Source organism: Desulfobaculum bizertense DSM 18034, assembly GCF_900167065.1.
Classification (GTDB): Bacteria; Desulfobacterota; Desulfovibrionia; order Desulfovibrionales; family Desulfovibrionaceae; genus Desulfobaculum; species Desulfobaculum bizertense.
In genome coordinates this window covers 200701-315682 of record NZ_FUYA01000004.1, presented here as the reverse complement: position 1 = coordinate 315682, position 114982 = coordinate 200701, and the positions used below count along the sequence as shown (strand labels likewise).

The window sequence follows — 114982 nt, the reverse complement described above, 5'->3', positions numbered from 1 at the left end:
CCGACATCAAGTCTGCACCATACCCGGGTGCATCTGTTGTTCCTTCTGGCTGCCGCGTGACCTATGACCGCCGCCTCCTGGTGGGTGAGACCAAGGAAAGCATTCTTGCTCCCATTCAGAAGGTTATCGACGAGCTGAGCGCAGAGGATAGCGAGTTTAGCGCCAAGGTGAGCCTTGCTGTTGATTCCGCTCCTTGCCACACCGGAGAAACCATTAGCGCCGAGCGCTTCTTCCCTGCATGGCGTTATGACGAGTCCGAAGACTTTATTCAGAAGACTCTTGCAGGCCTGCACGAAATTGGACTGGCCCCGAAGATTGATCATTATGCTTTCTGCACCAACGGCAGCCACTACGCCGGTGAGGCAGGCATCAAAACATTTGGCTTTGGCCCATCCCTTGAGACGCTTGCCCACACGGATGACGAGTACATCGAACTGGACCAGCTCTACAAGGCCGTCGCGGGATACACTGCAATTAGCACTTCTTTGCTGAAATAGGGGAGGACCTGCCATGACAAGTACTTTTTACGTCATTATTGCCTACATGGCAGTCATGGTCGGAATTGGACTTTGGGTTGCCAAACGGAAGATTCGTGAGTCAGAGGACTTTTTGCTTGCGGGTCGTCAGCTCGGACCCTTCATGATGGCAGGGACTCTTGCCGCTGCCGAAATCGGTGGCGGCAGTACCCTCGGCGTCGCGTCCAAAGCCTATGGTGAGTGGGGATTCTCTGCTGGCTGGTATGTTGTAAGTGCCGGTATTGGTATCTTCCTTGTGTCTTTTGTTGCCCCGTACCTTCGTAAATCGATGGCGACCACCGTCCCGGAAATTCTGGCTCGACGCTATGGCCGCGCATCGCACATCATCACAACCTTTTTGTCCATCACAGCCCTGTTCTTTGCGACCGCTGCACAGGTCATTGCAACGTCTTCTATTATTCACGTTGTGACAGGCATGGATCTGACGATGGTTATCATCATCGCTGGCTGTGTGATTACGGCCTATACCCTCATGGGTGGCCTTGTTTCCGTTGCGTTCACCGATATTGTACACATTCTCGTCATTACCGTTGGTATGGCGATCGCCATGCCCATCATTCTGCACAATGCTGGGGGATGGAGTCATCTCGTCAACACCTTGCCTGCTCACCAGATGAGCCTGGACAATGTTGGCTGGAAAACCATCTTTGGCCTCATTCTCATGTACTTCATGACCTTCTCGACTGGTCAGGAAGCTGTCCAGCGCTACTTTGCAGCGCGTAACGCAAAAGTTGCCAAAACAGGATCCTTCATGTGCTCCTGCCTGATGGCTCTGTACGGTTTTATTCCCGCAGTCATTGGCCTGGTTGCTCTTGCTCATTTCCCGAATATTGACCCCAACAGCGCACTGCCAATGGCTGCACAGAACTTTGCTCCGACTCTGATCGCTGGTGTTGTTCTGGCCTCGGTTGTTGCTGCGACCATGTCCAGTGCCTCTGGTAACATGCTGGCCGTGTCGACCCTGTTCACAAAAGACGTGTTCCAGCGGTATATGCGCCCCAGCGCAACAGACAAAGACCTTATGGCGTGGAGTAAGGGAGCCATCCTGTTTGTCGGTGCATGTTCCATCGGCATCGCGCTTGGCAATTACTCAATCATTTCTCTGCTTATCCTCGCATTCACCATGCGCGCAGCAGGTCCCTTTGCCGCCTTTGTCTTTGGCCTGATCTACAAGCCTGCAACCGCTCACGCAGGATTGTTCTCCATCATCCTTGGCTCCATTGCTGCCGTTGCATGGCAGCAGGCTGGTGAGCCTTGGGGCATCATGGCAATCATCTTCGGTGCCGCAGTGAGTACGGTTTCCTTCTTTGTTATCTCCAAAATTGAAATCGCACTCGGCGTTGAACCTGCTCCTCTGGCTATTACGGAAGAGCACGAACGCGCTGCCGCCGCAGAAGAATAAAAAACACTCAGGAGGGGAGGCGTTCGCTTCCCTTCCATTCCCTGTCCCGGCTGTCGGGACATCAAATTTCCACGCTCTTGTCTGAGTCTGGGACTGCCCGAAAAAGCTGCAATCCCAAGGAGTAGTAAAAATGAAGACGCTTATCAAAAACGCACAGGTCATTGACGGAACTGGTGCTCCGGCATTTCAGGGTTGTGTGCTGACAGAAGGCGAACGCATTCTGGATGTGATTCACGGTGATACGGTTGAAGGGAATTTTGATTCTGTGATTGATGCCAAGGGGCAGGTTGTATGCCCCGGCTTTATTGACTCACACAGCCACTCAGATTTGCTTCTTTTCCGGGACAAAACAGTTCCGGCAAAGGTGCGGCAGGGCGTCACAACAGAACTTTTGGGGCAGGACGGCATTTCAGCTGCCCCCATGCCTCGTGAATACGAAAGCCCGTGGCGCAAGAATCTTGCTGGTCTGGACGGCGACGTTGAAGAGCTGGACTGGAGCTATGAGACCACTGACGGCTATCTGTCTTTGCTGGAGAAAAACGGCAGTACGCCAAACGAAGCGTACCTTGTCCCCCATGGAAACGTTCGTATGGAAGTTTTAGGCCTTGATAACGTCAAGGGAACTGACGACGACCTGAAACGCATGCAGGACGTTTTGCGCCGTGATCTCGAAGCTGGTGGTGCTGGCCTGTCTACAGGGCTGATTTACATGCCCTGCGCATACAGTGACACCCGCGAAATGATCGCACTGTGCAAAGCTGCTGCGGAGTTTGACCGCCCGCTGGTCATTCATCAGCGGAGTGAGGCTGATACCATTCTGGAGTCAATGGAAGAAGTTATTACGATGGGCCGCGAGTCCGGCGTAAAGGTTCATTTTTCCCACTTTAAGGTCTGCGGCAAAAACAACGCAGACAAGTATGAAAAAGTTTTGGCTCTGCTCGACAAGTGCAAGGAAGAGGGCATTCGGGTGTCCTTTGACCAGTATCCTTACGTTGCAGGCTCCACCATGCTTGGTGTTATCCTTCCTCCGTGGGCACATGATGGTGGTACTGACCGCCTGCTGGAACGCCTTGGTGACAGGGACGCACGCCGTCGCATGGTTCAGGACATCGAAAAGGGCATTCAGGGCTGGGACAACTTTGTTCAGTTTGCTGGCCTTGATGGCATTTTTGTGACTGACGTGAAGAGCGAACGTAATCAGGACTGCATCGGCAAGAACCTTGTTGAACTTGGTGAACTGCGAGGCAAGGACCCGTACGAAGCGACATTCGACCTGCTGCTTCAGGAAGACAACGCTGTTGGTATGGTTGATTTCTATGGTCTGGAAGAGCACGTGGAAGGGTTCATGCGTCGTCCTGAAATGAACGTCTGCACAGACGGTCTGCTTGGTGGCAAACCGCATCCTCGTGTCTTTGGCGCATTCCCCAGAGTCCTTGGCCGCTACGTTCGTGAGCGAAAGGCTCTTTCACTCGAAGATGCTGTCCACAAGATGACAGGTCGCACGGCTTCGGTCTTCTCTTTTGAAGGTCGCGGTGTGCTGGCACCTGGCAACTTTGCAGATATTGTTGTCTTTGATCCTGATACCATCGAAGACAAAGGAACATTTACTGACCCGTGCCAGTACCCTGTTGGCATTAGTCACGTGCTGATAAACGGAGAACATGTTGTCGAAAACGGCGAGCAGCGCGACACTGCTCCCGGTAAGGTGATTCGCCTGTAGACACGGATTTTCGAAAAAAAGCACACATCCCCTCAAGGAAGCCCTTCACCACGTGGTGAGGGGCTTTTTGTGTGGGGCAAGACAGGGCAGGAATTTTGGCGTATTGTATGAGATGCTTTGCGTCCCAAAATCAAACGAGAAGGCACTGATGTGATGAGTACTGAGACCTGGAGAAAAGCATGAGCACAAGAGCTGGCGCATCTCGTCGAATTGCCTACGTTGACTATGCCCGTGGGTTCTCCATGCTGGCAATTATTCTCTTCCATTATTTCATGATAATGAACCTGCCCGGTCCCCTGAATTCCCTGATTCAGTTTGGCGGTTCCGGTGTTCATCTCTTTTTTCTCTTGTCTGGCTTTGGGCTGACCCTGAGCCGCCGCAAGCTCGGTGTTTTGCAATTTTATGCCCGGCGACTGGCTCGGGTACTCCTGCCATATTATTTAGCCATCGCGGTGATTGCCTGTGCGAGCTTCCTTGTCTTTGCCGCGCCCTTTGACTGGTACGCCTTGTCCGGGCATTTTTTTCTGTTCAAGATGTTTGATAGCGAGATTATGAACAGCTACGGCGGGCAGATGTGGTTTATGTCTGCATTGATCCAGCTGTATCTGGTTTATCCGCTTCTAGCGAAGATTCAGGATATTTTGGACGATGATCTGGAATTTTTTGTGCTTGGGCTGTCTGCGTCGCTTTTTTGGAATGCTGTTCTGGTCGGAATGGACCTTATGGAGCAGCGGGCATGGAATTCGTTTTTCTTGCAGTTCATTTGGGAATTTATGCTGGGTATGATTTTGGCCCGCAGGCTTCGGCAGGAAAAGGCACCATACTGGGAAGGTCCACTGTGGCTTATTCTGTCGATTTGGCTGATAGGGACGGCAATCATGGCTGCGTTGGTTTTTGGTGTGCCATACGGCAAGGCTGTGAATGACTATTTTGCCTTACTTTCATTTGGTGGACTCTCTGTGTTGGCATTTCGGATGCACCTGTTCCGTGCGCTCCTCAGCTACACAGGGAAAATTTCGCTTGAGCTGTATCTTGTCCACCTCGCGATTTTGCATATCCTGCTGCATTATTTTGACGGGATGCTCAGCTTGCCAGTGATTGTGCTTTTTGCTCTGACGCTGAGCTATGCGGTGTCTATTCCGTTTGCAAAGTTTAATACACGTGTTTTTCAATGGATCGCACCGCTTTTGGAACGCTTTTTTGCGAAAAAGCCACAAGGTCCAGACGCCTCAGCTGCTGGATCTTCTCATGAACATTTGGAGGGAACATGAAAAAGTTTTATGTGTCTGTGCTTGGTGCATTTTTGCTTGCTGGAGCAATTGCCATAGCTGCTCCGCCTGTCAGTGGTCCAAGTGCAGAAAATTTGTGGGACAAGCTGGATGGCTATGCGGGGTGGCAGGGATGGCCGGGGCATACAGGAATGCATCCCGGCAAGTCTCCGCATGGGGCTTTTCACTCCATTCATGTGAATGCTCTGGGGCTGAATGCGAGAGAGCTTCCTCTGCCAGATGGCGCGATTGTGGTCAAAGCGAATTATAATGAGGAAAAGCGACTCACCGCCTTGACTGTTATGTATAAGGTTGACGGCTATGCGCCAGAAAATGGCGACTGGTTTTATGCTAAATATGCGCCAGACGGAACGGTACAGGCTGAGGGGCAACCCAGTGGATGTGTTGGCTGTCATCAGGCTGTCGCGGATTCAGATTATTTGTTTTTGCGAAAGGCACAGTAAAAAAAGCCCCCGGCAGGGGGCTTTATTGTTTGAGGCGCGAGGCGTGTCTGTACGGAGTTAAGGAAAGCGAGTATGCGTCTTTTGGAGTCTATGACTGGCGCGGGATACAGCAGTTTTTATGCTGCGGTCCTGTGCTGGCGGAGAGCATCTGAAAAAAAAGACAAGTTCCAGAGAAAATTTCGCAGTTTTTTTGGATCTGTGGCGTTCAAGCTCATACAAAGGGTTTTTCCCTTGTGGAGAAAAGATATGGATTGCAAAGAATTTCAGAAAAACATCCATCGCTATCTCGATGGCGAACTGGCCGACGTGGACGCAGAGCGTTTTGCGTCGCATGAACGTCACTGTGAGCTGTGTTCACATCAGGCTGAGGAGTTGAGGGCCGTGTCGAAGATGTTTGAAGAAGATGGGCTTGCGGCAGAGTTTGCTGTGCCTGAGGTACTTCGGGCAAAAACACTTCGGGCCTTTCAGGAAGAAGTGCAGGAGAATTCCGTCCCGTCGTGGTGGAGTTCACTGTCCACAGGCTTACGCAGTGGCGTCATGGCGACTGCTGTTGTGGGTTTGCTCCTTGGGGTTGCCCTTGGCTCAACGCTGAGTGCAACACTGACACCTACCTCAGACCGTTCTCTTCTCTATGTTGCGCTTTTGGATGAAAACGTTGGAGAGTTACCATGACGTTTTCAAGCAAACGCATTTTGATTATTTTTTCCGTCTGCCTCAACATTGGTTTTATCCTTGTTGCGGTGACTCTTTTTGTGAAGCATCCTCCTCGTGATTTTTTGAGGCATGCTCCTGACAGACAGATTCTTTCGGAAATGAATTTGCCAGAGGATGTGCGGCAGGCTGCTCGGAATGACTGGGAAATGTTTGAGAAAGAGCGGCATAGCATGCGGGAAGAGCGCCGTGCTGCGTGGAGGCGTGTTTTCCGGCTTTATGCAGCAGAGAAGACAGACGGGCCAGAGTTTCGAGAGCTTGAGGACGAACTGATTGATTTGGCAAGAAAGCGTAATGATGCGCTTTTTCTGCATTTCGACCGCATTCAGGACATCCTGGGGCCAGAACAGAGCGCAGTCTTGTTTAAGAGACTGGAGTCACGGGTCAGGCACCACAGAAGGGATAAATAAGAGTCGCCAGCATGCTGGGATTTTTGAAACGGTTTTCCCGGATGGGAGACAGCGAGCTTGTAGAGCGCATAGCAAAGGGGGACTCCGCTGCATTTGATGAAGTGCTGCGGCGTTATCAGCCCCGGGTCTATTCGTTTGCCTGTCGCTATGTGAAAGACAGGGACGAGGCCGCAGACATTGCGCAGGAAACATTTTTGCGCCTCTACCGTATGGCCTCGCAGTACAGACCAGAGGCCAAGCTTTCAACGTTTCTCATGCAAATTGCCAAAAACCTGTGCATTGATTTTTTGCGTAAGAAAAAACCAGTGCTTTTGCCTGAATTGCCCGAGTCACCAGCAGGTGATGATACCGCCGTGCAGGCGGGGCACCGTCAGCAGCTGGAGCAGGTTCGGGAGCTGGTGCAACGACTTCCGGCCAAGCAACGCAAGGCGCTTGTTTTGCGACACGATCAGGGACTGAGTTATGCGGAAATTGCCGAAGCTTTGGAAACAACGGTTTCCGCAGTGGAGGCCCTGCTGGTCCGTTCCCGCAGAACCCTGCGGGAGAGAATGGATTTTTGAGGAGAAGAGCAGGGCGGCTTCGGAATTTATCGTTTTGTACCAATAAAATTTTTACGTGTATCACGAGCAGATGAAGAAAACATTATTCATGCTTTTTGCCACAGTTGTGCTTTCTGGCTGCGCGATATTTAGCCCGGCAGATCGAACACAGTCCCCTGTGCCTCTGCCTGAGGAATATTCGCTGTATGAGCCAAGCAGGGGCGCACCAGAAGAGTGGTGGCAGACTTTTCAGAACGAAGAGCTGAACAGTCTTGTTGCAACGGCTCTCTCTGGAAACTTTGATGTTCAGGTGGCGTGGGCCAGATTGAAACAGGCACGTGCCCTTGCCATAAAGAGTGGGGCAACACGCCTTCCGTCTCTTGATCTGGATGGAGGGTACACGGGACAGCGGAGTTATCAGCAGTCGTCCCGGGATGCAGATCATGTCCTTTCTGAAACAGAAAAGTATTCGCTTGGGCTGGCAGCCCAGTATGAGCTGGACCTCTGGGGAAGGATTGCGTCCTCTGAGAAGGCCGCAGAGCTGACCGCACAGGCAAGCCGGGAAGACCTTGAAGCTGCGGGGATTACCGTTGCTGCTAGTGTTGTGGAAACATGGACGGACCTGATGGCTGTTCGGGCAGAGATTTCTATCCTTGCTGAGCAGATCAAGGTGAATGAGATGCTGTCGTCTTTGCAGGAGCTGCGTTTTGCCAAATCTATGGCTAGCGCTCTTGATGTGACGCAGCAGCGAGGCATTCTTGCAGGCAGTCAGGCAGAATTGCCTCTTTTGCAGGCTCAGGAGCGCGTGTTGCTGAACAAGCTTGCAGTGCTTGTGGGGAAGGCGCCAGGGACGCTGAGGGTGCGTGGTGGAGAAATTCCAGAGCTTCCGGGTTTGCCAGAGGCAGGACTTCCGGCTGATTTGCTTGCGTCCCGTCCTGATGTGCGAGCCGCAGGACTTCGGCTTCATGCTGCGGACTGGGAGGTCTCTGTGGCCCGTGCAGATCGTTTGCCTGCGCTTCGTCTGACGGGGCGGGCAGCATATGAAAGTGGACGTTTTGATCTTTTGTTTAACAACTGGGTAGCCAGCCTGACCGCAGGGTTAACCGGGCCAATATTTGATGCTGGTCTGCGCCGGGCAGAGGTCGACCGAACCCGTGCCGTCGCAGAGGAGAACCTTGCGAACTACAGCAAGACGGTTTTGTCTGCTGTGCAGGAAGTTGAAGACAGCATGGCCAATGAGCACCACCAGCGCGAATATATTTACCGGTTGCAGCAGCGCCTGACTCTTTCAAAGGAAGCGCTCTCAGAAGCTCGCTTGCGGTATTTGATGGGGCAGAGCGATTACCTGCGATTTTTGACAGAGTTGCTTAATGAGCAGTCTCTGGAAAGAAATTTGAGTCAGGAAAGAGCAAAGCTCGTGAAATACCGGGTGAATTTGTATCGTGCTCTTGGCGGGGACTGGACACGTCGCATGACTCCTGAGGGGCTTGCTCCTCAAACACACGTTTCAGCGTCTTAACTCTACAGGGAAAACAGGGCCGCACAGGATGCTGCCCCGTGTTTAAAAAGGATTGAGGGATAATGCAGAGTCAGAATGAGATGCCACATAAATCTCGATTTGCCCGGATCATCGTGCCGCTTCTTATTATTTTGGTCGGTGTTGCTGTAGCCGCAGTCTTTAAGCTGACAAAGCCGACGGCCAAAAAAGCCGAGATCAAGGCGCATCGCCCGGTTGTAACGGTCCAGCGTGTCGAGCATGAGGATGCTCATACGCGAATTGATGCTATGGGTACTGTTGCGCCGTCTCGCGAAATATCTTTGCAGGCACAGGTGGGCGGAAAGATTGTTGCGCTTTCTCCTGAGTTTGAACCCGGCGGTATTTTGAAAAAGAATGATGTCGTCTTGCGTATTGATCCGCGGGACTATTCGTTGACGCTCAAGAAAACCAAAGGGGCCTATGCAGAAGCTCAGGCGGACTATCGTCTTGAGATGGGCAGTCAGGAAGTCGCGCGCAAGGAACTTGAATATATGCAGCTCACTGCTCCAGACGTGGTGAAAGATTCTTCTCTGGCACTGAGAGAGCCTCAGCTGGCACAGGCTCAGGCCAAAATTGATCAGGCCCGCGCAAGCTATGAGCAGGCCCGTCTTGATTTGGCTCGGTGTTCAGTGCGCGCGCCATTTAATGCGCTGGTGAGTTCCCGTGCGGTGAACCTTGGTTCCACCCCCAGCACGCAGACTGAGCTTGGCCGTCTTGTCGGGACGGATGAATATTATATTGAACTCGCGGTGCCGCTTGATCGCATTCAGTATCTGGATTTTTCGCATCCAGAGCTGAACAGGGTCGAGGTCCGTTCTGCCGCGAGTGCTGCCATGTGGCAGGGGCGTCTGGTCCGCATGACCGGAACCCTGACTCAGAATACCCGAATGGCCAAAGTGCTGGTTGCTGTTGATGATCCTCTGAATCTGAAACAGACCGCAGGAAAGCTTCCTCTGGTGCTTGGTGATTATGTGTCTGTGTCCATCACAGGAAAGCCTATTGAGAATGTTGTGGTCCTGCCCCGGACTGCGTTGCGTGATGGCAATGTGGTGTGGCTTGCTGAAAAAGGTCGCCTGAAATTCCAGAAGGTCACTCCTGTCTGGAAGGAAACGGAAAAGGTCTTTGTTTCCCATGGGCTGAAAGCTGGGCAGACGGTTGTTTTGTCTGATCTTGCTGCTCCGGTAGAAGGCATGATGCTGACGCTTGAGAGTGAGGCCAGGTAATGAGCAGTCAGCCAAAGGAAATAAAAAAAGGACCCATTGCATGGATGGCTGGCAACTCTGTTGCCGCGAACCTGCTTATGATTATTTGTCTTGTTGGTGGCATTGTCGCCGGAACCCAGATCAAGCAGGAGGTTTTCCCTGAATTTACTCTGGATATGGTTTCGGTAACGATTGCGTATCCTGGAGCAAGTCCCGAAGAAGTGGAAGACGGTATTATTCTCGCCGTTGAAGAAGCTGTACAGGGACTGGAAGGCATCAAAAAGGTCGAGTCTACTGCAAACGAAGGCAGTGCTTCGGTGATGATTGAAGCTCTGGACGGCGCGGACATTACGCGTTTGTGGCAGGACGTGAAGAGCGAGGTTGATAGAATTACGACCTTGCCCGATGAAGCCGAAGATCCACAGATTGTGATTATTGACTCCAAGCGGCAGGTTATGACTCTGGCTCTGCATGGCGCTGTGAGTGAACTCACGCTGCGCGAATCTGCCGAGCAGGTTCGGGATGAGCTTTTGCAGCAGAGTGCCATTACGCAGGTCGAGCTTGAGGGTGTTCGGGACTACGAAATTACTGCTGAGATTCCGCAGAGAATTTTGCGCCGTTATGGGCTGACACTTGGTGATGTGGCGCAGATTATCCAGACAGCTTCTGTTGAACTCGGTGGCGGTAGCCTGAAAACATCCAGCGGAGAAATTCTTGTCCGCATGAAGGATCGCCGAAACTATGCGCGTGAATATGCCCAGATTCCTATCCTGACAGAAGCTGATGGAAGTGTCGTTACCCTCGGCGACTTGGCTGTTGTTCGTGATTCATTCGAGGAGTCTGACACGTGGGCTGAGTTTGACGGTGAACCTGCGGTGCTCATTAATGTTTTCCGTGTTGGTGACCAGACCCCAATGGAAGTGGCAGACGCAAGCTATGGCGTTGTCGAGCGACTGAATCAGACTTTCCCTGAGGGGGTGAAGCTTTCTGTTCGCCGTGATATGTCCAAAATTTTTGGACAGCGTGCCGATCTGCTAGTGCGGAACGCCTACATGGGCCTGATTATTGTGTTTGTCTTTTTGGCCCTGTTTCTCGAAATCCGGCTGGCATTCTGGATTAGCCTTGGTATCCCCATTTCCTTCCTTGGCTCTTTCCTGCTTTTGCCTGCCACGGATTTCAGTATCAACATGATTAGTATGTTCGCCTTCATTATTACGCTTGGTATCGTTGTCGACGATGCCATCGTTGTTGGCGAAAACATTTTCCACAAACGGCAGCAGGGGATACCTCCGCTTCAGGCCGCAATTGAGGGTGCGCGCGAAATCGCTATGCCCGTGACCTTTAGTGTGCTGACGAACGTCGTTGCCTTTTTGCCGATGTATTATGTCCCCGGCATTATGGGGAAAGTCTTTGGTATTATCCCTATCGTTGTCCTGAGTGTCTTTGCGGTGTCTTTGGTTGAGAGCCTGTATGTTTTGCCGTCGCACCTTGGCCACAGTGGGAATGGTCGCCTGTGGGGACCAATTGAACGCTTTGAGCGCTGGCAGCGGAAGTTTAGCAAAGGCTTTGAAAACCTTGTGGCACACCGTTACGGCGCATTCTTGGACTGGACCCTGCGTTACCGCTACGGGGTTGTTGCTGTTGGGCTGGCGCTGCTTATTGCCACGACAGGCTATATTTCCTCTGGACGGATGGGCTTGGTGCTTTTCCCAAAGGTCGAGTCTGATTTTTCCTTTGTTGAGGTGACGTTGCCGTATGGCTCTCCCATGAGTCGGGTGGAGAAGGTCAAAGACAAGCTTGTTCAGGCCGCAAAAGAAGTTGTTGCAGAAAATGGCGGTGAGAGGCTGTCCACAGGCATTTATTCAAAGGTTGAGAAGAACGTCCTGCAGGCCCGTATTTTTTTGACGGACCCGGAAGTTCGGCCCTTGAGCACGTTTGCCGTCACGGATTTGTGGCGAGAGAAAGCTGGGAATATTCCCGGTCTGGAAAGCATTAGCTTTCTTGCAGACAAGGGGGGACCGGGTTCTGGCAAGGGCCTGACCATTCAGCTTTCACATCGAAACAAGGAGTTGCTGGACGCTGCGGGCCGTGATCTTGCCAAGGCCTTGGAAAACTATCCCAATGTTTCGGATCTTGACGATGGTTCGGCTGTTGGCAAGCGGCAGTTTGACTTCCGCCTGCTTCCGGCTGGAGAGCGGCTTGGGCTGACTTCCCGTTCTGTTGCGAATCAGGTGCGCTTTGCCTTTCAGGGGGCAGAGGCTCTGTCACAGCAGCGGGGCAGGAATGAAGTGACAGTCCGTGTTCGTTTGCCCAGAGAAGAGCGGGAACTGGAATCCAGTCTGGAGAACTTTGTGCTTCGGGCACCCAATGGTGAAGAGATCCTGCTGCGCGATGCGGCGACAATGATACCGGGACGTGCTTATACCAGCATTAACCGTCGGGACGGTCGGAGAGTGATTTCGGTGACGGCAGAAGTGACGCCAGCCTCACAGGCAATGCAGATTGTTGAAGAGGTGAAAAAGAACATTATGCCGGACCTTGTTGCTCAGTACCCGGGCTTGACCTTTAGCTTTGAAGGAAAGCAGGCAGACATCAAGGACAGCGTTGAAAGTCTTGTCATTGGTCTGCTGCTCGCTCTGCTTGCTGTGTATGCTTTGCTGGCTATTCCGTTCAAAAGCTATACGCAGCCCTTTATCATTATGGTGAGTATTCCGTTTGGTATTGTCGGCGCGGTGGGTGGTCACATCTTAATGGGGTATACGTTGAGTCTGATGAGTCTCTTCGGTGTGGTTGCCCTGTCTGGTGTCGTTGTGAACGACTCGCTTGTGTTGATTGATTTCGCCAACCGAAAGCACCGGGGGGGAATGACGGCCTTTGACTCTATCCATGCGTCGGGCATCTATCGTTTTCGTCCTATTCTTTTGACGACCCTGACCACCTTTGGCGGCTTGGCTCCGATGATTTTTGAGACGTCCCGACAGGCCCGGTTTATGATTCCAATGGCGATTTCCCTTGGCTTTGGTATTCTCTTTGCCACGACAGTGACCCTGATTCTTGTGCCATCGCTGTATATGATCCTTGAGGATATTCATAACTGGTTCCGGCATCCGGATGAAAGAGTTGTCCATAAATAGGCTTTGTATAAAACAAAACATTGGCCCAGCTTCGTTTTTTGGAGCTGGGCTTTTTTATGCGCAGTGCTCTGGCTATAGCCAAAGTCAATACGAGACGGGCAGGGCTTTCATGTTTTCCTATTGTACACGGCGGAGAGTCTTCACTATACAAATTCTTTGAATTTCTATGAATATCAACTCAATTTGGACTTTGGAAAACCATGAAGAGAAGCCGATCAATTCTTGTTGTGTGTCATTGCCTGCTGAACAGTAATGCCAAGATTTACCCGCTTGCCGCGACCGGGGGCGTCTATACTGATTCTATTCAGGGCTACGTGGACAAGGGAGCCGGTCTTGTCCAGCTTCCGTGTCCAGAAACCTGTGCGCTTGGAATGAAGCGATGGGGAATGACATATGAACAGTATGATACTCCGGCATTTCGGGATTTTTGCAAGGAGCTGCTGAAACCTAGCCTCCTGCAAATCCGGGCATTTCACGCAGAGGGCTACAAAATTCTGGGTGTTGCTGGCACAGATGGAAGCCCTAACTGTGGCATTGCCCAGACCTGCTCTGGCTATGTTGGGGGAAACGTGACGCCTGAGCGCGTTGCGGCCCAGTGTTCGGGTGCTGGTCCTGTTGCAGGAAAAGGTGTCTTTATGGAGCTTTTGCAAGAGGAACTCCAAAGCGTGGGAATTGATGTCCCGTTCTTCTCCCTGGTGGCGGAGGACGATGCAACTGACAAGGTGGGGTAAAATGAAGAAAGGATTGTTTGGGAGCTGTTTGCTGGCTGTTTTTTGTGCCTGTACGATGCTGATGAGTGTGGCACATGCTGATGAGTCTCTGCGTCGCGTAGAAAAGAGCAAGACACTTCGCATTGGATTTTGCGCTCAGTATCCGCCGTTTGAGTCGCGTAATGACGCCGGAGAACTGGAAGGTTTTGACGTTGCCCTTGGGCAGGCCTTGGCTCAGGAGATGGGCGTTAAGGCAGAATTTTTTGATGCAGAATGGCAGGGCCTTTTGGCCGGGCTGAACAAGGGCGATTACGACGTGCTGATGTCCTGTATGTCTCGCTCTGAGACTCGTGGTCAGGCTGTGAACATGAGCGCAACCTATTACCGTCTGCCTGATGTCATCGTGGTTCGAAAGGGTGAGAAGAAGATTACAGGACTGGAATCTCTTAAGGGTCGTACTGTTGGCGTGCAGCTCGGTTCCGGAACTGAAATTTTTGCAGACAAGCACCCTGAGAGCTTTGGGGACGTCAAAAAATATAACTACAATCCCGAAGCATTTAACGATCTGAAATTTGGCCGTATTGATGCTGTGCTGGTGGGCTACGCCTTTGCTGTGCTTCAGATCAAGGCTGATTCGTCGTATGAAATTGCTGGCGAGCCTCTGACCGAGGCTGAGATTGTTGCTGTGATGCCTAAAGGGGCAGATGCCCTTACTGTTCGGATGAATGATGCGCTGAAAGCCCTTCAGGCGAACGGCACATACGATCGCATCATTGACCAGTGGCTGAGCACTCACGCTGCAAAATAGTGACGCGTTATGAGCTTTCAGCTTGATATTGTTGTCAAAGCGCTGCCTGCCCTTGGGGAGGCGGCGCTTATTACTGCGCAAATTGCCGTTTTGTCGTTTGCACTTGCTCTGTGCCTTGGCATTGGGATTGGCGTCCTGCGTTCCCGTTCCCGACGACTCTCGCTTCTGTTTTTCCCGTATGTTGAGATATTTCGGGGCACACCGCTTTTGATTCAGCTGTTCTTTCTCTACTACGGTTTGCCCACGGTAGGAATTACCATGAGCAGTTTTCAGGCAGCGATTGTGGGGCTAACGCTGAACGGAGGCGCGTATGTTTCCGAAGCGATCCGGGGCGGGCTTATGTCAGTTAAGGAAGGGCAGCGGGATGCGTCCTATGCATTGGGCATGAACTGGGCGCAGACCATGCGGCATGTCATTTTGCCTCAGGCTATGACCGTTGCTGTGCCGCCTCTGATGAATATTTTTTCGAGTATGCTCAAGGAAACCTCGCTGGTTTCCGTCCTTGCGATTACAGAGCTGACGCGTGTTGGACAGCTTGTCTACACCCGGACCTTTCGGGCGTTTGAAATTTATCTCGCTATTGGGCTGGTCTATCTGCTCATGACTGTGAGTATTACACTCCTTTCCAAGCTTGTTGAGCGCCGACTTTGTGTGCGCTGAGCTGAGAGTCTTCTTTTCTTTTTTACGCCAAGGAATTTGATTCCTTGGCTTTTTTTATTTCCCCTTTCCCTCGCCTCCTTGACCTCGCATAAAATGACGGTATCCTTGCAAAAGGATAGAAAACAGACGTTGTAATCAGAATGTGTACTTGGAGAAAGAATGGGTATTGCTGCTGACCTTATTATTATCGTCGTCACTGCGCTTGGATGCGCATTCATTGCGCGCCGTATCGGGTTGCCTCTCATATTAGGATACATTGCCGCTGGTATTATCCTTGGTCCGTTTACAGGCGGACTCACCGTAACCAAAGTTCATGACATTGAGCTTCTGGCTGAGATTGGCGTTGCCTTGCTGCTGTTTGTGCTGGGTATCGAGTTCTCATTCAAAGAACTTCGCCCTGTGCGCTGGGTTGCGCTCATTGGGACGCCACTCCAGATTGTGATCTGTATTGTTCTTGGGCTTGGTGTCGGGCAGATGCTGGGCTGGGAACAAGTCCCTTCGCTCTGGCTTGGCGCAATTATTTCTCTTTCCAGTACAATGGTCGTGCTCAAGACTCTTGAGAGTCAGGACTTGATGGGAACACTATCGAGTCGTGTCATGATTGGTATGCTCATTGTTCAGGATCTTGCCCTTGTGCCGATGCTCATTATTTTGCCCAAGATTGGGAATCTTGGCGGAGAGCTTGGCGTGCTGGGGCTGGCCGCGGTCAAGGCAGTGGTTTTCCTTGTCGGCATGGTCTTGGCGGGGCGCTATGTGATTCCGCCGCTGATGAGCCGGATTGCCCGCTGTGGATCTCGTGAACTCTTTTTGCTTACAGTCTGTGCTCTTGGGCTTGGTATTGGCTACCTGACCTATCTTGTGGGGCTGTCTTTTGCCTTTGGTGCTTTTGTCGCAGGTATGGTGCTGAGCGAGTCGGAATATGCGCATCAGGCGCTGAACAATATTTTGCCGCTTCGTGATATTTTTGGGCTGCTCTTTTTTGCCTCAGTTGGCATGCTTCTCAATCCGCAGGTGCTTATTGAGGACTATGCAACCGTTTTGACCCTGCTTGCCTGTGTCGTTGTGGGGAAGGGCGTTATCTTTGGCGTCTTGGCGCGTGTTTTCCGGTATCGGAATGTTATCCCGCTTGCGACAGCTCTTGGAATGTCTCAGATCGGTGAGTTGTCATTTTTGATTGCCAACGCAGGGACGGAGGCGGGTGCCCTGACTCCGCATCAGTATTCACTTGTTCTTGCTACAGCAGTTTTGAGCATGATTTTGACGCCTGTTCTCGCGAAATCGACCGCCCCCTTGTATCGCCTGAAACAACGCTTTTTTGCGATGCCGACGCTCCAGACGGTTAATCTCCGTGATGAAAGGCTCAAGAATCATGTTGTGCTTGTTGGTGGTGATAACATCGGGCGCTTTATTGCGGCGACGCTTGCGCGCTACGGGCACAAATATGTGGTGATTGAAGCTGATTACAATAATATGAAAGCCCTGAGTGAAGACGGGCATCCTGTGATCTATGGCGATGCGGAGAATTCCATTGTGCTTGATGCCGCGCATATTGCCACAGCGCAGATTGTGCTTGTCACAACGCCTGCTCCTTCTGTCGCCCGTGAAGTCGTCCGGCTGGTTCGGGAAAGGCGAGAGGACATGACGATCATTGGTCGCGCTGAGGGGCAGGAGCAGATGGAGGAGTTTTCCCGATGCTGTGTGGATATGGTCGTTGAACCCAGTCTGGAGGCGAGTCTTGAGTTTATCCGTCAGGCATTTCTTAAGCTCAACGTCTCCGCCGAAGAGATTATTCGGGTGACGGATTCCATTCATGATGAAGTTTACGCACCATTCCGCAACAAAGATGCGGAAGACAACTCTGTCCCCCGAAGTTTACGCCTTTCGAACAGGCTGTTTGATTTATGCTGGATGGAGCTTGGTGAGGATTCCACGCTTGTTGGAAAGTCGCTGGGAGAGGCAGAGGTGCGGCGTGAAACAGGTGCCTCTGTGTTGGCATATATTCGGGAAGGGCAGCTGATGGTAAATCCTGACATTGGGGAGCGTTTTGCTCCGGGAGATCAAATTGCGGTTGTTGGCGATGGCGAGCAGCTGACCGTCTTTCGAGAAACATTCATGCCTGCGAGCGTGACGGAATAAGAAAAGGCCCCGGAAGGGGCCTTTTTTGTGTGCTATGCGTGTGCCTGACCGGCGTGGTGGGCGTTTTTCTCAAAGCGCCGTCGTTGCCGCAGGTTTTCGAGTGTATAGATGACAATGCCGGTCCAGATGAGGGCAAATGTACATGCCGACTCCGTGGAAAGAGGCTCGCTGTAGAGGACGACACCAAAAAGGAGCGTGAGGGTTGGTGTCAGATACTGCATGATGCCGACGGAGGTCATTTTGACGCGTGGAGCGCCGTAGGCAAAGAACAGAACCGGCAGGCCTGTTGCTATGCCAGAACCCAGCAGAAAGAGCAGGGTGCTTCCCTCTGCGCCATCAAAAAGCATATGCCCGGTGCCCTTGCGGTACATGAGGTAGCCTATGGCGAGAGGTAAAATTGTTGCAGTCTCAATAAAGAGGCTCGGCAATGGCTTGGCTTTGACTCCTCGGCGAAACAGTCCGTACAGGGCAAACGGTGCGCCAATGGCAAGAGGAAGCCACGGGACTTCTCCCAGTGTCACAATGCTGTTGCTGATGGCAACGCAAAGAAGCATGACGGCAATGCACTGCGGCCATGAGAGCTTTTCTCGGAGAACAACCCGGCCCAAAAGAATCGTCATAAGCGGCGACATGTATTCGCCAAGACTTCCTTCCAGAACTCGTCCGGATTCTACAGAGTAATAAAAGAAGAGCCAGTTCAGGGCAATCATGATGCCAGAAATGGCGATGCGGGCAGTGGTGCGCCTGTCTTCAAGAATTTCTGAAATTTCATGCAGGCGGCCCTGAATCGCTAACGTCACAAAAACAAAAACTTCTAGCCAGATCGCGCGATGGGAAAGAACTGTAAACATATCAAGGTCTTTCAACCAGTTCCAGTACGCGGTCAAACAGCCCCAAAGGGTGAAGGCCATAAGCGTTGCAAGAAAGCCAAGGGAGGATGGCTGTGCATTGGTGTTTTTCATGTCGCAGGTCTCCTGAATTACAGGATAAAACTCCTAGGATATTTCTCGGTGTACGCTCTACCCGAGAGGCCTGCGAAACTATGCCTTTTTTTTTGAAAGTAAAGTGGTTTTTTGATGTGAATATTTATACATGAGAAATTCTGTAGTCTTTTCCTTTTATAATACAAAAAAATACTGTTTTTGAATTTACGATATTGAAAAAATAAGCAGGGGAATCAAATAATAGTTAATGAATTGAAATGGTTACGGTATGATTTTGTTGGTTGCTTTAGTGCTTGTGAAATTGTGAAGAAAACGTTTTTACTCTTCCTTGATCAACTCAAAAAATGCTGCTACTGTGCCAAACTTTGAAATTTTAACGTGCCGACTGTGGCCATTGCAGGCAGCAATGACCCACCATTGTAAAGACGTCGGCAGAACACTGGAGGCGTTTTGTTTGAGAAGGAAGCTTCACCATCAGTCAATAAAGATAGCTGGAAGGCTTTTACAGTAAACCCCGTAGTATTTTTCACATCTGCTACAATAATTATCCTCTTTGTTACATTCAGCATCAGTTTTCATAAATCTCTTGGAGACTGGTTCGGAACTCTTCAATCAAACATCGCCAATTATGGTGGCTGGTTCTTCATCTGGACCATGAACATTGCCCTGATTTTTTCCCTGGTCATGCTCTTTGGTCGTTTTGGTGACGTTCGTCTTGGTGGAGACGACGCAGAACCGGAGTTTTCCACCCCCGCGTGGTTTGCCATGCTGTTTAGTGCTGGCATGGGTATTGGTCTGCTTTTTTACGGTGTGGCAGAACCAATGTTCCACTACATGGCATCGCCATTTGCAAAGCCTGAAACTCCAGAGGCTGCGCGGCTTGCTATGGACCTGACTTTTTTGCACTGGGGTTTTCACCCGTGGGCGCTGTATACGGTCGTTGGACTGTGTCTGGCCTTCTTTTCTTTTAACAAGGGCTACCCGCTGACCATTCGTACCGTCCTGGTGCCGCTGATTGGTGACCGCGTGAATGGGCCTTTGGGCTATGCCGTCGACATTATGGCGACCGTCGCAACGCTTTTTGGTGTCGCTACGTCTTTGGGACTTGGTGTCCAGCAGGTGAACGCAGGGCTGCATCACGTGTTTGGCGTCCCACAGACCAACCTTGTTCAGCTTTTGCTGATTGTTGTCATTACCGGAATAGCCACAACCTCGGTCATGAAAGGGCTTGATGCCGGAATTCGTCGGCTTTCAGAGATCAATATGATTATTGCTCTCCTGCTGATGTTTTTTGTGCTCGCCGTTGGACCGACGCTGTTCATCCTGAATGGACTTATCGAAAATGTGGGCTTTTACATTCAGAAGCTTCCGCAGCTTTCCACCTGGGCTGAAACCTATGAAAATACGTCATGGCAGAATGGCTGGACTGTGTTTTACTGGGGCTGGTGGATTGCATGGTCGCCATTTGTGGGCATGTTCATTGCCCGGGTTTCAAAAGGGCGAACCATTCGCCAGTTCGTACTCGGCGTTATGCTGATTCCGTCTTTTGTGACTTTTGTCTGGATTACGGTTTTTGGAAACAGTGCGCTGTATATTGATATGTTTGGAAGCGGAGGCATTGGGCAGGCTGTGCAGGACAACATCCCTGTGTCGCTGTTCGTGCTGCTGGAAAAGTTCCCCCTTTCGGACATCACGTGTGTTCTTGGTATTTGTGTTGTTGTCACCTTTTTTGTGACGTCTTCTGATTCAGGGTCTATGGTCATTGATATTATCACTGCCGATGGCAATCCTGACCCGCCGCCGCTCCAGAGACTGTTCTGGGCTGTGTCCGAAGGTGTTGTTGCTGCTGCGCTGCTTATGGGCGGTGGACTGGTGGCTTTGCAGACTGCGGCGATTACCACTGGTTTGCCGTTCGCGATTGTCATTTTGCTCATGTGCGTGAGCCTGTACAAAGGCCTGTCAGAGTATGTTGGCCCCCAGCGTTTTCGGATTGAACAGCGTTCGCGTAAGCGGGTTCTGCTGAAAACAAAGGCCAGCCCCAAGACAATTGCCCGTTTGACCAAAAGTAAAATGGGCTAGCAGTCCTGCGCAGGAAAGACGGGCTGAAATGTTTTTCCTGTGACAAACAGAAAGGAGTGTGCATGTATACACACGCAACACATAAATATCAGCATGCCTGCATGATGCTCATGCGTCGGCATGGGGGCGAGGGTGCAATTTTTTTGGGCACGGCATTTGTGTGCCACAGCAAGGGCTACCTGCTGACCGTCAGGCACCTGTATGGTGAGAATCCAGAAGATTTGTTTGTGGTCTCTTCACGGTCCACAGATGATTTTCAGCCCATTGTTCGGGATCAGGTCACGTCCTGCCCCGTGCGGGTTGTTGCCGAGGACGCAGGAAGTGACCTGGCGCTTTTGCAGTTTGACCCTGCCGCCCATTTTGATACTCCAGATCATTTGCTTGGAAACAGTGAGCAGCTTCCGCTTGGCGCAAGTGTGCTGGGACTTGGTTTTCCTTTTGGAAACCAGCAGCTGCACAACCTTGCGACGGTTTCGTCGATTGTTGCTTCAAAAGTGACAATGCCCGGTGGCTACAATGAGATTCTCATTGATTCACGAGTTCACATGGGAGATCGGGGAGGACCGCTGGTCTCTGTTGACGATGCCCGCATCGTGGGAATCATCTGGGGGCGTTTTTGCCCCATGAGAGACGGGTCTGGAATCCGTGCCGCGTACTGCGAAGGCGCAATGGATACCAATATTTCTGCGGTTGTTCCTATTGAGTATGGTATCTCACTTATGGAGCAGTGCGGACTCGAAGTCTCATAAGACGTCTATGATTCGCCATTTGGCCCCTGCGGGATATCCTGCGGGGGCTTTTTTTTGTCGAGGAATATGGCAATGGCAAAGCTGACGCATGCGGTCAAAGCCTGAAGGGCAAAGGAATGGAACTGTTCCATTTCTGCAAAGTCCATTGGCCGTGGCGGGTAGGGATGGATAAAGCTGTGTGCGGCGTTGGCGAGAAGAATCAGGGCAAAGGCTCCAAGCACGAGACGGCGGTTGCGTGGGGCGAGTTCATGGAGGAGACAGCAGGTCCCTAGGGCGTGGAGTATGGCAGAAAGCAGGCGCCAGAGTGGGAGATGCGAAAAGACGAGCCAGATGGGGAGAGAGAGAATAAGTCCGAGGACAAGGGCGAGAGGAACAAAGAAGACCCAGCGAAGCCAATCCCGTACACAGCCGAAGCGCAGGGTGGTGCGGTTAAAGGAGTGGGCATAGAGCGAGGCAATGGGGATGCCCGCGAAGAGCAAAACAAATGCGGAGATAATGCGAATCCAGACCGCATAGTCTTTGAGGAAATAGAACCAGATGTCTGCGAGAACACAAACTGCGGAAATGGATGCCAGAAGAAGGAGTGTGTTCCTAAAAAATCCATTGCCGCGGGCAAGAGGACATTGTGGAAGGTGGCGAAGCATAGTGTCTCCTTCGCAAAGCTCAAGAGGTTTTGACGCATTTCTTCCTGAAAATATCACATGCTGCAGCTTTTTCCATAGTGCTTTTTCTGGGTGCTGGGATATTTTTGTTCGTTTTGACCGGACATTTTGTTATATTTTACTGTACGATTTTTTGAAAAAAGGAATAGCATTTTTTCCAAGAACTTAAAGGAAAAGCTCCTTCTTTTGCGTAATGCTCTGTGACGAAAAGGGACAGTGTTCACAGTGAGATGGAGATGAAGCCCGTAGCTTAGGGATGTGTGTTGTTCCACTGGACGGCTTGTGGTAGCTTGTGCCGGACTTTTGGTCGGCCGGGGAGGTGCCAGACAATGAGAAACAGAAAATTTTCAGATGCGCCAGTTGTTCTGGGGCCGTGTGCAGTTCCGAATGAATCCGTGGGGGCGCAGATTCCCCTGTATCTGTCGCGCATCTCAGCTGGTTTTCCTTCACCAGCAGACGATTATATTGAAACGGCGCTTGACCTGAACGAGTATCTGGTCGCAAATCCTGCCGCAACCTTTATGGTGCGGGTGAGTGGGGATTCTATGCTTGGCGCTGGCATTTGTGACGGTGACGTGCTGATCGTGGACCGTTCCTGTGAGGCCGTGCATGGTCGCATTGTGGTTGCTGTGCTTGATGGGGAGCTGACGGTAAAGCGTTTGCTGCACAAGGACGGAGCCTTTGTGCTCCAGCCAGAGAATTCTGCGTATTCGGAAATACGGGTGGCAGAGGAACAGGAGTTTTGTGTTTGGGGCGTGGTGCGCGGTGTTGTTCGGAGAATGCTGTGAGTGCAGATCGGTTGCCATATATCGCAATGGTCGACTGCAATAATTTTTATGTCTCGTGCGAACGGGTTTTCCAGCCTGTGCTCGAAGGGCTACCCGTTGTGGTGCTCTCCAATAACGACGGCTGTATTATTTCGCGTTCCAATGAGGCCAAGGCTCTTGGGATTCCCATGGGTGCCCCTGCCCATAAGCTCCAGCATTTTTTTGCGGCGCATGGCGTACGGGTTTTTTCGTCGAATTATGCGCTGTATGGCGATATGTCGGCACGGGTTCAGGACATTCTGTCTCGTTTTTCTCCCCGTCTGGAAGCGTACTCTATTGATGAGTGCTTTTTGGATATTGGCGAGCTGAGCCTCGAGCGGGCACATGCCCTTGCGCAGGAGATGCGAAAAACCGTGGGGCAGTGGACTGGAATCCCCGTCTGCGTCGGCATTGCCAGAACCAAAACTCTGGCCAAGATTGCCAACCGGGTTGCCAAAAAGACACCAGAGAAAAACGGCGTATGTGTTTTGGAGAGTCCGGCAGAAATAACGACGACGCTCCAGAGTATCGATATTGGCGATGTCTGGGGCATTGGGCGGCGCAGTGCGGATAAGTTGCGGGCGCGTTCGGTTCGGACGGCGTATGACCTCACCCGTCGTACACAGGACTGGGTCAGAGACATGCTGACCGTCTGTGGACTGCGGACTATGCTGGAACTTCGGGGGATTCCGTGTATTGAGCTGGAGCAGGTGGCTCCGCCTGCACAAAGTGTGAGCTGTTCCCGGTCGTTTGGGCAGCGGGTTACATCCCTGGAGGCACTGGAAGAAGCGATAACAAGCTATGTGCAGCGGGCAGGGGAGAAGCTGCGGCGAAAGGGGCTGGTCGCCCAAGTGGTTCAGCTTGTTATTCAGACAAACCGTTTTGCAGACGACCCTCAGTATTTTGGAAAAGGGCAGGCTGCGCTTCCCACGCCAAGCGCGTTTACCCCCGATATTTTGACTGCGGCCTTGCAGATCTTGCGCAAAATCTATCGCCCCGGATTTCTGTATCAAAAAGCCGGAGTTGTTCTTTTGGAACTCTGTCCCGAAAATCAGCGACAATGCACGTTTTCAGATTTTTTGCATAACGATGAGCGCAAAGAACAAAAACGGCTTATGCAGGCTATGGATGCGGCTAATCAGCGCTTTGGACGTGGAAGCCTTCAGTTCGCCAGCGCAGGGCTTGGCGCCAAGGACTGGCATATGCGCCAGCAGCAGCTTTCAAAGAAGTTTACGACATCATGGGCAGAGCTGCCCACGGCTAAATGATTTTTTTGGTGAAGAGGCGACGCAGGGCCGCTCCGGTAAGCGAGACAAGACTGAGCAGAAAAAAGAGCCAGCCAAGCGGAATGAATCCAAATGATTCGTGAAGTATTCCATTGTCATCTATGTACGATCCAGACAGTCTGTAGCTAAAAAGACAGACACACGCAGCAAGCAGTAAAAGTACTGATGCCCGTTTCGAAAAGAGTTTCTTAAGCACATGTCCTCCCACGACAGTGTTTCCGGTTCCTCCTCTACAAAAAGTCAGTGAGTTCGACAAGCCCTTGCAGCAAGGGAAAAAAATCGCCAAATTGTCACTTGACAGATCGCGCTTCTTGGTTATTTTGCCAAATACGCAAGGAGCACATATGACTCATACACAGAAAAATATCGAAGACCGCGCAAAAATATTTAAAGCTCTCGGGCATCCTACCCGTTTGCGTTTTGTGGATGCACTGAGCGAAGGCGAATTGTGCGTGTGCGAGCTACAGCCGCTTGTTGGCTCAGATATGTCAACGGTTTCCAAGCATCTTTCCGTACTCAAGGAAGCCGGAATTGTCGCTGATGAAAAACGTGGTAATTGCGTGTATTACTCGCTGCGCATTTCATGTCTGACTGATTTTATGGAATGCCTGAATGCAACGGTTTTGAATTCCCCGGCAGTGGCGTGTACACTGTCCAGTGGGGAATGCGCACGGTAAAAGTCAGGAGTGATGCTTTGCTCACTCCTTTTTATAGATATTCTATTTGGCGGTTTTGCCAAATAGCCAAACTTTGAAGGTGCAGAGCTTCTGCTGAACTGCACTGGAATGGATACATGGAGGAAACATGGCAACGCAAACACGGCGACTGTCGTTTTTGGATAGATATCTCACTCTGTGGATATTTCTGGCAATGCTGGTGGGCGTACTTACGGGGTATACATGGCCGCAGGTACAGGACCTGATACATGCCTCACAGGTTGGGGCCACGAATATTCCCATTGCCGTCGGGCTGATCCTGATGATGTATCCACCGCTTGCCAAGGTAAAGTATGAGCGGCTTGGACAGGTCTTCCGCAATGGGCGTATTCTTGCTCTGTCACTTGTGCAGAACTGGGTGATTGGCCCTGTGTTTATGTTTGTCCTCGCGGTGACCTTTCTGTCTGGATACCATGAGTACATGATTGGTCTCATCTTGATTGGGCTGGCTCGCTGTATTGCGATGGTCATTGTATGGAATGATCTTGCAGACGGTGACCGGGAATACTGCGCAGGGCTGGTGGCGTTTAACTCGATTTTTCAGGTCCTCTTTTTCTCTCTGTTTGCCTGGATATTTATCACCAAGCTTCCGGCGATGCTCGGTCTCTCTGGCGCCGTTGTAGACATTTCAATGGGGCAGATCGCAGAAAGCGTTTTTATTTACCTTGGGATTCCTTTTCTTGCGGGCTTCCTGTCTCGAGTCATTGGCCTTCGGCTCAAAGGGGAAGCATGGTACGAGAATGTCTTTTTGCCAAAGATTGCCCCTCTGACGCTGGTGTTCCTGCTGTTTACGATTCTCGTCATGTTTTCGCTCAAGGGCGAGTATATTGTACAGCTTCCGTTTGACGTCCTGCGCATTGCTGTGCCCCTGTGCATCTATTTTGTTGTGATGTTTTTGGTGTCGTTCTTCTTGTCCAAGAAGGCTGGGGCGGGGTACTCCAAGTCCGCAACCCTGAGTTTTACTGCGGCATCAAATAATTTTGAACTGGCGATTGCGGTCGCGATTGCCGTGTTTGGCATCAACTCTGGTGTAGCTTTTGCCGCGGTGATTGGGCCGCTGGTTGAGGTGCCAGTTTTGATTGGTTTGGTTAATGTGGCCCTGTGGTTGCGCAGACGATACTTTCATGACTCTGACGCCGAGGGAACCCGTTCTGTGAGCTGCTGCGAAAAAGGATAACGCTGGCTATGTCGAATGAAAAACTGAAAGTTCTGTTTTTGTGTACGGGGAATTCATGCCGAAGCCAGATGGCAGAAGGGTGGACCCGTGCCTTGAAAGGCAATGAGATTGACGTGTGGTCAGCAGGTATTGAAAAGCATGGACTTAACGGCACGGCTGTTCAGGTTATGGCTGAGTCCGGGGTTGATATCTCTGGGCATGAGTCAAAGCTTGTGAGTGAGCTGCCAAAGGTGCTGTTTGATGTCGTTGTGACGGTGTGCGGACATGCAAATGAAAATTGTCCATATTTCCCTGGTGCAGTGAAGCGGATACACGCTGGTTTTGATGACCCGCCCAGGCTGGCACAGGATGCTAAAACAGAAGAAGAGGCATTAGAGGCATACCGAAGAGTGCGTGATGAAATTCGCGCGTTCGTCGAAAAGATGCCAAAGAATTTGTAGCCACGGTGACGCGAAAAGATAAAGCGCAAGTTTCCTTTTGGAACCTTGCGCTTTTTTTGTGCACAAAAAAGGGCTACGCGCAGTGCGTAGCCCATGTCAGCGGCTCATGTTTTTGACGACGTGTTGTTTTAGAGAAAAGCTAGTTTCGAGCGGAAGCTTTTTCTCTGGAGACGCGCATCATGACTTCTGTAACAAACTGAGAGGTGTTTCGGGTTGTCCAGTAGTCTGTCACGTAGCGTTCATAAGAACTGTCGTGGAGAATGTAGTTGTTCTCCTGTGCCCAGTGCATGATTTTTTTGTACGTCTTCTCAATGTCGTCATGCGAACCAATATGATAGCAGGTTGCCATCATATGCCCTCCAAAGCTGGCCTGATTATCCAGAGCCAAGGGCTTGAGGGTCTTTTGCAGAATTCGTATCGGCTGTTCGGATTTCTCCAGACGTTTTTTGTATGAGGAGAAATTCAGAATGACCGGCCCTGTGATTTCGTTGTCCAGATCTTCAACATGCTTGGTAAAGTCAATGTTGATGATCGCAGCCATCAAGTCGCTTTCAAAGGTCTGGTTCTGGAAAAGATATTTACTCGGCTGCACGTATTTGATGGAAACTTCCTGAATGTTGTTTTCCATAACCATCTCAGCCTCAACGACCAGTTCATACCAGTCTTTGACGGAGTGGTGCTTGCGCCGAATCTTTTCCTGTTCCTGCTCCAGCTCTTCAATTTTTTTGAGGAATGAGTGCTGGATTGTCTTGTAGATGTTCGCGGTGTTGCCTTCGATGAACTTACGCATTTCATCGAGGGTAAAGCCCATCTGCTTGTAATACTTGATGACAGGTACAGCTAACAGGGACTCGTATGTGTAGTACCGGTACTGATTGTAGTCGTGCCGGTGAGAAGGAATAAGGTTTATTTCGTCGTAATAACGAAGCGCCTTTTTTGAAATGTTACAGATTTTACTCATGTCACCTATGAAATACCGTCCCTTATACTTCATAGAACGTCTCTCCTTCGTTGCTCCTTGGGGTATCCTACTCCCAAAGAAGTTTTTCTAAAAAGCTTTGTCGTTCCCCGTTTTTCTGTGCACCTCAGTAAGTTTCAGGCTGTAGCAGCTTGTACAATTTTTGTCTTGTAAAAAAGGCATCAAAAAATGAGCCATTATCCAGACACAGAACACCAGGAACAACGTCCTGTATAAAAAAGGGTGGAACCTTTCCGTGTTGGAAGGCTCCACCCAAAAAAGCGCTAGTCGGCGATGTATGTATTGATCGTGGCGGCGCCTTCTTCGTGTGCATGGAAGTACACGCGAAGTTCGTTGTTTTCATCGAGGTCGAAGCGGGATTCTTCGAGCAGGCCGTTTGCTTCTGCGGTCATCAGGGCATTCAGGATAGAATCCTTTTTGAAAGCTCTAAAGCTGCCGTACTCGGCGCGAAGAACTTCCATGATGTCCTGTACACAAGCTTCTTCAACTTTAGTGAAATGCTTCAGAATGGCGTAGTTCAGCGGTTTCATGCTAGGCATCCTTCTTTTTAAAGAGGTCAAGGGGATTCATAGCGATGGTGAAGATACCAACGACCATGACGAGTGCCGCAGCCCATGCGATGGGAGGCATGTTCCAGCCTTCCTGACCAAAGATCACACCAATGATGATCCAGCAGCAGAAGGGACCCCAGAAAGAGAAGGTGCCGTTGCAGGACATACCCAGTGCAGCACCGCACATGCCGTTACCCTTGTACCAGAACATAAAGGTAAGGTATGCGCTGAGGCCAGCCAGAACGAACCAGATCATGGCGTCGCCGTCACCAAAGGCTGTGCCGACCATTTCGACCGGGCTGAGGCCAGAGATGAGAGCAAAGACAGGCACCAGAATGAGCAGGTTGGAGAAACCTGCGGTGACCTGACGGATTGTGATGCCAATCTCGGGATCGATCATGGAAGTACCGTAACCACAAATGCAGCCTTCGATACCCCAGCAAAGAGCAGCAATGAAGCCGAAGAACAGACCAACCATGAGGTTAGCCGGTACGTCGTCGCCAAGACCGGTGCTGCCGATCATGAAGCTGGCGAGGAAGCAGATGCCAATACCGAGCATCATGCGAGCGTTCAGGTGCTGCTTGAAAAGGAAGTGGCCGATGATAGCGCCGATAGCAGGGCAAAGAGCTGCGATCGGAACAACCAGGGAGCCTGCCATCTGGAGGCCAACAACGTAAGCGGTACTAGCCAGAGGACCGCCGATAATTGCTGCAACAACCATCACGATACCGGGCTTGGTCTTGATGGTACGAATAAAGTCAGAAAAGCGACCACGAATGGTTGCAAAGCTTGTAGCCCACAGAGCACTACAAGTATCGGTGCATGCTGCACCAAGAGCACCGAGCAGGTACATAACAGCGAAAGCAGACAGCCCAGAGTTTTCGCCGTACCAGTTAGCCCATACACCCTTGGACATGCCAAGAGTCATGAATGCGGTGTAAAAGCCATACAGCAGACCAGACAGGAGTGCTGTAAGAATGCCCTTCGTTTTAAAGTCAGCGGCCAGTTTTTTCTTCGCGGCAATTGCTGCCGGATTAAGAGCGCCTACTGCTTGCCCCATGTTTATCTCCTTTTGAATGTCGTTTCCTCAGAGTCCATCCTCTCTAAACACAAGCTCACGCTCCATCAGCGTGGGCGGAGTACTCCTATGATTGTGCTAATGCTTCCCGTAGGGGGAAGGTCAACAGAATATTGTGTATTCGGTAAAAAGAATGGCTTTTGGATGTCGGCATCATTGGAAATCTGGGTCTTTTTGACCCGTTTCATAACCTGAACCCTGTGGGAAGGCTGTGAAAAAAGTACAATAATTTAAGGGAACTATGAAGCTTGTGAATCAAAATCGTAAAGGTTCCACTCGAGGGTATTCCTTAACTCGGATATTTTTTCTTGGCTAGTAAAAAGGTATGAGTATATACGGCTGTATTTGTTTACGAAAATAAAATCAAAGGGTTACATAATTTGATTGATTAAACAGTCAAATAACTCGATAGGCGAACCGAATCTTTGCCAGAGCATCCCTCCGGAAGTGGAAGGGTAGGGTTTTGTGATTATTTACGCGAGTTCAAAAAAGCTTGCGTGCCATTTCCCTGTAAGCTTCCCCCTAGCGTGTATTTTCTCCTGCCCCTGTAAAAGGATCAAACCGTAGTTCTTAGAAGGACAACTATGGGGTAAACGTAGACCTTTTTTATCATAACTATCTGAAAATTAAGATTATATTGGATAAATTGTGGAGAAATCCAGAAACTGCATTGACTTTCCCCTAAGGGGGAAGGGGTAGAGTAAATTTCGGTGCAGGCAGGTCTTCCTTATAAGGTCCGTTCTGCACCAGGAGGCGATGCTTTTTTTAGTAATCTATTGAGGACTGATTGAACCGCGTAGTTGAGGAGACTGCATGAGGTATTACGGCGAAGAGGCCCTCGGCCTTATCGAAACTCTTGGAATGGTTCCGGCTATTGGTGGCACGGATAGCATGCTCAAAGCTGCAAACGTGCAACTGACATCGTACGAAAACATCGGCTCAACCCTGGTTGCCGTCATGGTGAAAGGTGATGTGGCCGCTGTGAAGGCTGCGGTGGAAGCTGGTGCTGCTGCCGCTTCCGAACTTGGCAAGCTGACAGCCCAAAACGTTATGCCCCGGCCCATTCGCGGCGTTGGAGACATTGTCTCAGTTCACGCAGTGGACGACGAAGCTGGCAAGGCACAGGCTGCACCTGACCGCCGAGCTATCGGCCTTATTGAAACCTTTGGCATTGTATTTGTTCTGGAAGCTGCGGACGCCATGATGAAAGCTGCTGATGTTGAACTCATCGGCTATGAAAACGTCGCCTCGGGATACATTTCCGTACTGGTACAGGGTGATGTTTCGGCTTGTCAGTCCGCAGTAGAAGCTGGCGTCAGGGCCGTAGAGAATATGGACGCTGAAGTTTACAGCTCCTTGGTTATTCCTACTCCCCACCCAGACCTGGCCAAGATCACAGAGCGGTACGCCCTGGAAAATCTGCTCCCATAGCCGCGCCTTGTGTGCACTTGGGACATTAAGGAGAGGGAAAAAGGGTAAATGATGATAGTTGATAACGATTTACTCTCCATTCAGCAGGCACGAATCCTGGCGGAGAACGCATTTCAGGCCCAGAAAAAGCTGGCGACATTTCCTCAGGAGAAGCTGGACGAGATCGTCAAAGGCGTAGCCGAGGCAGTTGCTGAGCATCTGCAGGGACTTGCCGTCCTTTCTCATGATGAAACTGATTATGGGAGATGGGAAGACAAGTACGTCAAGAATCAGTTTGTGTGCTCCAATACCCGCAGACACCTCTGGGGTATGCGCTGTGTCGGCGTCATTGCCGAAGACAGCAAGAAGCAGATCACGGACATTGGTGTGCCTATGGGTGTCATTGCTGCGCTTTGCCCAGTGACCAGCCCTGTGTCCACCACGATTCACAATACGCTGATTGCGATTAAATCTGGCAACGCCATCATCTTTTCTCCCCATCCGCGCGCAGAAAAAAGTATGAGCAAGGTCCTCGACATTATGATCGAGGCCGCAACCGAAAAAGGTCTGCCAGAAGGCTGTCTGGCATATCTGAAGCCCATTTCCAAAAGTGGTGCCCGCGAGCTTATGAACCACCAGAATACATCGCTCATTTTGATGTCTGGTGTTCCCGGCATGCTGCCAGAAGCCAAGGCTTCCGGAAAGCCTGTCATCTATGGCGGCACAGGAAATGGTCCTGCGTTCATCGAACGTACGGCAGACATTGATCAGGCTGTAAAGGATATTATAGCGAGCAAGACCTTTGATTATGGTGTTGCACCCTCCGCAGAGCAGTCTGTGGTGGTAGATGCATGCATTTCGCCAGAAGTGAAGCGGGCCTTCCAGAAGCATGGAGCATACTTCATGTCCGAAGAAGACTCCCTGCGTTTGGCAGAGATGTTCTTTACTCCCGACGGTCGCCGTCGTGCCGGAATGGTTGGTGTGAGCGCAGAGCGCCTTGCACGCCGTGCCGGTATTCGCGTTCCCGTAGGCGTAAAGCTTTTGGTTGCAGATCGCAGATATGTTTCTGAGTCTGATCCGTATTCTCGCGAACTTCTTGCACCTGTCCTTGCTTATTACGAAGAGGATGACTGGATGCACGCCTGTGAAAAGTGCATCGAGCTTCTCCTGCATGAGAGAAATGCACATACTCTGGTGATCCACTCCAGAGATGAAGACGTAATCCGCCAGTTTGCCCTCAAGAAACCTGTGGGCAGGCTGCTGGTCAATACCCCGGCCACCTTTGGCGGCATGGGGGCCACCACGAATCTTTTCCCATCCATGACGCTTGGAAGTGGTTCTGCCGGTAGCGGCATTACCGCAGACAACGTTTCTCCAATGAACCTTATCTACACCAGAAAGGTTGGCTACGGAGTCCGGACAATGGAGACTCTTGGTGGTGCAAATACGATTGAAAAACCCTGCCCCGAAAGCTGTTTTGGTGCGGAAAGCAGTCACCCCCTTAGCGCAGAAACATTGCAGCAGATTTTGACAGAGGCGATCGAAGTCATCAACGCCGCATCTGCCAAGAAGTAGTGATTGCCATTACTTGTTACATGGAGGAAGCAGAATGGATCTGAACGTTTTTTCCGAAAAGCTCGCTGAAGCGACCAAGAATCTGACCGCTTCGGAAAGAGATTCCCTGAAGAAAATTTTTGAGGGTGTCTCTGCCGAGATTCTCAAAGATAACCCGATTAGCAACCTTGGCGCACCTGCACCGCTGGGAACCACCATTCCTGATGGTCCGACAGAGAGACACGTCAAGCTGAAAGCAAACTTCCTGAAGCATGTGCCGAGCATCACTACTCACCGTGCACGCGCTATCACCAAGATCGCTAAGGAAAATCCTGGCATGCCCAAGATTCTCCTGCGCGCAAAGAGCTTCCGCTACTGCTGCGAGACCGCTCCCTTGGTCATTCAGGACAACGAACTGATCGTTGGTGCTCCTAACGGCGCTCCGCGTGCTGGTGCATTCTCTCCGGATATTGCATGGCGTTGGATGGAAGACGAGATTGACACCATCTCCACCCGTGCTCAGGACCCATTCTACATTTCTGACGAAGACAAGCGCGTCATGCGCGAAGAGCTGTTCCCTTACTGGAAGGACAAGTCTGTCGATGAGTACTGCGAAAGCCAGTACCGCGAAGCAGGCCTGTGGGAACTGTCTGGCGAATCATTCGTTTCTGACTGCTCTTACCACGCTGTAAACGGTGGTGGTGACTCCAACCCCGGTTACGACGTCATCCTGATGAAGAAGGGCATGATCGACATCCAGAACGAAGCCAAGGCTCACCTTGACGATCTGGACTACGGCAACCCTGAAGATCTGGACAAGATTTACTTCTACGAGTCCATCATCGACACCACCGAAGGTGTGATGATCTACGCAAAGCGCATTTCCCAGTACGCAGCAGACCTCGCTGCCAAGGAAAGCGATCCTCGCCGCAAGGCTGAGCTGCTGAAAATCTCCGAAGTGAACGCACGCGTGCCTGCTCACCGTCCGAGCACTTTCTGGGAAGCAATTCAGGCTGTGTGGACCATCGAGTCTCTCCTCGTTGTCGAAGAGAACCAGACTGGTATGTCCATCGGTCGAGTTGACCAGTACATGTACGAGTTCTTCAAGGCTGACCTCGAAGCTGGCCGCATGAACGAGTACGAGGCATTTGACCTCGCTGGTTGTATGCTCATCAAGATGTCTGAAATGATGTGGATCACCAGCGAAGGCGGCTCCAAGTTCTTTGCTGGCTACCAGCCTTTCGTCAACATGTGCGTTGGTGGTGTGACCCGTGACGGTCGCGACGCAACCAACGACCTGACGTACCTGCTGATGGACGCTGTCCGTCACGTCCGCATCTACCAGCCTTCTCTGGCTACCCGTGTGCACAACAAGTCTCCTCTGAAGTACCTGAAGAAGATTGTTGACGTCATCCGTTCTGGCATGGGCTTCCCGGCCATTCACTTTGACGACACACACATCAAGATGATGCTCGCCAAGGGTGTCAGCATGGAAGACGCTCGCGACTACTGCCTGATGGGTTGCGTTGAGCCTCAGAAAGCTGGCCGTCTGTATCAGTGGACCTCCACTGCATACACCCAGTGGCCTATCTGCATCGAACTGGCCATGAACCACGGTGTACCGCTGTGGTACGGCAAGAAAGTTTGCCCGGATTCCGGCGAACTGTCTTCCTTCGATACCTACGAGAAGTTCGAAGCAGCCGTTAAGGACCAGATCAAATACATCACCAAGTGGACTGCTGTTGCTACGGTTATCTCCCAGCGCGTACACCGCGACCTGGCACCGAAGCCGCTCATGTCCCTCATGTACGAAGGTTGCATGGAGTCCGGTAAGGACGTTGCCGCTGGCGGCGCCATGTACAACTTCGGTCCCGGTGCAATCTGGAGTGGCCTGGCAACGTACGTTGACTCCATGGCTTCCATCAAGCGCCTCGTTTTTGACGAGAAGAAGTACACCCTGGAAGAGCTGAACACTGCTCTGAAGGCAAACTTCGAGGGATACCCGCAGGTGAAGGCTGATTGTCTCGCAGCACCGAAGTTCGGTAACGACGACGATTACGCTGACCTTATTGCTTCCGATCTCGTTCAGTTCACTGAAGACGAGCACCGCAAGTACAAGACCCTGTACTCCGTCCTGAGCCATGGCACTCTGTCCATCTCCAACAACACTCCGTTCGGTCAGCTCCTCGGTGCTTCCGCTAACGGTCGTGATGCATGGATGCCTCTCTCCGACGGTATCAGCCCCACTCAGGGCGCTGACTTCAAGGGCCCCACTGCGATCATCAAGTCTGTGTCCAAGATGTCTAACGACAACATGAACATCGGCATGGTGCACAACTTCAAAATCATGGCTGGTCTTCTGGATACTCCGGAAGGTGAAAACGGCATCATCACCCTTATCCGTACTGCGTGCATGCTCGGTAACGGTGAAATGCAGTTCAACTACCTTGATGACAAGACTCTGCTGGACGCTCAGGTCAATCCTGAGAAGTACCGCGACCTCGTTGTCCGCGTAGCTGGCTACAGTGCGTTCTTCGTAGAACTCTGCAAGGACGTACAGGACGAGATCATCAGCAGAACCATGCTGCATGAATTCTAATTGATTTGAAATGAAAGCCCTTCGGGATTTGAACCTCTAACGCAGCTGAGAATGATAATGATTGAGAGAAAAGCACGGATTTTCAACATACAAAAGTACAACATGTATGATGGACCTGGTGTACGGACTCTGGTGTTCTTTAAAGGATGCCCTCTTCGCTGCCAGTGGTGTTCGAATCCCGAAGGGCAATTGCGGACTCCGCAGCTGCTCTTCAAGAAAGACAGTTGTGTGAACTGCGGTGCATGCGTTGAAGTATGCCCGCAGGGCATCCACACCTTGGATGCAGCCGGTAAGCACCAGATCAACCGCAAGCTGGAATGCATTGGCTGCCGCAAGTGTGAAGACGCCTGTAATCAGGATGCAATCGCGATTATGGGTGAAGAAAAACCTATTTCCGAGCTGATTGAAGTCATCGAAGAAGATCGTCCGTTCTACGACGTCTCTGGTGGTGGCATCACACTCGGTGGCGGTGAGGTGCTCATGCAGCCCGAGGCTGCCTGCTGTGTGCTTCAGGCCTGCAAGCAGCGTGGCATCAATACCGCAATTGAAACCTGTGGTTATGCACGCCCCGAAGCCGTGGCAAAGGTTGCCGATTTCGTTGACCTTTTCCTCTATGACGTCAAGACCATGAATTCTGATCGTCATTACGAGCTGACCGGCGTTCGCAATGAAACCATTTTGCAGAATCTCAAATGGCTGCTGGAAAATCGCTACAACGTGAAGATCCGCATGCCTCTCCTCAAGAAAGTCAATGACAGTGAGGCTGAGATTGACGCGCTTATTCAGTTCCTGATGCCTTATCAGGACATGAAGAATTTCAAAGGCATCGATTTGCTGCCGTACCACAAGATGGGCGTCAACAAATACAACCAGCTTGACTGGGAGTACCCGGTCGAGGGTGATCCGGCCCTGACAGATGAAGACTTGGGTCGCATTGAGAATTGTATCAAGCGATACGATTTCCCCGTGAGCGTGGTTCGCCACTAACACAGGCTTTGGCACCTGTCTTCTGCAACCAAGGAGAAGCACACCATGTCTGCGCTTGGACTTATTGAAACGAAGGGTCTGATTGGAGCCATTGAGGGCGCTGATGCGATGCTCAAGGCTGCCGACGTGCACCTTTTGGAAAAACATTTTGTTGGTGGTGGCCTTGTGACCATCACCATCGCGGGCGAGGTTTCTGCTGTTCGTGCATCTATTGATGCCGCAGTTGCAACCATCGGCCGTCTTCCGGGAGCACTGCTGCGCTCACAGCATGTGATTGCCCGGCCGGATGTTGAGCTTGCGAACATGCTGAGTTTTGAAACTGCTCAAGAGAGAGCTGAGCAGGCCAAAAAACAGGCCGCAGAAGCTGCTGTAGCAGCATGCGCCGAGCCTGTTCTGGCTCCGGAAGAACCAAAAGCTGAGGAAGTTGCAGAATCTGCACCTGCCAAGGAAGAGGTTCTTGAGGAAAAGCCGGAACAGGAATCCGTTACGGATGAGGCAGAAAAAACTCAGGATGTGGTCGAAGAGGTTCAGACAAAGCCCGCTGCAAAGGCTCCTAAAGCTGAGATCGTCAAAAAAGACGTGAAGGCTGAAGAAGTGCAGCGTCCGAATATTTCTGAATTGAGAAAAATGAAAGTGAGCAAGGTGAGACAGATTGCTCGTGGTCTGGCAGGTCTTTCCCTGACCCGAGAAGAGATTAAGTCCACCAACAAGAAAGATCTGATTGAAGCTATTACTAAATTCTATAGGAATATAGAGGAGTAGTCCTATGGTAGACAAGGATTTATTGTCCATTCAGGAAGCCCGCACACTGGTTCGTGCAGCTCGTGTGGCTCAGGAAAAGTTTGCAGAGCTGGATCAGGCTCGCGTTGACGCTGTTGTCGAAGCTGTTGCAAAGGCAACCGCAGCACACGCTGAAGAGCTGGGTCAGCTTGCACATGAGGAAACCGGTTACGGTAAGACTCAGGACAAGAAGGTCAAAAACCTTCTCGCCAGTGAGCGTGTCGCAGAAGTTATCCGCGACATGAAGACCATCGGCATCCTGAACGACGACAAAGAACAGAAGATCGTTGAAGTTGCTGTTCCCGTTGGTGTTATCGCCGGTATCGTGCCTTCCACCAACCCGACTTCCACGACTATCTATAAGACTTTGATTTCTCTGAAGTCCGGTAATGCTGTTGTTTTCACTCCTCATCCGAGCGCAAAGAAATGCATTGGCCGCACCGTTGAAATCATCCGCGGCGCTCTGAAGTCCTGCGGCGTGTGCGAAGACCTCATCAGCGTTATGAGCGTTCCCACCATCGGTGGTAGCGGCGAGCTGATGAAGATTGCTGACCTTATCCTTGCTACCGGTGGCCCGGGCATGGTTAAGGCTGCTTACAGCTCCGGTACACCTGCTCTGGGTGTTGGTGCTGGTAACGTCCCCGCTTTTGTTGAAAGAAGCGCAGACGTGAAAGAAGCAGTTGCACGCATCTTCGAAAGTAAGACCTTTGACAACGGCACCATCTGCGCATCCGAGCAGTCCATCGTGACTGAGACCGTGATCGAAGCTCAGGTGAGAGCAGAAGTTGTTGCACAGGGCGGTTACTTCCTCGAGGGCGACGACCTTGCAAAGGTCAAAGCTATCATGGAGCGCGCTAACGGTTCTATGAACCCCGCAATTGTTGGCCGTGATGCAAAATACATCGCAAGCCTGGCTGGTATTTCTGTTCCTGCTAACACCCGTCTTCTCGTTTCCGACGAAAAGGGTGTAGGTAAGAAATTCCCCTTCTCCAAAGAGAAGCTCACCGGCCTGCTCGGTTTCTACGTTGTTGAAGACTGGAAAGAAGCTTGCGAGCTTTGCCACGCTCTTCTCAAGAACTGCGGCATCGGTCACTCCCTGGCAATTCACTCCAAGAACGAAGACGTTATCCGTCAGTTCGGCCTGAAGAAGCCTGTTTCTCGTATTCTCGTCAACACTCCGTCCACTCAGGGCGCTGTTGGCATCACCACCTCCCTGTTCCCGTCCTTCACTCTGGGCTGTGGCACTGTGGGTGGTAGCGCTACTTCCGACAACGTTACTCCGCTGAACCTGATGAACGTTCGCCGTGTTGCCTATGATCTGGGTAACACTCCTGTTGCCTCTGCACCCAGCTCCTGCGCTTCCAGCGCTTCCGAGTCCTGCGGTCAGGGCGCAAACCTCGATGTCAATGCAATCACTGCAATGATCCTCGAGCAGCTGAAAAAAATGGCCTAATCTCGCTGAGAGATTTTTTAAACTCTGCACTTTAGAAACAAATTTAATCAGATAAGGAGAACACACCATGTTGAGCTCTAACGCACTCGGAATGATCGAAACCAAGGGACTCGTAGGCGCTGTCGAAGCAGCTGACGCAATGGTCAAAGCTGCTAACGTCACCCTGATCGGCAAGACCAAAGTTGGCGGCGGCCTCGTGACCGTTATGGTTCGTGGCGACGTGGGTGCTGTCAAGGCAGCTACCGACGCAGGCGCAGCAGCAGCTCAGACTGTTGGCGAGCTCGTTTCCGTTCACGTTATCCCCCGTCCTCACGGCGAAGTTGAGACCATCCTTCCCAAGGCCGGTGAATAATATTCCTGCACCAGGTGAGCACACTACAGTTATGTAGTGCTTTTTACCCGGTTACGGTGGAGGAGGGCAGATGTCCTTCTCCACCACCTTTCAAAAAAAGCTGCCAGAGTTTCTGGCAGAAAGAGCAGGGCCTCACTGTTTTGCACCTGTGAAGCAAGCAACAAACGTGAGACCCGAATTAACACGACAGCACCGTGTTCATCAGCATGATGCTCAAAATGTCGGTACATCTCTGTGAGCGGAGCGAGCATGAACGAGAACGCAATTAGAGAAATCCTGAACGGGGTTATTAAGAATGTCATGGGAGAAATGCACTGCGATACCGCAGCTCCCGCATCCCCGTCCTGCGCTACGGAGACTGGACCTATTCCAGTCGAAATTTCTGCACGTCACGTGCACCTGAGTGAAGCTGATGCCATTGAGCTTTTTGGTCATCCCCTGACCGCTGTTCGTGAACTTTCCCAGCCCGGACAGTTCCTTGCAGAAGAGCGTGTCAGACTCATCGGTCCCAAGGGCGTCATGAACAACGTTGCTGTTCTTGGCCCCTCTCGCAGCACCTCCCAGGTTGAGGTGTCCAAGACTGATGCCCGTTCTCTCGGCATCAAAGACGCTCCCGTGCGCCAGTCCGGCGACCTCAAGGGTTCCGCTGGTGTCATCCTGGCTTCCCAGAATGGCATCATTGGTCTCGAAGAGGGCCTGATTGTGGCTTCCCGTCACATTCACATGGGTCCTGCAGACGCTGCACGCCTTGGTCTGCACGACAAAGACGTTGTGTGTGTCAAAATTAATGGCGACCGTCCGGTCATCCTCGAAGATGTCCTGGTTCGCGTTGGCGACAATTTCAAACTGGCTATGCACATTGATGCTGACGAAGGCAACAGCTGTGGCTGGAGCCCGAAAGTCACTGGCACAATTGTGAGAAAGTAGGGTGCCGCATATGGATTTCACTGCCATAGATCAGCAGATAACCGCTTTGGAGCAGTGTTTGGAAACCACCGTTGAGGTGGACCCAAACGAAGAGCTTCTTGTTGGTGTGGACCTTGGTACCGCCTACATTGTAGTCGTGGTGCTGAATGGGAAGAAAGAGCCCGTGGCCTGCGCAATGGAGTTTGCTCAGGTGGTTAAAGACGGTCTGGTGGTGGATTACATTGGCGCCACCAGAATTGTTCGCAAACTGGTTCAGGAGTTGGAGGAGCGTCTCGGACGTCCTCTGACTCATGCTGCCATTGCGGTTCCTCCCGGAACCTCTGAGAACGACTGTAAGACCCATCGGTATGTGGTTGAAGCCGCAGAATTGGAAGTCACCAATATTCTGGATGAACCGACTGCCGCAAATGCTGTTCTGGGGCTTCAGAATGGTGTCATCGTCGACATCGGCGGTGGCACTACGGGTCTTTCTGTTCTCGAAGATGGAAAGGTCACGTATGTGGCTGACGAAGCAACTGGTGGCACGCATCTGACTCTGGTTATTTCTGGCAATTATCGGGTGAGCTTTGAAGAGGCCGAAGACCTCAAAAAAGCCAAGGACCGTCAGAAGGAAATTCTGCCTGTTGTCCGCCCGGTTGTTCAGAAGATGGGCACGATTGTCAAAGATCACATTGAAGGCCGTGACGTTTCCGCCGTCTATCTCGTCGGTGGTACCTGCTGCCTCAAGGATATTGAGAAAGTAATGGAAAAAGAGATTGGCGTGCCTGTCTACAAGCCCGCAAATCCTTTCCTCGTTACGCCTCTTGGCATTGCCCTTAACTGCAGCGCGTAGGAGAGAATTCATGGACGTGGATGCACTTATTCGCTCCATTGCCGAAGAGGTGATGAAGCAGCTTCAGCAACAGCAGGTACAGAAGCCATGTGTCATGGTCCTCGCCAATCGCGAGCTGTCCCTGGTGAGCAAGGTGGAATCCTGCCTTGAAGAAGCTGCTGATTTGTACTTCCTCGGTGAGGACATGGGAGATCGGACTCCCTGTCGGTATATTCTTCCTTCCCTGTGCCCTGGCGGTATGGCCGACCTCGCTCGCGGAAGCGCTTCTACCAAGACTCTTGCTGAAGTGCTGCGTGTTCTCCTTCTGGGGAAAGAGGTTGAGGTGCTCGAATTTGAGTACCGCAAGTATGGCGAAACCGCTCCGGGACCGCTCCTGAGCATGTATGAGTCCTATGAGAAAACACTCGCAGGCTTTGGGCTGAAAGAATTCAGCTTCAAGCGTCCAGACACCACGCGTGTCCGCGAGTCTCTGGTGACTGAAAAAATCGTGGAACAGGCTGCAGACTCTGGAGCATCCACGTTGGCCGTACCCACTGATGCTCTCATTACACCTCTTGCAGCAGAAGCTGCAAAGAATCTGAGTGTGAACATCCTGAAACAGCTGTAGGTGTGCATATGATTATCGCCAAGGTTATCGGCAACGTTTGGGCCACGCGCAAGGAAGACACCCTCAACGGGTTGAAGTTGATGGTTGTTCAGCGTGTGGACCTTGCAGATAAGGCCGCTCATGAAAGCTTTATCGCAGTGGATTGTGTAGGTGCTGGCATTGGCGAGCAGGTTCTGGTGACAACCGGAAGCTCTGCCAGACAGGCCCTGCGCAACGAACAGAGTCCTGTTGATGCTGCCATCGTCGGTATTATCGACGAGCTGACGGCGTCTTAAGGAGTAAGACGTGGATACCCTTGGTGTTGTGGAGAGTAGAGGCATAGCTGCTGGTGCCGAGCTGGCAGATATGATGGTCAAAGTTGCCGACGTTGAGCTTGTACGGGCAGGAACAATTTGTTCCGGCCGCTACCTGATCTACGTGAGTGGTGACCGAGAGGCTGTGGAGGCCTCGGTTACAGCAGCTCGCGAGTCAGGACGTCCGCTCAAGGACAGCTTTGTTATCTCCAATATTTCACCTCAGGTGACGGCTGTGCTCAAGAAGAGCCAAAGAGCCAGACTCGGTGATGCTTTGGGAGTTATTGAGTGCCGCTCAGTTTCTTCTGGAGTCAATGCCGCTGACTGTGCCGTGAAGCAGGCCAGTATTGAACTGCTTCGGCTGGTGACAGGACAGGGTATTAATGGAAAATCGTATTTCGTGATCGGTGGGGATGTTGCTGCTGTTCGAGAGGCCGCTGAGTCCGCAAAAACTGCGCTTGGCAAGAACCTTTTGGACGCGGTGGTTATCCCCCGGCCCGACATCTCGGTTGTTCGGGCCCTAACAAGCGGTGTGAGGTAAGTGATGAAAAAGAAACTTGTAGGGGTAGAAAATCTTGACCAGTACATCTGCCAGGACACAAACACCCTCTACGCTGATGGCTCTATCATCCTGACCGCCGGAGCAAAAGATGCTCTCAGCAAGCGGGGCATTACCGTTGTTTATGGCCCGAAGCCTGAAGGTGTTGCATGCGGCCAGCCGGCACATGCAGCTGCTCATGCAGCTAATGCTCCCGTGCAGGACGGAGGCGAGGCAAGCGACGCAAGCGAAGAAGACGAACGTCTGATCCTTGCAGTGGCTTCAGTCCTCAAAGAAAAGTATGGCATTAACGATCTGAACACCTTGTACACATTGAGTACAAAAGTGGTCATGACCGTTAAAGTGAATCTCTAAGTAACCGGTTAAAAGGAGACGAGTATGATGAATGCTCTGGGTATGATCGAGACGAAAGGTCTCGTTGGCGCTGTTGAAGCTGCTGACGCAATGGTGAAGGCTGCTAACGTTGAACTCATCGGCCGCGAGCAGGTCGGTGGCGGTCTGGTGACCGTTCTGGTTCGTGGTGATGTGGGTGCAGTCAAGGCTGCTACTGACGCTGGTGCAGCTGCTGCTGACCGTGTTGGTGAACTCATCAGCATCCACGTTATCCCCCGTCCCCACAGCGAAGTGGAGACCATCCTTCCCCAGCGCGCAGGTAAATAATGCCGCTTTCGGACTAGGCCGGATGCTCCCTTTCGGCCTTTTCCGTAAAAAAACGCTGTTCCGGTTCCCTCAATTTTCCGGATGCAGCACTTAGGGAGCAGATTTTTAGCAAGGCTGGCAGTTTTTCCAGAGGAGGGAAAACTGCCAGTTTTTGCTCAAAGCCTTTTCGGCAAGGCGTGGTGCCCTTTCATCACAAAGAGCCGAGTCGCCGGGGATCTTTTCAGGAAGAATTACTGCGCATTATCTCTTCCTGATGTTTCCCTGACGTCTGACGTATTAACTTCTTGTTTCAGCAGAGTGGAGGATCCGAGGGTGACACAATTCTACGGAAAAACCAAAATATGCTACGGCGAAGATGCCCTGGAGACCCTCGAGCAGGTAGCTGCAAAGCAGGCCTTCATCGTGACCGATCCCTTTATGGTCAAAAACGGGTTCGCCGATCGTATTAAGAGCCATCTGGATCGCGCTGGCATTGGCCATCGTGTTTTTGATGGGGTTGAGCCAGATCCGTCTTTGGAGACAGTAACCAGAGGCGTGTCGCTGTTCATGAAGGACAACGCTGATTTGCTTATTGCATTCGGCGGTGGTTCTTCTATTGACGCAGCAAAAGCAATCGCATTTTTTGCCCATAAGGTGAGCCCGGAAAAGGCCAAGCCCATGCTGGTGGCTATTCCCACCACAAGTGGCACCGGTTCCGAAGTGACTGCCATCTCCGTTATCACTGACAAAGTGAACAACGTGAAGATTCCTCTTAATGACGAGGAACTCATTCCTGACATGGCAATCCTGGACGCCCGCTTTACCCGTACACTTCCGGCCAAAATGACCGCTGCAACGGGTATGGACGTTCTGACTCACGCTATTGAGGCATACGTTTCTTTGGATGCCAATGCTTTCACCAGCATTTATGCCAAGTACGCCATGCGCTACGTGTTTAAGTATCTGTTCCGCGCTTATGTGTGTGGCGACGATATGGAAGCACGCGAGCACATGCTGCTCGGTTCCTGCATGGCAGGCATGGCATTCAATAACAGCGGACTTGGAATCACCCACGGCGTTGCTCATAGCCTTGGCGGATTGTTCCATATTCCTCACGGCCTTGCCAACGCAGTGATTCTGCCTCACGCCATCCGCTTCAACGCGTTTGACGCAGGCGTCAAGTACCGCGAAATCGCTGAGCTTCTTTCTTTGCCTGCTTCCACGGTGGAAGAGGGCGTGGCTAGCCTGATTAAGGCAGTCAAAGATCTCAACGAGTCCATGGGAATCCCGAACCGTATCAGCGGTCTTCAGATCGCCGAAAAGGTGTACCGGGACAGCATGGACACAATCGCCAAGAATGTCCTGGATGACATTTGTACGGCTGGTAACCCCAGACGTCCTTTCCTTGGCGACGTCAAGACGCTTTTGGAGCATGCCTGGTAGTTAGGCTGCTCCCATTCGTGCCCTTTGGAGCCATAGCTACTGCGGCTTCGGAGGGCACGTGCGCAATGTGGACCTGAGTAGCATACTGGCCGATTATACTGTCGGCAGGGGGGTGCAATGAAAGAGCAGATTGTGACACGGATTAAAGAAGCTGGTGTGGTAGGAGCCGGTGGTGCCGGACTTCCGACCCACGTCAAGGCTGACGCCAGTGTTGATACCGTTTTGGTAAACGGTGCTTCCTGCGAGCCGCTTCTGATGAGCGATCCGTATCTCTTGGAATCTGAATGCCAGACGGTGATTCGTGGATTACAGACCATGATGGACTGTGTTGGTGCCAAACGCGGCATCATTTGCCTGAAAGGCAAGCACGAACACGCAATGGCAGTGGTAAAAGACGCCGTGGCCAAAGTACCCGGTGGTCAGATTGAAGTCTTTGAACTCAAGGATTTTTATCCGGCTGGTGACGAGCATGTGCTCGTTCACGAAGTGCTTGGCAAGACGGTCCCAGAACGAGGCATTCCTCTCCAGGTGGGAGCTGTGGTCAGTAATGTTGAAACCCTTTTAAACGTCGCTCATGCCATGGATGGAACGCCGGTCACGCACCGGTACGTGACGGTCACTGGCGAGGTGAAAACCCCGATGGTGGTCAAAGTTCCAGTTGGCACCGCTATTTCTGACATGCTCGCCTATGCAGGCGGGCCGACAATTCAGGATTATAAAGTGGTCGACGGTGGTCCTATGATGGGCCGGGTAAAGGCATCCATTGAGGAGCCAGTTACCAAGACGACCAGTGGCCTGATTGTTCTGCCGCCAGAGCACAACGTTGTTGCTGGCAAAATTAAAGATCCCGAGCGCATCCGGAAGATAACAAATTCTATTTGTTGCCAGTGTACCCGGTGTACGGATCTGTGTCCCAGAAACCTTCTGGGTCACTCCCTGCATCCGCATAAGCTGATGCGGGTTTTCGCGTCTCATGAACTTGATTCTGAGGTCGCAAAAGAAGCACTTTTGTGCTCCGAGTGTGGCGTGTGCGAAAAGTTCGCATGCCCCATGATGATTTCCCCTCGTGAAGTCAACGCCCAGATCAAGCGTGTCTTGATGCAGGGCAAGGTCCGCTGGGAGTCCTCCAAAGAGGAACTGGTCAGCAGCCCGTTTAGAGAAAGCCGTTTTGTTCCGACCTCGCGCCTTATTCAGCGCCTTGGTCTGACCCAGTACATGGATCATCCCAAGACTGGTGAAAGCTTTACTCCGTCTTCCGTTACTCTGCTCCTCGGACAGCACATTGGCGCTCCGGCCCAGTGTGTGGTTGCTGTTGGCGACCGGGTAAAGGTTGGCGACCTGTTGGGTGAAATTCCTGAAGGTGCAATGGGTGCACGAGTTCACGCCAGCATTGATGGCGTAGTTGAATCTATCTCTGACGGCAAAGTGACCATCAGAGCTGATCGATAGGGGGAAGAAATGAGATTGAGCACAATTGGCTGCATTGAACTGAACAGCATTGCGGTTGGCATCCATGCCGCCGACGAAATGATCAAGGCTGCAGAAGTTCAGCTTGTTATGGCCCGTCCCACCTGTCCCGGCCGCTATATTGCGATTGTTACCGGTGACACTTCTGCCGTAACCAGTTCTGTTGAAGTTGGTCGAGCCATTGGCGGCGACATGGTCGTTGACTGGTTCACCATTCCCAGCGTTCATTATCAGGTCATTCCTGCTCTGAGCGGAACCTCCATCGTGACGCCTGTTGATTCTCTTGGCGTTATCGAAACCTGTACGACTGCCTCCTGCATTCTGGCTGCTGATGCCGCTGCAAAGGCTGGTCTGGTTGACCTTCTCGAGATCCGTATGGCTGCCGGTCTTGGTGGCAAGGCCTTCGTTCTCATGACTGGTGATGTGAGTTCTGTTCAGGCATCCGTCGACGCTGGCGTTGCTGGCGTTGGTGACGGTGGACCTGTTCTGAGTCATGTTGTGATCCCGTCCCCGAGCAAGGGACTTATTGAGCAGATCGTTTAGAGCCCTTCTGCTCGCTAGTGAATGCTCCCGTTCCGGTTGGCTCTCGGCCGGAACGGGCTGAGTATTTTTGGAGGTCGAGATGTCAAAGATGATGAATGAGCCAACGCAGCGTGTCATTCAGGAATACGTTCCCGGCAAGCAGGTGACTCTTGCCCATGTTGTGGCCAGCCCACACCCAAGCATCTTTTTGAAGCTGGGTATGGAAGAGGGGAATGACGCCATTGGAATTTTGACCATTACTCCAAGCGAAGGTGTCATCATCGCGGCGGACGTAGCGACCAAGGCTGCGAATGTTGAGATTGGTTTTCTTGACCGCTTCGGAGGATCACTCCTTTTGACTGGTGATGTTTCGAGTGTTGAGTCCTCTTTGCGGGCTGTGCTCGAATACTGTGATGAGCAGCTGCACTATGCCTGCGTGGACATGACCCGTTCATAAGCAGGGTTGATTCATGGAAAAGATGCTGCTGGCAGGTGAGACTGGAGTCGGAAAAAGCGATTTGATTCGTACTCTCTCTGGTCTGGATTTTCGTTCACGCCGGGCTATGGCTGTTGAGTTTTGTGGTCAGTTTATCAATACCCCCGGTGAGTTTTTGGAAAATCCAAGATTTTACCCGGCACTCATTACTTCGGCTGCAGATTGCACCATCCTTGCCCTTGTGCAGGATGCCACCAGAAAAACCAGCCAGTTTCCGCCAATGTTTGTCCCAATGTTTAACCGAAAGGTTATCGGGATTGTGACCCGCATTGAAAGAGAAGGGGCGAACCGCAAACTTGCGGAGCGTTTTCTTCGGAACGCTGGGGTAAAAGACATATATTTTGTGAGCTGCGAAACTGGCGTGGGGCTTGATGCTCTTCGAGAGCTGTTGCATGAGCCTCAGGATTAAGAAAAATTTTTGCATGAAATGAGTCCCCGAAAGCCGAAGTGCTTCGGGGCTTTTTTTATGCTGTGCCAAGGCTGGACTTGCACCCTTGAGCCGCACGGCGTAAGACACGCAAATAATCGTGATTATTTTATGACCTTGTTTAATGGAGTGAAGAATGGTGAAGCGACTTGTGGCCTTTGGCGACAGCTTTTCAGATAACGGCCTGAGCTTTGGTTGTGGATATAATCGTTTAAGTAATGGTCTGGTCTGGGTCGAGTATCTGGCAAAAAAGCTCGAACTCCCCTTGGAAGACCGGGCCTGGTGTGGTGCGCAGAGCGGATTGGGAAATGTTTCTGGTTCAAAGGACTGGTCTGGGTTGAAATGGCAGGTCGAGAACTATGCACCAGAGTCCGAGATTGAGTCGACACTCCATACTGTGCTGATTGGTATCAATGATGTGTGCTATGGTGATGTCTCTCCTGAGTCTGTGGTGGAAAATATTTTGAATGCCTTGCAGGAACTGGAAGAGAAGGGTGCCCGTTATGTGATGCTCGCTACAGTCCCAGACATTACGCACGCCCCGGCATACAGAACAGATTATGCGAATATTGCAGAATCCGTTCGTGAACTGACGTACGCCGTCAATACAAAGATTCGTGCCCTGGCGCAGGATGCAACCGCATTTGAAAAACTGACTCTGTATCTTTTTGATGCTCAGCGTGTGTTTGATGAGATGATTGCAACTCAGGCTTTCCGGGTCATGGACAGACAGTGGAGTGGAACATACAGCTATCCCGATCCTGATGGGTACATGTGGTGGGATAGATGGCACCCCATGACTGCAACGCATAAGATGGTTGCAGAGGCGGCATACACAGCTCTCCCTCAGTGGATAAAAAAGAATGAGTGCTAATTGAAAGATAACAAAAAAAGGCCCCGGCAAATGCTGGGGCCTTTGTGTTTGTAGTGAAACGCTATGCGTTACGAAGTTGCTGAATAATAGACGTGAGCTGCTCGGTCAGGTTTGCAAGCTCTGTCACTGCGCGGGAAGATTCTTCCATTGCCTGTGCATTGTCACCTGCAATAAGGTTGACTTCCTCTGTGCTCTTGTTGATTTGTTCGCTTGCGGCGGACTGCTCTTCCGAGGCCGTGGCAATAGCCATAACCTGATCTGCTGTGGAATCCACAATGGTTACGATTTTTTCAAGAGCCTCACCCGCTTCTTTTGCAAGTCCTGTACTCTTGGAAACTTCGTTTGCCGTCTGACCCATGTTGTCGATATTTTTCTGAGCGCCGTTCTGAATTGCGCTGACAGACTGGGCGACTTCCTTGGTTGCCGTCATTGTTTTTTCGGCAAGCTTTCGGACTTCATCTGCAACAACAGCAAATCCGCGTCCCGCTTCACCAGCGCGGGCAGCTTCAATTGCAGCGTTGAGTGCAAGAAGGTTGGTCTGGTCTGCAATGTCGGTAATGACATTCATGACCTGACCAATGTCCTGAGCCTGAGTACCAAGTTCGTTGAGGCCTGTTTCCATTTTGCCTGCCATCGCGTGAATTTCTGAAATGTTGGAAACGACATTTCGCACGATGCTTCCGCCATCTTTGGCCTGCGACTTGGCCTGCTCTGCGGAGTTTGCGGCGTGGCTTGCGCTTCGGGCGATTTCCAAGACACTGGCATTCATTTGTTCAACAGCTGTTGCAGCTTCTGCTGTGCGGTCCTTTTGAACCTCGGAACCCTTGTTGGACTCATGAATCTGTGCTTCAAGCTCTTCTGTTGCACTTGAAATCTGAGTGACAATGCCTGTCAGGTCCTCTGCCGCCTGCAACATGCCTTCACGTTTGGCATTTTCTGCCAGCTTTTTGGCTTCTTCTGCGTCCTTGAGCGCAATCTGTGCCTTGTCTGTCTGCTCCTCAGCCTGCTTTGTCATTTCTTTTGCTTTGGAGATGTTATCCACAAGACCTGCAACCATGAGCTGGAAGGCGTTATTCAGGTCGCGAATTTCACCACCAAACTTTGAGTCGTCAACATGGACATCATAGTTTCCGTCTGCGACTTCTTTTGCCGCATCGGCCATGACACCCATTGGTTTGGAAATGCTTCGGGCGATGAAGAAGATAACAATCAGAACGGCAAGAATAGTCAGGCCGCCTGCGAGCATGATGAAGTTTGTTAACTCGGTGGCATCCGCAAGAATTTTGTCCAGCGGAGCGTTGATTCCGATATACCAGTGCTCGCCGGATTGCCCAAGACTAATGGGAATATAGCGGACAAGAGTTTTTTCTCCAGTGAATGGAGAAGTGTGGATTTCTGAGAGAGGCTGGGTGTTAGCCATTGCCTGCCGCAGTGTCTCATAATGGTCAGAGCTTCTGACCTGGAAAAGATTTTTGCAAATTAGACTTTCGTCTGGGTGTGCTACGATGACGCCCTTATTCGTCATCAGGAAAGCATAGCCTGTGCCGTAGGGCTTAATGCTTTTGATAAGGTCGTTGAGTTTCTGGATGTTCAGGTCAAGGGTGACCGCGCCAAGGGCTTTTCCGTTGACAAGGATTGGAGTTGCTGTCGTTGCAAGAAGGTACTGCTGTCCATCAACCTTGTAGTGGTAGGGCGGTGTAACGTGTTGTCGACGTGTATCCCTGGGAACAAGATAATAATCTCCTGCACCGGGTACGTCGTATTCAGGAAGAGCTATAACTCGTGTTGTGTTCCCTACAGGATAAATATATGGAACAAAACGTCCTGTTTCATCATGATACGGCGCATTGACGAATTCACTATCACGTCCATCAAACGTGTTAGGTTCCCAGCATGTGCTACCACCCTGATAGTTTTTATTGCTTTCAATAACAGTGCGTACAAGGGTCATTGCAAGGTCTCTGTCCATTGTTTTTCCTTGCGCACGCATACCTGCAAACGCAGAAGCCAATGCTGCCGACTGGTTCAGCCCGAGTTCTATGTGAGCTTGAATTTTGCTCGCATATTTGTCGACGAGCGCTGACATCTCACGCTCTGCAACGCCGCGAATTGCACGAGAACTTTTGTGCATAGTTGTATAGCCGATCCCAATGAATGCGATGACTATGAGTGCGGCGGTAGGCAACATGATCTTGTACATTGTTTTCAAATTGCGAAAGATCCCCACAATTCCCTCCGTTCAAAATGAATCCTTAAGTATAACAGGTCAATATCTGGAAAAGACAAGATACTTGAACACCGAAGTGTTTACAACATTCATATCGGCGAAAAGGCCTTTTATTATAGGGAAAAAACGTGAAAATGCAGAAAATGTGACAATAAAATAAAAAAAGTCACAGAAAGGGCTTTTCCGCAAAGAAAGGGAGTTGTGATGGAAGGAATTTTGACGTGCCTGAGGTAAAAATAGTTGAAGAAGACACTGTTTTACAGTGCAACAAAGTGAGCGAATGCTCACAAAACAGAGGCTGCTCAGTGTGGTGTTTTGTGGAGGGGGACGTGCTTTTATGAGGGCGGGGTGTGAGGAAAGGCGATTTTTGCCATGTGCATATCCAGTGTGAAACGCTGTGGAAAAATGCTGCCTTACGGGAGGAAAAAGGGGAGGGCATGAGCCTCTCCCCTCGGTGTGTGGATTACAGGCTGTCTTCGAGAATGGCGCGGGAAACATCAAGGCTGATGTCTCCACGCTCTGACAGGGCTGTCATGTTGTGCTTTTCGAGATTCTCCAGAACTGCAGGGATGTCGCTTTTGCTGACGCCATAATCTGAAAGGCGTGTTGTGAAGCCAACTTCGTGGAAGAATTCTTCGGTTTTTTGGATGGCGAGTTCGATGCGCTCGTCTTCGGTTCCTGTACAGATTTTCCAGACCCGTTCTCCATACTGGAGAAGCTTTTCGCGTTTTTGGTCTTTGCGCTGACGCATGACAGCAGGGAGCAGAACCGCGAGAGAGCGGGCGTGGGCAATGTGGTGAAGAGCTGTGAGTTCGTGACCGATCATGTGGCTTGTCCAGTCTGGGACGACACCAGCGGAGAGCAGTCCGTTTAGGGCGAGGGTGGCGCTCCAGACAAGAGATTCGCGAGAATCGTAGTCTGTGGGGTTGGCCAGTGTTGTTGGCCCAACTTCAATGATGGTCTGCAAAAGTCCTTCAGCAATGCGGTCCTGAACTGGCGCGTTTTGCGGATAGGTCAGGTACTGCTCTATGACATGCACAAAGGAATCGACAATACCATTTCCTACCTGCTCTTTGGGCAGAGTGTAGGTCAGCTCGGGGTCGAGGATGGAGAAAACAGGGAATGCGTCCCGGTGGAAGATCGTGAGCTTGTCTGTTCCGTTGCTGATGACGCCGCCATTGTTCATCTCTGAGCCTGTGGCTGGCAGGGTGACAACTGTTCCAAGTGGGACGACGTTTTCCACGGGAACTGTAGAGAAACCAAAGTGCAGAAGTTCTTCTTCTTTGCCCATAAACTGCTCTGCATGGATGGCGATGGCAATGAATTTGGTTCCATCCATAACTGAGCCGCCGCCGACAGCAAGCAGGAAGTCAACGTCTTCCATTCGTGCCAGCTCAACGGCCTTCATTAAGGTTGGGAACTTGGGATTTGCCTCAATGCCGCCGAATTCAAAGACAGTGCGGTTAGACTGCATGAGTTCTTTTTTGACAGCGTCAAGGACTCCGCTCCGCTTGGCACTCCCGCCCCCGTATGTGATGAGCACACGGGCGTTTTTGGGGACAAGCGCATCAAGTTCCTGCATTTGTCCTTTGCCAAAGACAATCTGGGTTGGGTTAAAAAACGTAAATTTTTGCATGAGTTCTCCGCTCAGGTTAAAGACTGTTTTCACACTTTATGACGTCTTTTGTCCTGTGGTGATAGAGCCATTCTCGCAAAAGATTTGCCTAATTGTGCAGGCGTGTCACTGCGCTTGCGCTTTTCTTGGGACTTGGTAGCGTGCTGAAAAAAGAGTGTGAGAGGAAAACATGCGAAAACGGCTTGTCGCAGCTTTGGCGGAAATGACGCCACATGAAGGTCCAAATACGACGTTTCTCAAAAACGTCACGCTGGTGCGGATTTCCGAGCACCGCGCTCGCGTACCACTTTTGTATGACCAGAGTATGTGCCTTGCCGCACAGGGACATAAGGTCTGCCATTTGCCGCATGCAGAGCTGACGTATGGTGAGAAAGATCTGTTGGTTATTCCTACGGTCGTGCCCGTTGAAATAGACCTGTGCCCAGAGGACGGCGTGCCTCTTTTGAGTCTGACGCTTTCGATAGACCTGACGACTATACAGGAACTCTTGACGCAGATGAAGGGTGTCGCAGGATTTGACGAACAGCAGCTTTCGCCTCCCGGGCTGTATCTTGAGCCTCTGACGGAAGAGATTGTCGATGCGACCGCAAGGCTTTTGGATGTGTTGCGGACACAGGAGCAGGCAGAAGTGCTGGGGCCTGGAATTATCCGGGAGCTTCATTATTATTTATTGAGAGGTGCACAGGGGCATCAGCTTGCGGCTGCGGCGTGTGGAGACACGAGTTATGCTCGTATTTCACGGGTGTTGCGGCGTATTCATGATGATTACGCGAAGCCTCTTGATGTTGCGGAGCTTGCAGGGCTTGCCAACATGTCTCAGCGCGCATTTTATTCGCACTTTAAGGCAGTCACCTCATTGGCTCCTGTGCAATATGTCAAAAAAATTCGTTTGGAAAAGGCACGGAAAAGTATTGCTGTGCTGGGTGCTGGAGTAGGGGCTGCAGCCCGAAGTGTTGGGTACGAAAGCCCTTCGCAGTTTAGCCGGGAGTTTAAACGGCATTTTGGATATGCCCCGCGAGATGCCGTGCTCTACAGCGCTGTTCTGGATGGTGCAAAGCCCTGAGGAATAATTGTGAATAAAGCTGTTGAAAAAGAGAAAAACCCCAGCGGGATACGCTGGGGGTTTTTTGTTTCTTTTAGAGTTTCGCGCTGAATCCCTGAATCCAGGAAAGAACATCATCATCTTCTGGATCGCCATCAATTTTGAGAGAGGCGGCGACCATGTCTGCCCCAAGGCTCTCGGCCTTTTCTTCGATGACATCGACGGCTCCGCAAAAATGCTCGTAAGAGCTGTCTCCGCATCCGTATACGGCAACGCGTTTTCCGGAGAGGCCAGCTTTGTCCAGATCGTCAAGCAGTGGGACAAAGTCGTCCTGAAGCTCAATGTCAGAGTCGCCCCAGGTGGAGCAACCAAGCAGGACTGAGTCATATCCATTTGCCATGCCGTCGGCCTCAACAGAGGCCGCGTTTTTGACGTCTACCTCGTGACCTGCCTGTTTCAGTTCTTTTTCAATGACATCACTGACGCTTTCGGTGTTGCCAGTTGTGGAACCGTAAACAATCAAGACTTTGCTCATAATGACCTCGTTTCTTCAATTTAGCTGTTCGATGTGTGCAGGTGAGGCGCTTGGCCTTATCTACAGTGAGGAATGAGCAAACGGTGTGCAAAAATATTCATAGCTACCAGTGGGTTAGGTGTGATGCTGCGCAATATGAGATATGAGCATATTGCGCAGCATGACGAGGTGTACTCTTGAGCCTGAATTAGAGTACCTTCACATGGACAATCCTGTTGGACAACTGCGCTTTCCAGAGCGGGAAGCGAGCTAATATCCCCCACCATTTCCAGCGGGCCTTGTAATAGTCGTAATAGTTCCACTCCTCGACGTACTGAAGTTTTTTGCTCCATTTTTCGATGTCTTTGGAATGAGCCATTCCCCACGTAAACTCACTTTGTGTGCTGAGTTTATTGACGGAGTCATGGTGCTTTGCGCGTCCCACCATGAAAGGGGCCAGCATTTCAAAAAGAATATCGCTGTGTGGAAATTTTTCTGTGAGCTGCATAAACAGGCTTCGGACCTCATGCTCAGAAAAATACATAAGCAGGCCTTCGGCGATAAAGAGCAGGGGAGCATCTTTGTGCTGGACCTGTTCTTCCCATGCAGGGTCAAAAACAGAGCAGGTGATGTATGTGTTTCGCTCTGTTTCTGGAATCAGCTGGCGCCGCAAATCAATGGATGACTGCACATCAAGATCATACCAGTGGCGAATCGCTTCATTACCTATTCTGTGAAAACGAGTATCAAGCCCGGCTCCAAAATTGACGACGACGCAGTCGGGGTTGTCCCGAACAAAGCTTCTCACTGCATTGTCCAAAAGCATGGTTCTAACGGCGACTCCAAGCTGCGAGAGCCACACCTTTTCGAACACAGAGAAATCAAAATTAATGTGCGTCAGCATGTCTGCTGCTGTTGAGTCAACAACGATTGGCTGTGCCTTTTTAGACTCTACTGCGCGTGCCCACAAAGGAATGAGCAGTGTTTCAGGTATGCCCTGAAGAGAACTCGACATAAAAGCGACCCCTTTTGTCCAGTATCGTCGAGTGAGGCGGGTGTCTCACCCTGTGAAGAGATGTGTAGCTGGTGTGAAATTGAAAGTCAATATCATGTATGAAGAAAAAAGAAATCTCGAAGAAGAACGGGGAGAGGCCAGCATGTACTGACCTCTAAATATGATGAGGGGTTAGGGCAGGGCGTCTATGACGGGGCGGAGGTTTAGGATGGTGCCGCAGGTGCGTTCGTATGCGGCGCGCAGGTCAGCGGCATTGGGGCGACCTTCGACGTTCCCCATGCGGCCTGCTGTGTTCATTGCGCTAAAGTTTTCCGGAATGAAGGAGCCTTGCACGTACCACTCGTCAGTAATGCTGATTCCGAGGTGGTCAAAGAGCTGTCCCATGTATTTGACTGCGGGGACGGCTTCGGCAACGCCTGTGTGAGGACCGCCAAAGGTGGTGTATACGCTGACGAATTTGCCAGGAATGCGGGGCGAGCAAGGCTTAATAAGTCCTGCAGTTTTGGCGGCGTCCATCTGCTTGTCAATCCACTTCAGAGCGGGCTTGGGCGGAAGCCAGCTGTAAACGCCAGAGCCAAAGAAGCTCAGATCAAAGTCCAGCAGGTCAAGAGCTTCAGTTTCTTTTGTAATCTGGACTTCTGTCAGCTCGCATCCCATGTCTTTTGCGGCCTTACTAATTTCGGCGGCAACACGTGCTGTCGGGCCATTCAGTGAGCTATAAATATTCAGTATTTTCATAAAAACCTCATAAGTTAATGCCCACTGCTCTAGCTGTTTTGCCGTAAGGAATCAATGAGCAGATGAGTTTGCTAGGAAAAGAAGGAAAGACACTGCTGGGGGGATGGGAAAAGCCCCTTTGCAAGAGGCTGTCTCACAAAGGGGCTTTTGTTTATTGCTTCATGCTATGATTCGTAGAACCAGATGAATAAGAAGAAGAGCGCTGCGCCAGCAGCAATTTTTGCTCCAAACACAAGCTGCTCCCTGAACGTGTATTCTTTTGGAGTGTAATCGCTTGTGACTGTGTTTGCTGTGTCTTTTTCTTCCCTAGGGGATGTGGAATTTTGCATAGGATAAGACCCTCTGTTTTTACAACGAGTAAGCAAATATCAGAGGCAAAGGATGCCTCGACAGGTATCTGTTTCTTTTAGGAATGCTCAGTTGTGGAAAACGGAGGGGCGCGGATTGAGAGTGTTTCTGGGATGCAGGAGAGGATAACGCTGTCAGGAAGGCCCAGAAGCCGGGACTGCGCGATCCAAAAGCAGTTTAGAGAAACTGTCCGCTGTGGGAGGATGAAAGAGTCTTCGGGGTCAGGGCGTGTAACTTTAGCGCTCTGATGTCCTTCCGCAATGCATGCGGTAGCACAGATATACTCAGGCGAAGAGTAGAGAAGTTGGGAGCTGCCACCAAATGTTTTGCTGTTGGCTGCAAGATATCCATTTCCTGCTGACAAGAAGCTCAATGCCAGAAGGAGAAGAATAAGTTTTTTGGATATGATGAAGCTGTTTTTCATGGTGGAGATTGTCTCGGTTCTCGTCTGTTCCGAATGAGTCGAAACTCTTTTCTGTGAATGCTTTTAGCAATTTGGAATCAGGCTGTCATCCTGAAAAGTGAAGAGCAAACAGAGAGTGAAAACGGGCGTTTGCAGGATGCTCGTGCTGTGCCTGTTTGCAGGGAGGCTTTGAGTCTTTGGGGAAATTGAAACGATGCTTGCCTGTTTTTGTCAGTGAATCTTGAGCGGGCATGAATGGGATGGTAGTATTCTGGATATTTAACAGGAGCGCAAAATATGATTTGTATAGAAGAAAGGGTGCGTTGTCTTCGGAGTGTACTGATTGCTCTGAGCGTGGTTGTCTTCTTTTGCCAGCATGTTTATGCGGAATCTCAGGGTGATGTGGCTGCTGCGGAGAATTCCACTTCAGAAAATTCAGCCGCGCAGGCGAATAATCCTTTAGCAAATATGACGGCGCTAAATATTCAAAATTATTTTATTGGAGATATTTCAGATTCAGATGAACAAGGGAATCAGGCTTGGCTGAGGTATGCAAAACCATTCTCTGTTGCGGATACCAAATGGATACTGAGAGCGTCGTTGCCATTTAATACATACCCTGTGGGGAATGATGGGACCGTGAAGAGTGGTCTTGGTGACGTAAATGTCTTTGCCTCATACCTCATTGATACGGGGAATCCCGCAGTAAGTTTTGGTTTTGGTCCTCAAGTAACTTTGCCCACAGCAACGGAAAGTAAACTGGGAAGCGAAAAGTGGTCTGCAGGACTTGTTAACGTACTGTTTAATGCTGATTCGCCAAAATTTCAGTATGGCTATCTTTTGACGTGGCAACATAGTTTTGCAGGAGAGGATGACCGCTCGGACGTAAATATCGGAGCATTACAGCCGTTCGCATTTTATCAGCTCGGAGGGGGGACATATCTGCGTGCAGCTCCGATTTGGAGCTATAATATCGAAAATGATAACTACAATGTGCCCTTGGGCGTTGGCATCGGGCAAGTTATCAAGCGAGGGAAGACTGTTTTTAATTTCTTTATTGAGCCACAGTTTTCCGCAATACACCACGGCGAGCTTCAACCGCAATGGCAACTGTATTTTGGGTTGAATATGCAGTTTCTTGACTGATGGTTAAGCCAGATCTTGGTACACAAACAGCCCGACCTCATGTGAGGCCGGGCTGTTTGTGTTTGAGGCAGGCCTTACCATTTGAAAGGTTTGGCAGGTTTGAACAGGGCAGAGACTTCTCCTGAGATATCTGTGTCTGTTGAAATGGCAATTTTTTTGACTTTTTGATCTTTGGCGAAATCGACCTTGTTGAGGTCAATCCAGCACATGGCAGGCATGGTTGCCGTCTCAAAATAGAAAATGTTTTTTTCGTGATCCGCCACAGTTCGCCAAAGAGTCATGGAAAGGTTTGGGCGGCTCTCGTCCGTCATTCCCAGAGGAACACTGATCGCGCGTATTTGAGAGAAGACAGAAGCAAGAGCAAGTTTGGAATCTTTGTATTTGGGTGATGCTTTCAGGTTATAACTCAGCCGAACAAAGCGGTCTGCGGCCATGATGGTCCCAGGCAGGAAGCGGGTGCCTCCAATTTGTTCCCAGTAGTGATTGATCGCCAGTTGTTGGTCGTAGGGTGGGGAGTTTGTCATGACGTTAAATTCTGGCCCATGGTGAATGACCAGTTTGCCTTCCAGAAATTCAAAAATGGCAGAGTCGCCAGTGGGGTCTGAAAGAGAGATGTGGACGGCCGCTTCCATCCCATTCGGCAGTGCTGGAGCGATAACTGCAAAATTGGGGTCGACCATTGCTTTGGTGGCTTCTTTTACGCTGGCGAAGTTGTCGAGATAGTACTGGAGCCATGCACCAACTTTAATTGTGGGTTTCCCTGCTGGATCGCCATAGTCTGTTTCAATGAGATACAGGACGTTTCCGACAAGGCCTTTCTCGTTCATTCCATCGGCACTGGCTATGTCATAGAATGAGGCAACAATGGAGCCGTATTTTGAGGTCCATTTGAATGCATTCTTCTGATCCCCGCCGGTTCGATTCATGCCGCGAGGGAAAATCCAAAGGGAAGTTTGGGCCTTAGGGTCGATCCAGTCCATAGTTCTGCCTGTGATGTATGTTCCATTTCCTGTTTCGCAAACAATGCGAGAGCAGGAAAAGACAGGTTGCACAGGAAGCAGGGCGAGCGTCGTAAGGATAAAGAAAAAACCTAAGATGCAATGCGCACTGCTTTTGTAGAGCTTAAATCGCTTCATGATCTCTCCTTTGTGTGGAGGCCTGTTAAATAATAACCTGTGCAGAATAGTTTATTTTTGGCCTTTTTTATATACCTGTTTGGTTTCATTCTGTCGGAAAAAGAGAAGCTCCTCGGTGAGGCGTCACCAAGGGGCTTGTTGTCGTTTAGGTATTGAGAAAGGTTGCTTTGGGAGGCAGGGAGAGAAGAACGGAGCAGTTCTCAGGGGAAAGTTGATTTGGAAAAGGTTAAAGGGGGGAGAGGATATTTAGTTTTGATGTGTTGAATAATGAGTTTAAGATTCTTAAGGTTTATCCAAAAAAACCTCTTTGTAAGCTCTTTTCGATGATTCTGCGGCGCAAGGGTTCCATATCCGCCTGATCGTAAAGCATGCGTTTGATTATAGCGACATACTCCTGCTGGGAACGGTTTAGAATGAGAGTCCCCTTAGTGAGAGTCTGTTTCAAAATTGTTCCGTAAGCCGTAAAAAGGTCAACGATGTCAACTTCCCGGCGAAGTGCAAGGCTGAGTTCTTCGCGAAGTGTGAGCCGCATGTTGATTGTCAGCTTTGATTTGGTAAGCACAGCTATATCCACATCGCTATCTTGTCTCATTTTCCCAGAGTTTGCGGAGCCAAAAACAAAGGCTAATTGAATTTCTGGATGAGGAGTCAATGTGGTTATGATTGTTTCATTGATATCGTTTAGCATCGTGAGAAAGATGATAGCAGGGGAGGAAAAGGACGGCTAGAAACAAGGGGGTGGACTTTTTCTAAAGAAGATACGTCTTGTCTGAAAAAGTTGGAGGAAGTGGAGCTTTATACTCAAGTGATGGGTTTTTATCGAGTCACAAATCGAGTCACAAAGATTGATTCACGCCACAAATCACGCCACACGCCATTTTTTAGGGGGTATCACACCAAAAAACGGGCCTTAAGAAATTCTTCTTAAGGCCCGTTTTAATTGGCAAAATGGCGGAGAGGGTGGGATTCGAACCCACGTACGGGCTATTAACCCGTAACTCGATTTCGAGTCGAGCGCGTTACGGCCGGACTTCGCTACCTCTCCGCGTGTGTGCGTGGAGTCTTTTAGGGTAAATATCACAGGGTTGCAAGCAAAAAAACACAAAAGGATTCGTTTTTAGTTCTTAATCGATCTAGGCAGTGGGATGGAGATTTAGCTCTTGTGGATGACGGTAAGCAGTTCGCCGATTTTTATCCCAAATTTGTACATGGTGCTTTTGTTCATGACGTAGCCGTCTGGTGTGAGCCAGAGAACGTCCTTGACCGAGAGCGGAAGTGTGCGTTGACCGACCTGCACAACCAGTGTGTAGCGCATGGACAGCTCCGGCCCAGAGGTATGGAGCCTGGCCACTCCTTTGATGTCTGCTGCTGCCCCTTCGTATGCGTGTGGCCCTGTTTTGGTGAATTGCCACAGGCGCTCCAGAACCTCGCCATTATCAAACGTAAAAGTCTCGGAAAGGCTACCGGCAATGGGAGCTGTACCCGTGTTCCAGATTCCGTGCATTGTTGCCCGAAAGCTTCGGCGAAGTTTTCCCGAACGCGTCAGGACGACCCCATGACAGCTCAGGGGACCATCAAAATAATTTTCAAGGATAAAGTCCATAATTACTCCCGCCGGGATGCACTCCCCGTTATTTTGCGAATAAGCGCGTGGTACATGGGATATGGCAGTATTCGCAGCAGTTTAAAGCTCCAGGAAAACGCTGGGGGAAAATGTATTTCTTTTTTCTTTTTGAGAAGCCCTGTCCAAATATATTCAGCGGCCTTTTCTGCACTGATTTTCATAGGCATCGGGAAAGGGTTTCGGTCTGTGAGTGGCGTTTGGACAAATCCGGGATTGATGGCACTTACCGTTATCCCATGCGTCTCAACATCAAAGCGCAGGCTTTGTAAAAAATTGTTGAGTCCTGCCTTGCTTGCACCATACGCCGCTGCCCAGGGAAGCCCCCGGTAGGCTGAAAGGGAACCAACTCCTGCGATGTATCCGCTCTTGCGTGCGAGCATGTCCGGAAGAACGAAGGTGATGCAGTCAACGGCCCCCAGAAGATTGATCGAAAGGAGATCCCGACATGGAACCCAGTCTATTTGTGACGCCTGCATGTTGATGTGCGTCCCGGCATTAGCCACTAAAAGATCAGGTGCCCCCCAGAAGTCTTTGAGCTTGGCATACGCTCGCGACAGGGCATCATGATTGGCGACATCTGCCGGAAGAGGCAACACGAGCGTCTGTTGCGATGCGGGCAGGCTGTCGCGAAATGCGTGTATTTTATCAGCATGCCGCGCTGTCATTGCAACACGTGTCCCCTGAGACAAAAGCTTTTTGCTCAACTCCTGTCCTATCCCTGTTGACGCCCCTGTAATCCACGCTGTTCCAAACTGCGGCATTGCCTCCTCCCGTCATGAGTACTTTGCTCTTTCTTTATACATGATTTGAGACGGTATTTATAGTATTGAAAAGAGATGATGCCCCAAAACTGGTGGAGCTTTTTTCGGAAACGGGTTGTTTTGATCTGGGAAGTTAAAGTTGCTCGCCCCGTGCGACAACAACTGCAAGAAGGCATCCCTGTCTCAAGAGTTTCCCGTGCCTTGAGTCTTGGAATTATTGCTGCAGCATGGCCTCAGATTGCAACAAATGTCTTTATGGCATGGCTCCTGGCAAAGCTCTTTCGGTGCAGTTCCATCGTTGCAGGAGGCATCAGCTTTGTGGCCTCTCCCCTCCAGTACCTGCTTATGATTCCTTTCCTGCGCCTTGGAGAAACTCTCCTTGGTCTTCCGCATTTTGAAACCTCGGTTCCAGAAATAGTGAAAATAGTTTTTACAGACCCGATAGGATCCTTTGAGGTCTTGGGTTGGCCGCTTGTGCATGCTATACTGGGTTGGATTTGTGGAAGTCTTCTCGTGTATTTCCCCTTGTTTTGGAGCGTTCGCCGTAGCGTGAGCAAACTCGCACAGGCTCTCCAGAACCAAACTGTTCAGGTGGGAGAAGAATGACAGAGCGCATGAAAAAAATTGCTGTTATTGGTGGTGGTATTTCTGGCCTTGTTGCGGCGTATTATCTGTCTCGACATAGAGATGTCGTACTTTTTGAGCAGGGCGGCGCGCTTGGTGGGCACACCAAGACCTGTCAGGTACTTGATGGACCTGACGCCCCGGTCCCTGTCGATATGGGCTTTATTGTGTTTAACGACAGAACGTACCCGCATTTTTGTGCTTTTTTGCAGGAGCTGGGAGTGTCGTCTGCCTCTACAGATATGACCTTTGCCTATTACAACCTGACAAAAAAAACGGGGTATGCGGGAACAGGACTAAATGGCCTTTTTGCCAATAGAAAAAATATACTCAATATTCAGTACTGGCTTTTCCTTTTTGGCGTGTGGCGCTTTGGTTATGCCGTGGACTTTGCCTATCGGAATGGTCGACTTAAGGATCTTACTCTTGGGGAGTTTTGGGACGGAACGAATTTTTCTCCCCGTGTGCTGGATGAATTCGTCTTGCCTATGGTCGGAGCCATTTGGTCCGCACCTGATGATTCCGTCATGAATTTCCCAATGGAAAGTTTTGCCCGCTTTTTTGCCAATCATGGCCTTCTCCGCTGGTTCAACAGACCCAACTGGCTGTATATCCCCGGAGGAAGTTCGCGCTATGTGCAGGCATTTACCGAGCGCTTTCCCGGTGCCATTCGACTCAAGGCAAATGTTCAGGCTGTTCGGCGTTTGGATTCAGCGATTGAAGTGTGCTGGAATGGAGAGACAGAAGTCTTTGATGCTGTGGTGTTGGCAACGCATGCGGACCAGAGTCTGCGCCTTCTGGAGCAGCCGAGCGTTTTGGAAGAGCAGCTTCTTGGGCCGTGGAAGTATTCAAAAAACAGGACCATCCTGCATTCTGATGCGTCTGTTTTGCCACCTCGGGAACGAAACTGGGCTTCATGGATTTCAACAATGAAGGATTCCCGTCAAGAGGATGCGCCTGTCTCTGTGCACTATTATATGAATAGGTTGCAGCATCTTCAGGCCGATAACAGCTATGTCGTTTCGCTGAATCCAGACAAGGCCATTGCGCAGCATAAAGTTCACCATGAGGAACTGTTTGAGCATCCTCAGTATAGTATGGAGGCCATGCACACGCAGGAATATTTGTGTTCGCTTAATGGAAAGGACCGGGTTTGGTTCTGTGGCGCGTATCAGTTTAATGGATTTCATGAAGATGGGGTCCGGTCTGCTCTCCGTGTCGTTCGTGACTTTGGAGAAGAGCAGTGAGAACGTGCATAATACCTGCCCGTGTGGAGCATCAGCGCCTGTATCCCAAGGCACATTCTTTTGAGTACAGGCTCCCTGTGTATCGGATTGCGCTTGATGAACTGGAGGAGCTAGAGAAGCATGTTTTGGCCTTTAGTCGCAATCGCGTGAATGTCTTGTCGTTTTATGATCGCGACTATTTTGATGAAAACGACACTCCAGTGAAGGAAAAGCTCTTTGCTTTTCTCAGGAAAAAAGGAGTTTCCACAGATGCTGTGGAACGTGTTGAGCTGGTTACTGGACTGCGTTTTTTGAGTTATGTGTTTAACCCGGTATCTTTTTATTATGTATATGATAGCGTTGGGCTGTTATGCGGCGTTGCAGAGGTGAACAATACCTTTGGGGAAAAGCATGTGTATTTGCTGAAACCAGAGGATGGAGGCGAGCTGCCCGCGCAGTTTATGGAGCAGAAGACATTTCATGTGTCGCCTTTTTTTGAACGGAGAGGGCAGTATGAATTTTTTTTTGGGGCACTAGAAGACAGTCTCGATATTCGTATTCACCTGACGCAGGACAAAGAGGAAGTTTTTCAGGCTTCGCTCAGCTCCAGAGATGCGTTTGTTCCCTTTACAACACGAAATATCCTTGTGGAAAATTTTCGGGTTCCTGCTGCGGCCCATCTGACGTGGCCAAGAATTGTGTGGGAGGCAATGAAATTGCGTGGTGTGCATTCTCTTCCGTTTCACAAAAAACCTCAGCCTATGAGTGAAAATACTGTACGAACTCAGCAGAGGCGCTGGGAAAAAGGCGCAAACCGTGTTTCCCGTGCTCTTGTTTTTTGGCGGTTCAAAAAAATTGAGCATGGGGCACTGACCTGTGTTTTGCCTGGTGGAAAAACATGGCGTTTTGGAAGTGAAGATGGTCCTCAGGCACGGATAGATGTCAAGAATATGCGCTTTTTCCGGCGGCTTTTGGCGTATGGCAATATTGGGCTTGGCGAGAGTTATGTTCAGAAGGACTGGAGCAGTCCAGATCTCAATATGGTTTTTCGGGTGCTTCTGGCGAATAGGCGAGTACTGACCCTGAATGCGGACAATGGCGCAATGAGCCAGTTGAATCGGCGTATGTATTCAATGTGGCGGCGTGTTCTGGGACCATTTAAGCCAAATACCAAGACGGGCAGTAAAGATAACATTCAGGCTCATTACGACCTTTCGAACGATCTGTTCTCGCGATTTTTGGACCCCGGCATGGTATACTCGTGCGCTGTATTTAAAGAAATCAATACGGCAGAATCTTTGGAAGCTGCCCAGCTCCGGAAGATTCGGATGATTGCCGATAAAGCTCAGATTCGGAAAGGGGATCGTGTGCTTGAGATTGGCTGTGGCTGGGGAAGCTTTGCTCTTGATACGGCCAGGCGTCTTGGCTGTCATGTCTTGGGAGTGACCCTTTCGCAGGAGCAGTATGACTATGCGCAGGCCAGAGTTGCCGAAGAAGGACTTGAGGAACAGGTTGAAATACGGCTTCAGGATTACCGGGATGTGGAAGGACGTTTTGATGCCATTGTTTCCATCGAAATGATTGAAGCCGTTGGCTATGAGTTCCATCCAACATTTTTTAGGACCATAGACGAGCGCCTTGCTCCCGGCGGTCGGGCAGTGATTCAGGCCATTACTATTCAGGACTGGCATTATGAGGCGTATCGCCGGAGTCTCTGCTGGGTGCGAAAGCATATCTTCCCCGGTGGGATGCTGATGTCGTTAACCCGGACGGCAGATGTGCTTGCCCGTTCAACGGAACTCGTGATTGTTCATGCTGAGCAGATCGGCCAGCACTACGCCCGGACTTTGCATGAATGGCGGGAGCGCTTTGACGCGAACTGGCCGGATATTCGGGCCTATGGTTTTGATGAGCGGTTCTATCGGTCATGGATTTATTACCTTGTGAGCTGCGAAGAAGGTTTCCGGCGTGGGCACATTGATGATTACCAAATCGTGATGACTCGGCCAGAGGAAGTAGCCCTTCGAGGAACTGCGCTGTATCGGTAGAGAATCAAATTGAGACAAAAAGCCCCTGAGCGACAAGGTTCAGGGGCTTTTTGTCTGGATTATTCAAGAGGCGTATCAAGTGCGTGGGCTGTCAGGTCTGAAAGTGAAACGATACTGAGCGCTGACTGCTCGCATGCCGCCAGCAGGACTGGCGGGGCAACTCCTGCTTCAAGAGCTTCTTTCCAGCGTCCAGCACACAGGCACCAAAAATCACCGGGCTGGAGTCCGGGGAAAGCGTGCTCTGGTGCTGGTGTAGTCAGATCATTCCCCTGTTCCCGGGTGAAGGCGAGGAATGCGTTTGTCATTCTTGCACAGATTACATGGGTGCCACGGTCCGCCTCACTGGTGGCACAGAATCCTGTGCGCATAAATCCTGTGGCAGGGCGCGCGCTGCACAGAAGAAGCTTTCCTCCAAGAACGTTGGTGCCGGGGGCGGGTGTTGAGCTGTCGTGTCGCAAGACTGCGCCCCGGTAACCATCCACAAGAAGCTCTTCGCCTGTCCTGAACTGCTTTGTGGCATCGTGAACTCCTGTCACGCAGGGGATACCGTATTCACGGGCAATGATTGCTCCATGTACAAGCATTCCACCGCGACGTTCAACAATACCTTTTGCCAGTGGCACAACAAAGGTCATGTTGGGGTCAAGGGCATCGCAGACAAGGATTTCTCCTTCCTGAAAATCAAAAAGTTCCTGGGGCGAATGAATGACTCGGGCTTTTCCGTGGGCAAGCCCCGGTGCTGCGGCCCATCCCGCAGCCTGCGGTTCGGTAGAGTCTCCGCCTTCGGAACTCCACGGCATTCCTTCTGGAGTGCTTTTGCGTGTTGGACGGATTTTTTCGGGCAGGTCAAAGGAACAGCGGCCATCTGCAAGACGCATCTCTGCCTCGGCAACTGCCGCGTCGTAGCGAGACTGAATTTTGCCAAGATAGACATTGTCATCATCCCGGAGCTGGTAACTTTTTCGGGCGAGAGCAAGAATTTCTTGTGCCGTTTCTCTTTTGTTTTCAGGAAATGCCGCGAAGAACGCATCTTCAAGTTCATGGTGTGGGGTATGCTTTTGTGAAAGGATGTGCTCAGCATGTGTGCCTTGCAGAAGTTTAAGGATGCCCCACGGACCTTCTTCGCACCAGCCAGAATTACAGGCGAGGTCTCCAAAGTCCTGCATGAATGTGTGCAGTGCCTCGGCAAATGGGCCGGATTCTGGGAGCTGGCGATGGGTGAGTGCTTCCTGAAGCGTCGGGTCTGCTTCGATCATCGCCGCGAGTTCCCGAAGTGCGGTGTTGCGCTTGATGGCGAGCATTCCAGAACCTGACAGGAGAGAGGTAAAGGCAAAGGGATCATCCGGGGCGAGAGCGTCGTTGTAGAGCATGCCAAAAAGCCGGATGGCATGCGCAAAGGGAATAAGCTCTTTCCAGTACTGGGTGCGCCAGTGTTCAAAAAGAGATCTTCGCCGCATCAGTTCTTTTTCCAGTTCCTCACAACTGAGGGCGCTCAGCGAAATTGTATCCATGTCGCGTTTGGCTGCGTCCATGCCGGGAAGGATCTCGGTATCAATCTTGTGCTCAAGGGCTTTCAGATTGTCATAGCTTCGGGTCAGGCTCATATACCACGGGCGTTTGTCTTCATCGCGCCAGCCTGTAGCGTTTGGGGAGGCCTGGAGTGTCGTAATGGGGCGAGACTGGAGAAGAACGGGAATGCCATCCAGAACGGTCCATTCAATATCCTGTGGAGACGTAAAGAGCTGTTCTGCCTTTTCGCCAAGCCGGAAGAGACGCAGGGGCAGTTCTTCCGGCAGGGTGGAGGCGTTGCTGTGTTGCGGGAGGCGGTGGACAAGAAGTTTTCCTGTACCCCGCTCAAAGAGCAGGCGTTCTGTTTCTGCGGCGTCAGAGACCGCATCCTCGGCGCTACCCCTATGTGCTTCAATGACACTCTGGTCCCCATTGGTTGGGTCAACGGTAAACATGATGCCGGAGTACTGGCCCGGCTGCATCTCCTGAACGAGGACGCCCATGCTGCTGGATTCTGGCTGGAGCTGCATTTCCCGGCGATAGAGCAGAGAACGGTCAGACCATAATGATGCCCAGACAAGCCGAATATGCTGGATGTGTTCGGCGGGGCTTTGGCTATGTAAAAATGAATCATGGAGTCCCGCATGGGAGTATACGGAATCTTCCATTGAAGAGCAGGAACGGATCGCAAGCTCGCCTGTTCCGAACTGGTGTTCTATTTCTCCGAGCAGGGTGCTCTCGAGCCAGTCTGGAAGAGGGGTACTGGAAAAGAGATGACGCACGCGCAGGGCAATGTCCCAGATTTCTTCCCAGCGCAAGGCAGAAAGGTCTGCGGAGAGGAATTCTTTAAGCCGTGGTAGAATGTGGGTTTCGGACACAAAGGCGGCATAGGCGCTTTCGTGGATGTAGAGCGTTTTGGGGATGGCGATGCCATGTTGGAGCAGGGCAAGAAGGTTCTGGGCCTTGCTGCCAGCGGAGAGAAGGGATGCTTTTGGGGTGCTTGCGGAAAAGGGACTAAAAAGCTGCATGGCAGGCCTCCTGCGGTGTGCATGTGGTCCGGAACCCGTGTGGCTGCGGACCGCATATCATACCTCAGGAAAGACTATTCTGCCAGCGGGGAAGGGTTTTGTTCGGCCTTCTTCTTTTTGCGGCGAGCCTTAAAAAATGCTCGAAGCTGTTCGCTGCATTCCTCGGCCATAACGCCACGCATGACCGGGAAGTGATGGTTGACAAAGTCAAGGTTGGCACCGTCCAGACAGGAGACAACAGCTCCAGACTTGGGGTCATCAGCGCCAAACACAAGGCCGCCAATCCGGGCGTGAATAAAGGCTCCGAGGCACATGATGCACGGCTCAAGTGTGACGGCGGCAATGCAGTCTGTGAGCCTGTAATTCTGTATTTTTTCTGCGGCAAGGCGCAGAGCCAGAATTTCAGCATGAGCTGTGGGGTCATTCGTAGAGATAGGGGCGTTGGCTGCTTCGGCAAGTATTTCTCCATCAGGAGAAATAATGACAGCGCCAACGGGAACTTCGCCATTTTCTGCTGCAAGCGCTGCCTGCACATAGGCGCGTTCCATGATCTTGTCCCAGCTGGTCCAACCAGCCGGAAGAGAAGGGAAAGGTTTGGGAGCTTTCATGTCTCTCGTTGTGCTAAAAAGAAAAAAATGTGCCGCGAGCAACAAACCCGCGGCACTGAATTTCAAGTATGTCGCCTAACGGCTCTTGATATACTTGACCGCGTTTTCAACCAGAATGGTGCCTAGGGTCGGGCGCTCACCACGAGTCCATCCGGGATGGTTCGTGGGGTGGTTGAAGGCCTCGGGGTGCGGCATAAGGCCAAGGATACGACCTGTGGGGTCGGTCAGGCCAGCAATGCCGTACGGCGAGCCATTTGGGTTGAAGGGGTATTCCTGCGTCACATCCCCGCTCTCAGGATGCGCATATTGCAGAGCGACAAGATCATTCTCGACAAGGCCCTGAAGCGTCGCTTCGTCGCGGGCAACAAGTTTGCCTTCGCCGTGGCGAACAGGCATTTCGAGGATGTCCAGTCCCTTGGTAAAGACGCATGGGCTTTTGGGGTTGGCCTTCAGATGGACCCAGCGGTCCTCGAATTTGGCGGAATCATTGTGCGAAAGAGTGACCTGACGCTCAAAGTATTTTCCACCAACTGCCGGAAGCAGACCCAGCTTCACGAGAAGCTGGAAGCCATTACAAATGCCCAAAATCAGCCCGCCAGCATTGAAAAATGCGTTGAGCTGATCGATGAGGGGAGTCCCGTCACCTGTGGTGGCAAACTGCCACCGAAGCGCTGCAGCCTGTGCTGCTCCTAAATCGTCACCGTCCAAAAAACCTCCTGGGAAAATCAGGAAGTTGTAGTCCTCCAGCCTGCATCGACCAGCGATGAGGTCAGAGAAATACACGACAGTAGCGCTGTCTGCACCTGCTAATTCCGCCGCAAATGCTGACTCTTTTTCACAGTTCGTCCCGTTACCGGTGATGACGAGAGTCCGAACCTCCGCCATAAAATCCTCCCATTGTCTTGACACCTACAGTGGTGTCGACTAGCTTGTCCAAGGTCTGTGGGACCATAATGATACGAGGACCTGTCGTCAACAGGGCAAAGTTCTGTTATGGTGACTCATGACCTATAAAAAGTATGCAATTTGCATCCTACGAGGATGAAGAATCATCTACTGGCCCGCCGGGACACCCACCTGTTCCGGCGGGTTGGTATTTGCTGCGTTCTTTTGAGGGGAACGCGAACGATTCCTCTCTCCTCAATGGCGTGATTTCTTTATTGCCTATTCGATTCACAAGACCAAAAAAGAGGACAGGTCCGGCGAATGAAAACCAAGTTCATCTTTGTCACAGGTGGCGTTTTGTCTTCCCTCGGGAAAGGACTTTCTGCTGCATCCATTGGCGCATTGCTGAAGGCCAGAGGGCTTACCTGCACGATCCAGAAACTCGACCCCTACATCAATGTTGACCCGGGAACCATGAATCCTTTCCAGCATGGTGAAGTTTACGTGACCAACGATGGTGCCGAGACAGATCTGGACATGGGCCACTACGAGCGTTTCATCGACGTTCCCATGAGCCAGCGGAACAACTACACCTCCGGCAGCATCTACCACAAGGTTATCACCAAAGAGCGTCGTGGCGACTACCTTGGTGGCACTGTTCAGGTTATCCCCCACATCACGGACGAAATCAAGAATGCTGTTCTGAGCCTTGCCAGCGACGACCTTGATGTTGCCCTGATCGAAATTGGTGGTACCGTTGGCGATATTGAAGGTCTTCCTTTCCTGGAAGCTATCCGTCAGCTTCGCCTTGATCTGGGCAAGGAAAACTGCCTGTACATTCATTTGACTCTGGTTCCGTACCTGCGTGCTGCTGGCGAAGTGAAAACCAAGCCTACCCAGCATTCTGTTAAGGAACTTCGCTCCATCGGCATTCAGCCCGACATGATCATCTGCCGAAGCGAAATGCCCCTTGATGAGCACATCCGCAACAAGATTGCCCTGTTCTGCAATGTTGATCCTGATGCTGTGTTCTGTGCAAAGGACATCGACAATATTTACAAGCTTCCTCTTGGTTTCTACGAGGAAGGCATTGACCAGAAGCTCGCCATCATGCTGCGACTTCCAGCCAAAAATCCTGATCTTTCTGCATGGTACGACCTCGCTCACACCATCGATAACCCCAAGGGTGAAGTTACCATTGGTATCGTTGGCAAGTACGTTGACCTCAAGGAAGCCTACAAGAGCTTGCACGAAGCTCTGGTCCACGGTGGCTTTGCCAACCGTGTGAAGGTGAACCTTGAGTACATCAACTCTGAAGAGCTGACCGACAAGAACGTCGCAGAAAAGCTGACTGGTCTTGATGGTATCCTTGTTCCCGGTGGCTTTGGCTCCCGTGGCGTGGAAGGCAAAATCAAGGCTATTCACTTTGCCCGTACCAAGAAAATTCCGTTCTTCGGTATCTGCCTTGGTATGCAGTGCGCTGTTATCGAGTACGCTCGTAACGCCGCTGGCATCAAGGACGCAAACTCCGAAGAGTTCGACCAGAACACCCCAGATCCGGTTATCTACCTCATGAAAGAGTGGTATGATTTCCAGAAGGGTCGTGTGGAACGCCGCGACGAAAGCAGCAACAAGGGCGGCACCATGCGCCTTGGCGCTTACCCCTGCAAGCTCATCGAAGGCACACATGCTGCCACGGCTTACGCAGAGGAAAACATTGACGAACGTCACCGCCACCGTTACGAATTCAATAATGCCTACATTGAGAAGCTTGAGGCAAAAGGCCTTGTCTTCTCAGGCACTTCCCCTGACGGTGAGCTGATGGAAATCGTTGAAGTCAAAGACCATCCGTGGTTCCTTGGCTGTCAGTTCCATCCTGAATTCCAGTCTAATCCTATGCGGCCGCACCCGCTGTTCAGGGACTTTATCAAGGCCGCTAAGGAGAACAAAAAGGGTAAATAGGCAATGAACGCCGCCGAACTCTTTGAACTTTCCAGCACGGGTCCGTTTGTTTTAGCGGGCCCGTGCGCCCTTGAATCGTTTGATATCGCTTTGGAAGCTGGCAAAAAGGTCGCGGAAGTCACCCGCGAGCTTGGGCTTCCTGCTGTTTTTAAAAGCTCCTTTGACAAGGCAAACCGCACTTCCGTTACCAGTTTCCGCGGCCCCGGCATGACGCAGGGACTCGAAATGCTCCAGCGCATTAAGGATGAAACTGGCCTTCCTGTCGTTACTGACATCCATTCTCCAGAACAGGCTGGCCCCGTGGCCGAAGTCGCTGACGTGCTCCAGATCCCGGCATTTTTGTGCAGGCAGACAGATTTGCTTGTTGCTGCCGGTGAGACGGGAAAAATCGTCAACGTCAAAAAAGGTCAGTTCCTCGCTCCGTGGGATATGCAGCATGTTGTGAGCAAACTGCGTAGCACCGGAAACGAAAAAATCTGGCTGACTGAACGTGGTGCCTCTTTTGGCTACAACAATCTTGTTGTGGACTTCCGTTCTCTGTCGATTATGTCCAGCTTTGGGTGCCCGGTCATTTTTGATGCGACCCATTCTGTTCAGCTTCCTGGCGGGCAGGGCGGATGCTCTGGCGGACAGCGTGAATTTGTGCCAACTTTGGCGCGAGCTGCGGTTGCTGCTGGTGCAAATGGTGTGTTTGTTGAAACACATCCCAATCCAGATACAGCCTTGTGTGATGGCCCGAATTCGTGGCCGCTTGAAAAGCTTGGAGCATTGCTCCGTGACCTTAAGGCTCTCTGGAATTTGCCGCATGAATGTTAGTATGACGGAAGCCCGCGAGCGGGCGAAGAAGATACGGCTCGTTGTTCTTGATGTTGATGGATGTCTAACTGACTGCGGGTTGTATTTTGATGCAGATGGCCGAGTTATCAAGCGCTTTAATGCGCAGGATGGTTTGGGTATCAAGTTGGCCCAGAGTGTAGGAATTCGTATTGCCGTGATTACCGGGCTGAAATCAGGCGCGGTAGATGCTCGCATGAAGCAGCTCGGCATTGAGGATTACCACTCTGGACATGTGCAGAAAATTCCGCTGCTCAAAAGCATCTGCGAAAAGCATGGGCTGGATATGTCCGAAGTCGCTTATGTGGGCGATGACTGGATTGATGCCGGACCAATGCGGCAGGTCGGTCTGCCCATTGCCGTCAACAATGCCCAGCCGGAAATCTGTGAGCTGGCCTCACTTGTGCTGTCTCGGCCCGGAGGGCAGGGGGCAGTCCGCGAGGCATTGAGATTTATTCTTGATGCGCAGGGGCGGCTCGAAGAGCTGTGGGATACGTGGAGTACAAAATGAACCAGAAGCGTCTTTTCCTTGCAGTCGTTTTTGTCGTCTGCCTTGCAGCCATAGGCTACGGTCTTTACTGGGTGGCGAGCCATTCTGTTGAAGAGGTTGTGGAGCCTGTGGCTCCCTCTGTGGATATGTCCATGCAGGGGGTGGAACTGACGCGCTCTGCCAGTGATGGTTCTCGCTGGACGCTTGTCGCCAAAAGTGCTGATTATCATCAGGATGAGGCTCTGGTCGATGTACATGCTCCAACCCTGACCTGGGAACGTCAGAATGAGGAACCGATAACGGTGACTGCTGACGAGGGGCGTGTGAATCAGGAGAGTGGAGAAGCAGAAATGTGGCCTAATGTGGTTATCGTTTCTGGTGAAAATACGGTGTATGCCAAGCAGCTCAACTACAGCGACGCCAAGCGTGAGCTGGTGCTGACCAAAGATGTCCGCATTGAGCGCGAAGGTATGGACCTCGAAGCTCCCCGGGTTCGGCTGGATCTGACAACGAATGAAATTACGGCAACTGGCGGTGTGACAGCCGTGCTGATTGATTCCAAGAAATCCACCGCGGAGGAATAGCCTTGAAAATTCTACATCGCATTCTGTGTGCCTGTTTCTGTGTGTGTCTTTTCTCCGCTCCGGCTTTTGCCGCAGAGCAGGGCGTCAAGACGACGATTACGTCTCAGAAGACAGTATATGACCAGAGCGGCAGCAAAGTTGTTTTTTCTGGTTCTGTAAAAGTTGTTCGGCCGGATATGACAATCTGGTCGGATGAAATGACGGTGTTTTTGAAGCCAACTGACAAAAAGGCCGTGGCAACTCCTGGTCCTCAGGCAGGTGCTGTGTCCAAGATCGTTGCCGTCGGGAATGTTCGACTGGTGCGTGAGGGCAAGAAAGGTTTTTGTGGCAAGGCTGTCTACAATGCCGACGAAAGCCTGGTGACGATGACCGTGAAGCCCCGTCTCGAAGATGGTGATAACAGCATCGCGGGCAAAATCATCAAGCTGTGGCTTACGGACAACCGAAGCGAGGTTGTGGGCGGAAACGAGCCGGTCGAAGCCATTTTCTTTACTCCCAAGGAAGGAAAAAAATAGCATGTCGGTTCTTTCTGCAACAGACCTGTGCAAAATTTATGGCAAGCGCCGGGTGGTGCAGGATATTGCCGTCAGTGTTTCACAGGGCGAAGTCGTTGGTCTGCTCGGCCCGAATGGTGCGGGCAAAACCACAACCTTTTATATGCTTGCGGGTATTATCAAGCCGAATGAGGGGATTGTGCGGTTGGATGATGAGGAAATTACCTCGCTTCCACTGCATGAGCGCGCCCGCATGGGCATGAGCTATTTGCCGCAGGAAAGCTCTGTGTTTAAGAAATTGAGCGTGCGCCAGAATTTGGAAATCATTTTGGAGCAGAGCGGGCTTTCGCGCAGCGAACAGAAGAAGCGGGCAGATTCTTTGCTCGATGAACTCGGCATTACCCGTTTGAGTCCTCAGAAGGCAATGCACCTGTCTGGTGGCGAGCGCCGCAGACTTGAAATTGCCCGAGCCTTGATTCTGAACCCCAAGTTCATGCTGCTTGACGAACCTTTTGCAGGTATTGACCCCATTGCAGTCGATGATATTCAGGGAATTGTTCGTTCTCTGAAAGAACGAGGCATTGGTGTTCTGATCTCTGACCATAACGTTCGGGAAACCCTCAGAATATGCGACAGGGCTTATCTTGTCTATGAAGGTTCGATAATTTTAAGTGGTACTCCCGAAGAAATTTGTGCCAATCCCCGCGCCCGGCGGGTCTACCTTGGCGAAGGCTTTTCTCTTTAATGCCTTGCATACGTTGATTTTTACCTTCCATACAAAATCCTTGCCATCCTGAGTTGCAAGCTTGTTCTGGATGTGGCATGGTTTAGGTGCGGCTGGGGAATTCCCTTGCCGCACCAAGTTCTTGAGCTTTGTTCAATAACTTTTCTTTTCTTCAGGAGAAGGTTCCTGGAGGAAAGGTACCTGTCACCTCCTCAGCAAAGATGTAGTAGCGATGGCATTGGAACTCAGACAACAACTCAAGCTCTCCCAGCAGCTGGTGATGACACCTCAGCTTCAGCAGGCAATCAAACTGCTGCAGCTCTCTCGTTTTGAGCTTGTCGATATGGTTCAAAAAGAGCTTTTGGAAAATCCACTTCTTGATGAAGCTCAACCCGAACCCAGTCAGGAAAAAGCAGAGGAAGCTCAGGACGCAACAACGGCTGAGCATACCGAAAACAGTGAAGCAATGGCAGACTCGGTTACAGACCAGGCCGCCATGCAAAACGCCGACTGGGAAAATTACCTTGGTGAATTTTCCAGCACTGCCCGGCAGTCTGCTGGGCGGGATAGCGAAATCCCTGAAGAGGGGATGTCTTTTGAGAACAGACTGTCTGTTTCTCCCTCCCTCGCGAGCCACCTTGAGTGGCAGCTCCATCTCTCCAGCCTGAGCAAGGCAGAAATTCAGATTGGCGAAGCAATTATTGGGAATCTTGATTCTCAGGGCTATTTTAAGGCCGATCTGGAAGACGTTGCTCAGGAAGCAGACTGTGCGTTTGAGGACGTGGAACCCGTCCTCAAACTTATGCAGCAGTTTGACCCCGTTGGGGTTGCTGCGCGTGACCCGCGCGAGTGTCTGCTCGTCCAGCTGGAATTCTATGAGTATGATGACCCAATCTTATTGGGCATTGTTCAGGATCACCTCGAAGATATCGAGAAGCGCCGCTTTAAGCCGCTTGCCAGAAAGTTTCGGATTAGCCTTGAAGAACTCAAGGAATATTTGGACATTCTCAAGACTCTGGACCCTATGCCGGGTGCTGCCTACGGAAGTGGGGACACGCAGTATATTAGCCCTGATGTTTACGTCTATGAATATGAGGATGATTTTATTATTGTCCTGAATGAGGATGGATTGCCTCAGCTCACGGTAAATGAATTTTACCTTGATACAATTCATAGTGATCGCAATGCCTGCAACAAAGAATACGTTCAGGAGCGTTTCCGCTCTGCGCAGTGGCTGATGAAAAGCCTGTATCAGCGTCAGCGAACCTTGTATAAGGTTATGGAAAGTATTCTGCGTTTCCAGCATGAATTCTTTGAGAAGGGCGTGACGCATCTGAAGCCGCTTATTCTGAAAGATGTTGCTGATGACATTGGCATGCACGAATCGACGATTAGCCGCATTACGACCAGTAAATATGTTTCAACGCCGCATGGCCTGTTTGAGCTGAAGTTCTTCTTTAACAGTGCCCTGGGGCTTGATGATGGAAGTCAGGTTGGCTCTGAGAGTGTAAAAGCACAGATCAAGAGCCTCATTGGCGACGAAAATCCCAAGAAACCTCTGTCTGATGAAAAAATCGCAGAGATTCTTAAAGAGCGTCTGGAGATTAATATTGCCCGGAGAACTGTAGCAAAATACCGCAGCTCTCTTGGGATCGCCTCTTCTTCAAAACGGAAACAGATTTTCTAGGAGTTTGAGGCGAGGTCTTTCTTTTCTGTAGGAATATTCGTACACTGTTTTTAACGCTGTAATCTTCATAGCTCTTCAAGGAGTTTAGTATGAACATTAGCCTCACGTTTAAGAACTTCGAACCTTCCCCTCATCTGAGAAAGTATGCAAACAAGCGTTTTGGAAAGCTCTTGAAGTTTGACAAGACCGCTAACGCCGAACTGAACATAACTCTTGAAGTCGAAAAATTTCGCCATATCGTCGATGCAACGCTGACTGGCGACAACATGAATATCAGCGCCACGGAGAAGTCCGAGGACATGTATCAGAGCATTGATCTGGCCGTAGACAAGATGAACGCTCAGGTCCGGAAGCTGCGCGAAAAGAGCAAAGATCGCTACCGTCGAGGCGAAGGCCTCGTCCGTATGGATGTGGTGAGTTTTGCCGATGCGGCTCACAGCGAACCGCCAACTATTGTGGAAACGGACTCCTATCCTCCAAAGCCAATGGCTGTGGAGGAGGCTGCAATGCAGCTGGATTCCCTTCAGTTTGAATTTCTTGTCTTCCTGAATGCCGAGACCGAGCGCCCGAATGTGATTTATCGGCGCAAGGACGGCAATTACGGTTTGATTGATCCTGGGACGGACTAATGAAGCTTGGTGACTTTCTTTCGAAAGAACTGATTATACCTGAACTTTCGGCCAGAACCAAAAAGGCGGTTCTGGCCGAACTTGTGGCTGCGGTACATTCCGTACAGCCTGAACTTGATGAAACCCATGTGCTGGATGTGCTTCTCGAACGGGAAGCGCTGGGTACAACTGGTATTGGCGACGGTATCGCCATTCCGCATGGGAAAATTGCCGAGCTTGAAAGTGTTCTTGTTGTGGTCGGCCGCTCCGCAGAAGGAGTTGAGTTTGATGCGCTGGACTTTGAGCCGTGTAAAATTTTCTTCCTTGTATTGGCGCCAGAAAAAGTTGCAGGAGTTCATTTGCGAGTTCTTGCCCACATTTCCCGAATGCTTAAAGAAGAAGACTTTCGTCAGCAGTTCCTCAGTGCTTCTGAGGATGAGCTGAAAGCCTTGCTTTTCGAGGCGTAATTATGACGCAGGTTTTGGAAGACAACAGCTTTCCAGTGATTATCCTGACGGGGCTTTCTGGAGCAGGAAAATCAACAGCACTCAAGGTCTTTGAAGATCTTGGTTTTGTGACTGTTGACGGTCTGCCCCCGAACCTTGTTCCACAGCTTGTGGCTCTCTTTCGTAGCCAGAAAGAGGTGTTTCACCGAGGTTTGACCTTGGGTCTTGATGTTCGCCACTCTCAGTTTCAGGAGCAGTGGGACGATGCTGTTCAGCAGCTTGCAGAGCAGGGCGTTTCTCCAAAAGTTGTCTTTATTGAGGCCGCCCCAGAGGTCTTGCGCCGTCGCTATGCTGCGACGCGCCGTCCTCATCCCCTGGAGCAGGGGCTGAGCCTTGATGCCGCTCTTGAGAAAGAGCACGAACTTTTGGTTCCTCTGCGAGAGCAGGCTGAAATTACCGTGGACACCTCGGATTATTCCATCCATGACCTTCGGCGCACGCTTCAGGACAAATGGAATTTTTTGCAGGACAAGCAGTATGGTTTGCGCATTTTCCTTGTGACCTTCGGGTTTAAGCATGGTGTGCCAACGGACGCTGACCTTGTTTTTGACCTCCGCTTTTTGCCTAACCCGTACTTTGTTGAGGCGCTTCGCCCCTACACCGGCCGGGACAAGGCCGTTGCCGACTATGTGTTGAAATCACAGGTTGGTAAGGAATACCTTGAGAAGCAGCTTGAGTTTTTGCATTACGTGCTTCCCCGCTATGCAGAAGAGGGGAGATATCGGTTGACTATCGCGATTGGCTGCACTGGTGGACGACATCGGTCCGTTGCCATTGCCGAGGCGATTTTTGACTCTTTGCGAGACTCGGATTATGCAGTATTCCTAGAACATAGACATTTGGACCTTGAATAAAGCACCTTTACTGAGCCGGACGTGTTCCGGCACAATGCCTGGCAGGACGCGTGAGCATGGAAAATAGCAGGAACGTCGGCGTACTTATTGTAACGCACACGGATTATGGCGAATATTTGTTAAAGGCCGCTGAAGTTATTCTCGGACCTCAGGAGTACTGTAAGACTGTCGGTGTTGACGTCTCTCAGGACATGGATGAAATTTTGGAGAATCTCCACAAGGCCGTGGACCGCTTGGACACAGGCTCTGGAGTTGTTATTCTGACAGACATGTTCGGCGGAACTCCGACAAATCTGAGCCTCTCACTGCTTGGCTCCCGTCCTCTCGAGGTCATTACTGGCGTGAATCTCCCCATGCTGCTCAAGGTCCTTGGTTCCCGATCCATGAAACTGAAAGAGCTTGCTGCGGATGCCTCCGCGGCGGGCTGTCAGGGCATTGTCGTTGCGGGTGAGATCCTGCGGCGCAAAGTTTCCAAAAGGTAGATATATGTTTTGGGTGCGCGTAGATAACAGGCTTGTTCATGGGCAGATTATTGAGACTTGGCTCCCTTTCACCAAGAGTCGCTGGCTCCTTGTGGCGAATGATGCGCTTGCGTCTGACGATCTACGTCAGGAAATTATGGGACTTGCCATCCCTCATGGTATCGAAACTCGATTCGTGGCCGTGGAAGGCTTGCCGAACCTTGTTCGGGAGCTTTTTGGAACAGAAGCTGAGCCTGATGCGCTTATTCTTTTCGCGAACTGTGAAGATGCCCGCCGTGCGCATGAGCATGGGTTAGGCATGGCAACGCTTAATTTAGGGAATCTTCACTATGGGCCGGGAAAAGAGCAGCTCTGCGCACATGTCGCTCTTTCCGATGAAGACTGTCAGTGTCTTGGATATTTTGCGTCTTCTGGTGTTGAACTGGATTTTCGGTGTATTCCAAGTGAACCCGTTCAAGTGAGGCGAACATGGTAGCTTTCCCTCTTGTCGAAGTCGGGAGGTTCGCGGCCATAGGTTTTTTTTTGTACTCTTTTCCCTGAGTCGCTTTGCCTTTAACATCGGGCTGCTTGAGCGTCCGATGGTACAGGGGCTTGTGTGGGGGCTTATTTTTGGAGACCTCCATCTCGCGCTCTCTGTTTCTGCGGTCTTTGAGCTGTTCTGGCTTGACCTTATCCCCGCAGGAACCTTTATTCCCCCCAATACCGCTATTTCAAATCTGGCGGCATTATCGACAATTTATTTTTTAGGACTCACAAGCCCTGATCAGGCTGTGGTTCCTATTATTTTGGCAATGCCCCTGAGTTGGGTGGTTGCCCGGCTTGAGCATGTGCAGCGCTATTGGCAGAATTCTTCCTACAATGCTTTGCTGCGTGACGTAAAAAGTGCGTCGAAGAAGTATTCTCCAGCTCGTTTTGTCAGGAAATCAATTATTCAGTCTGTCGCGCTATACTTTGTGATTTTTGAAGCTTGTGCCATCGGCCTTATCGTCATTATGAGCCTGTTGCGTCTTCATGGTTTTCATGTTTTGCCGCAGCATCAGCTTGGGTGGGGGCATCTTTGGATGGCTGCGAGCTTCGGCCCGCTTCTCTCCCTGCGGCTCACAAAAGCCTATACTTTTTTGATTATTGCCGTGTGCGGCATCGCTGCGGCTGGCTTTTTTGAGCTGTGGAACCCGCTTGAAATCACCATTCCATAAAAAAAATTTCAAAAAATGCATTTTGTGCTTTTTTTATCAAGAAAAAAGTCTATGATTGCGCCTGTGCCTGTCAGGGAGAGGCTATAGTTACTGTGTATACTGGACAATTCATTTATTGAATCAATCGCTTGGCAGAATATGCGCTTTGTGCTATTTGGCACAAACCCGAAGCGTAAAAATACATGCGCCATTGTGCTTAATCCCATCTGAGGAGGATATGAGAATGTTAGTTTTTGGTCATATGAATCCCGATACTGATACGATCGTTTCCGCTATCGCTTACGCCGACCTGGCAAGCAAGCGCGGCTTTGAAGCTAAAGCAGTTGCTCAGGGTGAAGTGAACCCCGAAAGCGCTTTTGTTCTCGACAAATTTGGTCTGACAGCTCCCGAAGTTGTGACTTCCGTTGCTGGCCAGAAAGTCGCTATCGTCGACACCACCGAGCTGACTCAGCTTCCTGCTGACATCGCAGAAGCAGAAGTCCTCGCCGTGACCGACCATCACAAACTCGGCGATCTCAGCACCGCTAACCCGCTTGAGATGTGGGTCTGGCCCGCAGGCTGTACCTGCACCGTGCTGAAAAATATGTATGATTTTTACGGTGTGGAAGTGCCTAAGGGCATCGCAGGTGCTATGCTCTGTGCTATCCTTTCCGATACCGTTATGTTCAAATCCGTGACCTGCACACCTGCTGACAAGAAGGCTGTTGAAGAACTCGCCAAGATCGCTGGTGTCTCCGAGCCTATGGACCTCGGCATGGAAATGTTCAAAGTGAAGAGCGCTGTCGACGGCACCCCCATGCGCGACCTCGTCTTCCGTGACTACAAAGATTTCGACATGGGCGGACACGGCGTTGGTATCGGTCAGCTCGAAGTTGTTGACCTCGACATCCTTAAGCCTTACGTGGACGGCCTCTACGAGGAAATCCAGAAAGTTAAGGAAGAAAAAGGCCATCACACCATCATGCTGATGCTTACCGACATCATGAAAGAAGGCACTGAGATGCTTTACGTCTCCGACGACAAAGACGTCTTCAAGAAATCTTTCGGCATCGAAGCTGGCGATCGCTCCTTCTGGCTGCAGGGCTGCATGTCCCGCAAAAAGCAGGTCGTGCCGGACTTCCAGAGCAAGGCTTTCGCATAAGCTGCGCCTTCGCTCCCAAAACGAGCGTACCCGTTTGCACACACAAGCCCCCGAAAGGGGGCTTTTTTTGTGGGTAGAAGAAAATGGGCGAGGGAGGAGCGAGCAAGAAGAAGAGAATGGGGGCCAGCCCCCAGACCCCCGCGTAAGGGAATGATTCCCTTACGTATCCTCAGCGAGTTTGAATTCCATTCACGCTTCGCGTGTATGGAATTCAAACTTGGGTGAGAATGCGATAAGAAAGTCTTTCTCTTCTGCGAGTTGCTCCATTTTTTTTCTGAACGCTCGCGTTCAGAAAAAAAATAAGTGCGGTCTGAAAAAGGCAGAAGAACACGCAATCGGGGAACGCCCACTAGCTCAAAAAAGAAGGCTGATGGAGAGGAAAGCAAAGCTTTCATCCCATTCAGCCTTCTTTTTTGAGCGAAAGCGGGATTCCCAAGGGCCTCGTCCTTGGGCGGGGTCAAGGGGCAGCGCCCCTTGCAGGGTTTGGGACAGCGTCCCAATAAAATAACACCCGCTCGCTCAGCGCCCCTTGGAGAGCACGAGACGGAGTCTCGTGTCAAAAAAAAAGCCCCCTTTCGGGGGCTTAAGAGAGCGGTGAGATTAAAGGAGGTTATTTTTTTCGAGGAGGACACGTAGCTCGGCTTTGTGCTCAGGGAGCATGGGGACGAGTGGGAGTCTGAATTCCTCGGGCATGCGTTTCATCATGGAGAGGGCAGTCTTGACGGGGATGGGGTTGCTTTCGCAGAACATAGCGCGGGAGAGGGGAGCCATCTGATAATGAAGCTCCTGAGCTTTGCGCATGTCGCCATCCTCGAATGCTTTACACATTGCGGACATTTCGCCGGGCATGATGTTGGAGACGACGGAGATAACGCCACAGCCGCCAACGGCGAGGAGTGGCAAGACGGTGAAGTCGTCGCCGGAGAGCATGCAGAAGCAGTCACCATCGGCGCAGAGTTCGAGCATTTCGGAGACCTGGCGAATATTGCCAGTTGCTTCTTTGATGCCGATGACGTCGGGGACGGCTTTTTTGATATCGAGCAGGGTCTGAGGCTGAACATTCAGACCAGTACGACCGGGGACGTTGTAGATCACGAAGGGCATGGAGACTTCGTCAGCGATGGCCTGAAAGTGAGCGACAAGTCCGGAAGGGGTCGGTTTATTGTAATAGGGAGTAATGAGCAGCGCGCCGTCGGCTCCAGCGTCTTTCGCAAATTTGGTAAGCTGGATGGCCTCACGGGTATTGTTAGATCCGGCACCCGCAAGAACGGGGACGCGACCTTTAACCTGATCGACACAGATGGAAATAACGCGGCCATGCTCTTCATGAGACATAGTCGCAGACTCGCCGGTGGTTCCACAGGGGACGACACCGTCGATACCTTCCTCAATTTGCCATTCGATAAATTCTCGGTAGGCTTCCTCGTCGACTTCGCCGTTCTTGAACGGCGTGACCAGAGCACTAAGAGCTCCCTGGAATTGCATGCTGCTCTTCCTCCTTACAGCTCGTGCGCGCATTGACGCATTTCTTCTCCGGGAGTGATTCCCAGAGCTTCAAGATACATTTCACCCTTATAAGTCTTTATAGCCTTACCTTGGAGGAAAACTGTATCTTTTTCAATAGAGATATTCAAAATTTCATTACCGGAGGTGGTGAGTTCGACTTCTGCGTCGACCAGTCCCAACTCGTGAGCGATGAGGGCGGAGGCGGCGTTACCTGTTCCGCAGGCGTAAGTTTCGCCTTCAACACCTCGTTCGTATGTCCGAATCAGGATATGGTTTTTATCTTTAATTTCAATAAAGTTCACATTTGTACCAGCAGGTGCAAAATGTGGGTGATTTCGAAGAGCGCGTCCCAGCTTAACGACGTCGAGAGATGCGACATCGTCCCAGATAGTAACGGCATGAGGGACGCCGGTGTTCACAAAGTGAACGGAAATTTTTTGTCCGTCGACGTCGAGTTCTGCATTGAGCGCGAGGTCGAGAGGCGGAGTCAGTTCGACTTTAACGATGTCGAGGCTTTCGCTGACTTCGGCGTGAATGGGACCGGCGTCAGTACCGAAAACGAGGGTACGGGAGCCGAAACCAAGTTCGTGACCAAGGCGGGCGGCACAACGAGAGCCGTTTCCGCACATTTCTGCGCGAGAGCCATCGGCGTTGTAGAAATGCCAGACAAAGTCGAGTTCGCTGCCTTCTGGGGCGTTTTCGAGAAAGATCAAGCCATCGGCACCGACGCCAAAGGCGCGGGGGCAGATTTTTGATGCCCACTCAGACATTGCTTCGCGGGGGAGCTTGAGGGTGCGGTTGTCGATAACAACGAAATCGTTTCCACTGCCCTGCATTTTATAAAATGGGACAGTTGCACTAGGGCAATAAGTCATTTAACAATCCGAAATTGTTGGAAGTGTCAGAAGCGCGCAGTGTGTCGCGTTTCCGGAATAAGTGCAAGCTTCTGCTCTAGCGGGCATTGGGGAAATGCTGCTGCAGGAGCTTCACCATCTGAGGCTCATGAGGAATGTCATCACGCAGGGGGCGGTAATCGGGGATGATGTTGTGCCCGGGCTGCCATTCCCAGTGAGGGTCTTTGCGGTCAGGAAAAGAAATGACATGGAGAATGCTCACGGCACGGCCTTGGGAGTATGCACGAAGCCAGAGCGTTTTTTTCTCGTTTGTCAGCCGGCCTCCGAGGCCGGGGCCTTTTCCGCCACCAAGAAGAATGTCAAAGAGAGGGGGGTGAGAGTCAAGGAATTTTTTTTCTGCCAAGTAACCCCAAGGGCTTATCCCTACGACGAGAGAGACTTTTTGCCTAAGTTTGAGGGCAGTTTCCTGAATCTTTGTGTATTGATCTTCGGAGACGAGTTTTTGAGAGTCAGGAAGAGTGGGGAGCAGAATAAAGCCGACGCGTCCAGCTTTGACTTTTTTGATGGCGGTGCGAAGCCGCGATCCGCCGACCATCCAGTTTGATGGAAGTCGGGCGTCATTCATCTGGAGCCACTGAGCGTCAGCAGGGGCGAGGTATCCGAGGGAATAGTTAAGCCACGAGTACGCAGCGGTCAGGTACTTCGCAAGATGAGCGGGACCGTTTGAATGAGCATCCTCGGGGAGAAGAGAGCTAAATTCAAACGGCCCTGCAATGAAAAGTGTCTTATTGCCCTGTGGGTCCATTCGCTGAAGGCTTGCAAAAAGAGTGGCGCGTCGGTCCAGACCGCCTAGAGTTTTTTTGCTTCATGAAGGACAGGGTTTGTATTTCCCAAAACTGTTTGACGTGAAGACGAGTTTGAGATCATCGCCAGCATACGCGTTTGAGGAACAGGGACCCAGACACAGAGCAGCAAGCAGGAGGAGGAAGAGGGCAAGTCGAGACAAAATATACCCGCTTTAGTCGTTGACGTATTCTTTCAGTTCCTTACCGGGGCGGAAGAATGGGAGCTTTTTGGGGTTGACGTCAACGATGTCGCCAGTCTTGGGGTTGCGGCCTGTGTACCCACCGTAGTCTTTCAGCTTGAAGCTGCCAAAGCCGCGAATTTCGACGCGCTCTTCGTGCTTCAGGGAATCTTTGATGGAGTCAAAGAATGTATTGACGACGACGGCTGCATCATCAATATGCATGTCTTTTTGTTCTGCCAAAGTCTTAATCAGTTCACTTTTGTTCATGTTTCCTCCCGTTTGCTAATGTATTCCAGTCGCTAATGGCAAAAGCACAAATATCTGCTTATGCAACTATGCCGAATGCCATGCTTTTACGTCAAGCATCTTAACATGGTTTTCGGGAAAAAGTTAAGAATTCTCTTGTGAAAAGTGCTCTTCGAGCTGTTTTTCCCGAATACGTTTGAGCTTGACGGCCAAGGCCAGAATGTCTTTGCCTGCTTTTGAGCTTGGCGCATATTTCAAAAGCGGTACCTGCCGGATGACAGCAGTAGGCACAGCAGGGTCTGTGCGAACGGCACCGAGGTAACTGAGTTCGAGGTTGAGGAATCTTTTGCAGGCGCTATTGAGTCGTGCGAAACTCATTTTACCATCCTCAAGAGATTCTACCTGATTTACAACGATTCGGAAACTGCGAATATTGTATTCTGTAGAAAGAACCTTGATGAGGGCGTAACTGTCGGTAAGAGAGGTTGGCTCTGGGGAGATGACGACAATGCGTTCTTTTGAGAGGGAAGCAAAACGCAAAACTGTTTTGCTGATGCCTGCTCCAATGTCCATCAAAAGAAAGTCGTACTGGTCCATAACAGATTTGAGCTTGTCAAAGATGCTGTTCTGGAGGTCTTCGTCAAGGTCTATGAGTTCTGGGACGCCAGAGGCAGAGGGGAGAAAGTCAAAATTTGGGGATTCGATGGGGACAACAATCTCTTCGACGGATGCGTTTCCCATGAGCAGGTCTTGCAGGTTTTTGTCTGGAGCAAGTCCGAGGAGGACGTCCAGATTGGCAAGGCCGAGATCGCAATCCATAAGAATAACTTGGTGGCTCGCCTTGTGTAGCGCATAACCAAGGTTGAGCGCCAGATTCGTTTTTCCAACGCCGCCTTTTCCGCTTACGATGGAAAAACTCGAAACCTCTTGTCCGCTATTGTCCATGTCCATTTCCCGTGGGTTAATTTCCCGTAAAGAGGAATTTCTTTTCATTCGAATCTACGAGTGTTGCCTGCATTGTCGAAACGGCATCCTGTAGTGGGGCACAAGCAACACCATTCTTCCCATCTGCTTTTGCCTGATAAAGGGCTTTGTCAGCTAATAATAACAGATCGGGCGGGTTGCTGTCGACCATGCCTTTGTACGTTACGATACCGGCAGAGCAGGTAAAACGTATTTTTTGTTGGGTGCTGGAGTCGAAAAGTCTACAATTCCTGATGGATGTGAGCAGTCTGTCGACCATTGTGCGCGCGCGCAAAAGTCCGGCACCGGGCAAGATAATTGAAAATTCATCACCGCCAACACGTGCGGAGATGTCATAATGTCGAGTTTCGGTGAGCAGTATGCGGGCCAGTTCAAGCAAAACATTGTCTCCTGCGGCATGACCATACTTGTCATTGATGTCTTTGAAATCATCAATGTCGAGCATGATAAGGGAAAGAGATGTGCTTGAACGGCGTGCGCGCTCTACCTCATTTCGAAAGCTTCGTTCAAAGGCCCGTTTGTTGAACAGATTCGTGAGTGGATCGTGCTCTGTCTTGTAGGCAAGGTCCACGAGCGTGTCTTGCAAAAGGCCCAAAAACGGCTGCTTGGACTGGGAAAACGGAAACGCTATCCAGTCTTCAAGCCCGTTGTCTTTCGCCAATTGCCCCCATTGCGTCAAGGAAATTCCTTGATAAACATGCAGGAGGCAAAGCGTTTTGGAACTCACTTCGCGAGAAATTGGGATTTTTTGCGAGTTGAGCACAAGCTGCCGCACGCCCTCCAGCTCATGGAGGAGGGCGGCATTGGCAACGTGATATTTCGTGGGATTAAGCTTGTTTTTTGGCATGGATGTATAACAGATAATTTCGGATGAGGGTGTCAAGATCGCCATCCAGTACGTCATCAACCTGAGTGATATCTGTGCTGGTGCGGTGGTCTTTTACCATGCGATAGGGCTGGAGAATGTAAGAGCGAATCTGGCTCCCCCAGGCAATGGCATCCTTATCAGCATATTGAGCCTGCTTTTCCTGGGCTATTTTATCCTGTTCCCGCTCGTACAGGCGTGCTTTCAGAATTTTGAAAGCAATTTCCTTGTTTCGGTGCTGAGATTTTTCATTCTGACACGATACCACAATTCCCGTCGGTGCGTGAGTCAGGCGAACAGCGGAGCTTGTCTTGTTGACGTGCTGGCCGCCGGCTCCGCTTGCGCGAAAGACATCAATACGAACATCCTCGTCACGGATTTCAATTTCAATGTCGCGTGTGACGTCTGGGTAGACATCCACCGAAGCAAATGAGGTATGGCGTCGACCGGAAGAGTCGAATGGAGAAATGCGGACCAGCCTGTGAATGCCGCGTTCTGACTTGAGCAGACCAAACGCATTGACTCCGTCAATGAGCAGGGTCACAGACTTGATGCCTGCTTCATCACCGGGAAGCTGGTCAAGAATTTTGACTTTGAAGTCATGGCGTTCAGCCCAGCGGACAAACATGCGGAGCAGCATTTCTGCCCAGTCCTGAGCTTCCGTGCCTCCTGCGCCGGGATGAATCTCCAGAAGTGCAGGCGCTGAGTCATTTGCTCCTGCAAGCAGAGTATTCAGCTCTGCTTCTTCAAGCTTTTTTTGAAAAAGCTGAATCTGGTCGTCGAGCGCCTCAAGAATATCCTGAGTCTGCTCATCCTTGGCCATTTCCAGCCATTCTTCAAGCTCTTCCTTGGCTGCGAGCAGCGTGTCCCACTGGTCAACAAGGTCAGTCAGATGGCTTTTTTCCTGAAGGAGTGGAGTGAGCAGCTCTGGCTTGTCCCATGCTCCAGGCTGGGACAGGTCCATTTCTATATCTGCGAGACGGTCTTTACTCTGTTCCCGGTCAAAGACGCCCCCAAAGGCTGGAGAAGTCTTTGAGGAGTGAGGAACCCTGAGTTTTGAGATCGTGATACTGCAACATTGTTTTTAGCGCCTATCCTTTCGTCACTAACAAATCGTAAAAAAAGAAAAATATAGGTGATTGTTTGTGCTTAATCAAGCACATGAGTGCTCTGCTTTTTTCGTGGCCCGGCGAGCCATCCGCCGAGGAGCATAAAGAGCAGGGCAACCGCACAGGCGATTTGAAGCGTTGTGCGCACCTGATGGTATGGAGTAAGCTCGGAAATGAGCTGAACGTCTGAGAAATTTACTGTTTCAGCCCGGAACAGGGAACCCTGCTTCTGGATTCTGCCGTGTGCATCAATGATGGCTGAAATGCCAGTGTTCGTTCCGCGCAAAATCCATCGGCCCTGTTCAACCGCTCGCAGGATCGAAATATCCAGATGCTGATACGGTGCCGAGGAGTTCCCAAACCATGCGTCGTTGGAAATGTTTACCAGAACGTTGGCTCCTGCAGAAACTCGTGCCTGTGCCAGCTCTGGGAAGATGGTTTCGTAGCAGATCAGAACACCGAGCTTCATTGGGCCTGCATTGAGCGGGGCATTTTTGCTGCCGGGAGTAAAATCCCCAGCTCCCTGTACAAGCTTGTCAAGGAATGGAAGGTAGCGTCCAAACGGAACATATTCCCCGAATGGAACGAGGTGCTGCTTGTCATAAATGCCTGCACTGCCACCATCCTTGCCAACCAGAAACGCCCGGTTGTGAATATCGTAGCCCTGTGCATTGGGACGCGGCGTGTAGCCGGGGGCACCAGACAGGATGTACATGTGGTTGTTTCGAGCCAGCGTGCGCACTCTGCTGCTCAGGAGACTTGTTTCTTGAAAGTAGAATGGCATGGCTGTTTCGGGCCAGATGGCAAGTTCTGGGGACATGGCTTTGATCGCACTGAGCGTCAGCTCGCGGTATCGGTCGACGGTTCCTTCCTGATATTCAGAGTCCCACTTGTGAGCCTGATTGATGTTGCCCTGTACGAGTGCAACTCGCGCAGTCCCGGTTGTTTTGGGGTTAAGGCTGAGTGCATAGGTGCCAAAGCCTGCAAGCAGGGCTACAAGGCTGAGGGCGACAGCAGAAGGAACGAGTTTTCCGCGCCCAAGAATGAGCAGGGAAGCGGCTCCTGCCAAAAGTCCAGAAAGCCCGTAAGCCCCAAAAAGAACAGCGCCCTGTATCATAAAAGGATATGGGGCAAATGCTGAGGCCAGTGGAATCCAGGGGAAACCTGTAAAGAGCCAGCCGCGCACAGCTTCCAGTCCAGACCAGAGGCATATGGCGAAAAGTCCGGCGATCAGTGCAGGAAGTCGCTTTTCTCCCCAGTGAAGACACGCGGAAAAAAAGCCAGCATAGAGTCCACAGTAGAGACCGAGCAAAATGGGGCAGGGAACGGCAAGAACCCACGGAAGATTTCCATAGTCATGGATTGGAAAAGCAACCCAGTACATTGCTCCTGCGTAGGCTAGCGCTCCTGCTATCAGTCCATGCCGAAATGCTTTACCAATACTTTTGGCCCCCATTCCAAGGAGGGCTAGCCCCGCAGGAAGAAAGAGAACAAGAAAAGGCTGGTGCTGGATCTGGTTTGCAAAACCAAACCACGCACCAATGCAGCACATGGCGAAAGCAAGAGCGATGTGTATCATTCGTCGTCCGTATTTTCTGAAGGTTCCGGCTGGGCGGGTTTAATGAGCACCCAGTGGATCTGTTTTGGATCTGCGTCCTTGACCTCGAAGCTGTGTCCATCGATGCGGAAGACTTCGCCCTGTTCTGGAACTCGTCCTGCAAGTTCGCAGATGTATCCACTCAGGGTTTCGACCTGATCAGAGTTGAGGTCAAGGTTCAGGCGTTCGCCAATTTCATCAAGTGTCGTGCGACCATTCGCAAGTACGGTGCTGTCGCTCAATATCTGAATTTCTTCTGGCCGCGGTTTGTCATACTCGTCTTCGATTTCTCCGACGATTTCCTCCATGACGTCCTCAAAGGTCACCAGACCAGAGGTGCCACCGTATTCATCCAGAGCAATTGCCAGGTGCATTTTGGTGGAGCGGAAAACCTGAAGCATGTCAGTGACAGGCTTGGTATCGGGAATGAAGAGAGGTTTGCGCATGATTTCTGCGCAGTGAGGCTGCTCTTTTTGGTGCTTGTTGCAGACCTGGAGCAGATCTTTGGCGTGAATTATTCCAACAATATTGTCCCGGTTTTCCTTATAGATCGGAATTCGGGAATGACCGCAGGAAAGAATAAGCTCGGAGATTTCCTCCAAAGGTGCTTCGATGTCAGCACACTGAATATCTGTGCGCGGGACCATGATTTCGCGAACCTGCTTGGGCCGAAGGCGTAGCACATTCATAAGGATCGTGACTTCCAGTGGCGAAAGATCACCGTCCTGTCGGGCATCAAGAATGCTTTTTTGAACTTGGTCACTTCGGTGACCAAACATTTTTCCAAAAAGGGAACTAAACAATCCTTCCGAGTCGTCTTCCAAAATTTTCCTCCTGCGGCGAGTGTGCCGTATTTACTAGAAGATGTAAGAGGTTCTCTGTCTACGTCAAGCCCTTTTCCCGATAGAGTTCAAGATGTCTTTGGGCGACCCAGTTTCCTAAGCTTACAATACCATCCTCTGGCACGGCTTTCCAATCAATATCTTTCCCATTTTTATTGATTTTTCCCACTTTTTTGAACTGCATTCCCAGCTCTGTGCTGCGGGTTTCGTAATCCTTGAAAACATTGCGAATTTCGCAAATTGTCCAGATGTTCAGCTTTTTCTTGTGGTCAGGGTCCTTGAGCTGGAACAGCACGACAAATCGTTTATCACGCGAGAGAACAAGTCCCATCTCATGGGCAAGACCGGAGTGCATGCTTATGCGAACGCCACCGGCTGAAATATTAATGAGCGTGAGTAGTGGCTCTTCCTGCTGGGGGCTATAAACCAGAGCAGGGCGTCCAAGTTGAACGATGGACCGTTCTGGGTTTTGTCTATCGCTTTTGTCTGGCCAAAGCGCAATTCCAGAGACAAGCTGGAGTGGTGGCGCAATGCGCAGAGCAAGGCGTTTTTGTCCCATTTCGATGTGGTCGGGCGGCTGAATGGAAAAAAGGCCCATGCCATTATCGATTGGCGTCACCTGTTTGCTTGTGGTGACAAAATAGAAAAAGTCCACGTGTCCTGGGCGGCTTTGACGTGGAAGCTGGAATGCGCATCTGATTTTGCGGTTTGCCCATTTTTTTGGATTTTCAGGAAAATGCGAAAGTTCGAGGTCGAGGCTTTCTTTTGAAATTTCTGAAAATGACGCAACAAAGCCTTGTCGCGCAGCCTCTGAGTGGAGACCCTGAAAATGCAGTGTAATTTTCTGGCGCTGGCTGACTGCGAGTTCCAAAAGATGCACAAGCGCCGCTGTGTTGGATATCCACGACGCAGGGAAATGAGGTTCTTTATGCGAAAAGTGCCCTGCAATTTTGGAAATTCCAAGGATGACACCTACGCCTGCAAGCGTGCAAAGAACAGCGAGAATCGTATTGAGTGAGAGACCAGTAGAAAAGAAATGGGCCTGAATTTCGCCCATGAAAGACTTGTCAAAAGACGTGCTGACCGCGTTAGCGGCAGGGATGAATAAGGTTCGAGAGGTGTTCAATTCGAGCATGGATTTTCGCTTTTTCGCCTTCTGAATTCGCGAGCTGGTGCTTTATCTTCCAGTCTTCGCGTAAAAAAATGATCCAGCCCTGCCGGGCGTCCGTTTTCCGCGCAAGCTCAACAAAGCGTTCCGCTTCTTTCCGGGCACCAGATGCAAGCGCTGTCTGTGAAGCTTTGCGAGCATACACAGAAACATAAAGCGAGTCATCTTCGGCAGTTAGCGTTTTTTCGAGACGTTTCCATTTCTTATCGGTTAAAGCCTTCTTGAACTGTATATCTCGTGGCGAAAGTTTTGTATTTTCGCTCGTGAAGGTCTTTTCTGGTGTTTCTTCCCCTGCAAGTGCCAGCATATACTCTGCGCGTCCGCGCAGGGCTGGTGCCCCCATGCCTGCGTACTGGTGAAGCTTCCAGCCGAGTCCATAGGCATTGCCTGCTGCGCGAAAGTCATCACGGCGCACCGCCTGTTCCACGAGTTGTTCTAGCAGTCCCTCTGCTTCGCATCCTCGCCCCTCCAGAAAACTTTGGACGTATGCCTCCTGAAGCGCATCATGTGTTTGCAAAGAGTCTGGGACTGGGTACGGACCTGTGTTTTTGCCGCAACCAGAAAGGAGTGCAATCAGAACGAAGAGGCAGCTTAGGATAGACGTATGGGGTATGCGTTTCATGGCTTTTCTCGTTTATGGCGTCGGGAAATCTTGGGGATATGTCCGGGTACCGGAGGACAGGGGCCATGTATGGTTAAATTTTTTGAGAACCTGGTTGCCCTGTTTGAGTGTTTCCTCGGCCTGATGTCGGAGGCGGACGAGATTTGAGCTGGCTTTGCGTATTTCTTCTGCTGTTTCTGCTACGTCTGTGACAGAAGGCTTGAGTGTCTCCTGCATGACGCGAAGCTCTTCCATAAACAGTCGTGTTTCTTTTATCAGACCATTCAGGTCTGCCTGTAGCGGACGCAGATCAGAAACGCGGGCGTTTGTGTTACTCAGCAGTGCGTCCATTTTGGCAAGTATGGAGTCCATTCGTTCGGCGGGTCGTCTGGACGCGGTGAGGTATCCTGCAAGGCTGTCTGTGCTTCGCATGTCGTCGGACATGGCAGAGATATTGTGCAGAATATTTTGATACGGGCCATCGTCTGCCGCGACCTGTGCGGTAATGGTTTTTATGTCTGCCACGATGCCCTTAAGATTTTCCAGAACAGGTCGAGCTTCCTGGAGTATTTCATCAAAACCGCCAACTTTATGAAGTTGAATTTCTGAGCCTTCAGGCAGTATTTGTGCGGCCTTCGAACCCGGCACGAGCTGGAGAAAGGTTTTCCCAATAAATGCTCCCTGCACCAGAATGATTTGTGCGTCCTTTTTCATCCACTCCTGGTGTTCTTCCAGAATTTTAATTTCAAATTCTACAGTGCTGGAGCGTTCAAGGCTCACCCGCGAAACCTGCCCAATAGGAAATCCAGACAGGCGAACAGGGGTTCCGCGTTCCACGTTTTCACCTGTGGAGCTGAGGACGTAGTATGTGACGGTTTCTGCGAAGAGTCCGCGTTTTTCTGCTACCCAAAGTAATGTGGAAAGAAGCAGGCCAAAGGTAATGAGGACGAAGAGTCCGACCTTAAATTCTTTTTGTGTCTGCTTTTGGATACGGTTCATTTTTCCCCCTCAAAGCCAGGGGAAAGCAGCTCTTCGTGGAGTGGAAAAGTTGTGTAGTTCTCACGGGTTTTTTTATTGCACAGGACCCAGAAGAGAATGGGACTTTCTATCTTTTCCAAAAGGCGCAAACTTTCGGAAACATCGCGTTTTTTGGGGCTAATCACCGCAATGGCTTTATTGCCACCAGAGATGGCTCGCAGGAGGTACAGGGCATAGATGTCTTTGGTCGAGAGATTATCGGGGCGGCGATTCAGGACTGTGTCGACCCCAAGCTCCTGGGCGAGAGGCATAAGCCATTCCAGAGCTTTTCCAAGGCTGAGACCTTTGTGGTACATGGCTGGCAAGGCCACATTCTCTGCTGCTGTAAGTCCTGAGAGCAAAGGGTAGTGGCGGCTCAATACACCTATTTTAGAACCGGGCTGGTGAGCCATGTCCACAAATTGGTGGATGCTCCGTTTATCCTGTGCAGTCAGCAGCAGGTTTTGTTTTTGTGCAAAAAATTTTTGAAGGTCCATCTATGCTCCCAACCTTTGGAGAAAGAAATGTCCATTGTGAGATATTACCAGCTTGTAAAGATGAAAACAATCTCCAGAATGACAATGAAGCTTATAAGTTCAATGATGCACTGCGTGAGGCGGTACGAGAGGTCTGTCGCGAGTGTGTTGATCATGCGCCCGCGCTGGAGTGAAATGACTCCAAGGGCCAGTGAGAAGAAGAAGGATTTGAGGAACATGATGCCAAGGTCTGAAAGTGAGAGTGCGTAGGCAATGCTATCGACGTATGAGCCAAACGTAATCGGTTCCGAGAATCCCATGATGAAGAATCCGCCCACCAGACCAACAATACAGAACGCAAAGGTGAGGCTTGGCCCCGCAATGAGCAGCGCTAGCAGGCGCGGCATGGCAACGTAATCAGCAAGGTTGATATTCAGCGAATGCAGAGTGTCTATTTCTCCATGCAGGTGCATGGCCGCTATCTCAATGATGATACTCGCACCAGAACGAAAGCCGAGGTAAACGATAACTGTGATTGGCGCTATCTCGTGGAGCATGCTGCGGACCAGCCAGCCACCAATAAGGTCATAGGCTCCAAGGCTTGTCAGGATTGAAAGGATATAGTGGACGGCAATAACACCCGCGATGGTGGCTAAAAATGCAATTCCCGGCAAAGAGCGAATGCCGTGGAAGTGGATTTGGTCAACCAGCACCCGCAAAACAGCCGGATTGAGGAAGCGCAGGCGCAAAGCACTTTTGGCGCTCTCGTAGCAGATGACGAACATCTGGAAAAGCGGCCCGGTCTCGCGCAGTGTCTTTTGACCTGTGCGTATGACAAACGCCTTGAGTCGATTCAGCAAAACCCCTCCTCAGTACATGACTCCTTTGACAAGCATATCTGCTTTTTGTGGCAAATGGTAGAGGAGGCGGTTGCATGGGCGCTGTGGGTGGTGTGTTTTATTGGGACGCTGTCCCAAGCCCTGCAAGGGGTGCCGGGTGGGTGGGGGTACGAGACTCTGTCTCGTGCTCTGCAAGGGGCGCTGCCCCTTGACCCCGCCCAAGGACGAGGCCCTTGGGAATCCCGCTATCGCTCAAAAAAATAGGCTGAATGGGATGAAAGCTTCGCTTTCCTCTCCATCAGCCTATTTTTTTGAGCTAGGGGAATTTCCCGAACGCGTGTTCTTTTGCCTTTTCTGCTGCACGTATGTTCTTTCTGAACGCAAGCGTTCAGAAAGAGCATGGTGGCAACTCGCAAAAGAGAAAGTGGCTCTCGACGCTAGCCCCATTAAGTTTAAAAGCCGTGCAAGCGAAGCTTGCACGGCTTTTAAACTCGATGAGGATACGTAAGGGAATCATTCCCTTACGCGGGGTCCGGGGCTGGCCCCGGTTTTCTCCCCTCTCAAAAATGAAATTCGCTACGCAATTTTGGCAGCGAGTTTCTTGAGGTGAACCTCGAGACAGGCAATAGCGGCGGGGGTGATGCCGGAGATGCGGTTTGCCTGACCAAGGGTAAGGGGCCGAATATTGGTCAACTTCTCGACGACCTCATGGGTCAGGCCGGAGACAGTTGTGTAATCGAGATCAGCGGGCAGCTCGACATCTTCGAGATAGCGGAACCGGGTGACGAGTTCTTCCTGCCGCTTGAGGTAGCCCTCATACTTGACGATGGTCTCAGCTTCTTTGAGCGCATCCTGAGGCATATTCTCAAGAGCGGGGAAGAAGGGCGCGAGCTTGGCGATGCGCAGATCTGGCTGCCGCAAAATATTGGCAAGGGTAACGGCTTTCTTGGGGATAGCTGCACCAATGCCGTCCAAGATTTCGCGTGTTGCGGCATCTGGGCGAATTTGAATGCTGCGAAGACCTTCAATGGTTTCCTGCAGGGCTTTGTCCTTGGCAAGGAAGATAGCCCAGTGCACGTCATCAACAAGCCCTAGCTCGCGACCGATAGGGGTCAAGCGGCTGTCAGCATTGTCCTCACGCAGGAGCAGGCGGTGCTCGGCGCGTGAGGTAAACATGCGATAGGGTTCCTTGGTGCCCTTGGTAACGAGATCGTCAACGAGGACGGCAATGTACGACTGATCGCGACCGAGAATGAAGGGTTTGCGACCTTCGAGGGCGCAGAACACGTTCATTGCGGCCCAAAGGCCCTGTGCCGCAGCTTCTTCATAACCGGAAGTGCCGTTGATTTGGCCTGCGAGCCAGAGACCGGGAACTTTCTTTGCCTGAAGCGTTGGGTCAAGCTGCGTTGGGAAACAGAAATCATACTCAATGGCATAACCGGGACGCATGATTTGCGCATGCTCAAGTCCGGGAATGGTGCGAAGCATGGCTTTCTGTATGTCCAGAGGCAGACTGGTCGGGATGCCATTGGGGTATACTTCGGGACTGTTCAGGCCCTCTGGCTCAACAAAAATCTGATGGCGGTCCTTTTCTGGGAAGCGGGCGACCTTGTCTTCAATGGAAGGGCAGTAACGGGCGCCTGTGCCTTTGATAACGCCTGTGAACATGGGGGAACGGTCAAAACCTTTGCGAATTGCGGCGTGGGTTTCTTCGTTGGTCCATGTGATGTAGCAGGAACGCTGCGGGAGCGGCTCAAAGGGTGCGTGGAAACTGAACGGCTGGGGAGGGTTGTCGCCTGCCTGTTCGTTCATTTTGGAAAAATCACAGCTCTCGGCCAAAAGTCTGGGGGTTGTACCAGTTTTCAGACGCCCAAGCTCCAGACCAAGGGAGCGGAGGTTGTCAGAGAGATTCTGGGATGCAGGATCGCCCAGACGACCACCGGCAAAGTTGCGTTCACCAACGTGAATAAGACCGTTGAGGAAGGTTCCTGTGGTCAAAAGAACTGCGCGGGAGGGGAAAACCTCGCCGAGGGCAGTGCGGATGCCACTTGCTTTGCCGTTTTCCGTCAAGACTTCGGCGGCCATGTCCTGAAAGATCCAGAGATTTTCCTGATGGAAAAGGTCAGACTGGACGGCTTTCATGTATGCTGCACGATCCATCTGGGCACGACTGGAGCGAACAGCAGGGCCTTTTCTGGTATTCAGGATGCGGAACTGGATGCCGCCTTTGTCGGCCCACATGCCCATGCGACCACCAAGTGCGTCGATCTCGCGCACCATGTGCCCCTTGGCAAGGCCGCCAATAGCGGGGTTGCAGGAGAGGTGCCCAATGCGGTCGATATTGATGGTCAAAAGCAGGGTGGACAAACCCAGACGGGCAGCGGCAGAGGCTGCTTCACAGCCTGCGTGTCCGGCACCCACGACAATAAGGTCAAATTTTTCGGGAAAACGTTTCATCGTATAAACCAGCCAGCACACGGAACCCGCAGGAACCGTGTGCGGCCATGTGAAATCAGAAGTGTGTGGTTAGTCTGTAAACAGCATTTCTGTCAGCACTTTTGCGTCACCAAGCTGGTGAGAAATACGTGCCTTTTCGTTGGGCTGGTGCGGGTTGCCGATCATGGTAGCCCATGCGGCAGCGCCAAATCCCTTTCTGCGCAGGAATGCAGCAACAGTTCCGCCGCCAATGCCAACAGGCTTGCAGTCGGTTCCATAGACTGTTTTGACGGCTTTGCTCAGGCGGGTCACGACCTCAGCGTCAGCGGGGGTCGCAGGTGCAGCCTGTTCTGCCTGAAGAACGTCGAATTCGCATTTGACGCCATATTCAAGTTCGATGTCGGCCCCGATAGATTTGATGGACTCAACAACGTCGTCAAGGCTGTAATGCGGAAGGACACGGCTGTCGATATAAAAAACGTCTTTGCCCGCAATGGTGTTGATATTGGGGACGTTAGCGTCTTTTTTGGTCGGCTCAAAAGTTGAAACAGCTGGCTCAAACAGGTCGTCTTCGTCTGGGTATTCATCATACAGGTCGTTAACGCGCAGAATGAAGGCGGAGGCTGCGACCAGAGAGTTGACACCGTCGAGCGGGGTGGAGGCGTGGCACTGCTTGCCAATGACGCCAACCTTGACCCACAGAGAGGATTTCTCTGCGATCTCGATCATGGAAGAGTCTTCGGCTCCCATGTCGGGGATGATGAAGAGATCATTTTCACCAAAGTAGTCGGAGTGCTCTTCGACGACGTGACCCAGACCGTACTTGCTGCCAGTTTCTTCGTCAGCAACAAAGATGAGACCGAGATTGAAATTTGGAGTGATGTCGTTTTCGAGAAGAACCTTTGCGAGCATGAGCGGAGGGACAATGCCTGCGTGATCGTCTTCGACGCCGCGGCCAAACATTTCGTCACCTTCGACACGCAGCTCAAAAGGATCGCTGTCCCAGAGTTCGCGTTCACCGGCAGGAACGATGTCCATGTGACCAATGACCCAAAGAGTGCGGTCAAGGTCAGTGCCGGGAACCATAGCCAAAATATTGGGGCGGTAGCCAGCTTCTGCGCGGTCATCAGGCGCATTCAGCTCTGTGATGTTGTTGCAGCCAAGATTCTGAAGATACTCAATCAGAAAATCAGCTTTTTCTTTTTCTCCCTTGCCGCCGTTATCGGGGCCGAGGGCAGGAATGGCAACAAGCTGCCGCTGAAGATCAATAAGGCTGTCGCGCTGTTTGTCAATTGCGTCGAGTACAGTCTGTTTCATTAGGAACTCCCTTATGGCGTTACAGGAACACAGGGCAAAAATCCTGTGCGAGGAGAGCATAGCGTGAAATGCTGTAAACAGAAAAGGGCGGACCTTGCGGCCCGCCCTTTGGATTCCTCGTATAGAGCCTACTAACGGCCGCGAGCGGCACGCTTGGAAGCTTTGAGGGGGTTGATCTTCACTTTACCACCCTTGTCCAGCTCAGCGCGGACGTGGGTTGCGAAGTTACAGACACCACGGTGCCACCGCAGCTCAGGCTGAGCGTAGGTGGTGCAGTATTTACCAGACTCGTGCTCGACAACACGTTCGCAGCCTTCACACTTTTCAACAACGGGCTGAAGTGCAACACCGTTGTAAGTGAGGCCTGCGTCAGTCATCACAGCGTCGTCAATGATCGTCTTGCGATGTTTTTTGGCCATGAAATATTCTCCTCTCTGAATACGACCCGGAAACGACAATGTTTCCTTGGCTATCTCTCGAAAGCGGAAGAGTATTTATTGAAAAATGGGGAAAAGTCAAGCTCCGGTTTGGGAGCGTACTTTTTCTGCCCGTACCCAGTCCGCGATTCTTCGGGAACACTCCCGAAGTTCCTCAATCTCAAAATGTGTGTACACACCGTTTGAGTATATGACCTCGCCTGCGACCATAGAAAAGCAGACCTCTTGTCCTCCAGCCGCATAAACGATGTGTGAAGCTGGGGTATATACAGGACAAAGGGCCGGTTCGTCGAGGTCTAAAGCGATGATATCTGCAATGTTTTTTGGAGCAATGCTCCCAAGATCAGCTTGCCCGAGTGCTTTTGCCGCATTTCTAGTGGCCATGTCCAGCACTGTTTGTGCCGGGCAAACCGTTGGATCCTGCGTCGAAACCTTCTGTAGCAGCGCTGCGGCCTTCATTTCACGAAAGATGTTGAGACCGTTGTTGCTGGCCGCTCCGTCCGTACCGAGGCACACATTGACGTCGCGCTCAAGAAGTCCCGCGACAGGTGAAATGCCGCTGGCGAGCTTCATGTTGCTGCGGGGGTTGTGTACAACGCTGGCACCAGATTCTGCGATGCAGTCCTGTTCCTCTTCGGTCAGGTCAACGCAGTGAACCAGAACGCTACGGGGAGAAAGACAACCTGCTCTATGAAGGTATTCGACCGGGCGACAGCCGAACATTTCTTCACTTCGAGCAGATTCCTCAGTGGTTTCAGCAAGGTGAACGGTCCACGGTATATCAAGTTCTTCTGCTAAGGCAAAGCTCTTTTCTAAAAGTTCCAGATTTGTGGTGTAGACCGCGTGCGGAGCAACGCAGGTGGTGACTCGCGTTCCATATTTTTTGTTGCGCAGGTGCAGTGATTCAATAAGGTCCAGCGCTTCGTTCAGGTTGGAATAGCGCCGGGTAGGGAAGCCCAGAAGACCTTCTCCCAAGACCGCGCGCATCCCTGTGCCCTGTGCAAGTTTGGCCGTAACGTCTTCATGCAGGTACATGTCGCAGAAACAGGTCGTACCGGTACGAATCATTTCACCGCAACCAATGGCTCCTGCGTACTGGATAATTTCAGCATCCAGTTTCTTTTCCATTGGCCAGATATGATTCTCCAGCCAGTCCATGAGCGGCAGGTCATCTGCAAGCCCGCGGAATGCTGTCATTGAATTGTGCGTATGGCAGTTGATAAGCCCAGGCAAAACAAGGCAGTTTTGCAGATCACGCTCATCCTTTGCCGAAAATTCTTTTGAAATGGCGTCCCAGTCGCCAACGGCATCAATTTTACCTGCTGTGATGGCTATGCCTGCGTTATGCAGAACTTCGCGCTTTTCGTTTTGCGTCAGGACGATGCCTGCATGGAGCAGGGTGTCACAGTGTTGTGCGCTCATGCCATTTTCCCCTGTTCGAACTGTTTTTTAATGAACTCTGCGGCGTCTCGAATTTCTTCACGAAGGGCAGGGTAATCAATCCGGGTAAATTTGCCATCCTGATACAGCGTTTCGCCTCCAACCATTGTGAGCGCGACGTCTGCTCCCTGTGCTGCATAAACCAGATGGGAAATTGGGTTATACATTGGCATGAGGCTTGGCGTATTGAGATTCAGCGCAATCAGGTCGGCGGCCTGTCCTTTGGCAAGGTATCCCGTCTGCGGCATATCCAGACTGCATGCCCCTCCGCGTGTTGCCATATCCAGCACCTGCTGGGCTGGGACACGTGTGGAATCTTTGTGGTGGACCTTTTGCAGCAATGCACAGCTCGACATTTCTGAGAACATATCAAGGTTGTTGTTGCTGCATGCGCCATCTGTCCCAAGGCTCAGGGGAATGCCCGCGGCCTGCATTTCGGGAACGCGGGCAATGCCAGACGCCAGTTTCATATTGCTTTCTGGATTATGGCAGACTCGTGTGCCGCTTTTGGCCAGAAGATCAATCTCTTCATCTGTGAGGTCGACAGCGTGGGCAGCAAGGGTTCTCTTTGAGAGCAGTCCGCGTTCTGCCGCATACGGCACGGGGCGGAGTCCATGCTGCTCTATGCTTTGCTGTGATTCTGTCTGTGTCTCGGCAAGGTGAATATTGAGGGGAATATCCAGCTCTTCTGCAAGCTCCATGCTTTTTTCCAGAAGCTCAGGGCTGGTTGTGTACACAGAGTGGGGCATGACGGCTGTATTGACTCTGTTTGAACCGTCAAAACGCTCTTTCATGCTGCGAACCAGATCAAAGGCTTCGTCCTGACTGGCATAGGCTGGCGAAGGAAAAGAAAAAAGGACTTCGCCAATTCGTGCCCGAAGTCCTGCCTCTTCTGCCGCTCGCCCGACATGTTCTTCCATGAGGTACATGTCACAGAATGCCGTGGTACCTGTTTTCGTCATTTCGCAGCATGCCAGCAGTGCCCCAAGGTGGACCAGCTCCGGCGTCAGCTTTTGCTCAACAGGAAAAATATGTTTTGTCAGCCACTCCATGAGTGGCAGGTCATCGGCTAGACCACGCATTAAGGTCATGGAGGCGTGGGTATGAGCATTGATTAGCCCCGGCAGGACCAGGTGCTTGGTGAGGTCCACAATGCGTTTGGGGTACCAGACCGGAGCCAGCTCCTCCCAGCTCCCAATTGCAGAAATGAACCCGTTGCTGACAGCGATGCCCGCATCTTCTAAAATTCGGCGAGAATCGTCCTGTGTGACCACCCAGGCAGCGTGTATGAGGGTGTCACAGTGGGAAATAGTCATGGACGCTCCTTTTTGGCGCAGGAATAAAATTGTGTCAGGCTGTTTGTACGGCATGCCGCACTGTCATGCAAGTCGCAGTCATTGCTTGCATCACTGTTTCTCTCCGCGTATCACAAGTATATGCAGCATTCACCATCTACAAGCGCTGCGGTCCTTCTTCTTCATGGCTTTGGCGGGCATCCCTTTGAGATGCGAAGCCTTCAAAAAGCCCTCGAAGCCGCAGGCTATTATGTCGAAGTTCCGCTTCTCCCCGGGCACGGCGTCACTGTTGATGAATTTCAGCGGACTGATTTTGTCGACTGGTATGGCTCTGCTCGTGATGCCTTTTTACGCCTTTCCGCTGCCTACGAACAGGTCTTTGTCGCAGGACTTTCGCTCGGAGGCGCTCTTTCTCTCGCCCTCGGTGAAGAATTTGACCCCGCAGGTATTGCAACCCTTGCCGCTCCAGTTTTCCTCTATAGTTTTTTCCCGCCTCTTTTTAGCGACTGGCGGCTTCCTTTTGTCCCCCTTCTTCAGCATGTTCGTCCGATATGGCCCATGCCCGGACCCAATTCTGCTTCACGGGAAATTGCCCCGTGGCGTGGCTATGAGTGTGTTATGGCTCTGAAGCCATTGACCAGCCTTTTACGCGGCATAAAGATTATTCGTGAGGACCTGCGGGCTATAAAATCTCCACTTCTGAGCATTCACGCCAAGGGAGACCGTACGGTGCCTGTTCAGAATGTTTGGGAAATTCAGCGCGCTGTCTCTTCTCAGGTTCGGCGTCTCGAACTCCTTTCCATTCAGGAAAATATTACCAGTCATCATCTTCTTACCACGCATCGCGATACTCGTGAGCGCGTCGCGCTCAGCGTCGTTCATTTTTTCGACGAGTTACGTCAATAGCTGGCGTGAGTTGTTTGGCTGGATGGGAGGAGGGAAGAATATTGGGGGCCTGCCCCAGCGCGTTCGTGCTGGATGGGCGGGTGGGGAATAATTGGGGGCCAGCCCCCAAACCCCCGCGTAAGGGAATGATTCCCTTACGTATCCTCATCGAGTTTGAATTCTATCCACGCTTCGCGTGAATGGAATTCAAACTTGTTGGGCATAACGTCGAGAGCCTCTTTCTCTTCTTCGTGTTCGCCACCATTTTCTTTCTGAACGCTAGCGTTCAGAAAGAAAGGGTTGGAGCGCAAAGAAAAAGAACACACGGGACGCCCACTAGGCCAAAATTTAAGGACCGGATGAAGGGGGAAGCCGAAGGCTTTCACTCATCCGGCCCTTAAATTTTGGGCGATAGCGGGATTCCCAAGGGCCTCGTCCTTGGGCGGGGTCAAGGGGCAGCGCCCCTTGCAGAGGTGCGGGGACAGAGTCCCCGCCCACCCTAGCGCCCCTTGCAGGGTTTGGGACAGCGTCCCAATAAAACAACACCCACCTGGCGCCTTTTATGAGCCACGGGGGTGGTCGAGGACAGCCTGATACGAGTGCCGAGGCGGGAGCCTGAGTTGCGAGAGGGCGAGAGTTTCTTCCATGTTGAGCCGTCGCAAGAGTGATGGGACGTGAGCCTTGTGGCTAAAGGCCTGAATCCGCTGCCGACGGACGCGGTAAATCTGACGTAAAAGTTCCTGATGATAAAGATGCGCGGGCGAGAGTTTTGCGATGTCCTCTGCGGCCTTGAACATCCGGGCACAGTTGATGGGACCATGCTGTACAGCCATGCTCCAAAGCACTTCACGAATGACGCGAGGGTGCCGACTGAGGTCGATGCCTGTGCGGGTGCGAATTTCGCGAAGCGTGGGCGTGTAATAGCTGTTGTGAATAAACTCGTCCTGAAGCTGTTCAAAGCGGGAGGGATACTCGCCAGCAATCCGCTTCCATTCGCGAGGCATGACGCCTGTTGTTGCAAGAGTGTTGCTGGGACCGCTTTGAGACAGACGATGCGCGAGACTTGGTGCCCGATGGCGAAGAAAGCGAATAAAACGCTGCATGGAGCCAGTGCGCGAGGCGATCTGATATTTGCCATACGAGGTGCCACCTTCTGGATCATAGCCAATGGCGGCGGGGCCTGCTGAACCAGACTCAAAACGAGCACAAAGGGAGCCGAGAAAATGGCGCTGATATAAAGCCTGCTGCACTTTTCGAAGCCGGGTGACGGGTGGAGCAATGGCTGTTTGTGGGCCATCAGGAATGGTGCTGGCTAAAAGCGGAAGTTCCGCAGTGCTGGCAGAAGCGAGAAGCCGATGAAGCTCGGGGGTGCTGGCAAATTCAAGAGCACGAGCCTTGTCCAAAGGATGAAAGGCAGCTTTTTCGACAGGAGCGCGAAGACGTGCGGCGCTAACGGACCGACGGACGCTTGTTATTGACGCCGGGCGAGACTCTGGGAGGAGAGGAAAACGCTCACAAAGAAGCGGATCTGAATGTGTAGAAGCGATGCTGTATTGCGAGTGAAAAAGGGGTGCAGGAAGATACTGCTCTGGCGCAGCAGCAAAAAGTGGCGCCGGGAAGAGGGGTGAAAACAGGGGCTTTTGAAAAGTCTGAGCGCACTCAATTGGCGCCCCAAGAGGGCGTATGCTGTGCAGCGATAAGACGGCATACTCCGTGACGAAAAGCCCTCCAATCCCACAAAAGAAGAGCGCGGGGCAAAGACGATGGCGCCGCCATGCAACGCGGGAAACAAGATAACGGGGAATGAGTGAGAGCTGACGGAAACATGCAGAAGAAAAAAGTGAGAGCTGACGAAAGAGCGGCAGACTGGAGAGAGGGCCTGCGGGCTGTGGCGGGGTCGGCTTCGTGAAGAAGTCCCAGAAGTGCTTTTCCGTTCGTGTACTCATCGTCATAAAAAAGAGCCGGAGCATTTTGTGAAGCCCCGGCTCTGTGTGTTTAGAAGTGATGACTCCAGCCTGCTCCGATGCCTTGAACCTTGTCGCCAAGACGCTTGGCAAGCCCAGCAAGTCCATGCTGGCCAGAACAGTGCCCTGGGAAAACTCGTTCCACACTGAGACTGGTAAGAGCCTTGGCCGCCTGATCTAACTCTTCTTCGCTTGCTTCAAGCAAATGGGTACCGCCAACAAGGGCGTGAAGCTTGGTGACTCCTGCCTGTTCTTGAACGTAGGTCAGAACGTTGGCCATGCCACTGTGACAGCAGCCGAGGAGCAACACCGTGCCAGAGGCTGTGTCGAGGAGTAGACAGGAATCATCGGGAACCGGATCAACGGTTGTGCCCTGAGGATCAACATAAAAATTGTTGATGTTCTGAGCGTTCCCTTTGATTCGCGGAATGTCCGTTACCATGCGCATACCCGGCGCAAGCTGATGAATGCCCTGTACGCGGTGTACCTTGGGCATGGGATCAAGCTCGGTGAAGGGAGGAAGCCCGATGAAACGGGATTCTTTGCCTTCTTCGACATGATACCGGTCTCGACAGTATTCTGGGTGCGCATACATTGGTCCCGTGAATCCTGCCTTGTAGAGCGGAACAATGCCACCGGTGTGGTCATAATGCCCGTGCGAAAGCGCAAGGGCTTTGAATTCTGAGGGCTGAAAACCGAGAGTCTTTGCATTCTGGAGAAACTTATCCGTGCTTCCGGTGTCCCATAGCCATTTTTCGCCATTGGGCAACTTGAGGGCACAGGAAAAGCCATGCTCGTGAAGGAGGCCAGATTTCGAACTCGTATCATCAATGAGGACTGTCATTCGAGTAGACATGAAATTTCTCCAGAATGTTCTGTGTGTCGTTATTCAGCTGTTCGTAGTGGAAGTACCTTGTCTGGGTCGTCTTTAAAAAGCTTGTAGACGACGGAGTCAATAAGCGCCTGCCAGCTGGCGAGGACGAGGTCATAATGAACGCCAACAGTGGTCCAGCGCTCCGTGTTGTCGGCGGATTCGATGAGAACCCGGACAACGGAAGCTGTTCCGTCTGTGTCGTCATCCTTGATGCCCGGCAGGACTCGCACCTTGTAGTCTTCCAGCCGCATTTCTGCGAGGGAAGGGTAACAGGGGGTGAGAGCCTTTCGAAGGGCAACGTCTAGGGCGTTGACCTGACCTTTACCTGTGGCGGCAGTGTGTTCAATGCGGTCGCCGACCCGGATCATGACTGTTGCTTCAGCGTATGGGGAGGAGTCACGCCCACGTACAGAGTCGCTGACGCTGAACGTGATGCGTTCGAAATACTCCTTGGTCCAGCCAAGAGCACGGAAAAACAAGAGTTCAAATGATGCTTCGGCGCTGGCGTATTCATAGCCTTTGTCTTCTCGGGCTTTGATTTCATCCAGCAGGGTTTTGACCGCTTTGTCATTTTTATCCAGAGGATAATTATACTTTTCGGCCATGTGCAGAATGCTGCTCCGACCGGAAAGACGGGAGAGCAAAATACGCTGGGCATTGCCAACGGCACGAGGCTCAATGTGTTCGTAGGTTCGCGGGTTGCGTCGAACTGCACTGATGTGCACACCGCCTTTGTGAGCAAAGGCCGAGGTGCCAACATATGGCTGCCGGTCAAACGGGTGCAGGTTGCAGATGTCAGAGACGAAACGGCTGACTTCCGCAAGCTGGTTCATATGCCCTTCTGGCAGACAGGTGTACGCGCCATTATGCTTGAGTTCCAGATTGGGAATAATCGAGCAGAGATTGGCGTTGCCACAGCGCTCTCCGTAGCCATTAATGGTTCCCTGAACAAGCTGTGCCCCTGCAAGAACGGCTTCGATGGCTCCTGCCACAGCTGTATCAGAATCATTATGAGTATGGATGCCAAGAGTGGCTTCTGGAATTGCAGTTCTGACCCTTTGAATGATGTTGCGAATTTCCGAAGGCAGAGTGCCTCCGTTTGTATCACAAAGGACCAGAACCTCAGCTCCTCCTTCGTGTGCGGCACGAAGGCAGTCGAGGGCATATTCTGGATTGCTCTTGAATCCGTCAAAGAAGTGCTCTGCATCAAAATGCAGCACCTCGACGTGTGGCCGAAGAACGGCGAGCGAGTCCCGAATCATGCTGAGGTTATGCTCTTCGGTGGTGCGCAGGGCTTCATGAACATGAAGGTCCCAGGTCTTGCCGAAGATGCAAATGGCGTCAGGCTTGCTGTCAATCAGAGCCTGGAGTTGTGGATCGCTTTCTGCGGTTCCGTGAGGGGAGCAGGTGCTCCCGAAAGCAGAGATGCGTGCGTGAGAAAGCCCGTGATTGCGAATTTCACGAAAAAAAGCTTTGTCAGTTTCGTTTGAGGCGGGCCAGCCGCCTTCAATGAAGTCAACGCCCAGTTTGTCAAGACGTGTGGCGATGCGCAGCATGTCTGCAAGGGAGAGGGTTATCCCCTCTCCCTGCGTCCCATCTCGTAGCGTTGTGTCATATATTTGTATTTTTTTCATACGAGAGAAGAGGGCGGCATCATTAGCATCTGATACCGTCTTTTTCGAGTTCAAACGCGTCATGCAGGGTTCGCATGGCGAGTTCCGTATATTTTTCTTCGATGAGGCAGGTCACTTTGATCTCGGAAGTGGAAATCATAAGGATGTTGATGCCTTCATTGTGCAGAGCAGTAAACATGGTTGATGCTACACCGGAGTGGGTGCGCATGCCAACACCAATGGCGGAAACCTTGGCAACGTCCTCGTCGTAGAGCACTTCGCCACCGCCGAGGGTTTCCTTGATTCCGTCCAGAATGGACATGGTCTTTTCAAGGTCACCACGGGGAACAGTAAAAGTCATGTCGGTCTTGTGACCGTCGCGGCTGGTGTTCTGAATAATCATGTCAACAACAACGCCAGCATCGGCCAGCGGAGCGAAAAGAGAAGAGGCAATGCCCGGCTTGTCATAAACATCAAGAATCGTTACGCGAACCTGATCCTTGTCATAAGCAATACCTGAAACCAGAACGGCTTCCATGCTTTCATCCTCCTGCGTTACCAGTGTGCCGGGGCTTTCAACAAACGTAGACAGCACATGGACAGTCATATTGTACTTTTTAGCGAATTCAACGGAACGGGTCTGGAGCACTTTCGCGCCCATGGAGGCAAGCTCCAGCATCTCGTCATAGGTAATTTTCGGGATACGTTTTGCTTTGGTCACGATGTTGGGGTCAGTCGTATAGACGCCGTCAACGTCGGTGTAGATTTCACAAAGCTCAGCATCAACAGCCACGGCGAGCGCAACTGCGGAGGTGTCGGAACCACCACGACCAAGGGTCGTAATGCGGCCGTCTTCATTGACCCCCTGAAAACCAGCAACGACCAGAACGTCGTATGTTTCAAAAAGCTTGAGCAGGTTTTCTTTGTCGATATTCAGGATGCGCGCACGGCCAAACTGGCTGTCCGTGTTGATTTGAGCCTGATGCGAGAGGATGGACCGGGCTTTGATACCCGAGTCTTTCAGCAGCATGGTGAACAGGGCTGTCGATGCCTGCTCGCCAGTGGAAACGAGAGAGTCCATTTCTGCTGGGTCCGGGGAACTGGACCATTCCTTTGCCAGGGCAAGAAGGCGATTTGTTTCTCCAGACATTGCGGACAGAACGGCCATAACCTTGTGTCCGCTAGCCAGAGCTTTTTCTACCTTTGCTTGCACCTTACGCATACAGTCGAGGTTGGCGACGGATGTGCCACCAAACTTCTGAACGATGATGCCCATGGGCTATAAGCTCCTCACGAAGAGTTTGAGTAATACGGAAGAATAAAGGTCGAGGGGGTCTCAGTCCGTTTCGCTCTGCGGGAACGCTGCTTCATAGACAGAAAGCGCGTCATCGCCTGCAATAATCAGCCGCAGGTCGCGGCCGTTGTCACAGTGGTCCCACACAAAATGAATGGAGTCTTCAGGCCAGAATTCCTTGTCGAGGAACTGGACCCATTCGACAACAACGAGAGTCTCGTCATCATTCAGGAATTCCAGGAGAGATTCGTCAGGCTCCTGGTATTCCAGTCGGTAGAGATCAAAATGAGCTGTTTCCGGGGTCGTGGGGTACAGGTTCATGATGTTGAAGCTGGGGCTTGAAACCCGCGCCTCGTCACCACCGGGCAGTGCCGTCACCAGTCCACGAACGAGAGTTGTTTTTCCTGCTCCAAGATTGCCCTCAAGCAGCAGGTTAATCCCTTTTCCCTGTAATGCGATAGCCTGCGCCAAACGTTGTCCTAAAGCGAGTGTTGCGTTTTCGTCTTCAAGATGGAGCCGAAGCTCCTTCACACTGGAATGTCTCACTCTTCCTCCACAGGAGGCAGAAGAGTGCGCAGGATGTCTTCCTTGCCAATCACACCTACCAGATGGCCTTTTTCGACCACGGGCAGGGTGTGGAAATTATGCTCTACAATAATTGATGCAATGTCTTCAAGTCTTGTTTCCGGGGTGACCGTGACCGGAGCAGGCGTCATGGCCTGCTCAACGGTCAGGGCAGTGATTTTTTCCACTTCCCGGTCAAAGTCTTTGCTGGATGAAAAAGGAATCAGGCCATCAAGAACAGTGAACAGAGAGGGCAGGCGCAGCTTTTTTTGCTGGGCGACGAGGTCGCTCTGGCAGAGGATGCCAACAACATTGTCGTTGTCATCCAGAACTGGCAGACCATTAATGCCCTTTTCGAGCATAATGCCGACAGCTGTACTGATCTCATCATCAAGGCACAAAGTGACAGGGTCCACAGTCATGATGTCTTTTGCCTTAAGCATCTACGGTCTCCTTTAATGCCTTGGGAAGGGCATTAGCGATGTCGCTTGCAGTGTTACCGCGCACCGGGAAATCTTCGGAAAGCTGGCCGCCAGCAAGACCATGCCAGTAGACAGCAAGGCATGCGGCGTCTTCGAGTTCCATGTCGCGGGCCAAAAGGCTTGTGCTCAGACCACCCAGCACGTCTCCAGAGCCAGCAACCGCGAGGTTGGAAATGGCAAAGGGAGAAACGTAGGCGCGTCCGTCAGGCAGGGCAATGATGGTGCCTGCACCTTTAAGGATACTGACTGCGCCGGTCTGGGCGGCGAAATCCTGTGCTGCGTGCAGGCGGTCGGCCTGAACGTCTTCGGCAGAGATGCCAAGGATGCGAGCGGCTTCACCGGGGTGAGGCGTCAGCACCATTGGTGTGCTCAGGTGCTCCAGAAGTTCGGGAGCCTGGGCAATCCAGTACAGGGCATCAGCGTCAACAACGAGCTTGGGCAGGTCCAGTTCTGCGAGTGCGCGCAGAAAGCCGAGAGTTCTTTCGTCGCGGCCCATGCCCGGACCAAGCAGGATGGCAGAGAAGCGTGACAGGTGCGGGATAAGATCCTGCGCCATGCCTTCGTTCCAGTATGTGCCTTTGCCAAGCGGAAGCGTCATGATGTCGGGGTTGCCGCCCTTGACTTCCTGAGCGAGACCCGCCGGGCAACCGATGGTAACCAGACCTGCACCACTCCGGATAGCTCCGAGGGCTGCAAGGTGAGGGGCACCGGTCAGACCGATGGAGCCACCAAGAATCAAAACGTGCCCGGCGTCACCCTTGTGCATCTCCGGGTGGGGGGCAGGCAGCAGATCAAGCACGCCATCTGTGAGCATGGAACATGTCGCAGGGGTAGAGTGCTTGATAAATTCGGGGATACCAATGCCGCACACATGGATGTCTCCAGTGAACTCTGCGGAACTGGGCATTGCCAGACCAATTTTGGCAGCTTCAAAAGTGACCGTCGTGTCGGCCATGACTGCAACAGGAGCAGGTTCGCCAGTCAGTCCAGACAGGCCAGAAGGAATGTCCAGAGACAGGATGAATGCAGAGGATTTGAAAATGTTGATGTCTTCAATCCATTCCTGCGTTTCTTCGCGAAGCTCGCCCTTGAAGCCCGTACCAAGCAGACCGTCAACAATAACATCCGGCTCGCCAAAATCGTGGACAAATTCCAGCAGGGAACGGCCCTTTGCAAGGTGTCCAAGCTGAATACCCATTTTTTGGGCAAGGCGCATGTTCGCTGCGGCGGCACCGCGGTAGTCTTTTTTCTTTCCGGTGTGCAGAACCAGCACCTGTGCGCCAGAGTTGGCAAGGTGACGGGCAACACAGAATGCGTCTCCGCCATTATTGCCAGAGCCTGCAATAACCAGAATAGAGAGGCCTTCAACAGATCCGACGCTGTCTTCGAGAACTCCGTGGGCACCGAGGCCTGCGTTCTCCATCAGGACTTCCTGACGAAGACCAAAATCTTCAATTGTTGCCTGATCCCAGGCTGTCATCTCTTCCGGAGTCGGAAGAGGCACGGCATGATACATTTCCATGAAATTATTTCTCCAGGATGACGACGGCAGAGGCGACGTCCTTGCCATGCGTCAGGCTGATGTGGGTTGACGTGATACCAAGGCCCGTGGCCCGTTTTTTGGCATTTCCATGAAGGACGAGCATGGGCTGACCAGATTCGAGTCGCTGTACTTCCAGATCCTGAAATCCGACACCCTTGGCGATTCCTGTGCCGAGGGCTTTGGCCGCAGCTTCTTTGGCTGCAAAACGGGCGGCAACGTATTCAATGATTCGGTGTGATCCCTCCGGCAGAGCTGCATGCTCTGCCGGGGTAAGAATACGCTGGAGAAAATGCTCCTGATGCCGCTCCAGTACAGATTGGATACGCGAGAGCTCGACAAGGTCAAGACCAAGACCAATAATCATGCCCGGCTTTCCCTAGTCCACAAAAGTGTTGATGATGTCGCGCATCTCTTTCACTGCGACAGGAATGCCGGTGAAGATGGCGCGGGACATGATGCTATGACCGATGGAATATTCACAGATGCCAGGAATATTCTTGAATCGCAGAATGTTGGTGTAGTTCAGGCCATGACCAAGGTTTACCTTGAGGCCGAGCTTCTGGGCATGGGCAATGCCGTCTGCAATTTTTTTGAATTCGATTTCTTCCTGCTTGTAGTCTGCGGCGTCTGCGTAGTGGCCGGTATGAATTTCGACAAATTCACAGCCAACGCGTGCCGTTGCCTCAATCTGCTCAGGGTCTGCATCAATGAAAAGGCTGGAGCGGATGCCCGCAGCATGAATTTCTTTGACGAATTCGGTCAGTTCTGCTTCGCGGCTTACGACGTCCATGCCACCCTCTGTGGTGAGTTCCTGACGTTTTTCAGGAACAATACAGCACATGTAGGGCTGGGTCTTGAGGCAGATGGCATGCATTTCGTCTGTCGCGGCCATTTCAAGGTGCATGCGGGTGTTGATGGTCTTGCGGAGCATCTCAACATCCCGGTCCTGAATGTGGCGGCGATCTTCGCGCAGATGGCAAATGATGCCAACTGCACCAGAGAGTTCTGCAAGGTGAGCGCCTGTAACGGGTTCTGGTTCATGACCAAGACGAGCCTGACGAAGTGTGGCAATATGATCAATATTAACGACAAGTGATGGCATCTGCTGCAATCCTTTAGTAATATGATAATCTGAATTTCGGGGAAGAGGGACAAAGCTTCCCCTCTTTCATGAAATTGTCGCTAACATATAGGGAAAGTCAAGGAAAAGAATGGGATCTTGGCCTGTGGGTTGACTTTTCAGCATATGGTGCTCAAGTTGACTTGGAAAGAGGGGAGTTGTACGAAACCCCCTTCTCTTTTTTTCTTTAAACGAAAACGTCCTCAAGAGGTCGAAATAGATGAACGTCTGTATTGTTGGAACCGGTTACGTGGGGCTGGTGAGTGCCGCATGTTTTGCAGAGATGGGCAACAATGTTGTCTGTGTTGATGTAAACCCTGCTGTGGTGAAAACCCTTCGTGAGGGGCATGTCCACATTTATGAGCCGGGCCTTGAAGAGATGGTTCGACGGAATTCGCAGGAAGGTCGTCTGACCTTTACGACAAGTCTTGAGGATGGTCTCAAAGACGCCCTGACAGTGTTTATTACTGTTGGCACGCCTTGCCGCGAAGATGGGAGCTGCGATTTGCAGTATGTCCATGCTGTCGCCCGCGAGGTTGGCCAGAAGATGACGAGCCGCAAGATTGTTGTGGACAAGTCCACAGTACCGGTTGGTACGGCGGATCAGGTTCGCGCAATTGTGGCTGCTGAGTTGGAAGCCCGAGGCGAGGACATTCCTTTTGATGTTGTCTCCAATCCGGAGTTCCTGAAAGAAGGCGACGCTGTAAATGACTTCATGAAGCCTGACCGCGTTATTCTGGGCACCGACAACCCTGAGACCGCAGAAGCCATGCGCTCTTTGTACGCTCCGTTTGCTCGCAGCCGCGAGAAGCTCATTACAATGGGCATCCGAAGCGCTGAGATGACCAAGTATGCAGCGAACTGCCTGCTGGCGACAAAAATTTCTTTTATCAACGAAGTTGCAAACATTTGCGAAAAAGTTGGTGCTGACGTGCGTGACGTGCGCCTTGGCATTGGCTCCGACCACCGCATTGGTTATCACTTCATTTATCCCGGTGTTGGTTACGGTGGTTCCTGCTTCCCCAAGGACGTGAAGGCGCTTATCACAACTGCACTGGAAAATGGTCACACTCCAAGCCTGCTTCAGGCTGTGGATTCCGTGAACGATGCACAGAAGCTGTCCATCGCCCGTAAGGTTGAAGAATACTTCGCCAACCAGGGTGGTGTTGAAGGTAAAACTATTGCTCTGTGGGGACTGGCATTCAAGGCCAACACAGACGATATTCGTGAGGCTCCTGCACTGGTGATGATTCGTCGCCTGACTGAGCAGGGCATGCGTGTACGCGCCTTTGACCCGGTTGCAGCAGACAACACCAGAAAGGCTCTCGAAGGCAATGACCTGGTAGAGATTGTGTCTGAGCAGTATGAGGCTCTTGACGGTGCAGACGCTTTGGCCGTTGTGACGGAGTGGAACCAGTTCCGCAAACCTGACTTTGCTCTGGTAAAAGAAAAGCTTTCTGCCCCGATTCTGTTTGACGGCAGAAACCTGTACTCCCCGTCTGAGATGGCACAGAACGGCTTTGCGTACTTCTCCATTGGTCGTCCAAATCCGAAGACCTGCTAGTTCTATGAATATACAAAAAGCCCCCAACCGTTTGGCTGGGGGCTTTTTTTTGTCATCAGAAATCGAATCTGGCTTCGGGAACAGCCGAAACCGAAAATCATGAGAAGGGAGCGAGGAGGAACTAGCTCAGGAGAGCTGTTTTTTTGCAGGTTCGGTACTGGAGTTCTTTGATGATGATGCGTTCATACTCAAGATGGGCACCGACGCCTGCCTGGAATTCTTCCTGAAGGAACTTCTCAAGGTATTGAGCTTCTTCCCAAAAATCGAGCAGCTCTTCGTCCGCAAGTCCTTTGACCTGTTCTTCAAGTGTGTACTGTGATGTCTGGTGAGCGTACTGGCCCATGTTTATCCCCTCTCAAACTGAATTTCGTACCGGGAAGCCCCGGCATGCAAGGCGGTACGATAAATGACGAGGGGGCTTAGCGCAACTGATTTTCTCGCGGAAAAAAGGCAGAAATATAGGCTTGTTGAAATGTGCTAGGCGATAAACTGTTTAAGTTGTGATGAAAAAAACTTTTTTTCGTCACGTTGCGTTAAAGAAAATTTAGGTTTATCCGAATTGTACTGGCAGAATGACTAACGATCTCCTTCGGATGTCGTATTTTCTCATTCAGACCACAGGAGAGAGGTGTATGGACGAGACCCAAAAAAAGCAGGATGCAAAGCTTATCCAGCTGGTCACGTTTAGCATCGGCGAAGAAGAGTTTGGGGTAGATATTTTGAAGGTGCAGGAAATTATCCGCATCATGGAAATTACGAAAGTCCCCAAGGCTCCTATTTTTGTCGAAGGCGTGATTAATCTGCGTGGCAATGTCATCCCGATTATTGATTTGAGGAAGCGTTTTGGCCTCAGTGCTCGAGAACACGACAAGCATACACGTATCATCGTGATTGAAATCAACAAGATGGTTGTGGGCTTTGTTGTGGACTCCGTGTCTGAGGTGCTTCGGATTCCGGCAAGCACCGTGGAACCGCCGCCGCCGGTTGTTTCCGGTCTGGAATCAGAATACATCAGCGGTGTCGGCAAACTTGAAGACCGCCTGCTGATCCTTCTGGATCTTGATCGTTTGCTGTCTAGCGAAGAGCAGGACGTTCTGGCAACGGTCTAGACTTTGTCATAAACTGTTGCCGCCCGTCGCCTGAAAAGGCATTATGGCCGCCGCGCATGTTGCACGGCGGCTTTTTGTTGTATAACCGAAGAACATCGCTTTTGAACGTGAAAAAAAGGATCACGGGCCTTTGATTTTCCCACAAGAATTACGAGAAATAGTCTCGGCAGGAAAGAGCAGGAACAAGGGAGAGACCTATACCCAGCGGGTGTACAAGTCTGGTCCCGGTACGCAGGCTGCAATCGCAGCTGGTCTTTTGGCGCGCGGTAAAAACGTCGTCATGGTTGTGCCGGGGGTGCGGGAACTCTCCCGTATGAAAGCTCTCCTGAATGTGTTTTCCAGCAAGGCTGGTCCCTTTGGGGGGTCATCCTGGGTGGAGTTTCCCCCATACCCGGCCGAAACTGTTGATGCTGAACGCTGGTCCAGCAGATGGGCTGCACTGTATTCTCTTGCTTCAGGAACTGGCGCAAAAGGCGTTATTCTGACGCCGGGAAACCTGCTTCCCAAATGGCCACCGCGCCGCGTGCTGGATACGCATCACCTTGTGCTTCGCAAGGGCGAAGAGATTTTGCCCGAGGATTTGATTGAGCAGCTTGTGACGTGGGGCTACAGACGTTCCGGGATGGTGACCCGTCCCGGTGAAATGGCTATGCGGGGAGACATATTTGATGTCTTTGTCCCGGGCTATTCTGATCCCCTGCGTTTTGAGTTCTTTGGCGATACGATCGAAGACATCCGTCTTTTTGATGCGAACAGCCAGCGCTCCAAGTCGGAAATTTCTGAGACAGTTATTCTGCCCGTGCTTCCTGCAATTCTGGCTCCAGCGGAGTGTGATGCAGCGCGTGAACGATGGGAAAAACTGCGTCGCATGGGTGACCTTGATGCGGGAGCCGAAGCATTCTTTAGAAATAAGCTGGAGGAAAGCCGGGGCGACATTCGGCCGGGGCTGTTTTATCCTGATGCAGAGTCTCTTGATGCGTGGCTGCCTGACGATGCCGTCTGGATTTTATGCGGGGCAGGGCAGTTGCGGACCCGTATGGAAGAAACAGAATGGCACTGGGCTGAGGCTCTTGATGATGAAGCCGTTCAGCAGGGCTGGCGTCGTCCTCGCAATGTCCTGATTCAGACAGCGGAAGCTGCGCGCAAGGCGTGGCAGAATTCCCCGCAGCTTCATTTTGAAGATTTGACTATTGGGGAAAAAGACGACGGTCTGGAACTTCCTGAAAAAAATTATAGCTCCTTTGAAGAACTGTTCTGGCGGCCCGAAGATCGGAACAGGCCGTGGCAGGCGTTTTTGACGGCCTTGAAAAAGTGGAGCCGGGAGCGTCCTCAGGTTGTGCTGTCTTTCCGCACCCCACAGTCCAGAAAGAAATTTTTATCCCTTGCCGAGCAGGAAGGTATTGTTCCTGCCACTGAGTACCAGCCGGAAGAACGCGGGCTGTTTGCGCTTGTGTCTCCGCTGAAAGACGGCGTCGAACTCCAGTGGAATGGAACGCTTGTCTTGGGTGAGAATGTTATTCAGCCGTCACGTGACCGGGTTGTGATGCCCGGGGATGTGAATTTCAAGGGGCTGAGTACTTACGAAGACCTTTCCGAGGGTGATCTGATTGTTCACCGCGAGTGGGGCCTGTCTCGTTTTGGCGGATTGCACAGGATGAAGCTCGGTAGTGTAAGCAATGATTATTTGCTCCTGTTCTATTCTGGTGATGACAAGCTGTATGTTCCTGTTGATCGGCTGGATGTGATTCAGCGCTATAAGGGACCAGAAGGGTCGTCGCCAACACTGGACAAACTCGGCGGGACTGGCTGGTCCAGAGCAAAGAGTCGGGCGAGAAAGGCCATTGAGAAAATTGCGCGTGAGCTTGTCGAAATGTACGCATGGCGCAAGGTGACCAAGGGTTTTTCATATTCACCTGTCGATGACATGTTTGCTGAGTTTGAGGCGTCTTTTGGTTTTGAGGAAACTCCGGATCAGGAGAAGGCCATTCATGATGTGCTCGCAGATATGGAAAAGAATGAGCCTATGGATCGGCTTGTTTGCGGTGACGTGGGTTTTGGCAAAACCGAAATTGCCATGCGCGCCGCGTTCCGTGCTGCACTGGATGGGCGGCAGGTGGCAATCCTGTGTCCGACGACGGTGCTGGCTGAACAGCATTACCAGAATTTCCGCAAGCGTATGGAAAACTTCCCTGTCACGGTGTCTATGCTCAGCCGCTTTGTCCCCCGGCAGCGACAGAAAGCTGTGCTGGCCGCTGCGGCCCGTGGCGAAGTTGATATTTTGATTGGAACGCACCGCCTGCTGTCGCAGGACGTGCATCTACCGAATCTTGGGTTGCTGATTCTTGATGAGGAGCAGCGCTTTGGCGTGAAGCACAAGGAACGGCTCAAGCAGCTTCGAAAAGATATTGATGTGTTGGCTCTGACAGCCACACCAATCCCGCGCACCTTGCAGCTTTCTCTGTCTGGCATCCGAAGCCTGAGCGTGATGGAAACGCCGCCAGTCGACAGAAAGCCTGTCCAGACCTCTTTGCTGGAGCGTGATAACTCTGCCTTGCGCAAAATCATTGAGCGCGAGATTGAGCGAGATGGGCAGATATTCTGGGTGCACAACCGTGTGCGCAGTTTGCCCCGTGTTACAGAATATGTGCAGGAGCTGATGCCGTCGGCGCGTGTTGGCATGGCGCATGGGCAGATGAAAGAACGAGAGCTGGAAGAGACCATTCACAAGTTTTGGCATGGCGAACTGGACGTCTTGGTGTGTACGGCTATCGTTGAATCCGGTCTTGACTTCCCACGTGCAAATACACTTGTTGTTGACCAGGCTCAGCTTTTTGGCTTGGGGCAGCTGTATCAGCTTCGGGGACGTGTGGGCAGAAGTGCAACGCAGGCGTATGCGTATTTTGTCGTTC

113 protein-coding genes and 1 tRNA gene (2 of these 114 running past the window's edge) are annotated in these 114982 nt (G+C 51.4%); 65 read left to right on the top strand and 49 right to left on the bottom strand.

Annotated elements, in window-relative coordinates; genetic code table 11:
• From B5D23_RS08165 to B5D23_RS08095, 15 genes are all read left to right on the top strand, one after another.
• On the top strand, positions 1-497 hold the final stretch of the coding sequence (locus B5D23_RS08165; RefSeq protein WP_078684920.1) for a YgeY family selenium metabolism-linked hydrolase. Its footprint begins 685 nt before the window's first position; the window shows 497 of its 1182 coding nt (coding positions 686-1182); the start codon falls outside the window, past its left edge; its stop codon occupies positions 495-497.
• Positions 498-510: 13 nt separating this feature from the next.
• Positions 511-1938 (top strand): sodium:solute symporter family protein, encoded by a 1428-nt coding sequence (locus B5D23_RS08160; protein ID WP_078684919.1) that lies wholly within the window; start codon positions 511-513, stop codon positions 1936-1938.
• A gap of 130 nt (positions 1939-2068) precedes the next feature.
• Positions 2069-3658 (top strand): N-acyl-D-amino-acid deacylase family protein, encoded by a 1590-nt coding sequence (locus tag B5D23_RS08155; protein ID WP_078684918.1) that lies wholly within the window; start codon positions 2069-2071, stop codon positions 3656-3658.
• A gap of 179 nt (positions 3659-3837) precedes the next feature.
• Positions 3838-4929, top strand: coding sequence for an acyltransferase family protein (locus tag B5D23_RS08150; protein ID WP_078684917.1), 1092 nt, complete (start codon positions 3838-3840; stop codon positions 4927-4929).
• Positions 4926-5390, top strand: a complete 465-nt coding sequence (locus B5D23_RS08145; protein WP_078684916.1) for a cytochrome P460 family protein — start codon at positions 4926-4928, stop codon at positions 5388-5390. The genes B5D23_RS08150 and B5D23_RS08145 overlap by 4 nt, the downstream gene beginning before the upstream one ends.
• Positions 5391-5636: 246 nt before the next feature.
• Positions 5637-6062, top strand: a complete 426-nt coding sequence (locus B5D23_RS08140) for an anti-sigma factor family protein (protein WP_159445955.1) — start codon at positions 5637-5639, stop codon at positions 6060-6062.
• On the top strand, positions 6059-6511 hold the full coding sequence (locus B5D23_RS08135) for a periplasmic heavy metal sensor (RefSeq protein WP_078684914.1): 453 nt from the start codon (positions 6059-6061) through the stop codon (positions 6509-6511). The genes B5D23_RS08140 and B5D23_RS08135 overlap by 4 nt, the downstream gene beginning before the upstream one ends.
• 11 nt (positions 6512-6522) lie before the next feature.
• Positions 6523-7071 carry an RNA polymerase sigma factor gene (locus tag B5D23_RS08130; RefSeq protein WP_078684913.1) on the top strand — a complete coding sequence of 183 codons (549 nt, stop codon included), beginning with the start codon at positions 6523-6525 and terminating at the stop codon, positions 7069-7071.
• A gap of 70 nt (positions 7072-7141) precedes the next feature.
• Complete coding sequence (locus B5D23_RS08125) at positions 7142-8569, top strand: efflux transporter outer membrane subunit (RefSeq protein WP_078684912.1); 1428 nt, start codon at positions 7142-7144, stop codon at positions 8567-8569.
• Between the two features lie 62 nt (positions 8570-8631).
• Entirely contained in the window at positions 8632-9810 is a 1179-nt protein-coding gene (locus B5D23_RS08120; protein ID WP_078684911.1) for an efflux RND transporter periplasmic adaptor subunit, read from the top strand.
• A complete protein-coding gene (locus B5D23_RS08115; protein ID WP_078684910.1) occupies positions 9810-12923 on the top strand; it encodes an efflux RND transporter permease subunit in 3114 nt (1037 codons plus the stop codon). Before B5D23_RS08120 ends, B5D23_RS08115 begins: the two co-directional genes overlap by 1 nt.
• A 200-nt stretch (positions 12924-13123) precedes the next feature.
• Complete coding sequence (locus B5D23_RS08110) at positions 13124-13654, top strand: CD3072 family TudS-related putative desulfidase (protein WP_078684909.1); 531 nt, start codon at positions 13124-13126, stop codon at positions 13652-13654.
• A gap of 1 nt (position 13655) precedes the next feature.
• Positions 13656-14441 (top strand): ABC transporter substrate-binding protein, encoded by a 786-nt coding sequence (locus tag B5D23_RS08105; protein ID WP_200803642.1) that lies wholly within the window; start codon positions 13656-13658, stop codon positions 14439-14441.
• A gap of 9 nt (positions 14442-14450) precedes the next feature.
• Positions 14451-15101 carry an amino acid ABC transporter permease gene (locus tag B5D23_RS08100; protein ID WP_078684907.1) on the top strand — a complete coding sequence of 217 codons (651 nt, stop codon included), beginning with the start codon at positions 14451-14453 and terminating at the stop codon, positions 15099-15101.
• A gap of 159 nt (positions 15102-15260) precedes the next feature.
• Complete coding sequence (locus B5D23_RS08095) at positions 15261-17237, top strand: monovalent cation:proton antiporter family protein (RefSeq protein ID WP_078684906.1); 1977 nt, start codon at positions 15261-15263, stop codon at positions 17235-17237.
• Between the two features lie 32 nt (positions 17238-17269).
• Here the strand turns inward: B5D23_RS08095 and rarD are convergent, their stop codons facing one another.
• Positions 17270-18199 carry an EamA family transporter RarD gene (gene rarD, locus B5D23_RS08090; protein ID WP_078684905.1) on the bottom strand — a complete coding sequence of 310 codons (930 nt, stop codon included), beginning with the start codon at positions 18197-18199 and terminating at the stop codon, positions 17270-17272.
• A gap of 432 nt (positions 18200-18631) precedes the next feature.
• Here rarD and B5D23_RS08085 point away from each other — a divergent pair, with 432 nt between their 5' ends.
• Entirely contained in the window at positions 18632-20260 is a 1629-nt protein-coding gene (locus tag B5D23_RS08085; RefSeq protein ID WP_078684904.1) for a BCCT family transporter, read from the top strand.
• A gap of 62 nt (positions 20261-20322) precedes the next feature.
• The gene (locus tag B5D23_RS08080; protein WP_078684903.1) at positions 20323-21009 is read left to right on the top strand and encodes a S1 family peptidase; all 687 of its coding nucleotides are present in this window, start codon (positions 20323-20325) and stop codon (positions 21007-21009) included.
• A gap of 5 nt (positions 21010-21014) precedes the next feature.
• Here B5D23_RS08080 and B5D23_RS08075 read toward each other — a convergent pair whose 3' ends face one another.
• Positions 21015-21653: a hypothetical protein gene (locus B5D23_RS08075; RefSeq protein WP_078684902.1), complete on the bottom strand. Its 639-nt coding sequence runs from the start codon at positions 21651-21653 to the stop codon at positions 21015-21017.
• 347 nt (positions 21654-22000) lie between these two features.
• Here B5D23_RS08075 and B5D23_RS08070 point away from each other — a divergent pair, with 347 nt between their 5' ends.
• Positions 22001-22459: a LexA family protein gene (locus tag B5D23_RS08070; RefSeq protein WP_078684901.1), complete on the top strand. Its 459-nt coding sequence runs from the start codon at positions 22001-22003 to the stop codon at positions 22457-22459.
• Positions 22456-23745 carry a Y-family DNA polymerase gene (locus tag B5D23_RS08065; protein WP_234985075.1) on the top strand — a complete coding sequence of 430 codons (1290 nt, stop codon included), beginning with the start codon at positions 22456-22458 and terminating at the stop codon, positions 23743-23745. The genes B5D23_RS08070 and B5D23_RS08065 overlap by 4 nt, the downstream gene beginning before the upstream one ends.
• Here the strand turns inward: B5D23_RS08065 and B5D23_RS08060 are convergent.
• Positions 23738-23959, bottom strand: coding sequence for a DUF3955 domain-containing protein (locus B5D23_RS08060; RefSeq protein WP_078684900.1), 222 nt, complete (start codon positions 23957-23959; stop codon positions 23738-23740). The two genes, B5D23_RS08065 and B5D23_RS08060, sit on opposite strands and share 8 nt — an antisense overlap.
• 148 nt (positions 23960-24107) lie before the next feature.
• On the opposite strand from B5D23_RS08060, the gene B5D23_RS08055 reads away from it, so the two are divergent.
• The 3 genes from B5D23_RS08055 (at position 24108) to B5D23_RS08045 (ending at position 26096) form a co-directional block, all read left to right on the top strand.
• Complete coding sequence (locus B5D23_RS08055) at positions 24108-24440, top strand: ArsR/SmtB family transcription factor (protein ID WP_078684899.1); 333 nt, start codon at positions 24108-24110, stop codon at positions 24438-24440.
• A gap of 127 nt (positions 24441-24567) precedes the next feature.
• Positions 24568-25656 (top strand): ACR3 family arsenite efflux transporter, encoded by a 1089-nt coding sequence (gene arsB / locus B5D23_RS08050; protein WP_078684898.1) that lies wholly within the window; start codon positions 24568-24570, stop codon positions 25654-25656.
• An 8-nt stretch (positions 25657-25664) separates the two neighbouring features.
• Positions 25665-26096, top strand: a complete 432-nt coding sequence (locus B5D23_RS08045) for an arsenate reductase ArsC (RefSeq protein ID WP_078684897.1) — start codon at positions 25665-25667, stop codon at positions 26094-26096.
• 139 nt (positions 26097-26235) lie between these two features.
• Here the strand turns inward: B5D23_RS08045 and B5D23_RS08040 are convergent, their stop codons facing one another.
• The 3 genes from B5D23_RS08040 to B5D23_RS08030 form a co-directional block, all read right to left on the bottom strand.
• Entirely contained in the window at positions 26236-27090 is an 855-nt protein-coding gene (locus tag B5D23_RS08040) for a choline utilization transcriptional activator (protein WP_078684896.1), read from the bottom strand.
• A gap of 248 nt (positions 27091-27338) precedes the next feature.
• Positions 27339-27605, bottom strand: coding sequence for a hypothetical protein (locus B5D23_RS08035; RefSeq protein WP_078684895.1), 267 nt, complete (start codon positions 27603-27605; stop codon positions 27339-27341).
• Between the two features lies 1 nt (position 27606).
• Positions 27607-28686 (bottom strand): hypothetical protein, encoded by a 1080-nt coding sequence (locus tag B5D23_RS08030; RefSeq protein ID WP_078684894.1) that lies wholly within the window; start codon positions 28684-28686, stop codon positions 27607-27609.
• Positions 28687-29517: 831 nt separating this feature from the next.
• On the opposite strand from B5D23_RS08030, the gene B5D23_RS15340 reads away from it, so the two are divergent.
• The 20 genes from B5D23_RS15340 to B5D23_RS07930 all read left to right on the top strand — a co-directional run bounded on the left by B5D23_RS15340 (position 29518) and on the right by B5D23_RS07930 (position 46925).
• A complete protein-coding gene (locus tag B5D23_RS15340) occupies positions 29518-30135 on the top strand; it encodes a BMC-T shell protein (protein ID WP_078684893.1) in 618 nt (205 codons plus the stop codon).
• A gap of 48 nt (positions 30136-30183) precedes the next feature.
• Positions 30184-31689 (top strand): aldehyde dehydrogenase family protein, encoded by a 1506-nt coding sequence (locus B5D23_RS08020; RefSeq protein ID WP_078684892.1) that lies wholly within the window; start codon positions 30184-30186, stop codon positions 31687-31689.
• A 34-nt stretch (positions 31690-31723) separates the two neighbouring features.
• Positions 31724-34267, top strand: coding sequence for a choline trimethylamine-lyase (gene cutC, locus B5D23_RS08015; RefSeq protein WP_078684891.1), 2544 nt, complete (start codon positions 31724-31726; stop codon positions 34265-34267).
• 57 nt (positions 34268-34324) lie between these two features.
• Entirely contained in the window at positions 34325-35254 is a 930-nt protein-coding gene (gene cutD / locus B5D23_RS08010; RefSeq protein ID WP_078684950.1) for a choline TMA-lyase-activating enzyme, read from the top strand.
• A 45-nt stretch (positions 35255-35299) separates the two neighbouring features.
• Positions 35300-36016 (top strand): BMC domain-containing protein, encoded by a 717-nt coding sequence (locus B5D23_RS15305; protein ID WP_078684890.1) that lies wholly within the window; start codon positions 35300-35302, stop codon positions 36014-36016.
• A gap of 4 nt (positions 36017-36020) precedes the next feature.
• On the top strand, positions 36021-37487 hold the full coding sequence (locus B5D23_RS08000; protein WP_078684889.1) for an acetaldehyde dehydrogenase (acetylating): 1467 nt from the start codon (positions 36021-36023) through the stop codon (positions 37485-37487).
• A gap of 70 nt (positions 37488-37557) precedes the next feature.
• Complete coding sequence (gene eutM / locus B5D23_RS07995) at positions 37558-37839, top strand: ethanolamine utilization microcompartment protein EutM (protein WP_233815311.1); 282 nt, start codon at positions 37558-37560, stop codon at positions 37837-37839.
• A gap of 249 nt (positions 37840-38088) precedes the next feature.
• The gene (locus B5D23_RS07990) at positions 38089-38766 is read left to right on the top strand and encodes a phosphate propanoyltransferase (RefSeq protein ID WP_078684887.1); all 678 of its coding nucleotides are present in this window, start codon (positions 38089-38091) and stop codon (positions 38764-38766) included.
• Between the two features lie 10 nt (positions 38767-38776).
• Positions 38777-39598 (top strand): ethanolamine utilization protein EutJ, encoded by an 822-nt coding sequence (gene eutJ / locus B5D23_RS07985; protein ID WP_078684886.1) that lies wholly within the window; start codon positions 38777-38779, stop codon positions 39596-39598.
• A gap of 10 nt (positions 39599-39608) precedes the next feature.
• Positions 39609-40205 (top strand): hypothetical protein, encoded by a 597-nt coding sequence (locus B5D23_RS07980; protein ID WP_078684885.1) that lies wholly within the window; start codon positions 39609-39611, stop codon positions 40203-40205.
• An 8-nt stretch (positions 40206-40213) separates the two neighbouring features.
• Positions 40214-40480, top strand: coding sequence for a EutN/CcmL family microcompartment protein (locus B5D23_RS07975; RefSeq protein WP_078684884.1), 267 nt, complete (start codon positions 40214-40216; stop codon positions 40478-40480).
• 10 nt (positions 40481-40490) lie between these two features.
• Entirely contained in the window at positions 40491-41039 is a 549-nt protein-coding gene (locus tag B5D23_RS07970; RefSeq protein ID WP_078684883.1) for a BMC domain-containing protein, read from the top strand.
• 3 nt (positions 41040-41042) lie between these two features.
• Positions 41043-41411, top strand: coding sequence for a hypothetical protein (locus B5D23_RS07965; RefSeq protein WP_078684882.1), 369 nt, complete (start codon positions 41043-41045; stop codon positions 41409-41411).
• A 24-nt stretch (positions 41412-41435) separates the two neighbouring features.
• Positions 41436-41717, top strand: coding sequence for a BMC domain-containing protein (locus tag B5D23_RS07960; protein WP_078684881.1), 282 nt, complete (start codon positions 41436-41438; stop codon positions 41715-41717).
• Positions 41718-42029: 312 nt separating this feature from the next.
• Entirely contained in the window at positions 42030-43139 is a 1110-nt protein-coding gene (locus tag B5D23_RS07955) for a 1-propanol dehydrogenase PduQ (RefSeq protein ID WP_078684880.1), read from the top strand.
• A 117-nt stretch (positions 43140-43256) separates the two neighbouring features.
• Positions 43257-44588, top strand: coding sequence for a 4Fe-4S dicluster domain-containing protein (locus B5D23_RS07950; protein WP_078684879.1), 1332 nt, complete (start codon positions 43257-43259; stop codon positions 44586-44588).
• Between the two features lie 9 nt (positions 44589-44597).
• Entirely contained in the window at positions 44598-45149 is a 552-nt protein-coding gene (locus tag B5D23_RS07945) for a BMC domain-containing protein (protein ID WP_078684878.1), read from the top strand.
• Between the two features lie 79 nt (positions 45150-45228).
• Positions 45229-45585 carry a BMC domain-containing protein gene (locus tag B5D23_RS07940; protein ID WP_078684877.1) on the top strand — a complete coding sequence of 119 codons (357 nt, stop codon included), beginning with the start codon at positions 45229-45231 and terminating at the stop codon, positions 45583-45585.
• 13 nt (positions 45586-45598) lie between these two features.
• Positions 45599-46033: a EutP/PduV family microcompartment system protein gene (locus tag B5D23_RS07935; protein WP_078684876.1), complete on the top strand. Its 435-nt coding sequence runs from the start codon at positions 45599-45601 to the stop codon at positions 46031-46033.
• Between the two features lie 154 nt (positions 46034-46187).
• The gene (locus B5D23_RS07930) at positions 46188-46925 is read left to right on the top strand and encodes an SGNH/GDSL hydrolase family protein (protein ID WP_078684875.1); all 738 of its coding nucleotides are present in this window, start codon (positions 46188-46190) and stop codon (positions 46923-46925) included.
• Positions 46926-46986: 61 nt separating this feature from the next.
• On the opposite strand, the gene B5D23_RS07925 is transcribed toward B5D23_RS07930, so the two are convergent.
• Complete coding sequence (locus B5D23_RS07925) at positions 46987-49152, bottom strand: methyl-accepting chemotaxis protein (protein ID WP_144012586.1); 2166 nt, start codon at positions 49150-49152, stop codon at positions 46987-46989.
• A gap of 463 nt (positions 49153-49615) precedes the next feature.
• A complete protein-coding gene (locus B5D23_RS07920; protein WP_078684874.1) occupies positions 49616-50788 on the bottom strand; it encodes an iron-containing alcohol dehydrogenase in 1173 nt (390 codons plus the stop codon).
• A 169-nt stretch (positions 50789-50957) separates the two neighbouring features.
• On the opposite strand from B5D23_RS07920, the gene B5D23_RS07915 reads away from it, so the two are divergent.
• A complete protein-coding gene (locus B5D23_RS07915) occupies positions 50958-51851 on the top strand; it encodes an AraC family transcriptional regulator (RefSeq protein WP_078684873.1) in 894 nt (297 codons plus the stop codon).
• A gap of 73 nt (positions 51852-51924) precedes the next feature.
• Here B5D23_RS07915 and B5D23_RS07910 read toward each other — a convergent pair whose 3' ends face one another.
• The 3 genes from B5D23_RS07910 to B5D23_RS07900 all read right to left on the bottom strand — a co-directional run bounded on the left by B5D23_RS07910 (position 51925) and on the right by B5D23_RS07900 (position 54097).
• A complete protein-coding gene (locus tag B5D23_RS07910) occupies positions 51925-52365 on the bottom strand; it encodes a flavodoxin (protein ID WP_078684871.1) in 441 nt (146 codons plus the stop codon).
• Positions 52366-52552: 187 nt separating this feature from the next.
• On the bottom strand, positions 52553-53359 hold the full coding sequence (locus B5D23_RS07905) for a class I SAM-dependent methyltransferase (RefSeq protein ID WP_078684869.1): 807 nt from the start codon (positions 53357-53359) through the stop codon (positions 52553-52555).
• A 171-nt stretch (positions 53360-53530) separates the two neighbouring features.
• Positions 53531-54097: a flavodoxin family protein gene (locus tag B5D23_RS07900; protein WP_078684868.1), complete on the bottom strand. Its 567-nt coding sequence runs from the start codon at positions 54095-54097 to the stop codon at positions 53531-53533.
• Between the two features lie 1048 nt (positions 54098-55145).
• On the opposite strand from B5D23_RS07900, the gene B5D23_RS07890 reads away from it, so the two are divergent.
• Complete coding sequence (locus B5D23_RS07890) at positions 55146-55994, top strand: hypothetical protein (protein WP_200803641.1); 849 nt, start codon at positions 55146-55148, stop codon at positions 55992-55994.
• A 74-nt stretch (positions 55995-56068) separates the two neighbouring features.
• On the opposite strand, the gene B5D23_RS07885 is transcribed toward B5D23_RS07890, so the two are convergent.
• The 5 genes from B5D23_RS07885 to B5D23_RS07865 all read right to left on the bottom strand — a co-directional run bounded on the left by B5D23_RS07885 (position 56069) and on the right by B5D23_RS07865 (position 59515).
• Positions 56069-57130 carry a linear amide C-N hydrolase gene (locus tag B5D23_RS07885; protein ID WP_078684865.1) on the bottom strand — a complete coding sequence of 354 codons (1062 nt, stop codon included), beginning with the start codon at positions 57128-57130 and terminating at the stop codon, positions 56069-56071.
• 289 nt (positions 57131-57419) lie between these two features.
• Positions 57420-57818 (bottom strand): type VII toxin-antitoxin system MntA family adenylyltransferase antitoxin, encoded by a 399-nt coding sequence (gene mntA / locus B5D23_RS07880; RefSeq protein ID WP_078684864.1) that lies wholly within the window; start codon positions 57816-57818, stop codon positions 57420-57422.
• A gap of 261 nt (positions 57819-58079) precedes the next feature.
• Positions 58080-58175 (bottom strand) — tRNA-Ser (locus B5D23_RS07875).
• Positions 58176-58283: 108 nt separating this feature from the next.
• Positions 58284-58733, bottom strand: coding sequence for a DUF3833 family protein (locus B5D23_RS07870; protein WP_078684863.1), 450 nt, complete (start codon positions 58731-58733; stop codon positions 58284-58286).
• 2 nt (positions 58734-58735) lie between these two features.
• Positions 58736-59515, bottom strand: coding sequence for an SDR family NAD(P)-dependent oxidoreductase (locus tag B5D23_RS07865; protein WP_078684862.1), 780 nt, complete (start codon positions 59513-59515; stop codon positions 58736-58738).
• A 75-nt stretch (positions 59516-59590) separates the two neighbouring features.
• Between B5D23_RS07865 and B5D23_RS07860 the strand changes: the two genes are divergently transcribed.
• The 3 genes from B5D23_RS07860 to B5D23_RS07850 are packed head-to-tail and all read left to right on the top strand — an operon-like array spanning position 59591 to position 63413.
• Positions 59591-60121: a DUF2062 domain-containing protein gene (locus B5D23_RS07860; protein ID WP_078684860.1), complete on the top strand. Its 531-nt coding sequence runs from the start codon at positions 59591-59593 to the stop codon at positions 60119-60121.
• Complete coding sequence (locus tag B5D23_RS07855; RefSeq protein ID WP_078684859.1) at positions 60118-61386, top strand: NAD(P)/FAD-dependent oxidoreductase; 1269 nt, start codon at positions 60118-60120, stop codon at positions 61384-61386. Before B5D23_RS07860 ends, B5D23_RS07855 begins: the two co-directional genes overlap by 4 nt.
• Entirely contained in the window at positions 61383-63413 is a 2031-nt protein-coding gene (locus tag B5D23_RS07850; protein WP_078684858.1) for a DUF1365 family protein, read from the top strand. The genes B5D23_RS07855 and B5D23_RS07850 overlap by 4 nt, the downstream gene beginning before the upstream one ends.
• 59 nt (positions 63414-63472) lie before the next feature.
• Here B5D23_RS07850 and B5D23_RS07845 read toward each other — a convergent pair whose 3' ends face one another.
• The 3 genes from B5D23_RS07845 to B5D23_RS07835 all read right to left on the bottom strand — a co-directional run bounded on the left by B5D23_RS07845 (position 63473) and on the right by B5D23_RS07835 (position 67443).
• Positions 63473-65950 carry a DUF2237 family protein gene (locus B5D23_RS07845; RefSeq protein WP_078684857.1) on the bottom strand — a complete coding sequence of 826 codons (2478 nt, stop codon included), beginning with the start codon at positions 65948-65950 and terminating at the stop codon, positions 63473-63475.
• Between the two features lie 74 nt (positions 65951-66024).
• Positions 66025-66558, bottom strand: a complete 534-nt coding sequence (gene tadA, locus B5D23_RS07840) for a tRNA adenosine(34) deaminase TadA (protein ID WP_078684856.1) — start codon at positions 66556-66558, stop codon at positions 66025-66027.
• A gap of 75 nt (positions 66559-66633) precedes the next feature.
• Positions 66634-67443: a phosphoribosylformylglycinamidine synthase subunit PurQ gene (locus B5D23_RS07835; protein ID WP_078684855.1), complete on the bottom strand. Its 810-nt coding sequence runs from the start codon at positions 67441-67443 to the stop codon at positions 66634-66636.
• Between the two features lie 321 nt (positions 67444-67764).
• On the opposite strand from B5D23_RS07835, the gene B5D23_RS07830 reads away from it, so the two are divergent.
• The 14 genes from B5D23_RS07830 to B5D23_RS07765 all read left to right on the top strand — a co-directional run bounded on the left by B5D23_RS07830 (position 67765) and on the right by B5D23_RS07765 (position 79005).
• Complete coding sequence (locus B5D23_RS07830; RefSeq protein WP_078684854.1) at positions 67765-69405, top strand: CTP synthase; 1641 nt, start codon at positions 67765-67767, stop codon at positions 69403-69405.
• Positions 69406-69408: 3 nt separating this feature from the next.
• A complete protein-coding gene (kdsA, locus tag B5D23_RS07825) occupies positions 69409-70221 on the top strand; it encodes a 3-deoxy-8-phosphooctulonate synthase (RefSeq protein WP_078684853.1) in 813 nt (270 codons plus the stop codon).
• Complete coding sequence (locus B5D23_RS07820) at positions 70211-70750, top strand: KdsC family phosphatase (protein WP_078684852.1); 540 nt, start codon at positions 70211-70213, stop codon at positions 70748-70750. Before kdsA ends, B5D23_RS07820 begins: the two co-directional genes overlap by 11 nt.
• The gene (gene lptC / locus B5D23_RS07815; protein ID WP_078684851.1) at positions 70747-71313 is read left to right on the top strand and encodes an LPS export ABC transporter periplasmic protein LptC; all 567 of its coding nucleotides are present in this window, start codon (positions 70747-70749) and stop codon (positions 71311-71313) included. Before B5D23_RS07820 ends, lptC begins: the two co-directional genes overlap by 4 nt.
• A gap of 2 nt (positions 71314-71315) precedes the next feature.
• A complete protein-coding gene (locus B5D23_RS07810; RefSeq protein WP_159445953.1) occupies positions 71316-71828 on the top strand; it encodes an LptA/OstA family protein in 513 nt (170 codons plus the stop codon).
• Between the two features lies 1 nt (position 71829).
• Positions 71830-72552: an LPS export ABC transporter ATP-binding protein gene (gene lptB / locus B5D23_RS07805; protein WP_078684849.1), complete on the top strand. Its 723-nt coding sequence runs from the start codon at positions 71830-71832 to the stop codon at positions 72550-72552.
• Positions 72553-72763: 211 nt separating this feature from the next.
• Positions 72764-74218 (top strand): RNA polymerase factor sigma-54, encoded by a 1455-nt coding sequence (gene rpoN, locus B5D23_RS07800; protein ID WP_078684848.1) that lies wholly within the window; start codon positions 72764-72766, stop codon positions 74216-74218.
• 89 nt (positions 74219-74307) lie between these two features.
• Positions 74308-74847, top strand: a complete 540-nt coding sequence (gene hpf / locus B5D23_RS07795; protein WP_078684847.1) for a ribosome hibernation-promoting factor, HPF/YfiA family — start codon at positions 74308-74310, stop codon at positions 74845-74847.
• The gene (locus B5D23_RS07790) at positions 74847-75293 is read left to right on the top strand and encodes a PTS sugar transporter subunit IIA (RefSeq protein ID WP_078684846.1); all 447 of its coding nucleotides are present in this window, start codon (positions 74847-74849) and stop codon (positions 75291-75293) included. The genes hpf and B5D23_RS07790 overlap by 1 nt, the downstream gene beginning before the upstream one ends.
• A 2-nt stretch (positions 75294-75295) precedes the next feature.
• Entirely contained in the window at positions 75296-76186 is an 891-nt protein-coding gene (gene rapZ / locus B5D23_RS07785; RefSeq protein WP_078684845.1) for an RNase adapter RapZ, read from the top strand.
• Positions 76187-76242: 56 nt separating this feature from the next.
• Complete coding sequence (locus tag B5D23_RS07780; protein WP_078684844.1) at positions 76243-76668, top strand: PTS sugar transporter subunit IIA; 426 nt, start codon at positions 76243-76245, stop codon at positions 76666-76668.
• Positions 76669-76672: 4 nt separating this feature from the next.
• Positions 76673-77143, top strand: a complete 471-nt coding sequence (locus B5D23_RS07775; protein ID WP_078684843.1) for a PTS sugar transporter subunit IIB — start codon at positions 76673-76675, stop codon at positions 77141-77143.
• Between the two features lie 61 nt (positions 77144-77204).
• Complete coding sequence (locus B5D23_RS07770; protein ID WP_348980887.1) at positions 77205-77864, top strand: PTS sugar transporter subunit IIC; 660 nt, start codon at positions 77205-77207, stop codon at positions 77862-77864.
• A 217-nt stretch (positions 77865-78081) separates the two neighbouring features.
• The gene (locus B5D23_RS07765) at positions 78082-79005 is read left to right on the top strand and encodes a manganese-dependent inorganic pyrophosphatase (protein WP_078684841.1); all 924 of its coding nucleotides are present in this window, start codon (positions 78082-78084) and stop codon (positions 79003-79005) included.
• Between the two features lie 600 nt (positions 79006-79605).
• Here the strand turns inward: B5D23_RS07765 and dapA are convergent.
• The 19 genes from dapA to B5D23_RS07665 form a co-directional block, all read right to left on the bottom strand.
• Positions 79606-80490 (bottom strand): 4-hydroxy-tetrahydrodipicolinate synthase, encoded by an 885-nt coding sequence (gene dapA, locus B5D23_RS07760; RefSeq protein WP_078684840.1) that lies wholly within the window; start codon positions 80488-80490, stop codon positions 79606-79608.
• A 14-nt stretch (positions 80491-80504) separates the two neighbouring features.
• The gene (gene dapF / locus B5D23_RS07755; protein ID WP_078684839.1) at positions 80505-81386 is read right to left on the bottom strand and encodes a diaminopimelate epimerase; all 882 of its coding nucleotides are present in this window, start codon (positions 81384-81386) and stop codon (positions 80505-80507) included.
• Positions 81387-81462: 76 nt separating this feature from the next.
• Positions 81463-82371: a UshA-like (seleno)protein family 2 gene (locus B5D23_RS07750; protein WP_431830565.1), complete on the bottom strand. Its 909-nt coding sequence runs from the start codon at positions 82369-82371 to the stop codon at positions 81463-81465.
• Positions 82372-82383: 12 nt separating this feature from the next.
• A complete protein-coding gene (locus B5D23_RS07745; RefSeq protein WP_078684837.1) occupies positions 82384-82659 on the bottom strand; it encodes an HU family DNA-binding protein in 276 nt (91 codons plus the stop codon).
• Positions 82660-82782: 123 nt separating this feature from the next.
• Entirely contained in the window at positions 82783-83583 is an 801-nt protein-coding gene (locus B5D23_RS07740) for a MinD/ParA family protein (protein ID WP_078684947.1), read from the bottom strand.
• A gap of 16 nt (positions 83584-83599) precedes the next feature.
• Positions 83600-84283, bottom strand: coding sequence for a GGDEF domain-containing protein (locus B5D23_RS07735; RefSeq protein WP_159445952.1), 684 nt, complete (start codon positions 84281-84283; stop codon positions 83600-83602).
• A 166-nt stretch (positions 84284-84449) separates the two neighbouring features.
• Positions 84450-85566, bottom strand: a protein-coding gene (gene prfB, locus B5D23_RS07730) for a peptide chain release factor 2 (protein ID WP_200803640.1) whose coding sequence is annotated in 2 segments (ribosomal slippage) — positions 84450-85490 and positions 85492-85566 — 1116 coding nt in all. Because the reading frame shifts where the segments join, the coding sequence is not laid out codon by codon here.
• A gap of 70 nt (positions 85567-85636) precedes the next feature.
• Entirely contained in the window at positions 85637-87175 is a 1539-nt protein-coding gene (gene lnt, locus B5D23_RS07725; protein ID WP_078684835.1) for an apolipoprotein N-acyltransferase, read from the bottom strand.
• Positions 87172-88017 carry a hemolysin family protein gene (locus tag B5D23_RS07720; protein ID WP_078684834.1) on the bottom strand — a complete coding sequence of 282 codons (846 nt, stop codon included), beginning with the start codon at positions 88015-88017 and terminating at the stop codon, positions 87172-87174. Before B5D23_RS07720 ends, lnt begins: the two co-directional genes overlap by 4 nt.
• 58 nt (positions 88018-88075) lie before the next feature.
• Positions 88076-89170: a PilZ domain-containing protein gene (locus B5D23_RS07715; protein ID WP_144012583.1), complete on the bottom strand. Its 1095-nt coding sequence runs from the start codon at positions 89168-89170 to the stop codon at positions 88076-88078.
• Positions 89124-89825 (bottom strand): hypothetical protein, encoded by a 702-nt coding sequence (locus B5D23_RS07710; RefSeq protein WP_078684832.1) that lies wholly within the window; start codon positions 89823-89825, stop codon positions 89124-89126. The genes B5D23_RS07715 and B5D23_RS07710 overlap by 47 nt, the downstream gene beginning before the upstream one ends.
• 12 nt (positions 89826-89837) lie before the next feature.
• Complete coding sequence (locus B5D23_RS07705) at positions 89838-90803, bottom strand: MlaD family protein (RefSeq protein ID WP_078684831.1); 966 nt, start codon at positions 90801-90803, stop codon at positions 89838-89840.
• Positions 90800-91318, bottom strand: coding sequence for a P-loop NTPase family protein (locus tag B5D23_RS07700; protein WP_078684830.1), 519 nt, complete (start codon positions 91316-91318; stop codon positions 90800-90802). The genes B5D23_RS07705 and B5D23_RS07700 overlap by 4 nt, the downstream gene beginning before the upstream one ends.
• A 44-nt stretch (positions 91319-91362) precedes the next feature.
• On the bottom strand, positions 91363-92157 hold the full coding sequence (locus tag B5D23_RS07695; protein ID WP_078684829.1) for an MlaE family ABC transporter permease: 795 nt from the start codon (positions 92155-92157) through the stop codon (positions 91363-91365).
• 555 nt (positions 92158-92712) lie between these two features.
• Complete coding sequence (gene mnmG, locus B5D23_RS07685) at positions 92713-94593, bottom strand: tRNA uridine-5-carboxymethylaminomethyl(34) synthesis enzyme MnmG (protein WP_078684827.1); 1881 nt, start codon at positions 94591-94593, stop codon at positions 92713-92715.
• A gap of 69 nt (positions 94594-94662) precedes the next feature.
• Positions 94663-95889 carry a M20 family metallo-hydrolase gene (locus B5D23_RS07680; RefSeq protein ID WP_078684826.1) on the bottom strand — a complete coding sequence of 409 codons (1227 nt, stop codon included), beginning with the start codon at positions 95887-95889 and terminating at the stop codon, positions 94663-94665.
• Positions 95890-96020: 131 nt separating this feature from the next.
• Positions 96021-96308: a PxxKW family cysteine-rich protein gene (locus tag B5D23_RS07675; RefSeq protein ID WP_078684825.1), complete on the bottom strand. Its 288-nt coding sequence runs from the start codon at positions 96306-96308 to the stop codon at positions 96021-96023.
• Between the two features lie 96 nt (positions 96309-96404).
• Positions 96405-97748 carry an amidohydrolase gene (locus tag B5D23_RS07670; protein WP_078684824.1) on the bottom strand — a complete coding sequence of 448 codons (1344 nt, stop codon included), beginning with the start codon at positions 97746-97748 and terminating at the stop codon, positions 96405-96407.
• Positions 97745-99082, bottom strand: coding sequence for an amidohydrolase family protein (locus tag B5D23_RS07665; RefSeq protein ID WP_078684823.1), 1338 nt, complete (start codon positions 99080-99082; stop codon positions 97745-97747). The genes B5D23_RS07670 and B5D23_RS07665 overlap by 4 nt, the downstream gene beginning before the upstream one ends.
• Positions 99083-99202: 120 nt before the next feature.
• Between B5D23_RS07665 and B5D23_RS07660 the strand changes: the two genes are divergently transcribed.
• Positions 99203-99967: an alpha/beta hydrolase gene (locus B5D23_RS07660; protein ID WP_078684946.1), complete on the top strand. Its 765-nt coding sequence runs from the start codon at positions 99203-99205 to the stop codon at positions 99965-99967.
• A 134-nt stretch (positions 99968-100101) separates the two neighbouring features.
• On the opposite strand, the gene B5D23_RS15045 is transcribed toward B5D23_RS07660, so the two are convergent.
• The 10 genes from B5D23_RS15045 to B5D23_RS07610 all read right to left on the bottom strand — a co-directional run bounded on the left by B5D23_RS15045 (position 100102) and on the right by B5D23_RS07610 (position 109382).
• Positions 100102-100272 (bottom strand): hypothetical protein, encoded by a 171-nt coding sequence (locus B5D23_RS15045; RefSeq protein ID WP_159445951.1) that lies wholly within the window; start codon positions 100270-100272, stop codon positions 100102-100104.
• 234 nt (positions 100273-100506) lie between these two features.
• The gene (locus B5D23_RS07650) at positions 100507-101892 is read right to left on the bottom strand and encodes a VgrG-related protein (protein WP_234985074.1); all 1386 of its coding nucleotides are present in this window, start codon (positions 101890-101892) and stop codon (positions 100507-100509) included.
• Between the two features lie 49 nt (positions 101893-101941).
• The gene (locus tag B5D23_RS07645) at positions 101942-102766 is read right to left on the bottom strand and encodes an MBL fold metallo-hydrolase (protein ID WP_078684820.1); all 825 of its coding nucleotides are present in this window, start codon (positions 102764-102766) and stop codon (positions 101942-101944) included.
• 29 nt (positions 102767-102795) lie between these two features.
• Entirely contained in the window at positions 102796-104418 is a 1623-nt protein-coding gene (cimA, locus tag B5D23_RS07640; RefSeq protein WP_078684945.1) for a citramalate synthase, read from the bottom strand.
• 22 nt (positions 104419-104440) lie between these two features.
• A complete protein-coding gene (locus tag B5D23_RS07635; RefSeq protein ID WP_078684819.1) occupies positions 104441-105673 on the bottom strand; it encodes an aspartate kinase in 1233 nt (410 codons plus the stop codon).
• Positions 105674-105733: 60 nt separating this feature from the next.
• The gene (tsaE, locus tag B5D23_RS07630; protein WP_234985073.1) at positions 105734-106237 is read right to left on the bottom strand and encodes a tRNA (adenosine(37)-N6)-threonylcarbamoyltransferase complex ATPase subunit type 1 TsaE; all 504 of its coding nucleotides are present in this window, start codon (positions 106235-106237) and stop codon (positions 105734-105736) included.
• A complete protein-coding gene (locus tag B5D23_RS07625; protein WP_078684818.1) occupies positions 106234-106698 on the bottom strand; it encodes a CBS domain-containing protein in 465 nt (154 codons plus the stop codon). The genes tsaE and B5D23_RS07625 overlap by 4 nt, the downstream gene beginning before the upstream one ends.
• Complete coding sequence (locus B5D23_RS07620; RefSeq protein WP_233814703.1) at positions 106691-108259, bottom strand: NAD(P)H-hydrate dehydratase; 1569 nt, start codon at positions 108257-108259, stop codon at positions 106691-106693. The genes B5D23_RS07625 and B5D23_RS07620 overlap by 8 nt, the downstream gene beginning before the upstream one ends.
• Before the next feature lie 4 nt (positions 108260-108263).
• Positions 108264-108644: a holo-[acyl-carrier-protein] synthase gene (locus B5D23_RS07615; protein WP_078684817.1), complete on the bottom strand. Its 381-nt coding sequence runs from the start codon at positions 108642-108644 to the stop codon at positions 108264-108266.
• Between the two features lie 12 nt (positions 108645-108656).
• Positions 108657-109382, bottom strand: a complete 726-nt coding sequence (locus B5D23_RS07610) for a pyridoxine 5'-phosphate synthase (protein WP_078684816.1) — start codon at positions 109380-109382, stop codon at positions 108657-108659.
• A 238-nt stretch (positions 109383-109620) separates the two neighbouring features.
• Between B5D23_RS07610 and B5D23_RS07605 the strand changes: the two genes are divergently transcribed.
• Entirely contained in the window at positions 109621-110964 is a 1344-nt protein-coding gene (locus tag B5D23_RS07605; RefSeq protein WP_078684815.1) for a UDP-glucose dehydrogenase family protein, read from the top strand.
• 121 nt (positions 110965-111085) lie between these two features.
• Here B5D23_RS07605 and B5D23_RS07600 read toward each other — a convergent pair whose 3' ends face one another.
• Positions 111086-111307 carry a hypothetical protein gene (locus tag B5D23_RS07600; RefSeq protein WP_078684814.1) on the bottom strand — a complete coding sequence of 74 codons (222 nt, stop codon included), beginning with the start codon at positions 111305-111307 and terminating at the stop codon, positions 111086-111088.
• Positions 111308-111596: 289 nt separating this feature from the next.
• Between B5D23_RS07600 and B5D23_RS07595 the strand changes: the two genes are divergently transcribed.
• On the top strand, positions 111597-112073 hold the full coding sequence (locus B5D23_RS07595; RefSeq protein WP_078684813.1) for a chemotaxis protein CheW: 477 nt from the start codon (positions 111597-111599) through the stop codon (positions 112071-112073).
• Between the two features lie 133 nt (positions 112074-112206).
• Positions 112207-114982: the 5' portion of a transcription-repair coupling factor gene (gene mfd, locus B5D23_RS07590; RefSeq protein ID WP_431830566.1), read on the top strand. 698 nt of this gene lie beyond the right edge of the window; only the first 2776 of its 3474 coding nucleotides appear in the window; it begins with the start codon at positions 112207-112209; its stop codon lies off the right edge, out of view.

Coding starts and splice junctions, on each gene's coding strand:
- mnmG (WP_078684827.1), bottom strand. CDS start 94,593: ATGAAACGTTTTCCCGAAAAATTTGACCTTATTGTCGTGGGTGCCGGA.
- B5D23_RS08075 (WP_078684902.1), bottom strand. CDS start 21,653: ATGCTTCGCCACCTTCCACAATGTCCTCTTGCCCGCGGCAATGGATTT.
- B5D23_RS07790 (WP_078684846.1), top strand. CDS start 74,847: ATGAAGCTTGGTGACTTTCTTTCGAAAGAACTGATTATACCTGAACTT.
- cutD (WP_078684950.1), top strand. CDS start 34,325: ATGATTGAGAGAAAAGCACGGATTTTCAACATACAAAAGTACAACATG.
- B5D23_RS08160 (WP_078684919.1), top strand. CDS start 511: ATGACAAGTACTTTTTACGTCATTATTGCCTACATGGCAGTCATGGTC.
- B5D23_RS07820 (WP_078684852.1), top strand. CDS start 70,211: ATGAATGTTAGTATGACGGAAGCCCGCGAGCGGGCGAAGAAGATACGG.
- B5D23_RS08105 (WP_200803642.1), top strand. CDS start 13,656: ATGAAGAAAGGATTGTTTGGGAGCTGTTTGCTGGCTGTTTTTTGTGCC.
- B5D23_RS08030 (WP_078684894.1), bottom strand. CDS start 28,686: ATGGGGCAAGCAGTAGGCGCTCTTAATCCGGCAGCAATTGCCGCGAAG.
- B5D23_RS07765 (WP_078684841.1), top strand. CDS start 78,082: ATGAGAATGTTAGTTTTTGGTCATATGAATCCCGATACTGATACGATC.
- lnt (WP_078684835.1), bottom strand. CDS start 87,175: ATGATACACATCGCTCTTGCTTTCGCCATGTGCTGCATTGGTGCGTGG.
- B5D23_RS07670 (WP_078684824.1), bottom strand. CDS start 97,748: ATGAGCGCACAACACTGTGACACCCTGCTCCATGCAGGCATCGTCCTG.
- B5D23_RS08020 (WP_078684892.1), top strand. CDS start 30,184: ATGATGATAGTTGATAACGATTTACTCTCCATTCAGCAGGCACGAATC.
- B5D23_RS07885 (WP_078684865.1), bottom strand. CDS start 57,130: ATGAAGCGATTTAAGCTCTACAAAAGCAGTGCGCATTGCATCTTAGGT.
- B5D23_RS07635 (WP_078684819.1), bottom strand. CDS start 105,673: ATGGGCATCATCGTTCAGAAGTTTGGTGGCACATCCGTCGCCAACCTC.
- B5D23_RS07945 (WP_078684878.1), top strand. CDS start 44,598: ATGAGATTGAGCACAATTGGCTGCATTGAACTGAACAGCATTGCGGTT.
- B5D23_RS07855 (WP_078684859.1), top strand. CDS start 60,118: ATGACAGAGCGCATGAAAAAAATTGCTGTTATTGGTGGTGGTATTTCT.
- B5D23_RS07905 (WP_078684869.1), bottom strand. CDS start 53,359: ATGTCGAGTTCTCTTCAGGGCATACCTGAAACACTGCTCATTCCTTTG.
- rarD (WP_078684905.1), bottom strand. CDS start 18,199: ATGAAAAACACCAATGCACAGCCATCCTCCCTTGGCTTTCTTGCAACG.
- B5D23_RS15305 (WP_078684890.1), top strand. CDS start 35,300: ATGTCTGCGCTTGGACTTATTGAAACGAAGGGTCTGATTGGAGCCATT.
- hpf (WP_078684847.1), top strand. CDS start 74,308: ATGAACATTAGCCTCACGTTTAAGAACTTCGAACCTTCCCCTCATCTG.
- B5D23_RS07930 (WP_078684875.1), top strand. CDS start 46,188: ATGGTGAAGCGACTTGTGGCCTTTGGCGACAGCTTTTCAGATAACGGC.
- B5D23_RS08120 (WP_078684911.1), top strand. CDS start 8,632: ATGCAGAGTCAGAATGAGATGCCACATAAATCTCGATTTGCCCGGATC.
- mntA (WP_078684864.1), bottom strand. CDS start 57,818: ATGCTAAACGATATCAATGAAACAATCATAACCACATTGACTCCTCAT.
- B5D23_RS07740 (WP_078684947.1), bottom strand. CDS start 83,583: ATGGACAATAGCGGACAAGAGGTTTCGAGTTTTTCCATCGTAAGCGGA.
- B5D23_RS08095 (WP_078684906.1), top strand. CDS start 15,261: ATGGGTATTGCTGCTGACCTTATTATTATCGTCGTCACTGCGCTTGGA.
- B5D23_RS07680 (WP_078684826.1), bottom strand. CDS start 95,889: ATGAAACAGACTGTACTCGACGCAATTGACAAACAGCGCGACAGCCTT.
- B5D23_RS07935 (WP_078684876.1), top strand. CDS start 45,599: ATGGAAAAGATGCTGCTGGCAGGTGAGACTGGAGTCGGAAAAAGCGAT.
- B5D23_RS15340 (WP_078684893.1), top strand. CDS start 29,518: ATGAGGTATTACGGCGAAGAGGCCCTCGGCCTTATCGAAACTCTTGGA.
- B5D23_RS07665 (WP_078684823.1), bottom strand. CDS start 99,082: ATGACTATTTCCCACTGTGACACCCTCATACACGCTGCCTGGGTGGTC.
- B5D23_RS08045 (WP_078684897.1), top strand. CDS start 25,665: ATGTCGAATGAAAAACTGAAAGTTCTGTTTTTGTGTACGGGGAATTCA.
- B5D23_RS08125 (WP_078684912.1), top strand. CDS start 7,142: ATGAAGAAAACATTATTCATGCTTTTTGCCACAGTTGTGCTTTCTGGC.
- B5D23_RS07835 (WP_078684855.1), bottom strand. CDS start 67,443: ATGGCGGAGGTTCGGACTCTCGTCATCACCGGTAACGGGACGAACTGT.
- B5D23_RS07675 (WP_078684825.1), bottom strand. CDS start 96,308: ATGGCCAAAAAACATCGCAAGACGATCATTGACGACGCTGTGATGACT.
- B5D23_RS08055 (WP_078684899.1), top strand. CDS start 24,108: ATGACTCATACACAGAAAAATATCGAAGACCGCGCAAAAATATTTAAA.
- B5D23_RS07915 (WP_078684873.1), top strand. CDS start 50,958: ATGCGAAAACGGCTTGTCGCAGCTTTGGCGGAAATGACGCCACATGAA.
- B5D23_RS07910 (WP_078684871.1), bottom strand. CDS start 52,365: ATGAGCAAAGTCTTGATTGTTTACGGTTCCACAACTGGCAACACCGAA.
- cutC (WP_078684891.1), top strand. CDS start 31,724: ATGGATCTGAACGTTTTTTCCGAAAAGCTCGCTGAAGCGACCAAGAAT.
- cimA (WP_078684945.1), bottom strand. CDS start 104,418: ATGAAAAAAATACAAATATATGACACAACGCTACGAGATGGGACGCAG.
- B5D23_RS07965 (WP_078684882.1), top strand. CDS start 41,043: ATGAAAAAGAAACTTGTAGGGGTAGAAAATCTTGACCAGTACATCTGC.
- B5D23_RS07960 (WP_078684881.1), top strand. CDS start 41,436: ATGATGAATGCTCTGGGTATGATCGAGACGAAAGGTCTCGTTGGCGCT.
- B5D23_RS08115 (WP_078684910.1), top strand. CDS start 9,810: ATGAGCAGTCAGCCAAAGGAAATAAAAAAAGGACCCATTGCATGGATG.
- B5D23_RS07865 (WP_078684862.1), bottom strand. CDS start 59,515: ATGCCGCAGTTTGGAACAGCGTGGATTACAGGGGCGTCAACAGGGATA.
- lptC (WP_078684851.1), top strand. CDS start 70,747: ATGAACCAGAAGCGTCTTTTCCTTGCAGTCGTTTTTGTCGTCTGCCTT.
- B5D23_RS07860 (WP_078684860.1), top strand. CDS start 59,591: ATGATGCCCCAAAACTGGTGGAGCTTTTTTCGGAAACGGGTTGTTTTG.
- B5D23_RS07950 (WP_078684879.1), top strand. CDS start 43,257: ATGAAAGAGCAGATTGTGACACGGATTAAAGAAGCTGGTGTGGTAGGA.
- B5D23_RS07595 (WP_078684813.1), top strand. CDS start 111,597: ATGGACGAGACCCAAAAAAAGCAGGATGCAAAGCTTATCCAGCTGGTC.
- B5D23_RS07660 (WP_078684946.1), top strand. CDS start 99,203: ATGCAGCATTCACCATCTACAAGCGCTGCGGTCCTTCTTCTTCATGGC.
- rpoN (WP_078684848.1), top strand. CDS start 72,764: ATGGCATTGGAACTCAGACAACAACTCAAGCTCTCCCAGCAGCTGGTG.
- B5D23_RS07900 (WP_078684868.1), bottom strand. CDS start 54,097: ATGAAAATACTGAATATTTATAGCTCACTGAATGGCCCGACAGCACGT.
- B5D23_RS08140 (WP_159445955.1), top strand. CDS start 5,637: ATGGATTGCAAAGAATTTCAGAAAAACATCCATCGCTATCTCGATGGC.
- B5D23_RS07615 (WP_078684817.1), bottom strand. CDS start 108,644: ATGATTATTGGTCTTGGTCTTGACCTTGTCGAGCTCTCGCGTATCCAA.
- B5D23_RS08070 (WP_078684901.1), top strand. CDS start 22,001: ATGAGAAACAGAAAATTTTCAGATGCGCCAGTTGTTCTGGGGCCGTGT.
- B5D23_RS07705 (WP_078684831.1), bottom strand. CDS start 90,803: ATGAACCGTATCCAAAAGCAGACACAAAAAGAATTTAAGGTCGGACTC.
- B5D23_RS07920 (WP_078684874.1), bottom strand. CDS start 50,788: ATGCAAAAATTTACGTTTTTTAACCCAACCCAGATTGTCTTTGGCAAA.
- B5D23_RS07645 (WP_078684820.1), bottom strand. CDS start 102,766: ATGTCTACTCGAATGACAGTCCTCATTGATGATACGAGTTCGAAATCT.
- B5D23_RS07830 (WP_078684854.1), top strand. CDS start 67,765: ATGAAAACCAAGTTCATCTTTGTCACAGGTGGCGTTTTGTCTTCCCTC.
- B5D23_RS07980 (WP_078684885.1), top strand. CDS start 39,609: ATGGACGTGGATGCACTTATTCGCTCCATTGCCGAAGAGGTGATGAAG.
- kdsA (WP_078684853.1), top strand. CDS start 69,409: ATGAACGCCGCCGAACTCTTTGAACTTTCCAGCACGGGTCCGTTTGTT.
- B5D23_RS07650 (WP_234985074.1), bottom strand. CDS start 101,892: ATGAGTACACGAACGGAAAAGCACTTCTGGGACTTCTTCACGAAGCCG.
- B5D23_RS07745 (WP_078684837.1), bottom strand. CDS start 82,659: ATGAACAAAAGTGAACTGATTAAGACTTTGGCAGAACAAAAAGACATG.
- B5D23_RS07775 (WP_078684843.1), top strand. CDS start 76,673: ATGTTTTGGGTGCGCGTAGATAACAGGCTTGTTCATGGGCAGATTATT.
- arsB (WP_078684898.1), top strand. CDS start 24,568: ATGGCAACGCAAACACGGCGACTGTCGTTTTTGGATAGATATCTCACT.
- B5D23_RS07890 (WP_200803641.1), top strand. CDS start 55,146: ATGATTTGTATAGAAGAAAGGGTGCGTTGTCTTCGGAGTGTACTGATT.
- B5D23_RS07715 (WP_144012583.1), bottom strand. CDS start 89,170: ATGCTCGAATTGAACACCTCTCGAACCTTATTCATCCCTGCCGCTAAC.
- B5D23_RS07975 (WP_078684884.1), top strand. CDS start 40,214: ATGATTATCGCCAAGGTTATCGGCAACGTTTGGGCCACGCGCAAGGAA.
- B5D23_RS08040 (WP_078684896.1), bottom strand. CDS start 27,090: ATGAAGTATAAGGGACGGTATTTCATAGGTGACATGAGTAAAATCTGT.
- B5D23_RS07870 (WP_078684863.1), bottom strand. CDS start 58,733: ATGGACTTTATCCTTGAAAATTATTTTGATGGTCCCCTGAGCTGTCAT.
- B5D23_RS08135 (WP_078684914.1), top strand. CDS start 6,059: ATGACGTTTTCAAGCAAACGCATTTTGATTATTTTTTCCGTCTGCCTC.
- B5D23_RS08000 (WP_078684889.1), top strand. CDS start 36,021: ATGGTAGACAAGGATTTATTGTCCATTCAGGAAGCCCGCACACTGGTT.
- B5D23_RS07780 (WP_078684844.1), top strand. CDS start 76,243: ATGGAAAATAGCAGGAACGTCGGCGTACTTATTGTAACGCACACGGAT.
- dapA (WP_078684840.1), bottom strand. CDS start 80,490: ATGCAATTCCAGGGAGCTCTTAGTGCTCTGGTCACGCCGTTCAAGAAC.
- B5D23_RS07990 (WP_078684887.1), top strand. CDS start 38,089: ATGAACGAGAACGCAATTAGAGAAATCCTGAACGGGGTTATTAAGAAT.
- lptB (WP_078684849.1), top strand. CDS start 71,830: ATGTCGGTTCTTTCTGCAACAGACCTGTGCAAAATTTATGGCAAGCGC.
- B5D23_RS08110 (WP_078684909.1), top strand. CDS start 13,124: ATGAAGAGAAGCCGATCAATTCTTGTTGTGTGTCATTGCCTGCTGAAC.
- B5D23_RS08100 (WP_078684907.1), top strand. CDS start 14,451: ATGAGCTTTCAGCTTGATATTGTTGTCAAAGCGCTGCCTGCCCTTGGG.
- B5D23_RS07620 (WP_233814703.1), bottom strand. CDS start 108,259: ATGGAAATGTATCATGCCGTGCCTCTTCCGACTCCGGAAGAGATGACA.
- rapZ (WP_078684845.1), top strand. CDS start 75,296: ATGACGCAGGTTTTGGAAGACAACAGCTTTCCAGTGATTATCCTGACG.
- B5D23_RS08145 (WP_078684916.1), top strand. CDS start 4,926: ATGAAAAAGTTTTATGTGTCTGTGCTTGGTGCATTTTTGCTTGCTGGA.
- B5D23_RS08130 (WP_078684913.1), top strand. CDS start 6,523: ATGCTGGGATTTTTGAAACGGTTTTCCCGGATGGGAGACAGCGAGCTT.
- B5D23_RS07710 (WP_078684832.1), bottom strand. CDS start 89,825: ATGAAACGCATACCCCATACGTCTATCCTAAGCTGCCTCTTCGTTCTG.
- dapF (WP_078684839.1), bottom strand. CDS start 81,386: ATGACTTATTGCCCTAGTGCAACTGTCCCATTTTATAAAATGCAGGGC.
- B5D23_RS07605 (WP_078684815.1), top strand. CDS start 109,621: ATGAACGTCTGTATTGTTGGAACCGGTTACGTGGGGCTGGTGAGTGCC.
- B5D23_RS07845 (WP_078684857.1), bottom strand. CDS start 65,950: ATGCAGCTTTTTAGTCCCTTTTCCGCAAGCACCCCAAAAGCATCCCTT.
- B5D23_RS07610 (WP_078684816.1), bottom strand. CDS start 109,382: ATGCCATCACTTGTCGTTAATATTGATCATATTGCCACACTTCGTCAG.
- B5D23_RS08035 (WP_078684895.1), bottom strand. CDS start 27,605: ATGAAACCGCTGAACTACGCCATTCTGAAGCATTTCACTAAAGTTGAA.
- B5D23_RS07600 (WP_078684814.1), bottom strand. CDS start 111,307: ATGGGCCAGTACGCTCACCAGACATCACAGTACACACTTGAAGAACAG.
- B5D23_RS07625 (WP_078684818.1), bottom strand. CDS start 106,698: ATGCTTAAGGCAAAAGACATCATGACTGTGGACCCTGTCACTTTGTGC.
- B5D23_RS07940 (WP_078684877.1), top strand. CDS start 45,229: ATGTCAAAGATGATGAATGAGCCAACGCAGCGTGTCATTCAGGAATAC.
- B5D23_RS08080 (WP_078684903.1), top strand. CDS start 20,323: ATGTATACACACGCAACACATAAATATCAGCATGCCTGCATGATGCTC.
- eutJ (WP_078684886.1), top strand. CDS start 38,777: ATGGATTTCACTGCCATAGATCAGCAGATAACCGCTTTGGAGCAGTGT.
- B5D23_RS08155 (WP_078684918.1), top strand. CDS start 2,069: ATGAAGACGCTTATCAAAAACGCACAGGTCATTGACGGAACTGGTGCT.
- tadA (WP_078684856.1), bottom strand. CDS start 66,558: ATGAAAGCTCCCAAACCTTTCCCTTCTCTTCCGGCTGGTTGGACCAGC.
- B5D23_RS07700 (WP_078684830.1), bottom strand. CDS start 91,318: ATGGACCTTCAAAAATTTTTTGCACAAAAACAAAACCTGCTGCTGACT.
- B5D23_RS08150 (WP_078684917.1), top strand. CDS start 3,838: ATGAGCACAAGAGCTGGCGCATCTCGTCGAATTGCCTACGTTGACTAT.